The following is a 115343-nucleotide window of genomic DNA, read 5'->3' as shown; positions in this document are numbered from 1 at the left end:
GCAACCCTGGACGGCCGGCACTTCACGGCGGTCTTCACGGAACTGTGGCAGCTTTATACAGATCTGGTCAACGGCAATTCGCTTCGTTCCGAGCCCGGACACCTTCCCGTGTCGACCTACGCCCTGATGCAGGACCGCTTCGAAGACATGGTCGAGATCCCGGTCGCGCAGCCCGAGGAACTCGGGCAGCGGCCGGACTACGAGATCTTCCAACATGTCATCGAACTCAACCAACAGCAGAGCTCCGTCGTGCTGCAGGCCGCAAGGAGCAGGGGGCTGACGGTGCACGCACTCCTGTGCAGCGTGGTCATCGAAGCGCAGGTGTCGGCAATGGCCGGCGATTCCGAGGCCATTCCCATGTGCTGCTGGTCGCCGGTCGACCTGCGCAACCGCGTGACGCCCCCCATCAAGGCGATCGACACGACGAACTTCTTCGCCATCCACCAGGCGAGGATCAACTACTCATCTTCGATGCGCTGGCACGAGATCGGGGCGGCCATCCAGAACGACCTGAAGGTCCAGTTGGCTGCCAAGCGTCTTTCCCTGACGGACGGAACCCTCACACTCGGCCCTGGACGCAGCACCGACACCGAGGACCACGGCGGCATCGAGCCACGCCTGACCAGCGTCGGGGTCAGCAATTACGGAGTGCTGCCACCTATTCCCACGCCGGACTCCCTGAGGATCGTCAAGTTCCACTCGATCGCGGACCGGATCGGGACCCCCTTCCCGACCTGCTCCGCGTTCACGTTCGACAACTCGTTGAGCATCATCAACCGCTATCGGTCCGACTACTTCACCGCGTCGGAGGTACGAACACTGGTGAACGCGACAACGGCGCGCCTCCTCGATCGCGAGACGCTGCTCGCACCGTAGCCATCCTACGTAGCCGTGTCGGGCTTCGGCGCCACCCGAAGCCCGCACCGGCATTCCGAAGCGCACCTCTTGACTCCGCCCCCAAAACGATCAGCAAGCTGGCTTCAGCTTACGAAACTGAGGTTTCATTTTGCCCGAGTCGGGGGTCGCAGTGTCAGTCGAGTTCCGATCATTCCTCCAGGTCGAGCCGGGACAGGAGCTGCTCAAAGTCTTGATCGAATCGCTCCGCCAGTGCTTGGCTCGCAAGGAGATCCGCCTCGACCCTGGTCGACCGGGACAGTACGTTCTCGATCACGACGACATCGTGCGCATCCACCACGATCACGACGATGGAGGGTGACCGCGGACAGGGGGGATCTGGACCGAGATCGAAACCAGGGACAGCGACTCCGAACTGGGCGAGGCGCCGTTCAACCGCTGCATGTCGGTGCCCGGCGTGCTTCGTGCTCTGCTGGGCACACTGAACGTGACCGATGGCCGGAGCAAGATCGCAGGCACGCCCCGCTGGCTCACCGCCGAACGGTTGCCCGAGCTGATGGGCTACCTGGCGGACAACTCGCGTCGCGGACCGGTTTACGTGATCAGCCAGGGGTCGCTGCCCCCCCATCAGTTCGAGCGCTGGGCACGGGAGCTGACCTGGCATCTCACCGGCCTGGGCGGCGCCTTCCTGCTCGACTGCGCGACTGAGGCCGCTTTCAACGAGACAGTCGGCTCAGCCCTCAGTCTGCCTCGTGGCGGGATGCGCACTTACTTCCCCGGCGTCGTTCTCGACAACACGGCCCTGTCGCGTTCGGCCCGACCGAGCATGCGGGAAAGTCGACGGGGATCCGAGGCGAGGATACGGGTGCGGCTAGCGGAGAACGCGAGGCTCCAGGAAGCTCTGCTCGCCCGGCGGAATCTCCACGTCGCCGAGAGGCCCTGAAACCCGACATCTCCGGGAAGGAGCGCTGTCCTTCCGGGAGATGTCCGGCTCAGACCCGGGCCAGTTCCGGTTCCGGCGCCCGGCGCATGCGCACCACACCGGACACCGCGATCAGCAGTCCGAGCGCCGCGATTCCGGTGATGACCGCCAGCGCCGGGGTCAGGCCGGTCAGCAGGTTGCCTTCACCGCTGCCCGTCAGCACCGCCGTCACGATCGCCAGGCCGATCGCGCCACCGACCTGCAGCGACGTGTTCAGCAGGCCACCGGCGAGTCCCTGCTCGTTGTCGCTGATGCCGGTCGTCGCCTGGATGTTCAGGGACGAGAAGGCCAGGGTGAAGCCGATGCCGAGCAGGATCATGCTCGGCAGCACCGAACCGGCGTACCCCGAGTGCTCGTCGACGCGCAGGAACAGCACGTACGCGAGCACGTGCGCCAGCACGCCACCGAGGATGGTGCGCGATGTGCCGACCCGGTCGATCAGCGGCTCGATCCGCGGCGAACCGAACGCGACGATCAGCGCGGCGGGCAGGAACCCGAGCGCGGTCTCCAGCGCCGACCACCCCAGCACGTCCTGCAGGTACAGCATCACCACGAACTGGAACCCGATGTAGGCCCCGAAGAACAACGCCGCCCCCAGGTTCGCCCGCGCCAGCGGCCCGGAGCGCAGGATGCCCAGCCGCAGCAACGGGTGGCTGCTGCGCTTCTCGATCAGCACGAACGCGGTCAGCAGCGCCGCCGCGACGACGAAGGTGATCAACGTCTGCGGCGAGGCCCACCCGGTTTCCGGCGCCTCGACGACACCGAACACCAGCAGCAGCGACCCGGCCGCACCGGTGATCGCGCCGGGCAGGTCGTAGCCGCCCGCCGAGTGGTCCCGCTCGTAGGCCGGCACGACCTTGATCGCCGACACCAGCGCGATCAACGCGATCGGCACCGGCAGCAGGAACGTCCACCGCCAGCCGACCTCCGTCAGCAGCCCGGAGAACACCAGGCCCGCCGAGTACCCGCTGGCGCCGAACACCGCGAAGATGCTGATAGCGCGGTTGCGGGCCGGGCCCTCCTGGAACGTCGTGGTGATGATCGACAGCGCGGCCGGCGCGGTGAAGGCCGCGGCCAGGCCCTTGACGAACCGGCTCGCGATGAGCAGCGCGCCGTTGTCGACGAGACCGCCGAGCAGCGACGCGACCGCGAACACGGCCACCGCGACGAGGAACACCCGCCGCCGCCCGAGCAGGTCCGCCGTACGGCCGCTGAGCAGGAGCAGCCCGCCGTAACCGAGCACGTACCCGCTCACGACCCACTGCAACGCGCTGGTGGACAGGCCGAGGTCGGCCTGGATGGACGGCAGCGCGACGCCGACCATCGAAACGTCGAGGGCGTCCAAGCCCACGACCGTGGACACGGTGAGCAGCACGGCCCACAGCCGTGCGTCCCACCGCGTCGATGTGGTGGACAGGTGCGCAGGAGAAGTCATGGCAGCCAGATTACATGCGCACGCATCTAATGCAAGCGGATTTAATGCCTTTGCATCAAATTCCCGTGCATGCTATGGTGTCGCCATGGGTGACGTCGCCGAAGGCCGGCTGGTGCAGCAGTGGCACGAGTTGCTGGCTTTGCACGCGACCGTCTTCGGCGAGCTGGAATGCCGCCTGCAGGACGCGCACGGCATCGGGGTCAGCGAGTTCGAGGCCCTCGAACGGCTCGCGACCTGCGACTTCAAGTGCCGCTCCGCCGACCTCCTGGAGGCGGTGCACCTGAGCCAGAGCGCCACCTCGCGCCTGGTCGCCCGCCTGGAGAAGGAGGGCCTGGTCGAGCGCGCGATGTGCGAGCAGGACCGGCGCGGCGTCTTCGTCTCGCTCACCGACGCCGGACGGCGCCGTTACGAGGAGGCGAAGCCGACCCACCGCGCGGTGCTGCGCGCCACGCTCGGCGAGGCGCGTCTCACGAAGGCCGGTTGACCCGCCGCTCCACGGGGTAGCTCACCGCCATCGCGCAGACGCCGACGGTGGGAGTGCAACCGTGAGCGAGCCAAACAGGGAAAGCGTTGTCAGCAGGGCGAAGGCCGGCCTCGACCGCGTCGACGCGGTGCAGCAGGAGCACACCGCGTTGTCCGTGCCGGTCGCCGTGGTGAAGAAGTTCCTCGAGGACCAGTCCACGCAGCTGGCGAGCATGATCGCGTTCTGGGCGTTCTTCTCGATCTTCCCGCTGTTCCTCGTCCTGATCACCCTGCTCGGGTTCTTCGTGCCGGACGACCTGAAGAACGACGTGCTGGGCAACGTCGGTTCGATGTTCCCGCTCCTCGACCCGGCCACGATGCAGGGTTTCGGCGGCTCGGCATGGGCCCTGATCCTCGGGCTGGTGACCGCCCTGTGGAGCGGGATCGCCGTCGTGCGCGCGACGCAAACCGCGTTCAACTCCGTGTGGGAGCTGCCCTTCCACGCACGGCCCAGCCTGCCCGTGCAGATCGGCCGCAGCGTGCTGGTGCTGGCGACGATCGGGCTCGGCCTGGTCGTCAGCACGCTCATCAGCGGGTTCGTCTCCAGCGGCAGCGACCTGCTGGACCTGGGCTGGCTGGGCCGGATCCTGGGTTACGTGATCGCGATCGTCCTGGACGTCGGGTTGTTCGTCGCCGCGTTCCGGATCCTGACCGACCGCGAGATCACCACCCGCGACGTGCTGCCCGGCGCCGTGCTGTCCGGCGTGCTGTTCTGGGTGCTGCAAACGCTTTCGTCGCTGATCATCAGCCGCTACCTGCAGAACGCGCAGAGCACCTACGGCACGTTCGCCACGGTCATCACGCTGCTCTGGTGGTTCTACCTGCAGAGCATCATCACGTTGCTCGGCGCGCAGCTCAACGTCGTGCTCAAGGACCGGCTGCACCCGCGCGCGCTGGTCGGCGCCCCGGAGACGGACGCCGACCACCGCGCCTACGAGTCCTACGCGGAGGAACGCTCCTACCACGAGCAGGAACGGGTGGACACCGAGTTCCCGCCCGAGCAGCGCCGCTGACTACTCGGCGCCGGTGACGAACGCCTCCCGCTCGGCGGCCGGCCGCTCCCGCAGGGCGAGGACCGCGGCCAGCGTCACCAGACAGGCCACCAGCATGTACCCCGACACCGACAGCGACGTGCCGGTCTCGCCGACGAGCCAGGTCGACACCAGCGGCGCGAACCCGCCGCCGAGGATGGCGCCGAAGGCGTAGGCGAAGGACACCCCGCTGTACCGGATGCCGGCCGGGAACAGCTCGCTGTACGCGGCCGCCTGCGGGCCGTAGGTCAGGCCGAGCCCGAAGCCCAGCACGATCACCGCGCCCAGCATGAGCGGCACCGAGCGGGTGTCGAACAGCAGGAAGAACGGGAACGTCCAGGCGCCCATCGCCAGCGTGCCGACGAGGTAGGTCTTCCGCCTGCCCCAGCCGTCCGACCAGTGCCCGGCCAACAGCGTGAACACACCCCAGGACACCGCGCCGACCATGCCCACGAACAACATCGTCGTGCTGGACAGCTTCAGCGTGCGGGTGCCATAGGAGTTGATGAACGCGATCAGGATGTAGCCGACCATGTTGTTGGCGATGAACAGCCCGATCGCGACCAGCAGCTCACGCCGGTTGGTGCGCAGCAGCTCGGCCAGCGGCGCGGACCTGCGGGCGCGGCGGGCGCGCAGCTCGCTGAACACCGGGCTCTCCGACACCCTGGCCCGCACGAAGAAGCCGACCGCGATCAGCACCACGCTGAGCAGGAACGGGATCCGCCAGCCCCAGCGCGCGAACTGGTCGTCGGTGGTCGCCGCGGACACGCTGAAGAACACCAGGTTCGCCAGCAACAGCCCGATCGGCACGCCGATCTGCGGGAACGAGCCGAAGTAGCCGCGGCGGCCGGGCGGCGCGTGCTCCACCGACATCAGCGCCGCGCCGCCCCACTCGCCGCCCGCGGACAGGCCCTGCAGCAGGCGCAGCACGACGAGCAGGACCGGCGCGGCGACACCGATCGAGTCGTAGGAGGGCAGCAGCCCGACGCCGATCGTGGAAATCCCCATCAGCAGCAGGGTCGCGACGAGAACCGCCTTGCGGCCGACCCGGTCACCGAGGTGCCCGGCGACGATCCCGCCTATCGGCCGCGCCACGAAGCTCACCCCGAGCGTCGCGAACGAGGCCAGCAGCGCCGCGGTTCCGTCCAGCGAGGGGAAGAACTGCTTGCCGAACACCAGGCTCGCGGCCGAGGCGTAGATGAAGAAGTCGTACCACTCGATGGTCGTGCCGACGAGGCTCGCGCCGACGACGCGGCGCAGCTGCCGGCCGTCGTGCGCCGAGCTCGTCCGGGCCGAGGCCTCGGGCGTGTGCGTCATGGGCCATCCCTTCCCGCCATTGGAAAGAAGATCAAAGGTTTGATTAGTTCCCTGGCAACCTAGATCCCACAGTGCCGGAAGACCAGTGGCGGGTGCAGACCTTTACCGTCCTGAGACCTTCGACGGACCGGTCACAGGAAGTCACGCAGCCGGGTGGCGAAGGCGACCGGGTCGCCGGCGAAGCCCGTGTGGTCGCCGGGGAACCGGACCGGTTCGATCCCCAGCTCCTTCGCCAGCGCCTCCGACGTGCGTTCGCACAGCTGGCCGGCGGACTCCGCGCCGATGCCGACCACCACGGGACGGGTGCGCAGGACGTCGAAGTCCGGGGTCCAGCGGGTGGTCGGGCGGTACATGTGCGCGTACTGGAAGTCCGCGTCGGCCCGGTCCTGCGGGCTGGGCTCCTGCGCGAAGAACTGCTGGAAGACCGGCTCCGGGAGGTGGATGCCCGCCATCACCAGGAACTTCCGCATGGCGCCGACCGGGTCGCCGGCGAAGTGAGTCGCGATGACCTCCTCGCCCTGCGCGCGGATCCGGTCGGCGTCCGGGAGAAGGTCGCTCAGCGGCGGTTCGTGCGCGATTACGGTGGTGACCAGATCCGGGCGCGCCTGGGCGAGCGCGAGGACGCTGACCGCGCCGCCGCTGGACCCCAGCACCACGGCCGGGCCTGCGTCGGCGTGCTCGATGAGCCGGGCGAGGTCGTCGGCGCGCATCTCCGGTGTGGAGTCCTGGTCCGGGTCGTCGACCGGGCTGCGGTTGATGCCGCGCGGGTCGGTGGTGAGGACGGTGTGGTCGGTGGCGAGCAGCTCGGCGAGCGGGGTGAACGAGCGCGCGTCCATCGGGGCGCCGACGAGCACGACGAGCGGGCCGTGGCCGCGGATCTCGTGGTAGAGCTCGGCGCCGGGGACGCGGAGTGTGCCGGCGATCTGGGACATCGGGTCCTCCTCGGGATGTGGGTTTTGCAGGTGTGACCGCCGGCGTGGGGCAGAATCATCGCTCGTGACGGAACTGGCCGTTGACCTGGAGCGGGCGCGCGCCGGGGACGACTCGGCGTTCACGCGGCTGGTCGAGCCGCTGCGGCGGGAGCTGCACGCGCACTGCTACCGCATGCTGGGGTCGGCGCACGACGCCGACGACGCGTTGCAGGAGGCGCTGCTCCGGGCGTGGCGGGGGCTGGCGCGCTTCGAGGGGCGCGCGTCGCTGCGGTCGTGGCTGTACACGGTGACGACGCGGACCTGCCTCGACGCGGTGGAGCGGCGCGGCAGGCGCGCGCTGCCGATGGATCTCGGCCCGTCCAGCGAGCACGTGGTCGCCGGGGACGCGCCGCGGACGGACGTCGCGTGGCTCGGGCCGTACCCGACGGGGCCGGACGCGCGGGCCGAGCAGCGGGAGGCGGTCGAGCTGGCGTTCGTGGCCGCGTTGCAGCACCTGCCGGGGAACCAGCGGGCGGCGCTGGTGTTGTTCGAGGTCCTGGGGTTCTCGGCGGCCGAGATCGCGTCGATGATGGGCACCTCGGCGGCGTCGGTGAACTCGGCGCTGCAGCGCGCGCGGCGTGTGGTGCCGGCGCGGGAGCCCGCGCCGCCCGACGCGCGGGTGCGGACGCTGGCGTCGGACTACGCCCGGGCACTGGAGCGGGGCGACGCGGACGCGCTGGTGGCGTTGCTGACGGAGGACGTGACGTGGTCGATGCCGCCGATGCCGCACTGGTACCGCGGGATCGACGCGGCGATGTCCTTCGCGCGCCGGTACCCCCTCGCGTCCTGCGGCTCGTGGCGGCACCGGATCGTCTCCGCGAACGGGCTGCCCGCGGTGGCCTCGTACCTGCGCTCGTCGCCGGGCGGCGCGTTCGAGAGCTGGTCGATCAACGTGCTCCGGCCGCGGGACGGGCGGATCGCGGAGATCACGTCGTTCGTGGGGCGGGAGCACTTCGCGGTGTTCGGGCTGCCGGACGCGCTGGACTGAGCCTGCACAGTCCTCTGTGGACCGGTTTACCGTCGGTAACGCCTGGGTAAACCGAGGATCCTCCGGTTGACGAGTCAGCGGAGGAGGTGGTGCATCGTGGATGACATGGTGCATCGGCCGGATCGGTTCACCAGCGTCGTGGACGGGCCGTCCGAACTGGCGGCCCTCCGGCGGCGGGTGCGGGTCATGCTCGCGGGCGTCGGCGAAGAGCACGTGGTCGACGCGCTGCTGGTGACCGATGAAATCGCCGGCATCGCCTGGCTGTCCACGCGCCAGCCGTTCACGTTGCGGCTGGGCTGGGCGGGCGCGGACACCATCCGCGTCGACGTCACGATCGCCGCGGAGCCACCCGCCCGCGGGGAACTCGGCACGTCGGCGCGGGTCCTCGACGGGATCGCCGCCAGGTGGGGCATGACGCCGCGCCGTGGCGAAACGGTGCTGTGGGCGGACGTTCCGGTCGCCGCCCCGGCCACGCCGGACGGTCCGGCGCTGGACGCGGTGCACGTCACGGAACCGGCGTGACGGTGGTCGCCGGTGGTCCGGGATCCGGGCCACCGGCGACGGCGGTTAGAGTGTCCGGGCTGAACTACCGACCGTGGAGGGATCCGTGCCCCAGGCCTTCGCCACCCGCTGGACGCGCGAGGGCAGCGAAGTCGTCGTCACCATCGTCGGCGAGGTCGACCTCACCACGGCGCCCCGCGTCCGCGAGGCCGTGAAGGACGCCCGCGACAGCGTCGCCCCGGTCGCGCTCACCACCGTGATCCTCGACCTGTCCGAGGTGGAGCACCTGGACTCCCTCGGCCTGGCCGTCCTGGTCGAGACGGCCGCCGAATGCCACTCCGCCGAGCAGGCGCTCGCGCTGATCTGCCCGACGCCGGTCGTCACGCGGCCGCTGGAGATGACCGGGCTCGACGGCATCCTCACGATCACCGCCTCCCTGGACGAAGCCCGCGAGGCGGCCCGGGAGTACCTCTCCGGCAAGGCCTAGGCGCTGGTCGTGGAGCCGGGGCGGACGATCATCAGCACCGTGACGACGGCCCACAGCACGTTGAAGATTCCGGTGTACATCGCCAACCGCGCCGGCGCGCGTGGTTCCGGTTCCGCCTGCTCCGCGATCCCGTCCAGGATGCCCTGCTGGCGCGGCAGCACCACCAGCACGAGCACGGCCGCCGCGATCGCGGTGAGCACGATGGACACGATCACCCACGCGTCGCCCGTCACGCCGAGGCTGCCCGCGGTCGCGAACCCGAACACCGGGATCGCGATGCCGACCGCGGCGTAGACCCGGCAGATGCGGTGCAGCGTGCGCAGCACCGCGAGGTCGTGGTCGGTGCCGCCGGTCGCGCGGCGGGTCGCGGCGGGGAACATGCTGGCCGCGACGGTGACCGGGCCGATCGCGACCAGCGCCGCGAGCACGTGGAGGGAGAGCAGTACCTTCGTCACACACCGGGACGGTAACGGCCGCCGGTGATCATCGGAACTGGCCGGATGGCCAACTTCCACCGGATTCTCGCCAACCCGTTGACCAGGGCGCTCCTGGCGGAACGGCGTGGCGAGGACCTACGGTGTCGCCATGCACACGGTCGCCGTGCTGGCGCTGGACCAGGTGGTCCCGTTCGACCTGGCCACCCCGATCGAGATCTTCACCAGGACCCGCCTGCCCGGCGGGCGCCCGGCCTACCGGGTGCGTGTCTGCGCCCCGACCCCGGAGGTCGGCGCGGGCACGTTCACGGTCCGGGCCGACTGGGGCCTGGAGGCGCTCGCCGACGCCGACACGATCATCCTGCCCGGCTGCGCCGACCCGACGGTGCCGGTGCCGGAGGACGTGCTGGACGCCCTGCGCAAGGCGGCCGCCGACGGCACCCGGATCGCGTCGATCTGCGCGGGCGCGTTCGTCCTCGCCGCGACCGGGCTGCTGGACGGCCTGCGCGCGACGACACATTGGGTGGCGGCGGACCTGCTCGCGCGGCGGCACCCGGAGATCGAGGTCGACCCGGACGTGCTGTACGTGGACAACGGCCAGTTCCTCACCTCGGCGGGCGCCGCGGCCGGGCTGGACCTGTGCCTGCACCTCATCCGGCGCGACCACGGTTCGGCGGTGGCGGCCGATGCCGCGCGCCTGTCGGTGATGCCGCTGGAGCGGGAGGGCGGCCAGGCGCAGTTCATCGTGCACGACCAGCCGCCCGCGCCGCGGGGTTCGGTGCTGGAGCCGGTGCTGCGGTGGATGACCGACCACCTCGACCGGGACCTGACGCTGAGCGACATCGCGGCGCGGGCGGGCATGAGCACGCGGTCGCTGAACCGGCGCTTCCGCGAACAGACCGGGACGACGCCGCTGCAGTGGCTGCACCGCGAACGGATCCGGCAGGCGCAGTACCTGCTGGAAACGACGCGGCACCCGGTGGACCGCATCGCGGGGCAGGTGGGTTTCGGTTCGCCGACCGCGTTCCGCGAGCGGTTCCGGCGGGTGGTCGGCACAAGCCCGAACGCCTACCGGGCCGCCTTCCAGCGGCGGGAGCCGGCGCAGCCGGGCACGCTTTTGTAGGCGACCCCGTGCCGGGCTGCGGTGTCCGGCGGCGGGCCGGCAGGCTTCGTAACGGCCAAGCCCACGGCGACTCCAGCGCACCCCGCGGCCGGTTCCGGCGCATCGTCGGCACGAGCCCGAACGCCTACCGGGCCGCCTTCCAGCGGCGGGAGCCGGCGCAGCCGGGCACGCTCACGTAGCCGCCACCGGAGCCCGGGGGCCCAGCCCGCAACCGCACCCGGCGCCTGGTTCCCGCGCATCGCCGGCGCCAGCGCCACTGCGCCGCAGCGGCGGGAACCGGCGCAGCCAGGCACACCGACGTAGCGGCCACCGGAGCCCGGCCCCTGGCGCACCAGCTCAGCACGGGCACCCCCCTCGCAACAGCGGCCACCCCACCGACGCCAGCCTCCTCCGCACCCGGTCGCTGGTTCCGGCGCATCGCCGGCACCCGCCGCACCGCGTCGCAGCGGCGGGAACCGGCTCAGCCGGGGAAGGCAAGCTGCGGCCACCGGAGCCCCCGCTCGGGCGGACCCGCCCAGCACGCGCGAACCCTCGCAACAGCAGCCACGCCCGGGCGGCCCCAGCCCTCGATCGCACCCGGCGACCGACTCCCGCGCACCGTCGGCACCAGCGCCACTGCGCCGCAGCGGCGGGAACCGGCGCAGCCAGGCACACCGACGTAGCGGCCACCGGAGCCCGGCCCTTGGCACACCAGCTCAGCACGAGCACCCCCTCGCAACAGCGGCCACCCCACCGACGCCAGCCCCCACCGCCCCCACGGCCGGTTCCCGCATCGCGGGCGCCAGCGCCACGGCTTCGGTTCCACCGCACGCCCGCTGAGCCGTGTAGCCTTCAGGCTCCATCGAGACGAGTCGGTCCCGTCCACTCCTGGTACTGTCCGGGACATGACCCGGACCCGTCGCGCGCCGAGTGGCGCCGCCGTGCTGCGTGTCGAACTCACGGACGCCATCGTCGAGGTCGTGATCGACGAACTCGCCGAGAAGGGCTACGCCCGCACCTCGATGGACGGCGTGGCCAGGCGGGCGGAGGTCGGGAAGAGCTCGCTCTACCGCCGGTGGTCCTCGAAGCAGGACATGGTGGCCGACGCGGTCTCCCAGCTGAGCGTCCCGCTGGTCGACATCCCCGACAGCGGCTCCCTGCGCGGCGACATCGAGCGCGCCTTCGAGATGGTCGTGCAGTGGCTCAGCGACGAGCGTCTCGGCCGGATCCTGCCCGACCTGACCGCCGAGGCGAAGCGCAACCCGGCACTGGCCAAGGCCCTGACCGAGCACCTGGAGGAGCCGCGCCGCGCCAAGGCGGAACCGGTGCTGGACCGCGCGATCGCCCGGGGCGAGCTGCCGCCGGACGTCGACCGGGAACTGGCGCTCGACATCTTCGCCGCCCCGATCTACTGGCGCTACACCGTGCGCCGCACCGAGATCACGCCCGAGTTCCTGGCGACGCTGACCGATTCGACGCTGGCGTTCCTCGGCGCCCGCCCGGCGAAGAAGCGGCGCAGGTAGTTCACCGCAGCACCCGGAACGTGCTGCGGTGGAACACCACCGGCTCCGCCCCCGGGAAATCCCGCAACGCCGTGATGCCGAGCAGCGCGATGACGTGGTCACCGGCGTCGACCTCACCGGTGAGCCGGCATTCGAGCTGCAACGCGCTGTCCTCGACCAGCACGGCGCTGCCACGCGCCACCCACGGCACCCCGGCGAACCGGTCCCCGTCCGGCATGGCCAGGCTGCGGCAGATCCCGCCCTGCCCGGCCGACAGCACGCTGACCCCGAGCTCCGGCGCCGCTCGCAACGTCCGCCAGGTCCGCGACGCCTTCCGCACGCACACCGAAACCAGCGGCGGGTCCAGGGAAACGGCGGTGAACGTGCTCGCGGCCATGCCCACCGGTTCACCGCCGACCAGCGCGCACACCGCCGCCACCCCGCTCGGGAACTGGCCGAACGCCGCCCGCAACTTGGTCCCGTCGATCATGTCGTCACTCCTTCCAGCTCGAACGCGCCGCGGAGGAACGCGACCGCCGGGCCCACGACCTCCGGGCTGCTGAACACAGCGGTGGCGTGGTCCGCGCCCGACACGACCTCCAAAGTGGACTGTCCGCCCGCGGCGAGCACCGCCTCGTGCAGCCGCCTGCTCTGCCCGAGCCCGGACCGGCGGTCGGCGTCGCCGTGGCTGATCCGGAACGGCGGCACCCGCGACGCCGCCGCCACCGCGCGGGACACCGCCGCCCCGGCCACCACCCCGGGCCGCGCCGCCAGCGGGAACCCGAAGAACTGCGAGCCGACGTCGACCGCGTTGCGCAGACCGGCCGCCGTCGGCTCGAACGCGTCCTCGACGATCGTCGAGAAGTCCGTGACCGGGTAGTGCAGCACTACCGCGGACAGCCGCGCGGACACCGCGGGGTGATCGCCGACCGGCCGTCCGATGCGGTCGGTGAGCGCGGCCAGCGCCATCAGGTACCCGCCGGCGGAACTGCCCCACCCGGCGACGCGCGCCGGGTCCAGCCCGTACCGGTGGGCGTGGACGCGGACCCACCGGATCGCGGCGAGCACGTCCTCGACCGGCTCCGGGTACCGCGCCTCGCCGGCGAGCCGGTAGTCCACCGACGCCACCGCGATCCCGTGCCGCGGCAGGCTCGCCCACGGCCCCATTTCCTTGACCCCGCCGAGGAAACTCCCGCCGTGCGCGTACACCACCACCGGCACCGGGCCGGTCGCGCCGAGCGGGACGTGCAGGTCCAGCGTCAGCGGCCGCCAGCCGACCGGGATCGCGTACTTGACGTTGAGGTACGACTCGGCGTCGTCGAGGATCCGCACCGGGCGGACCGTCCACAAGCGAGGGTCCGCCATGTGGTGCGAGGCAGGCCGCACGAAGGCGACGTCGGACGGGTGCGGCAGCGTCATGCCTTGCGCACCCCCGGCAGGTAACGGCCGGCGTCGGGGATCTCGCCGTTCAGCTCGGCGGCGCCGACGAACGCGTTCTTGGCGTCGATGCTGTCGTGGCTGGCGAACGTGCGGGCGTTGCGCCAGAACCGGTCCAGCCGGTACTTGTTGGCGGTGCTGCGCGCGCCGGTGAGGTCGTGCACGCGCGCGGTGACGTCCAGGGCCGCCGTGGTGCACACGACCTTGACCTTGAAGAACTCGGTCATCAGCGCGCGCAGGTCGGTCGTGTCGTCGGAGTTCGCCAGCTTCCGGCAGGTGTCCAGCAGGTAGGCGCGGCCCGCGGCGAGTTCCGCGGCCATCTCGCCGATCTGCCGGTGCATCAGCGGATCCTCCATGGCGGAGGCGAACATCGGCATGCTCGCGCGGTTCAGCCCGCGCAGGTACTCCAGCATCGCCGCGTACGCGCCTTCGCCGATCCCCTGCAGCAGCAACGCGTGGCCGGGCAGCACGAGGTCGACGAACACGACCTCCGACTCGGGCGCCGCGTAGTGCCAGCCGTCGGGCACGAACACCTCGGCGTAGGTGATGGTCTGGCTGATCGTGCCGCGCTGGCCCATGTTGTCCCAGTCGCCGTGCACCTCGACGCCGGGCGCGTCGAGCCGGATCAGCGCGTGGTGCCGGGATGTCGCACCGTCCGGCCCGGTGAGGCGGAAGCTGACGTTCGCCAGGTCGCGGCCACCGCCGCCGCTGTTGGTGTTGAAGGTCTTCACGCCGTTGACGACCACCCCGCCGTCGACCCGGCGGCCGGTGACCGGTCCGGTGCCGCCGGTTTCGGCGTTGGAGGCGACGATGCGCCGCCCCTGGGAGATCAGCTCGTCGGCGAGCGCCTGCTTGGTCGACACGGGCAGCGGCGCGGACATCACCTCGCGGGCCTGCAGCGCGGTGGTCGACCAGCACTGGCCGGTCGACCCGTCGCCCGCGGTCACCTCCAGCGCCGCCTCGACCACCCGGTCCCAGCCGGCGAAGGTGCCGCCCGTCCACAGTCCGCCGAACTCGACGGGGACGTTCGCGCGCTGCAGACCGGCCTCGCCGAGCAGGCGCATCGCCTCGGTGGGATCGACCCCGCGGGCGTCGACCTCGACGCCCAGCTCGGCGATGCGTGGCCGGAGCGCCCTGGCGCGGTCGACGACCTCGTCGTAGCTCGCGGGCGCCGCGGGCCAGGCGGGGATTTCACGGAATTGCGTGGAAACGGACATGAACGCCGTCCTTCCGGAAGGAATCAAGAAATGGACGAGACGGTATCGTCTCGACCACGGTAACCCGTCCGGAGCGGACCAACAAGAGTCTGGACACGCCGGGAGCGCCCGGCGTACTCTGCTCGGACGCGACGATACCGTATCGACCATTCGCGAGCGCTGTTCCGTGGCGTGGTGGGGGGACCGCCATTCACCCCGGAAGTCCAGGAGTGCTCATGACCCCAGACGGAAACCACCACCGGTTGCGCGCCAACGCGGTGGGCATCTTCGACATGATCCTCATGGTGATCGCGGTGACCGCACCGCTGACCGCGGTCGCCTCGAACCTCTCGCTGAGCCTCGCGTTCGGCGCAGGCACCGGCACGGTCGGCGTGCTCGTCCTCGTGCTGGCGATCCTGCTGGTGTTCTCCGCGGGCTACGTGGCGCTGAGCCGCCAGGTGGTCAACGCGGGCGCCTACTTCGCCTACATCGGGTTCGGCCTCGGCCGTCGCATGGGCGGCGCGTCGGCGCTCGTGGCGACGCTGGCCTACAACGTCGCGGCGGCCGGGATGTGCGTGGCCGTCGGGTACTTCGGGCACGCCGGGCTGTCCGCCTACCTCGGCGTGGACGTCCCGTGGTGGGTGATCGCGCTGGTGGCGGTGGCCGCCACCTGGGTGGTCGGCTACTTCGGCGTGACGATCGCGGGCAAGGTGAACGTCTTCGTCGCCGTCACCGAGTTCGCGGTGCTGCTGGCGTTCGCGATCGCGGTGCTGGTGCGGCGTCCGGGCGGGTTCTCGTTCGACGTGCTCGCGCCGGGCAGCGTGTTCGGCGGGAACTTCGGGCTCGCCGTGGTGTTCTGCATCCTGTCCTTCGCCGGGTACGAGGCCGCGGCCATCTACGGCGAGGAGGCGCGGTCGGCGCGGCGGAACGTCGGCCGGGCAACGTATTCCGCGCTGATCGTGCTGGCCGTGACGTTCGTGTTCGTCATGTGGGCGATCGCGGCGGCGTTCCCGGACGCGGTCGCGACGGCACAGGCCGATCCCGGCGCGCTGCTGGTCTCGGCGATCACCGCCTACCTCGGCGGGTGGGCCGGCCCGGTGCTGAGCCTGATGATCACGTTCAGCTTCTTCGCCGCGGCGCTGTCCTTCCACGCGATCGCGTCGCGGTACATGTTCTCCCTGGCGCGCGACGGGTTCCTGCCCCGGTCGCTGAGCCGGGTGCACCACCGGCGGCAGACACCGGTGTCCGCGGGGACCGTGCAGCTGGTGGTGTGCGTGCTGGTGGTGGTGCCGTTCGCGGTGGCCGGCGCCGATCCGATCGCGACGTTCTTCCCCGCGGTCTCCGGGATCACCGCGCTGGCGATCATCTACCTGATGGCGGCGTGCTCGGCGAGCATCGTCACCGCGGCCGCGCGCGGGCGGATCAGCGGGTCCACCTGGGCGGTGCGGGTCGCGCCGTCGATCGCGTGCGTGGCGCTGGTGAGCTGCGGGGTGGTCATCGTCGCCCACTACACGGAGATCACCGGCAGCGATTCGCCCGTCATCAGCGCGCTGCCGCTGTCCCTCGTCGTCGCCGCGGCCTACGGCTGGCTCGCGGCGCGGACCCGGACCGTCACCGAGGAACCGGCTCTGGCCTGAAAGGAAGAAGTCCGATGAGTTTCACGCCCAATCCCGGCGACACGCTGGTGTTCGAGAACGACCGCGTGCGCGTGTGGTCGATGACCCTGCCGCCGCGTGGGATGTACGACTGGCACCAGCACCACCACGACCACCTGATCATCTGGCCGGACCCGGGCCGGGCGGAGGCGCAGCGCCTCGGCGACGAGGACTGGACGCTGCGGCAGACCGCCGAGGCCGGGTACGTGGCGTTCAAGACCGTCGGCAGCGGCGGGCCCCTGACGCCGCACCGGATCCGCAACCTGGAGGACCACGCCGTGACGCACTACATTGTGGAGCTGATCAGCGAACCTTCGCCGAGCCAGGTGGAGCTGCCGTCGGAGACGAACGACCGCGGCTCGGCGGTGGACGTCCGGACGGGCGAGCCGTTCTAGGGAGGTCATGTGCGAGTCACCCTGCGCCCCGCGACGGAGGGCGACCGCGAGTTCTGCTTCCGGCTGCACGAAGCCGCGATGGGCGCGTACGTCGCGGCCGTGTGGGGCTGGGACGAGCAGGAGCAGCGCGCTTACCACGACCGCGGCTTCGCGCCCGGCCGCTGGCAGATCGTGACCGTGGACGGGACCGACGCGGGCATGCTCAGTGTCGAGCAGCGGGACGGCTCGCTCTACCTGGGACGGATCGAACTGCTGCCGGAGTTCCAGGGACGCGGCGTCGGGAGCAGGCTGATCACGGACCTGATCGCCGACGCGGACCGGCGCGGGGTGGCTGTGGAACTGGACGTGCTGGCGGTCAACACGCGGGCGTACGAGCTGTACCGGCGGCTGGGTTTCCGCGAGGTGCGCCGTGGTCGCAAGATCGCGATGAGGTACCGCGGAACGCCTTGATCGGTTACGGCATCATAACCGGCGTGAAGCGTGGTTCTCTCTTCCGGACAGCAGCGGTGGCGGCGGCGGCGCTGACCGCCTCGGCGTGCGGATCGTCCTCTTCGGACGCTCCGAGCGCGGCGGCGACGAGCAGCAGCGCCCCGCCGCCCATCGTGGAACCCACGACGCCGCCGGGCACTTCGCTGACCGTCGGGCAGCGCGCGGTCGTCAACTACTCCGACGGGATCGACGAGGGTCTGCTGGCGATCACCGTCACCGCGATCGAGCAGGCGGACCAGAACGAGTTCCGGACCGCGTTCGGCGACAAGGCGCAGGGGCTGACGCCGTACTGCATCCGCTACACCGTGGAGAACCTGACCGGGACCGATTTCGGCACCAAGGTCGGCCCGACGCTGGAGGCCCTGGTCGGCGACGGGGAGACCACGGGAACGTTCATCACGGGCGACATCCCGAGCTGCGCGCCGCGCCTCTCCCCCGGCGACTTCGACCACCCGGGCGCGCGGTACGAGAACGCGGACCTGGACGCGACATCGCCGGACGACCCGGTGGTGGCGGCCCGCTACGACGGCAACGACTACGACGGCAACCCGCTGGTGTGGCGGATGCCCTGACGCTGGGCGCGGGAGGCGTGCGGGCCCCGGCGGGGCCGCCGGGGCAAGCCACGCCGTGACCAAGCGGGTCTGTCGGCGAGCCAGACCGTCACCGCGCGCCGGGCAGACCGCGCAGCGACGGAGCGCGGCTGCCCGACAAGCCGCACCGCGACCGCGGCGCCACCGGCAAGCCGCGCCGTGACCAAGCGGGTCTGTCGGCGAGCCAGACCGTCACCGCGCGCCGGGCAGGCCGCGCAGCGACGGAGCGCGGCTGCCCGACAAGCCGCACCGCGACCGCGGCGCCACCCGCAAGCCGCGCCGTGACCAAGCGGCTCTGCCGGGCAACCCGTGCGGTGACCGGGTGGGACTGTCAACCAACGGTCCCACCCGGTCGCAGACCTAACCCGCTACCGGCTCCAGCACCTTCGCGCCCGTCTTCTCCCGCAGCTCCTCCTCCGTGACTCCCGGCGCGAGGCGCACCAGGCGGAGGCCCTCCGGCGTCACGTCCAGCACCGCGAGGTCCGTGATGATCCGGTCCACCACGCCCGCGCCGGTCAGGGGCAGCGTGCACGTCTCGACGATCTTGGGGCTGCCGTCCTTCGCCACGTGGTCGGTGATCACGATGATCCGCTTGGTGCCCGCGACCAGGTCCATCGCGCCGCCCATGCCCTTCACCAGCGCGCCGGGCACGGTCCAGTTCGCCAGGTCGCCGTTGGCGGCCACCTGCAGCGCGCCGAGGATCGCCAGGTCGATGTGCCCGCCGCGGATCATGGCGAACGACGTCGCCGAGTCGAAGAAGCTCGCGCCGGGCTGGACGGTCACCGTCTGCTTGCCCGCGTTGATCAGGTCGGCGTCCTCCTCGCCCTCGAACGGGAACGGGCCGAGGCCGAGGATGCCGTTCTCGCTCTGCAGGGTCACCCGGACGCCATCCGGGATGTGGTTGGCCACCAGCGTGGGAATGCCGATGCCGAGGTTCACGTAGTCCCCGTCGCGCAGTTCCGCCGCCGCCAGCGCGGCCATCTCGTCGCGGCTCCAGCCCATGGTCACGCCTCCGTCCCGGCGAGCGCCCGCGGGCGCACCGTGCGCTTTTCGATCTCCTTCTCCCGCGGCGTGGCGACCACCAGGCGGTCGACGAACACGCCGGGGGTGATGACCAGGTCCGGGTCGACGTAGCCGTCGAGCAGGACCTCGGTCTCCACCACGGTCACCCGGCCGCAGGTGGCGACCACCGGGTTGAAGTTGCGGGCCGCCATCCGGTACACGAGGTTGCCCTCCCGGTCGGCGGTGTGGGCGTGGACCAGCGCCAGGTCGGCGACGATGCCGCGCTCCTGCACGTAGGTCTCGCCGTCGAACTCGGCGTGCGGCTTGCCCTCGGCCACCGGCGTGCCCACGCCCGTCTTCGTGTAGAACGCCGGGATGCCGGCGCCGCCCGCGCGCATCCGCTCGGCCAGCGTGCCCTGCGGCGCGAACTCGACCTCGACCGAACCGTCCAGGTACTGCTGCGCGAACAGCTTGTTCTCCCCGACGTAGGACGCGATCACCTTGCGGACCTGCTTGTTCTCCAGCAGCAGCCCGAGACCCTTGCCGTCCACACCCATGTTGTTCGACACGATCGTCAGATCGCGGACCCGGGCTTCGCGGACGACCTCGATCAGGTCGTAGGGGATGCCGGACAGACCGAAGCCGCCGACCGCGATCGTCATGCCGTCTCGCAGCGCGCCTGCCATCGCGTCGGCGGCCGCGCCGAACACCTTGGACACGTGAACTCTCCTTCGAGCGTCCGTGGGATGAGCACCTGCCCGCAGTCAAGACGACCTGGGGAAACCCGGTCAAGCAGCCGTTCTGGATCTCTCGTCAGGTGAACGGCTCGAGGTTTGGCGTTCACTGAGTGGACGTACCATGGGGACATGCCGCCCGCCCACCTGATCGGCCGCGCCGCGCTGGTGCTTCGTGCGCTGTCCGCGGCCGGTGAGCCCGGTGCGTCGACCTCCGACGTGTCGCGGCTGACCGGGCTGGCCCGGCCGACGGTCCACCGGTTGCTGGCGGCGCTGGCCGACGAGGGGTTCGTCGACCGCGACCAGCGCAGCGGCCGCTGGTACCTGGGCCCGGAGCTGTACCTGCTGGGCGAGTCGGCGGCCGCGCGCTACGACGTGACGCAGCACGCGCGGGCCAGCGTGCACCGGCTCGCCGCGGCGACCGGGGAGAGCGCGTTCTTCTCCGCCAGGCGCGGCGACGAGACGGTGTGCCTGCTGCGCGAGGACGGCGACTTCCCGATCCGGTCGTTCGTGCTGTACGAGGGCGCGCGGTTCCCGCTGGGCGTGGTCTCGGCCGGGCTGGTCGTGCTGTCGCTGCTGTCCGACCGGGAGATCGACGACTACCTGGCGCGGGTCGACCTGACGGAGCGGTGGGGCGCGGCGCACGCGCCGGGGCCGCTGCGGGAGCGGATCGCCGAGACGCGGGAGCGGGGGTACGCCGTCAACCCGGGCCTGGTGGTCGAGGGCAGCTGGGGCATGGCGGCGGCGGTGTTCGGCTCGTCCGGGGAGCCGGCGTGGGCGCTGACGCTGACCGGGGTGGAGTCTCGCTTCCGCGAACCGCGGCGGGCGCAGCTGGGCGCGCTGCTGCTCAAGGAGGCCCACGCGCTGACGACGGCGCTCCGCGCGGACCGGCAGCACGGCGGGCTCTGACGCTGGGGGCGGGGGTTCGGGCACCGCGGGCTGATGCGGCCGTGGATCGAACGCCCGCACCGGACATGCTGCGGCGGGGTGCCCTCGCCGGGCGGACAGGCGCGCCTCACTGCTGGCCGGCCGGCAAGGGCAGCCCGCACTCCGCCGGCCCCATTCCGGCAGCGGCCGCTCCCCGCGCGGCGTGCGTCGCGCGGGGAGCGGGGTGCCCCGCCCGGGGCCAGACCTCAGCCGGGCCCCCGCGTCACCGGTCGAGCGTCCGCAGCGCCCGCTGGTAGAGCCGCCGCGCCTCGGTCAGGTTTCCGTGCGCCTGGTGGTCCATCCCGAGCGTCGTCAGGTCCGCCGCGGACACCTCGGGGGCGCGGCGGGCCAGGTGGCGGACCACGTATTCGGCGTCGCGGCCCGCTCCGCCCACCAGCATCGAGCTGAACGAGTGCAGGAACGGCAGCCCGACGAAGTACAGGCCGGGCACCGACGTCACGCCGCGCTCCTGCTCGGGGTAGCCGTCCTCGCCGGTGACGGGCAGGTCGATCCACCCGTAGTCGGGGCGGAAACCGGTGCACCACACCACGTTCGCGACATCCACCACGCGCCCGTCCGCGAGCACGGGCATGCCGTCCCGGACGCCGGTGGTCTTGTCGACGACCCGCTCCACACCGGCCTTGCGCAGGTCCTCCTTCTTGACCCGGATCAGGGGCCCGCCGTGCCCGCGCACCTCCGCACGCAGCTTGCGGCCCACCGCCCGGTTCACGGTGAGGACCCGGGTCGCCGCGAACCACAGCACCCGCAACGCCATCGACGCGACACGGCCTTCGAAGTAGAACGGGATCTCGCCGGTGTCCGTGCCGGACAGGATCGTCGGGTGCTCGCTGGCAACCTCGTACGCGATGTCCGCGCCGGAGTGGCTCGCCCCGACGACCAGCACCGGCCCTGGCCGCAGCTGCGCCGGGTTCCGGTACTCGCTCGAGTGCATCTGGCGGATCTCCGGGCTCAGCTCGCCCGCGAAGGCCGGGATGGACGGCGCGCCCCACACGCCCGAGGCGACCACCACGTTGGCGGCCTCGAACCGCTGGCCCCCCGCGGTCACCACGAACTCGCCGTCCTCTTGCGACAGCCGCTCCACCCGCGTGCCGCAGCGCACCGGCAGTTCGAACCGCTGCGCGTAGGCCTCCAGGTAGTCGGCCATCTCGTCCCGCGTGGGGAAACTGCCGGGTGGCGCGGGGAACCGCATCCCGGGCAGGCCGTCGTAGCGCGCCGGGCTGAACAGCCGCAGCGAATCCCAGTGCCGCCGCCACGAGTCGCCGATCCGCTCATGCGCGTCGAGAATCACGAACCGCCTGCCGTCGCGGGCCAGGTGGTACCCGGCCGAAAGCCCGGCCTGCCCGCCGCCGATGACCACCGTGTCGAACCTCATCGTGCACCTCCAGCTTTTCCGAGGACACCGACGCTAGGCCCGCGGCCCGCCACGGAACCTCGGGTGAACGACCCAATTCCCCGGCCCCCGGCATGGGTAGTTCTGCCCAGTCAGCCGATCCGGTGCTGGAAGGCGTACGCCGCCGCCGCGGTGCGCGAGCCCACCCCGAGCTTGGCGAAGATGTTGCTGACGTGGCGCGCCACGGTCTTCTCGCTCAGCACCAGTTCCCGCGCGATCCCGCGGTTGGTGGCGCCGGCGGCCAGCAGCCGCAGCACCTCGGTCTCCCGCGGGCTCAGCAGCGAGGCGCCGCGGCGAGCGCCGCGCACCCGGGCCAGGTCCGGTTCGGCACCGAGCCGCGTGAACACCTCCGCGGCGGCGTCCAGCTCCACCTCCGCGGCGTCCTCGTCGCCGAGCGCGCGGCAGGCCAGCCCGACCAGGCACCGGGTCCGCGCCGCTTCGTAGGGCGCGTCCAGTTCGCACCACAGCCGCAGCGCGGTCCGCAACGGCGGCAGCGCCGCGGACTCGTCACCCGCGGCGAGGAGCGCCGCGCCGGTCGCGCCCGACGCCAGCGCGCGCAGGGCGGGCGTGTGGAACCGGCCGGCGATCGCGGTCAGCTCGGCCGCCGCCGCCCGGGCGCACCCCGGGTCGCCGTTGCCGATCGCGGCTTCCACCTGCGCGGGCAGCAGGCGGGACCGGCTGATGTCGTCCTCGGCCTCGGCCAGGGCACGGCGCAGGGACGCGTCCGCCGCGTCGGCGCGGCCCTGGGCCAGGCGGAGCAGCGCCAGGCCCGGCTGGATGTCCCACCCGCTTTCGCCGGCCCGCCGGTAGGAGCTCTCGGCGTCGGCGAACTCGCCACGCAACCGGTGGATCTCGGCGAGCTGGTAGTAGGCCATACCCGCGACCACGTGCCCGTACCGATGGTCCAGCCGCGCGCAGGCCGTCCGCGCCTCGCGGACCGCGTCCGGCCACTCGCCGACGAGCTGCAGCAGCTCCGAGCGGTGCACCCGGCAGATGCCGGAGTAGGCGCCGGTGAACTGCGGGCTCGCGTCGCACCAGGCGTTCACCGCGGCGGTCCACTCGCGGGCGCGGCCCAGCTCGTGCACGTCGCGGCAGGCGGCGATCATGCTGCAATACATCCAACCGGTCACCTGTGAGGAACACGCGCCCGCGGAGATGTCGAGCATCGCCTCGTCCAGCAGCGCGAGCCCCTCTTCGACGCGGCCCTGCGCGAGCCGGGCGCGGCCCTGGACCTGCACCCCGATGGCCACGAGATCCCGGTCACCGCACCGGTTCCCCAGCTCGACGGCCTCCGCGGCGGTCGCGAACGCGGCGTCCCCGGTCTGCCGCTCGGCCTCGCCGATCAGCAGGTAGCCGCGCTGCGCGCAGCCCGGGTCGTGCGCCAGCAGCCGCGCCGCCCGCGCCATCCAGCCCTGTGCGCGCGAGAACTCGCCCTGGAACGCGCACACCTCGCGCAACCAGAAGGCGCACCGCACGGCCCGGCCGATCGCGCCGGCGTGCACGTGCTGCTCGTAGCAGCGGCGGAACGCGTCGGCGGCCTCCTCCGGGCGGCCCAGCAACAGGGCCAGCTCGCCGAGCCGCTCCAGGTCCGGCAGCGCGAGAGGGGTTTCCCGGTCGGCGGCGGCCAGGGAGTCACAGGCGTCGGCCCAGGCCCGCCGGTCGTAAGCCGCGCCGGCCCGCTCGAGCAGGACGCGCGTGTCCACCGGGTCATTAAACGCCCGCGATGTCCTCGTCACCAGGTCCGTCGGTCAGGCGGCCGCGCAGCTTCGCGGGCGCGACGGCGAGCCACCCGTCGGTGAGCGCTTCACGCAGCGCTGTGCGGGACACCTTCCGCAACTGGACGAGCACCGCCGCGTAACCGTCGAAATGCGGGATCGTGAAGAAGGCGTCCGGGTTCGCCGCGAGGACCGCCTCCTTCTCGCCGAGGTCGTCCACCCGGATCGCGAGGATCGGCCCGTCCGGTGGGGCCTCGTCGCCGAACCGGCGGAGGTCGGCCTTGCTGAACGGCCGCACCCAGGCGAACGCCTTACCGGCGACGGACCACGTCCGGTGACCGTGCCGCTCCCCCTCGGTCACCTCGGGCAGCTCGGTGACCAGCCGTGTCACGTCGCCGACAGTCGCCATCGTCGAACGGTACCGCGGTCACGGCGCGCCCGGCAGCTTCCGCCGCTCGAAGCTCTCCCACAGGGCAGCGCGGCGGGCGCGGCCGCGCTCGTACAGGCGCCCGAACACGAACGCGTCGGTCACCGAATCACCCGTTCGCTGCCGGAGGAGTTCACCCGCGCTCACCAGGTCGTGATACTCGCCCAGCTCGCTCTGCACCTGCTTGACCGCCCGCCGCCACGAGCGCACCCGCTTGCCCAGCAACGGTTTCGCCACATCGGCCGCGTACCGCGCCGCCTTCGCCTTCTTGCGCACCTCGTGCAGGGCGGCGTCGGGGTCGCTCGCGTCGCGCACCGCCTCCGCCGCGGCCGTCAGCCGCCGGCTCGCGCGGCGGAGGGCCTTGCGCAACTCGCGGCGCCCGGACTCGGCGGCGATCGTCAACGGCGGATCGGCCACCCACTCGTCGAGCGCGCCCAGCAGCCGGGCGTAGCGCTCGCCGGTCAGTTCCGCGAGCAGAGCCCGCCGGTCCCGCTCGGCTGCTTCGTCCAAACGCGACACGAGCGTGCGGCGGGCGTGCTCGGTTTCCGGCTCGCGCGGGAGGTTCGCGAGCTCGGCGAGCAGCGTTTCGCGCCGGACCTCGCCGTCCCGGGCCGGGGACAGCACCCGTCCGGCCCACCTCAGCTCGTCCGCCAGCGCCTTCGCCCGGTCGCGCACGAAGAGGCGCCGGTAGCCGCGCAACGCGCTCCGCAGCCGCCGCATCGCGACGCGCAACTGGTGCACCGAGTCCTCGTCGCCGCGCCGGACGCCCTCGTCGTACCGGCGGATCGCCTCGACCTGCGCGCGCAGGTAGGTCATGACGGTGTCCCCGGCGTTGCCGGGCTCCTCGTCGGCGACCAGGTCGGCGGCGAGCAGGCGTCGCAGCTTCGACGGCCAGTGCGCGGGCCGCACCCCGTCCGCGACGAGGGCTTCGGCGAGGGTGTCGAGGAGTTCCGGTTCGGCGTCGTCGAGTTCGACCTCGAGTTCACGCCAGTGGTCCAGGTGCGCGTGGTCGCCGGCACGCTCGCCGTGGACGTGGTCGTCGGTCAGCACGGCCAGCCGCCGCCCGTCGGCGGCGGTGAGGTCGTGGGTGAAGCGGTCGACGCGGAGGTGCGCGATCTCGACGAGGTCCGAACCACCGGTCCACTCGCGCGCGGCGTCGGCGAGTTCAGGTGGCAGGTGGTCGCCCGGCGGCAGCTGGGTCTCCTCGCGGGCCCCGGCCGCCGCCGGGCGCTTGAGGTGCCAGCCCGCGTCGTCTCCGCCGGTGCGGCGGCGCAGGGTCACGCCGGCGCGCGCCAGCCGGAGGTCCCGGGTGTCGTAGTAGGTGTTGTCGAGCCTGGACTCCCTCGGCGGGGACTGCTCCGCCACGGGGCCCACCCCGGCCAGCCGCGGCACCGGCCGGCCGTCGTCGAAGTCGAACTTCCGCTCCCGCTCGGTGACCGTCTTCGCGCCCATGACCAGGAGTTCCCGGGCGACGACCGGCGGAAACCCGCCGACAGCACCAGCCGAGCGGCCATGGGCGGGAACCTCGCCTACCGCCGACGGACGCCGGTGCAGGCGATCAGCTCCGCCAGCGCTTCCCGGTCCAACCGCGCCTCCTCCAACGGCGCCGGACGCTACCCGCCTGCCCGTTCAGCAGACCGCGTACACGTTCAGCAGCACCGCGTCCGGGCGGCGCAGCGCCGAGCTCACCGCGATGACGTGGTTGAGCCACGCGTGCTCCGGCGAGTCCTCGGCGGTCTCGAAGGTGATCGCGGTGCGGAAGCGGGTCGCGGTGGCTCGTACGGGGTCGCCATGAGCCGGCAAACTATCAGGGAATCTGATCCAGGACAGCGGTCGCGCGGAGGACGACGTCCCGCAGGTAGCGGTGCTCGGGATCGTCGTCGTACATCGGGTGCCACCACATCGCCTCGCGTAGCGGGCCGATTTCCAGCGGGCACGGCAGCGCCCGGACACCCAGCTCGGCGGGCACCCCGGCGGCGAGCCTGCGCTGCAGCAGCGCGACCCGGCCGGTGCCGCGGACCAGGCTCGGCACGGTCAGGAAGGTTTCCGTCACCACCTGCACGTTCGGCTCGATGCCGAGCATCCGCATCTGCCGCGCGGCGGGCGTGGACGCCGTCGGGCCGTGGTAGGTGACCACCCACGGCATCGTCTTCAGCTGCTCGACGGTCAGCTCCTCGCCGACATCCGGGTTGTCCCGGGACACGAGGCACACCCAGTCGTCCAGGTACAGCTCGCGGTAGGGCAGGTCGGTGATGAACCCGTGCGGCATCAGCAGCAGGTCGTGGTTGACCAGGGCCTGCGCCGCCTGCTCGACCAGCGGCGGGGTGTTCGCGGTCAGCCGCAGCCGCGTGCCGGGGGCCTCCGCGGCGAGCAGCGCGGCGATCTCCGAGCCGAGCACCGCGACGCCGTAGTCGCTGATCAGCAGCGAGAACTCGCGGGCCGAGGACGCAGGGTCGAAGTCCGGTTCGGCGGCGAACACCCGCTCCACCCCGGAGATCGCCACCCGCACCCGTTCCTTGAGCTGCACCGCCAGCGGGGTCAGCCGGTAGGAGTTGCCGACCCGGATCAGCAGGTCGTCGCCGAAGTGCCGGCGCAGCTTGCCCAGGTGCGCGGACACCGCGGGCTGGCTCAGCCCCATCCGCTCGGCCGCGCGCGTGACGCTGCGCTCCTGCAGCAGCGCGTGCAGCGCGACCAGCAGGTTCAGGTCCAGGCTCGCCAGGTTCACCAGCGCAGGCTACATCAGCCAGGCTGATACCTCCCATAACCGATTTCGTCTTCCCTGATACCGCCGCGGTGCCCGACAGTGGACTCGTCGCTCAAGGAGGAACCGACGTGATCCACGACCGCACCGATCCCGAAGGCGCGATCGCCGCCGCGGCCAAGCGGTGCTCCAACTGGGGCCGCTGGGGAGCCAAGGACGTACTCGGCACGCTGAACTTCCTGGACGAGGCCAAGCGCCGCGAAGGCGCCGCACTCGTCCGGCAGGGCAAGAGCTTCTCGCTCGCGCAGCGGTTCGAGGCCGACGGCCCGCAGAAGGGCTGGCGCCGCCGCACCAACCCGGTCCACACGATGCTCGACACCGGCCTGGACGCCGAACGCGGTCAGGGTTTCCCGCACGGCCTCGGCGGCGCGGACGACGTCGTGTTCATGCCGCTGCAGGCCTCGACGCAGTGGGACGGGCTCGGCCACATCTTCGACCACGGCACCGCCTACAACGGCCGCCGCGCAGGCGATGTCGTCACCAGCGAGGGCGACCGGGTGACCGGCATCGAGACCACCGCCGGCCGGATCGCGGGCCGCGGCGTGCTGCTCGACGTCGGGCGCGCGATCGGCGACGACGGCGAGCTGCCGGACGGGTTCGCGATCACCGCCGAGCACCTGGAGGCGACGATCGCCGCGCAGGGCGAGACGGCCCACGTCGGCCGCGGCGACCTGCTGCTGGTGCGGACCGGGCGGCTCACCCGCGCCCGGCGGGACGGTTGGGGCGACTACGCCGGCGGCGACGCGCCCGGCCTGTCGTTCACCACCGCGGACTGGCTGCACGGTACCGAGATCGCCGGGATCGCCACCGACACCTGGGGTTTCGAGGTGCGGCCCAACGAGTTCGACGTCGCGTTCCAGCCGCTGCACCAGGTCTGCATCCCGCACATCGGCCTGTTCCTCGGCGAGATGTGGGACCTCGACGCGCTCGCCGCGGACTGCGCAGCCGACGGCGTGTACGAGTTCTTCCTCGCCGCCGACCCCATCCCGGTGACCGGCGCGGTCGGCGCCCCGGTCGCACCCGTCGCCGTGAAGTAGGAGTTCCCATGCCAGCCGTGAACAACGTCCTGGTGGTCGGCAGCGGCCTCGCCGGGACGGCCACCGCGATCGGCCTCGCCGCGCACGGCGTCGCCGTGGACCTGGTCGAGATCAAGCCCGACGTCGCCGCCATCGGGTCGGGGATCACCTTGCAGGGCAACGCTTTGCGGGAACTTCGGAACCTGGGCGTGTGGGAGCGGGTGCGCGCCGAGGGGTTCGGCTTCGACAGCCTCGGTCTGCGCGCACCCGACCCCGCGGGCACCCTGCTCGTGGAGATCCCGGACGCCCGCACCGGCGGCCCGGACCTGCCTGCCACGATGGGCATGCCGCGCCCGGCGCTGGCGCGGATCCTGCTGGACCGCGCGGCCGAAACCGGTGTGAAGACCCGCTTCGGCGTCACCGTCACCGAGCTGGAGACCGACGGCCGGGTGGTGTTCTCCGACGGCTCGTCCGCGCGGTACGACCTGGTGGTCGGCGCCGACGGCATCCGGTCGTCGGTGCGCCGCATGCTCGGCGTCGAACTGGAGACCCGCGCCACCGGCATGGGTATCTGGCGCGCGTTCGGCCCGCGCCCGGCGTCGGTCACGCGCACCGACCTGTACTACGGCGGCCCGTGCTACATCGCCGGCTACTGCCCCACCGGGGAGAACTCGCTCTACGCCTACGTCGTCGAGGACGCGCAGGACCGCTCCGCGCTCACCCCGGACGAGCGGCTGGCCACGATGCGCGAGCTGGCCGCGGCCTACCACGGCCCGTGGGACGAGATCCGGGAGACGCTGACCGACCCGTCCCGCGTCAACTACACCTGGTTCGAGACTCACGTGCTGCCGCCGCCGTGGCACCGGGGCCGCGTCGTGCTCATCGGCGACGCCGCGCACTCCTGCCCGCCCACCCTCGCGCAGGGCGGCGCGCAGGCCCTGGAGGACGCCGCCGTCCTCACCGAACTGCTGCTCGCCGCCGACGCGCTGGACGACACGCTGTGGCAGGCCTTCACCGACCGCCGCTACGAGCGGGCCAAGGCCGTCGTCGACGCGTCCAACCAGCTCGGCCAGTGGCTCCTCGACCACGAACAGGGCGACGTGCCGGGCCTGATGGGCCGCGTCGCCGCACTCGTCACCCAGCCCGCCTGATCCAGGAGGACCCATGACCGACCGACTCATCACCCACCTGCGCCACGTCGACCTCGCCGTGCCGGACCTGGCCCGGCAGCAGGGCTTCTTCACCGGCGCCTGGGGCCTGACCACCGAGCACACCGACACCGGCATCGCGTTCCTGGCCGCCGAAGGATCGCCCGAGCAGTACGTGATCCGGCTGCGCCAGGCCGACGACAAGCGCATCGACCTGATCTCGTTCGGCGCCGCCACGCCGTCCGATGTGGACACCCTCGCCGCACAGCTGGCGTCCTCCGGCGTGCGGCTGGTCAGCGAGCCCGGCGCCATCGACACCCCCGGCGGCGGTTACGGGTTCCGGTTCTTCGACAACGAGGGCCGCACGATCGAGATCAGCGCCGACGTCGCCGTCCGCGCGCACCGCAAGGTCGAGCAGGGCGAGTCGATTCCGGTGCGGCTGTCGCACGTCGTGATCAACTCCGCCGATCCGGAGGGCACCCGCGCGTTCTACGAGAAGCACCTCGGGTTCCGGCTTTCCGACATCCTGATGCACCCGCGGATGGGCGAGATGATGTGGTTCATGCGGGTGAACTCGTGGCACCACAGCATGGCCATCGCCCGCTGCCCGCACCCGTCGCTGCACCACGTGTCGTTCGAGATGCGCGGCCTGGACGAGTACATGCGCGGCACCGGACGGCTGCTGCGCGCCGGGGTGGAGAAGATCTGGGGCCCCGGCCGCCACCTGGCAGGCAACAACACGTTCAGCTACTTCCTCGACCCGCACGGCAACACGATGGAGTACACCACCGAGCTGGAGCTGATCGACGAGGACACCTGGCACCCGCACCTGTACGACTTCAGCGACCCCGAGGTGTCCGACCAGTGGGGCACGGCGAACGCGATGAACGAGTTCGTCGCGCAGAAGTCGTTCAACGACCCGGACAAGGGCCTGTTCGTCGCCCCGCCGGTGTGAGGAGGTCCTGATGCGTTTCGCCACCTACTCGCTGGACGGCGAGGTGCGGGCCGGTGTCGTCGTCGGCGACGGCGTACACCCGCTGCCGCCGGACGTGACGGTGCTCGGCCTGGTGCGAGCCGGGCTGCCGGCCGCACTGGAAGCCGGTTCCTCAGTCCTGAGTGGACCGTCGGTGCCGCTGGATCGCGTGCGGTTGCTGCCGCCGCTGGAACCGCCGACGGTCCGGGACTTCGTCGCGTTCGAGGAGCACGTGGAGGGTGTGGTCGCCAGCGTCTCAGGCGGGTCAGGGGTCGTGCCGGAGTGGTACGAGGCACCCACGTTCTACTTCACCAACCCGTACGCGCTGCTCGGCGCGTTCGACGACGTGCCGGTGCCGCCGGGCTCGCGGCTGTTCGACTTCGAGCTGGAGGTCGCGGCCGTGGTCGGGCGGGACGGGTCGTCGCTGGCGCCGGACGAGGTGGAGATCTTCGGGTACACCGTGCTGAACGACTGGTCCGCCCGTGACCTGCAGCGGCGCGAGATGAAGGTGCAGCTCGGCCCGGCCAAGGGCAAGGACTCCGCGACGACGCTCGGGCCGTGGCTGGTGACGGCCGACGAGCTGGAGTCCTATCGCGACGGTGACGGGTTCCTGGAGCTGGACCTGCGGGTGTCGGTGAACGGCACGGAGATCGGGCAGGACCTGCTGTCCAACATGGGCTGGCCGTTCGAGGAGCTGGTCTCCTACGCCTCGCGCGGCACGTGGGTGCGGGCCGGGGACGTGCTCGGCTCCGGGACCTGCGGCAACGGCGGCTGCCTCGCCGAGCTGTGGGGCCGCGGCCGGGAGCTGCCGCCGCTGGCGGCGGGTGACGTCGTGGAGATGACCGTCGAGGGCATCGGGACGATCCGCAACACCGTCGTCGCCGGTGTGGAGCTGCCCCCGGTGCGGGCCGCGCGGCCCCGGCCGCGGAAGCGCAAGCGATGAGGGTGGCCGGCAAGGTCGTCGTCGTGACCGGCGCCGGACAGGGGCAGGGCGCGGCGGAGGCGCGGCTGCTGGCCGAGGAGGGCGCCCGGGTGATCGGCGTGGACCTGGGCGCTTCGCCGGTGGAGCCGCTGCCCGGGGTCGAGTACGTGCAGCTCGACGTCACCGACTCGGCGGGCTGGGCCGAGCTGGCGTCCCGGCTGGAGCGGGTGGACGGGCTGGTCGCGAACGCCGGGGTCACCTGGCGGGCGCGGCTGGACGAGGTCGACCCGGCCGACCTGGCGCGGGTGCACGACGTGAACGTCGGCGGGGTGGTACGGGCGATCCAGGCCGTGCTGCCGCTGATGCCCGCGGGCGGGTCGATCGTGACGGTCGGCTCGGTGGCGGCGCTGACCGGGCACTACCCGGTGGCGTACACGGCGAGCAAGTGGTCGTTGCGCGGGCTGACGCGGGCGGCGTGCCTGGAGCTGGGCGCGCGCGGGATCCGGGTCAACGCGGTGCACCCCGGCTACATCGAGACGCCGATGACCGCCTCGGCAGCGGCGGACTTCCGGGACGCGAACATCGCCGAAACCCCGCTGGGCCGCACCGGAACCGTCGACGAGGTCGCGCCGCTGGTGGTGTTCCTGCTCTCGGACGAGGCGTCGTTCATCACGGGCGCGGAGATCCCGGTCGACGGCGGGCTGACCGCGCACGGGGGCGTGAAATCGATCAGTGAGGTTTTGAAAGGCCCCGCCCGCCGGCCCACCACCACCCTCAACGGACACGCTTCGCGTGACTGAAAGGAATTCAATGTTCGAGTACTTCCCGGGCAACTACGTCTGGAACCTGGGCGTCGTGGCGACGCTGAACAGCGGCGGGCTGATCGACGAGGTCGACCGCGCGTGCCGCCCGATCAAGGAGGCCGCGCAGCGCGGTGAGGACGCGGGGACGGCCGACTTCCTGACCGCGTGGACCGCGCTGACCGACCAGCTCGTGGGGCAGGCGGAAGAGGCGGAGGCGGCGGGGCACACCCGCACCGCGCGGCAGCTGTACGCGCGGGCGACGAACTACCTGTGCCAGGCCGAGCGGATGCAGAGCGCGTCGGCGCCGGGCCGGCTGGACACCTACCGGCGGGTGCTGTCGTTGCAGGAGAAGGGTTTCGCGCCCGGTGTGTCGCGGGTCGAGATCCCGTACGAGGGCACGACGCTGCCCGCGTACTTCAGCGCGGCGCCGGTCGAGGGCCCGGCACCGGTGATGATCATGTGGAACGGGCTGGACTCGACCAAGGAGCACATGTACTCCTCCGGACACTGGGAGGAACTGGCGGCCCGCGGGATCTCGTGCCTGATGGTGGACTGCCCCGGTTCCGGCGAGGCGTTGCGGCTGCAGGGACTCACGGCGCGCGTGGACACCGAGGCGTGGGCGTCGGCGTGCGTGGACTACCTGGTCGAGAGGTCCGATGTGGACTCCTCGCGGATCGGCCTGGTGGGCTGGTCGCTGGGCGGCTACTACGCGCCCCGCGCCGCCGCCTTCGAAAAGCGGCTCGCGCTGGTGGTGGCGTGGGGCGCGAACCACGACTGGGGAGCCGTCCAGCGGCGACGGCTGGAGCGCGAGGGCGAGCGGCCGGTGCCGCACTACTGGGAGCACGTGCTCTGGGTGTGGGGGCACTCCGACCTGGCGGAGTTCATCGACTTCGCGGACGCCGTCAACCTGGACGGCGTGGTGGAGAAGATCGACATCCCGTTCCTCATCTGCCACGGCGAGAACGACCGGCAGATCCCGCTGGCGTACGCGCACCGGTCGTACGAGCAGGCCACTGCCAGCCCACGGCGCGACCTGCGGATCTTCAGCCCCGCCGAGGGCGCGACGGAGCACATCGGGCTGGACCACCTGCCCTACGTGAGCAGCTACATAGCCGACTGGGTGGCCGACGTGTTCGACGGCCGCTGACCGACGAGTGGGCGAGTCCTATCGACCCAGCTCGACCCACTCGTGGTCCTGCCCCGAATAGTCGATCTTGCCGGTCTCGGGGCGGACCGCGGTCACGATGTCGTGCTCGATGATGACGTCTAACATCAGGTCGTCGTCAAACCCGCAGTGCGGACAGCGCGAGCCGTAGCCCCGGGCCGCCACGAGCGGGCGGCCCGGGACGCCCGCGTCCCACTCCCCCCACTCCAAGGAGTCCCCGACGCGGTACCGGCGGAGGTTGCACGCGCCGAACCGAAACTGCGCGTTGCGGCGCCCAGCCCGGACACAGCTGCGGCACACCGGCTCACCCGGCACGTCGACCACGTTGAACAAGCCCATCTCAACCTGCCAGCCGCGCCCGCGCGTCCATCAGCGCGAAGCCCAGCAGGTTCAGCCCCGGCCACCGCTCCGGCTCCCCGGCACACGGGTCATCCGCCGCGACGCCGATTCCCCAAATCGCATCCACCGGACTGGCCTCCACCAACACCTGCGAACCCGTGCCCACCAGAAACCGCCCCAGCTCGGGGTTCTGCCCGAACTTCGCGACCGATCCGGCGACCACGATGTCGTACCGGGACGCCTCCCAGCGGGCCGGCTCGAAGCCCGCCACCTGGCGGCCCAGTTCCTTCGCCCGCCCGGGGTGCGGGGCGCGCAGCACCTCCTCAGCCACCGCCGCGTCGTCGAACAGCAGCGCCTTGCGCCACATCATGTAGTGCTCCGCCGTGGCGAACTCGCGCCCGTCCGCGACGAACCGCGCCGGCCACCACTGGCTCAGGCACCCGCGCCCCGCGCTGCCGTCCGGCTCCGGCCGGTGGCCCCAGAAGAACAGGTACTCGACCCGCTCGCCCCGCCGCACCCGCTCGATCAACTCCGCTCGCACAACCGGCAGTATCGCCGATCAGAAGCCGGAGATCACCGTCTTTCCGACGGTCCGCCCGGTCTCCGTCAGCTCGTGCGCCTGCCGCACCGTCGAAGCGTTGATCGGCTTCAGCTCGGTCGTCAGCGTGGTCCGGACGACACCCGCGTCGACCAGTTCGGCGACGTGTGCGAGCAGGTTGTGCTGGGCGATCAGGTCCCAGCCGTGCAGCGGGCGGGTGAACATGAGCTCCCAGTGGAAGCTGATGCTCTTCCCCTTGAGCGGCAACAACTCCAGCCCCGGCGGTTCGTCGATCGCGGTGATCGCTCCGCCGGGGCGCAGCAGCTCGGCGAACTCCTCGATCCGGCCGGCGGTGTTCGGCGAGAACACGTAGTCCACGCCGTCCGGCGCCACCTCCCGCACGCTCGCGACCAGGTCCCGGTGGTCGGCCACGTGGTGGGCGCCCAGCGAGCGCACCCAGTCCCGCGACTCCGGACGGGACGCGGTCGCCACCACGGTCAGCCCCGTCAGCGCCCTGGCCAGCTGGATCAAGATCGAACCGACCCCGCCGGCGCCGGCGAGGACCAGCAGCGTGCCGGTGCTGTCCGGGCCGACCCGGAACCGGTCGTGCAGCGTCTCGTACGCGGTGATGGTGGTCAGCGGCAGCGCCGCGGCCTGGGCGAACGACAGGCTCCGCGGCTTCGGGCCCACGATGCGCTCGTCCACGACGTGGTACTCGGCGTTCGTGCCCGGCCGGTCGATCGTGCCCGCGTAGTAGACCTCGTCGCCGGGCCGGAAGAGGGTCACCTCGGCGCCGGTCGCGGTCACCACGCCGGCCGCGTCGAAGCCGAGCACCCGCGGCTCGCCGCCCGGGTCGGAACCGGCGCGCACCTTCGTGTCGACAGGGTTGACCGACACCGCCTCGACGCGCACCAGGAGGTCGTGCGGCCCTGGCTCCGGGACCGGCAGCTCGACGTCCTCGAGTGCGGCGGGATCGGTGACGGGGAGGGACTTGCGGTAAGCCACCGCGCGCATGGTCGTCATGGCGGCGACGGTAGTCGGAAGAGCGTAGTTACCTGCAAGGCTCACAAGTTCCCATCGGGTACCATCGCAGCGTGCAGACCTGTGGCCCGAAGGACGTCTACGCCGCCGCGTGCCCGTGCCGGGACATGCTCGACCTGCTGGCGAACAAGTGGAGCGCCCTGGTGCTGGGCGCGCTGGAGGGCGGCCCGCAGCGGTTCGGCGCGCTGCGGGCGCGGCTGCAGGGCGTCAGCCCGAAGGTGCTGACCCAGACGCTGCGCAAGCTCGAGTCGCACGCGCTGATCGAGCGCGAGGTGTTCCCGGAGGTGCCGCTGCGGGTGGAGTACCGGCTGACCCCGCTCGGCGCCGACGCGGCCGTCCCGCTGGCCGCGCTGCGCACCTGGGTGGAGGCCAACATCGACCGCTTTCCGCAACCCGCCTGAGAACCTCGGGCTTGACCTCGAGTTAACTCCAACTTCTAACGTCGTGACCATGACGGATGCGACAGCGACCCCGTTGCGGATGCCCCCCAGGACGCTCCTGTTCACGCTGCTGGGCGTCAGCACGATGACCATCATGGCCAGCGCCACCATCACTCCCGCGCTGCCGGGAATGGAACAGCACTTCGCGGCCACCCCGAACGCCGCGCTGCTGGTCCGCCTCGTCCTCACCCTCCCCGGGCTCGCGATCATGCTCGCCGCGCCCCTGCTCGCTCGGCTGAGCGGCCGTGCCGGGCGGGTCCGGGTGCTCACCGCTGGGCTGGTGCTCTACGTCGTCGGCGGCGGGTCGGGCCTGGTGCTCGACTGGCTGCCCGGGCTGCTGGCCGGCCGCGCGGTGCTCGGCGCGGGAATCGCGGCCATCATGGTGACCTCGACGGCGCTGCTGGCCGACCACTACCCGGCCAGCGAACACGGCCGGGTGCTGGGGCTGCAGGGCGCCGCGATGGGGTTCGGCGGCGTCGTCGCCCTCCTGCTCGGCGGGGTGCTGGCCGACCTCAGCTGGCGCGGGCCGTTCGCGGTGTACCTGCTCGCGGTGCCGATGGTCGTGCTCGTCCTCCGGTTCGTGCCCGAGGCGCCGAAGTCCCCGACGGCCCCCGGCCGTCCACAACGGACACCGCGGCTGTTCGGCCTGTACGCGCTGATGTTCCTCGGCGTGGTCGTCTTCTACACCGTGCCGACGCAGGCGCCGTTCTGGCTGGGTGCGGTCACCGGCACCGGCCCGGTCGTCGTCGGCGTGCTGATCGCCGCGCTGAACCTCGTCATGACGCTGGTGGGCCTGAACTTCCGGCGACTGCGCGCCCGGTGGGACTTCCGCGTCCTCGCCGCTGTGCTCTTCGCCGCCTACGCCGCCGGGCTGGTCGTGCTCGGCCTCGCGGGCGGGATCTGGACGGCGGCGCTCGGCATGCTCATCACGGGCGTCGGCATCGGCCTGCAGAACCCGGTGATGAACGGGTGGGTGGTCGCTTCGGTCGACCCCGCGGCCCGCACCCGCGCGCTCGGGATGCTGACGTCCGCGTTGTTCCTCGGCCAGTTCGCCTCGCCGCTGCTGGCGCAGCCGGTGGTGAACGCCGTCGGCCTCGGCAACACGTTCGTGCTGGCCGGTGCTCTCGGCCTGGTGATCTCCGTGGTCCTGGTTTTCCTGCGCGGCCGGGCAACCTCGGATTCGCCCACCGCGTAAGGAGGTGCGTAGGCCCACCGACAGGGGACGGGAACGTGGATCACCGCCGCTGCTTGTACCCGACGCCGGCGAGGCAGCCACGACGGGCCCGCTGGTCGTGGAACGCGGGTGGGATGTCCGATCGCCAATCCGCCGCCGGAACCAGACCCGGGGGTACGAGTTCGAGCCCGCGGAAGAACTCGGCGATCTGCACGGTCGTCCGCGGAATCAACCTCGCGGAATTGCGCGCGTAGCGCCGGACCAGTTCGGCTCGGTCGTCGGGAGGCGCGGACGCGTCGTCGACCGCTCCGTGCGCGACAACGAGATAGCTGCCCGGCGCCAACGCCTCCATCCATTCGCTCACGAGTGGCGCGGGGTGTTCGACGAAATGCAGTACCGAGTTCATGAGCAGAGCAACAGGTTGTGCCAAGTCCAGCAGGTCGTCCAGTCTCTTCAACAGATCGGACGGCCTGCGCACGTCGCCGAGAACAGCATGGGGCCCGATGTCACCACCGGCGAGTTCGGACAACGCGGTGACCACTTCCGGGTCGTTGTCGACGTAGACGACGCACGCACCGGGCACAATGTCGTGCACGTTCCATTCGGGAGTCGGGTATCCGGCACCGACATCGACGAACTGGCGGATCCCCCGCTGGTGGCAGAACGCGACCGCCCGTTTGAGGAATTCCCGGCTCAGCTGCGCCCATTCGACGATGAAGGGGATCAACGGGTACACCGTCTGCTCCGCGAAGCTCTTTTCGACGTCGCGGTAGTGCGTTCCGCCCAGGTAGAGGCTGTACAGCCGGGACGCGCTCGGTCTCTGTTCGGGGGAAGTCAAGGCGGGGCTCCTCCTTCGTTCGCGGTGCCGGCACCGACCAGATGGGCAGTGTCGTTGTGGGTGACTTGGACCCAGCGATGGTGCCGCTCCCGGATTCCGGGAACGAGTGGTTGGAGTTCCCAGCGCGTGATGCCCGTCGGCGCAACCTCGAAACCGGCTCGGACCCGGGCTTCCGGGGGCAGCCGGAGGAAGATGTGTGCTGCCGCGGTGACGGTTTCACCGTGCCCTATGACGAGGACTCGCTCGCCCCGATGCCGGTCGAGCAGCCGGGTGAGTCCGGTCGTGACGCGGTCGAGGTAGTCCTTCCAGCTCTCCGCTCCCGGTGCGATGGCGATCCCGAGCCCGTCCTCGGGCCCCGCTCGGACACCGGAAAGGACCTCCCGCCATGGACGGCCGTCGGCCTCGCCGTAGTCGGGATCACGCAGTTCGTCGGCGATCGCGAGCGGTAGATCGAGCCGCGCCGCGACGATCTCCGCGGTTTCCGCGACACGACGCACCGAGGTGCCATAAAGCGCGGCGAACGGCTTCGCGTCGTGCTCTTTCGCGAGCACGGCGGCCAGCCGAGCTGCTTGCCACCGTCCCAGCTCGGTCAGCCCGGTGCAGCCGAGGGGACCCCCCACGATCCCCTCCCGGCTGCACCGGGACTCTCCATGACGCGCGATCACCAAGGCTGCGCTCTCCATCCTGTCCTCCCGTCGAATTCCGGCGCCTTGACGAATCACCCCGCACGGTGTAGACGCAGGGCAATACCGCTTCGGCCACGCCCGGAATGGGAACGGGACGGGCACAATGTGCGGCAACACCGAGTCATCCGGCACTGCCGCAAAAACGGTAAATACCGTGCCGCCACCCCGTCTAGGCCTGGTCGGGTGGATCGGTTTCACCAGGCCTCACATTTCGTTAACCTCTGGACCGGAGTTCCGGACTGACGGCACCCGTCACGGGAAGGGCGGTGAAGAACGTGAATGCCGCGCGGCGCCCCGCGGGAACGGCGGAAGGCAACTGGATCCTGGTCGACACACGGCCCGACGACCCGCAGCGCGATAGGCAGCGCGGTCGCAAGGTAGGACTGCTTCTCGCGGTAGGTCAGGCTGGTTACCACGGCGTCGCGCCGCGGAACGCGCTTGATCATCGTCTCGCCCAGCACCTGCTCCGCTACCGGCTGGACCAGGCCGTGCGCGAGGGCAACCGGGTGGAGGCCGATCGGGTGATCTACGCGGGCCGCGAGTGGAAGGTCCGCGTGCTGCCGCTCTTGTCTCCCGTCACGGGGACCGTGGTCGCGGTCATGGGTTGCTACATCGACGCCGCCACAGATTGGGCCACCGTGCCGCCACCGCTCGTGGGCAGCTGGGAATGGCGCATCACCGAAGCGGGGGCCGATCACCAGAACTTGATTGCCTGGACCGACGAGCTTTTCGAACTGTACGGCTTGGCACCGCCGGACGACGAGGCACAGCCGAACCCGCGCGGCGAACCGGGCACCCGCCTGAGGTTTCCCCACGGCCGTTGGTGGGACGGCACCTATTTCCTTCAGAACCTCGTGATGGACTCGTGGCGACCTGCGGTGCAGGAGTTCCGCGACAGGCTTCTGCACGACGACAGCGGCGGTCTCCACCTCTGCAGCTTCAAGGCCCAGCACCGGGTGACCGGTCAACCGGTCGCGCTCCGCATGGCGGGACGTGCCGCCACGGGCAGGTCCGGGTGGTTCCACGGCATCGCCGCCATGGACGTCGGAGCACGGGAGAACGAGCCCGTTCCGACTCCTCGTCCGCTTGCCGGCGCCTTCCTCGAGGCCTCTCGCGATCCGCTGATCGTCATCGACCGGGTGCTGGAAGAGCTTGATTCCGCGAACAACCTCTTCCGCGAGTTGAACCTAGCCGTGCCGACCGACCATCACGTGCGCAAGCTGGTACATCCCTTCGACGTGCCTGCGCTGACCAAACTCCTCGGGGAAGCCGGAGCAACCCCGGCCCGCGTGGTGGGACCGCAACGGCTGCGGCTCGCCACGTTGTCCGCCGACGTGTGGCGTGATTTCGAGTTCGTGGCGGTCGGTGACGCGCCCGTCCAGGGTGACGAGGTTCGGTACGTGGTGTGCCGGATCAGCGAAGCGCTGTGAGGCTAGGAGTCCACCAGGGCGACACCGCCGCGCATGGTGCGCTTCGCCCAGTCGGCGTGACTGACATGGTTCCCGGGTTCGGGCAGGCAGTCGGGCAGGTACGTCACCGGAGTGGCGAGCGTCATCCCGTCGAAGAACCGCTCGACCTGCGAAACGTTGCGCAGCACGAACGGGGTTCCGACGTCGCGCTCGTACACGTGTGAGAGTGTGATGAATGGCGGAAGAGCCTCGGCCGGAAGATCGTCACCGCAGCCGAGGGAAAGGGCAAAACAGCTGCCAGGCGCCAACTTGTCGGTGTACTGGCGCACGACCTCGTACAGATCCTCCCCTTCGCGGAGCTGCACGAACGAAAGAACACACAGCATGCCGAGCCACACCGGCTCGCTGAAGTCCAACTGGGCTTGCACAGCACTGTCTTCGAGGATCGTCTCCGGCTCCCGGACGTCCGCGTGCACCACCGCCGTCTTCGCGTTCCCCGTGAGCAACTTCCGGTACTCGTCCACCGGAGCCTGTTCGTAGTCGACGTAGACGACACGTGCGTCAGGCTGGCCGGGCTGGGCGATCTCGTGCACGTTGCCCCACCGGGGAAACCCACAACCGAGTTCGAGGAACTGGCGGACACCGGAGTTCAGCGCGTACCGCACGGACCGGACGAGGAACTGACGGTTGAACCGTGCGACGGCCTCCGGAACCCCGCGATGCTCCGGCGGGAACTCCTCCAGCATCCGACGAGCCGCCTCGCGGTCGTGCGCGGTGTGCCCGCCGCCGCCCAACTGGACGTCGTAGACACCACCGCAGGTGGCGCGGTCCGTGGTGTGACGAGGGCCGTAGACGATTCCGGTCACCTCGCCGCCCAGATCGCTCGCCATTGCTCCCCCAGGTCCTGCCATTCGTCGTGGAACGTCAACGTCAGCTCGTGCAAACCTACGTCCTGTCGCGCGCCCGGACCCGTCGAAACCGTGCCGAGCTGGACCTGTGCCCGAGCAGGCGGGTGAGGATGGATTTTCCCCGCCGCCGTCCGGGGTGACCGCTCCTGCTGTTCGTCCCGGTCGGGCCGGATGTGGTGACCTCGACGATCCGCGCAGTCACCAGCGCTCACCTCCCAATCCGGCCAGCCGGGCGGTGAGGCCTGCGAGCAGCAGATCCAGCCCCGGTCCGCGGGACAAGCAGATCTCCGCCAGTACCGCACGCGCTGCCAGCCCGCTCTCCGCGCCGAAGCCGGCGTCGGCGAGACGCTCCGCGATGGCCTCCAGCATGGGAGCGGCAGGCCCGGTTCCGGTGGCCGCCACCGTGCCGACCCCCGGGTACCGGTCGAAAGCCGCCCGCATCCGGCCGGCGAGCGCACGGATCCAGTCCACCCACTCGCCGTGCACGGGAAGGCCGATCCCGGCGCACGCCTCCGCCACGACGGCCGCCTCGACATCGGCCCGGTTGCCGACGTGGTGGCGGATCACGTTCGTACGCGCACCGACCGCCGTGGCCAGGTCCCGCAGGGACCAGCCGGACAGGCCCCGCCACCGGGTCAGCTCCAAGGCTGCGGCCACGACCACCGAAGGTGTGATCGGCGCGCGCTCACGGGTGGGCGTCGACATCCCGGACCTCGATCCTCGTCTCGCCGTACCGGACCTCGATTGCGGTGCCGCCACGGGTGCGGAAATCGACGCGAGGCTGGGGCCGCGGCAGGTCGAATTCGAACTGGTGCCGCCCACCGTGCCCGGCGGGGAACGCACAGACCGGCGGGTGCGTGGCGTCCGGGTCGAGCATGGCCCGCAGCAATTCCGGGCCGCCTCGCCGCGGCGGCGGTATCAAGCACCGCGGCCGCACCACGAGATCCCGGCCGTGGTCGTCCCACAGGACCCAGTGGTGCTCCTCGCCGGCGATCTGCACCCGGGCGCAGTGCTGACGACGGTGGCCGGGTTCGAGGACGCATTCGGCATCCAGCCGTGGCACGAGCCGCCCGCCGGGCGCCGCGGCCAGCTCGCCCAACGCCTCCTCGGGCAGGGTCGTGACGGCACCGCAGACACCACTGCCCTCGTAGTGGCGGAGGATCTCCTGCGTCGGCCGGAGCAGGCGCTGGTCCCGCAGATCGGCCACGTGCAGGCCGGCACACGGGCTCAGACCGGCGCGCTCCCGCTGCCCGGGCCGCCAATGCACCTGGTCCAGCTGGTCGACACCGACGAGGGCGAACCGGGCGATCCGGCGCAAGTCCCACAGCACGCTGGTGAGAACGGCCGGACCGAGTTCGCCCCAGTTCCGCTCGATCCGCACGTCCCGCACCACCACCGCGCGCGGCGGGTCAACGGTGTCCCGCGCTCCTACGGCGTGCTCTACGACGAACGCACGCACTGTCTCGGCGAGCCCGTGGAACAGCACGACATCGATCTGGGGGAGGGTGCGCTCGACGAGGTCCACCATCGCGAACTCCACGCGCCCGATCTCGTCGCCGCCATCGAGCGCGAAGGGCAGGCCCAGGCACGCGGAGGAGGTCCACAGCTCGACGCAGTCGTCCACCAGGGACGGCGTCGTCCACCAGGAGTAGCGGCGGACGTGGCTGATTTCGAGTGCGACGAGGTCGCGGAGGGGGTGGACGAAGCCCGTCACAGCAGGATCCCGTTCGGCGAAGGGTCACGGCTGCCACACCCCATGATCGCGGGGACGGGCTCACCTCTTTGTATACCAGGAGCACCGCCCCCGCCAACCCCCGTGCGGGGCAGGTCCGCCCCGTACTATCGACCGGCACTCATCGTGGTCGATGGGAGGACTGGTGGTCGCCGAGGAAGAGCCTGCGGGCGTGCGCGCCCTGTGGCGTGCCCGGCGCGCCCCGGACGCCGCCGACGTGCTCGCCACCGCGCGGGGCGTCGCCGGGCACCTCGCCGACGGGCTGTCCGGGCCGGGCGCGCGGGCGGCGGCGAAGGGCGTCCGGTCCCTGCTCGGCGTGCCCGCGGCCGGTCTGGCCGACCTCTCCGGCTCGACCACCTGGGCCGGTCACCCCGCCGACGAGGACGCGGCCCGCGAACTCGTCTCCGCCGTCCTGCACAGCGAGACGCCGGCCGGGAAGGCGCCGCTGCGGGCGGTGCCCCTCGACGTCGACGGCGAGCTCGCCGGGGTGCTCGTCGTCGAGGGCGAGGCGCCGCGCAAGGCCGTGCAGGAGGTGGCCCGGCTGGTCGCCGGCGCGCTGGAACGGGGCAGGCTGGAGGCGTCCGCGGAGCTGGCGGCGCAGTCGGAACTGCGGGCGCTGCGCGCGGAGATCTCCCCGCACTTCGTCTACAACGCGCTCACCGTCATCGCGTCGCTGGTGCGCTCCGACCCCGACCGCTCCCGCGAACTGATGCTCGACTTCGCCGACTACATCCGGCACAGTCTCGCCAGGCACGGCGAGTACACCGCGCTCGCGGACGAGTTCCACGCCATCGAGACCTACCTCGCGCTGCAGCGGGCCGTCCTCGGCGACCGGTTGCGCGTACAGATCCGCGTCGCGCCGGACGTGCTCGCCGTGCCGGTGCCGTACCTGGTGCTGCAGCCGCTGGTCGAAAATGCCATCCGGCACGGGATCGAGCCGCTCGGCAGGCCCGGCACGGTCTCGGTGCGCGGCGAGGCGGAAGGGAACGACTGCGTGATCAGCGTGGAGGACGACGGCGTCGGCATGCCCCCCGCGGACGCGGAAGCGGTGCTCTCCGGCGACGGCGAGCGCGTCGGGCTGGCCAACGTCGACCGGCGGCTGCGCAGCGTCTACGGCCCCTGGTACGGCCTGGTCGTGGAAACCGCGCCGGGCGCGGGCACCCGCGTCGTGGTGCGGGTGCCGATGTTCCAGCCCGGGGTGGTCCTGCCGTGACCGGGCTGCGCGTGCTCGCGGTGGACGACGTGCCACCCGCGCTGGAGGACATCTGCCAGCTGCTGCGGGAGGCGCCCGAGGTGGCGGAGGTGACCGGCGCCGGTGACGCGCTGACCGCGCTGCGGATGATCCAGAGCGAGCGGTTCGACGCGGTGTTCCTGGACATCTCGATGCCCGGCCTGGACGGGCTCGAACTGGCCGGCCTGCTGGCGAAGCTGAGCGAACCGCCGGTGATCGTGTTCGTAACGGCGCACGACGGGCATGCGGTGACGGCGTACGGCATCGGCGCGGTGGACTACCTGCTGAAACCGGTGCGCGCGGAACGGTTGTCGGCCGCACTGGGGAAGGTGCTGCGGATGCTGCCCGCGGGCGCGCCGAGGTCGCCCGAACTTGCCGACGCGCTCGCGGCGCTGCCGGTCGAGTCGCGGGGGCGGACGCGGTACGTGCGGCGCAGCGAGGTGCTGTTCGTCGAGGCGCAGGGCGACTACGTCAAGCTGCACACGCGCGGGGGCGTGCACGTGGTGCGGATGCCGATCTCGCGGCTCGCGGAGTACTGGGAGGGCAGCGGGTTCGTGCGGGTGCACCGCGGCTACCTGGTGGCGCTGGACGCGGTGCGCGAACTGCGCAGCGATTCTGTCGGAGGGCTGCTGGCGCACACGGCGGCCGGGGACGTCCCGGTGAGCCGACGGCACGCCCGCGAGCTGCGGGAACGCCTGTTGCGCGCGGCGCAGCGCAGCGAGCTGGGGCGGTGATCATGGCACTCCCCACCGCGGCGCGCCGCGCCGATCATAGGCGGCCCGGCGGACGCTTCCGCGCGCCGCTGCGGCGGCTGCCGCGCAGCGGCGGCACGCTCCGGGATGCCCTCACCTGCGGATCCGGAGTGAGTACCCCTGTCCCCTACGCCGCGGGGAGGTGCTGAATGCCCAACCGCCGTGTCGCGGTGATGAGTCCGCAGACCCGGCTCGCCCATGCGCGTCGTAGGCAGCGGGGGCGCTGGCGCCCGCCGCGGCTCGAAGCGGCCGACGCCGAGCGCGCCTTGCAGAACTACCGCCGTCAACGCCGCCGGGCGGTCGCCGCTCTGCTGCTGCTCTTCGCGGTGCTCGCCGGGCTGCCGGTCCTGTTCGCGGTCTGGCCCGCGCTCGACCACACCCGCCTCGCCGGGGTGCCGGTTTCCTGGCTGGTGCTGGCGGTCGTGCCGTACCCGCTGCTCATCGGGCTCGGGCACTGGCACCTGCGCCGCGCCGAACGAGCCGAGAAACGTTGATGGCCAGCCACCCCGCACCCGCCGCCCGACACGCCCGGGCACTCGCCCCACGCCGAACACACCGAGCAGCCATGACGGCCCACCCCTCCACGGTCACCCCACCCGCGCACCCGCCCCGCGCCAAACGAACCGAGCAGCCCTGATGGTCGGTCTCTTCGCGGTCGCCCCGGTCGTCCTCGTCACGCTCTTCATCGGGCTGCGCGGGGTCGCCGCCATGCGCACCACCTCCGACTTCCTCGTCGCCTCCCGCCGGGTCACTCCGCTGCTCAACTCGGCCGCCGTGTCGGGCGAGTACCTCTCCGCGGCCTCGTTCCTCGGCGTCGCCGGGCTCGTCGTCAAGGACGGGGTCGGCGCGCTCTGGTACCCGGTCGGCTTCACCGCCGGGTACATCGCCATGCTCGTCCTCGTCGCCGCCCCCATGCGCCGCTCCGGGGCGCTCACCGTGCCCGACTTCGCCGAAGCCCGGCTCGCCTCCCCGGCGCTGCGCAGGCTCGCCGCCGTCGTCGTGCTCGTCATCGGCGCGCTCTATCTCGTCCCCCAGTTCCGCACGTCCGGCCTGGTGCTGAGCGTCGTCAGCGGCACGCCCTACTGGGTCGGCGTCGTCCTCGCCGGGGCCGCCGTCGCCACCACGCTCGCGCTCGGCGGGATGCGCGCGGCGACCTACGTGCAGGCCTTCCAGTTCGTGCTGAAGGTCGTCCTGTTCGCCGTCCCCGCGCTGTGGCTGGCGATCACGGCCGGCGCCGCCGCGCGCGACGAGGCCCTGCACCCCGCCGAATTCACCCAGCTCCGCCAGGACACCCGCGTGGTCTTCCGCGTCGACGTCACCCTGGAGGCCACCCAGCCCATCCAGGCCAGGGAGCCCGACGGCACACCGGTCACGCTCACCCCCGGCCCGCACACCTTCGCCGCGGGCGAGGAACTCGTCTTCCTCGCCGGGCAACCGGTCCCGCGGCTGCCCGGCACCGCCCCGCCGGGCTCCGCGGGCTGGGAACGGCCGCTGCTCAACCTGGACAACGAAGGCCACCCGCTGCTCGGCACCCTCGCCGTCCTGGTCGCCATCGTGCTCGGCACCATGGGCCTGCCGCACGTGATCATGCGCTTCCACACCAGCCCCGACGGCCGCGCCGCCCGCCGCACCGCCGCCCTCACCGTGGCGCTGCTGTCCGCGTTCTACGTCTTCCCCGGCGTCTACGGCGTGCTCGGCCGGGTCCTGGTGCCGCACCTGTACCTGTCCGGCGCCACCGACACCGCGGTCGTCGCGCTGCCGATGCAGGTCGACACCGGCTGGGCGGGCACGTTGTTCACCGGCCTGCTCACCGCGGGCGCGTTCGCCGCGTTCCTCGCCACTTCACTGGGCTTGCTGCTGGCGGTGTCCGGCGCGATCGCGCACGACCTCGCGCCGGGCGGGCTGGCCCGGCTGCGCGGCACCGTCGTCGCCGCCGCGGCCGCGGTGGTGCTGCTCGCCCTGTTCGCCGTGCACCTCGACGCGGGCGTGCTCGTCACGTGGGGGTTCACGGTCGCGGCGTCGACGTTCTGTCCGCTGCTCGTCCTCGGCATCTGGTGGTCGCGGCTGACCGCGCGCGGCGCGATCGCCGGGGTCCTCACCGGACTGCTCGCGTCGTCCGGCGCGATCCTCGCGACCCTGGCCGGCGCGGACGTGCACGGCGTGCTCGCGATCCTGCTCGCCCAGCCCGCGCCCTGGTCGGTTCCGCTGGCTTTCGGCACGATGGTGGTGGTGTCCCTGCGCGGGCGGCCGCCCGCCTGGGCGATCACCGCCATGTTGCGGCTGCACCTGGACGAGAACCCGCCGCGCCAGGCCGGTCCGCGCCGCCGTTCGACCGGTTTCCGCGACCGCTTGTCGACCGTTCGTCGCGCCCGCTGACGGTTGGTCGCCACGCCACGGCGCCGCACGTCGTGACCTCCTAACGTGTCCGCCACCACACGACAAGGAGGTCTCCAGTGGCGGCCACCGAGCACGATCTCGGCCACGAGGAGTGGACGCGGGTCCACTCCAGCCCCGAATTCGCGCAGCTGCGCCGAAGGCTGCGGGGCTTCGTCTTCCCGATGACCGCGTTGTTCCTGGGCTGGTACCTGCTCTACGTCCTGCTCGCCGACTACGCGCACGGGTTCATGTCGACCAAGCTGGTCGGCAACTTCAACGTCGGACTGCTGCTGGGACTGCTGCAGTTCGTGTCCACGTTCCTGATCACCGGCCTGTACGTCCGCTTCGCCAACCGGAAGCTGGACCCGATCGCCGACCGCATCCGTGAGGACGTCGAGGGAGGCGCGCGATGAACCTCGCCGCGGGAGTCGCGGGCAGCAGCCCCGCGCTCAACATCAGCATCTTCGGCCTGTTCGTGGCCGTCACACTGGTGATCGTGCTGCGGGCCAGCCGCAACACCAAGACCGCGTCGGACTACTACGCGGCCGGGCGCGCGTTCACCGGACCGCAGAACGGCGTCGCGATCGCCGGTGACTACCTGTCGGCCGCGTCGTTCCTCGGCATCGCCGGCGCCATCGCGGTGTACGGCTACGACGGGTTCCTGTACTCCATCGGCTTCCTGGTGGCGTGGCTGGTCGCGCTGCTGCTGGTCGCCGAACTGCTGCGCAACACCGGCAAGTTCACGATGGGCGACGTGCTGGCGTTCCGGATGCGGCAGCGGCCGGTGCGCGCGGCGGCGGCGACGTCCACGCTCGCGGTGAGCTTCTTCTACCTGCTGGCGCAGATGGCCGGCGCCGGTGTGCTGGTTTCGTTGCTGCTGGGCGTGTCCAGCGGGATCGGGCAGTCGGTGGTCATCGCCGTCGTGGGTGTCGTGATGATCATCTACGTGCTCGTCGGCGGCATGAAGGGCACCACCTGGGTGCAGATCATCAAGGCGGTCCTGCTGATCGCGGGCGCCGCGCTGATGACCGTGTGGGTGCTCGGCAAGTACGGGCTCAACCTGTCCGCGCTGCTGCAGGGCGCGGTGGACCGCTCCAGCGAGGCGGTGCTGAACCCGGGCGCCCGCTACGGCGCGACCGGGACGTCGAAGATCGACTTCCTGTCGCTGGGCCTGGCGCTCGTGCTGGGCACCGCGGGCCTGCCGCACGTGCTGATGCGGTTCTACACCGTGCCGACCGCGAAGGAAGCCCGTCGATCGGTGGTGTGGGCGATCGCGCTGATCGGGCTGTTCTACCTGTTCACGCTTGTGCTCGGCTACGGCGCGAACGCGCTCGTCGGCGCGGACGTGATCCGGAAGGCGCCGGGTTCGGAGAACGCGGCGGCGCCGCTGCTGGCGCTGGAACTGGGCGGGCCGGTGCTGCTCGGGTTCATCGCCGCGGTCGCCTTCGCGACGATCCTCGCCGTGGTGGCCGGGCTGACGATCACCGCGTCGGCGTCGTTCGCGCACGACATCTACGCGAACGTGATCAAGAAGGGCAAGGTGGACGACCCCAACGGCGAGGTGCGGGTCGCCCGGATCACCGCCGTGGTGATCGGTGCGGTCGCGATCGTCGGCGGCATCCTGGCGAAGAACCAGAACGTCGCGTTCCTGGTGGCGCTGGCGTTCGCGGTGGCGGCGTCGGCGAACCTGCCGACGATCCTGTACTCGCTGTTCTGGAAGCGGTTCAACACCTCGGGTGCGCTGTGGAGCATCTACGGCGGCCTGGCGATCACGATCACGCTGATCGTGTTCTCGCCCGCCGTGTCCGGGACGCCGAAGTCGATGCTGCCGAACGCGGACTTCGACTGGTTCCCGCTGCAGAACCCGGGCCTGGTGTCCATCCCGGCGTCGTTCCTGCTCGGCATCGTCGGCACGTTGCTGTCGAAGGAGCACGACGAGCGCAAGCACGCGGAGATGGAGGTGCGCTCGCTGACCGGCGCCGGCGCCGAGAAGGCGACGGCGCACTAGCCGCCCCGCCTTCTCCCCGAGCCCCGGCGCCGCTGCCCTGGCGCCGGGGCTCGCTCATGCGGGGGTGCCGCACCGGCCGGCAACCGCCATCCCGGATGCCTGGGCTCGCTCAGGCCGAAGCGCCGCCCGCGCGACAAAGTGCCACACGGCGGCCCGGCCACAGGCACCACGCCGAATCCCGCCGCGCGCCCCGCCAACCTGACACCAACGGGCGGAGGCGCCCACCATCCCGAGAGCCCTGCGCCGCTGCCCGGGCTCGCTGACGCCGAAGCGCCGCCCGCGCGACAAAGTGCCACACGGCGGCCACGCGCGATCCCATCGCGCCTCAACCCGTACCGACGCGCCGCCCCATCCAGCAGCGCCCCGCCATTCCCCACGCCTGAGCACCATCGCCGCGCGCCGGGCCACACCCAGGCTGAAGCGCCGCCGCACCCGGCAAGTGTCATTCGGCGGGGCCGCGCCGCGGTCGTGGCGCCGGGCTCGCTCATTCCGGGGGTGCCGCACCGGCCGGCAACCGCCGTGGGCCGCAGCACCGCCCAACAGCGCGATGCGCGGTACGACCAGGGCAGTCGCGGCCACGCACGATCCCACGCGTGCCTAGCGCCGCACCCGCGCGCCGCCCCAGCCGGCGGTATGTCCCACCATTCCGCCGCCGCTGCCCGGATGCCTGGGCTCGCTCAGGCCGAAGCGCCGTCCACCAACGCCATTCCCAGTGGGGTCAGTGAATGACGCACCGTGTTGCGGTTGCGGTGGCTCGCGATCAGGCCGGCCGCCCGCAGCACCGACATGTGCTTGCTCGCCGCGGACGGGGTCACTCCCAAGCGCGCCGCGAGGTCCGAGGTGCTGCACCCGGCCGCCGCCAGGACCATCGCCGCCGCGCGGGTCGGGCCCAGCAGCGCCGCCAGGGCGCGCGGGGTGGCGTGCGGGGCCCGGCGGACGCGTGGGTCTTCGGCCGCCGCGGGGTATCCGAGGCGCACCGGGCCCGCCGAGCCGGGCACGATCCACGGCTGCACCGTGAAGTAGGTGGGCACCAGCAGCACCCCGGCCGTCCGCCGCGGCGTGCCGGGGCTCGCCACGCCCGTCACCAGGTACGGCGGCTCCCACCGCAGCACCGGGCGCAGCGTGGCCAGCAGACCGTCCACCCCACCGTCGGCCAGCGCCTGGATCCGCGCCTGCCGGTCCACCTCGACCCGCGCCCGCACGGTGTCCCAGTGCGGCGCCAGCGCGACCATGAAGTACTCCCGCAACGCCTGCACCAGCCGCGACAGCGCGGCGTCCGAACCGGACCGCAACGCCGCGGCCCACGGTGGCAGGCCGCGCGGTTCCGGCAGCGCCGCCAGCGCGGCCCGCACCCGGTCCGGCGGCGTGCCCAGCACCGCCGCGAGCCCGGACGCCAGGTCACCGCCCGCGGGCAGCAGGAACTCCGGCACCTCCCCCGACCCGTACAGCCACCGCAGCACCGGGAAGGACTCCGGCAGCCGCCCCTGGACGCGGCGCCGCCACCAGCCGAACGCCACCTCCTCGTCCAGCAGCAGCCGCACGCTGCTCGCCAGCTCCCAGCACGGATCGGCGGCGTTGGACAGCCCCACGCGGGTGAGGTCGCGCGACTTCAGCTCCAGGCGCACCGGCGATCCTCTCCGCGAAACTGTGGCAGCACTGGAGAGATCGTTCGCGATACCGGTCCGTTACACCGTTGAACAGCGTTGTTGAGCGTCCGGGAAATGTGGTCGACTCCGGAGCGCCGCCACGGCGAAGATCCAGTTCCCGGGGTGCGGCCGGAGGATTCCGCGCCCCGTCACGGAATGGGGAACCCATGAGAAGACTGAAGCGGCCGTTCGCGGCCGCGGCACTGCTGGCCGGCCTGCTGTCGCTGTTCGTGGCGCCGAACGCGGGCGCGGCCCAGCAGGCCGGCGAGCCGGTCACGTCGCTGGACGGCCTGGTGCTGCGCCCGGCGCACCCGAACCAGGTCAAGGGCGGCGTCAACACGATGGCCGAGGAGCAGGCCTACCTGCTCGGCCCGGCCTCGGACCCGTCGCGCTGCCTGGACGCGGACCTCAACACGATCAACCGCAACGGCACCAAGGTGCAGCTGTGGGCGTGTGACCAGTACGCGGCTCAGCAGGCCTGGTACATCCGGCTGATCCCGGAGGGCTACTACCGGTTCCAGAACGCGTACAGCGGCCGCTACCTCGACGCCGACCTGAACACGATCAACCGCAACGGCACCGTCGTGCAGCTGTGGGACTACGTGGCGGGCGCGAAGAACCAGTGGTTCGCCGCCAGCGAGATCCCCGAGGGCTACCTGCGGCTGCAGAACGTGCAGAGCGGCCGGTACCTCGACGCGGACCTGAACACCAGCTACCGCAACGGCACCGTCGTGCAGCTGTGGCAGTACGTGGCGGGCGCGCAGAACCAGTGGTGGTACTGACCGGCTGACCCCCGCTAGTCGCGGTGCTCACGCAGGAACGTGAGCACCGCGGCGACGCGGCGGTGCACCGGCTCCTCGGCGAGCCCGAGCTTGCCGAAGATCGAGTTCACGTGTTTTTCCAAAGTGGACGCCGACAGGTGCAGGCTGCGTTCGATGCCCGCGTTCGTCTTGCCCTGCGCCATCTCCCGCAGCACGTCCAGCTCACGCGGCGTGAGCGCGGTCAGCGGCGAGGTGACCGTGCGCGTCCGCCGCGCGACCAGCGCGTCCACCACCTGCGGGTCGATGACCGACCCGCCGCGGGCCACCGCCCGCAACGCCCGGATCAGGTCCTCCAGGTCGCCGAGCCGGTCCTTCAGCAGGTAGGCCAGTCCCGCGGTCCCGTTGCGCAGCAACGCGAACGCGTAGCTCTCGTCGGTGTGCTGGGACAGCACCGCCACCCCGGTGCCCGGGTGCTCGGCCTGGATGGCGTGCGCCGCCTCGATCCCTTCCATGTGGTGCCCCGGCGGCATCCGGATGTCGGTGAGCACCGCGTCCGGCCGCAGCCGCCGCACCGCGTCACGCAGCTCGCCGGCGTTCCCGACCGCGGCCAGCACCTCGACCTCCCCGGAGTCCTCCAGCAGACGCCGGGTGCCTTCGCGGACGAGGTAGTTGTCCTCCGCGAGCACGATCCGCAGCCGCTCAGCCATGACCCGCCACCGGCAGTTCCGCGCACACCGTGGTCCCGGCGCCGGCCGCGCTGTCCACGCGCAGCCTGCCGCCGATCGCCTCGACCCGGTCACGCAGGTTCGTCATGCCGTGGCCGGACTCCCCGGCCGCGAGCCCGATCCCGTCGTCGTGCACCCGCACGACGAGCGTGCCGTTGTGCCGTGCCAGGTCGATGTCCGCGCTGCGCGCCGCCGCGTGCTTGACGACGTTCGTCAGGGCCTCGCAGATGACGAAGTAGGCCGCGCCCTCGACCTCGGCCCCGAGCCGCTCGCCGCGCAACGTGTCGCCGGCCCGGACGGCGACCTCCAGCGGCAGCCGGTCCACCCGCGCCTCGACCGCCGCGACCAGCCCCTGGTCGCTCAGCACCGGCGGGTGGATGCCGTGCGCCAGCTCGCGCAGGTCGGTGAGCAGGTCCCGCGCGTCGCGCTGCAGCTCGTCCAGCACCGCCGCGGGTTCCCGCTCGCCGCGGCCGACCTGGTTGCGGGCCAGCCGCAGTTTCATGATCAACGCGACCACCTGCTGTTGCGCGCCGTCGTGGATGTCGCGCTCGATCCGGCGCCGCTCGCCGTCCTCCGCGGCCACCAGGCGCGCCCGCGACCGGCCCAGCTCCGCGACCTGCTCGGCCAGCCGCGTGGTGAGCCCGACGTTGGCGATCGCCGGCGCGGCCTGCCGGGCCAGCGTGGCCAGCAGGTCCCGGTCCGCCTCGTCGTAGCCGCCGTCCCGCGGCCCGCACTCGATGTGCCCGATCACCTCGCCCGCCCGCTCCAGCGGCACCCGCAGCGCGGGCGGCCCGTGCGGCTCGCCCGCGGTGGCGGCCGATCCGGGCACCGACACCCGCACCCAGGACGCGGACAGACCGCGGCACACTGTCGCGGCCAGCCGCGGCAGCAGCTCGCCGAGGTCGAGGGTGTTCTCCAGCGCGACGCCGAAGTCGGTCACCAGCTGGTAGCGGTTGACCCGCTCGCCGAACACCAGCCTGCCCGCCAGCGCTTCGAGGCGGCGGCGCACGGGCTGGATCGCGGCGGCCACGGCGATGGTCAGCACGACCGCCAGCTCCACCGGCAGCCGGTCGCCCAGTGCGAGACCGGGGGCCGCGGCAAGTCCGAAGTAGACGGCGGCGATGCCGGCCGACAACGCGGCGAACACCATCGAGCGGCGCAGCGCCACCTCGATGTCGAACAACCGGTGCCGCACCACGCCGACGACGATGGTCACCGGGACCATCGCCAGCAGGACGACCCCCGCGACCGCGAGCAGCCGCACCCACCACGGCTCCGGAGCGCCGTAGCGGTCGGCGAGGACCATCTGCGCGGGGTAGATCACCAGCAGCGCCGCCGACACGACGACGAGCAGCCGCATCCGCGCCCGCTGCGCGCGGCCCGCCCGCGCGAACCGGACGAAGAGCAGGCACACCGCGACGAACCCGTAGTAGCCCAGCATGGCCGAGGTGAGCGGGCCGTCGAGCCAGGACAGCCATGGCACCGCGAACGGGTTCGCGATCAGCGGGTCGGGGTCGAGCAGGTAGCCGTCAACGACGAGGGTCGGCCGGGCCAGCAACAGCAGCGGCGGCAGCAGCAGGTGCGCCCACAGCAGCCGGAGCACGATCCGCTGCCACCGCTGCTCGACCACACCGTCCGGGAAGGACGCCAGCAGCAGGGCCGCGCCGATCATCGCGAGCAGGCCGGTGTACTGCCAGACGAGGTTGGCGAGCCAGAACCAGTCGCCGGCGCCCGAGCGAGAGTAGGCGGAGCGGATCGGGCCCTCGATGCCGACGTTGACCGCCAGCGCGCTGCCCACCAGGAGCAGCCGCCGCGCCTGCGGGTGATCGGGTTTGCGGCGCACCAGCCACACGGCGACGACGAACAACGGCGCGACGCCGAAGGCGGTCCAGCTCAGCGCGCCGAGCGTGCCGCCGGGCTGCGGGGTGAACAGCGCCCGCCCGGTGGCCGCGGCGAGCCCGGCGGCGCCGAGCGCGATGCCCGTCCACCTCAGGGCCGCGGACCCCTGGACCATCACCGCATTGTCGGCCGCCGGGCAGCGGGAGTCCATGGTGGAAGACCGCGCCCCGCCCCCGCGGTCCACCCCGTTCCGCCGCGTGCCCGCCGCTCCTAGCGTCCCGGGAACCGCACGAGGAACGAGGTGACCGAGATGACCGGAACGATGACCGGGACGCGGCGGGACACGAGCGGGTTCGCCCTGGCCGCTGGGGTTGCGGGCGCCGCAGCCAACGTGTTGCTGATCCTGTTCTTCGCCTCGGGAGAGGCGTGGCGGGACGTGCCGGGGCAGCTGGCCTGGACGGGCCCGGTGAACGACGTGCTGGTGGCGGTGCAGTTCGCGGCGCTCGTGCCGGTCGCGGTCGCACTGGGCGGCCGGGTCGCGGTCGCCGGGGTCGCGGCGATGACCGGCGTCGTCGTGCTGCAGGCGCTGCTGCTCGCCGACGTGCTGGAGTTCGAGACCCAGGTGTGGTGGGTGACCGGCTGCTTCGTGTTCGTGTTCGCCTGGGTGCTGCTGGTCAGCCGCGGGCTGCCGCGGACGCTCCGGCGCTGCGGCACGGTGGTCGGCGCCGGGTACCTCACTGGGGCGCTGCTGGTGTGGGGCGCGCTGGCGCTGCCGTCCGAGTCGGCGGGTCAGTACGCCGTCGGTGGTATCGGGGTGGTCCTCGGCGCGATCGGCTGGCTCGGGCTGCCGGTGTGGTCGCTGCTGCTGGCGCGCGGGAGCCGGCGATGACCGCCACCGCCGACGCCCCCGTCATCGGCCCGCGCCGGACGCTGGCGGTGTTGCGGGTGGTCACCGTTCTGCACGCGGTGTGCGTGGTCGCGCAGCCCGTGTTCGCCGGGGAGTTCCTGGCCGGTGAGATCGACGCGCTGGGCGTGCACGAGCTGAACTCGATGGTCGTCAGCGGGCTGGGCGTGATCCAGGTGGTCGTCGCGGTGGTCTACGTGTGGGGCGGGCACGGCCGGTTCTGGCCGCTGGCCGCCGCGGTCGGGATCGCGCTCACCGAGCAGCTCCAGACCGGCTTCGGGTACTCGGGCGACGTGGCGGTCCACGTCCCGCTCGGGGTCACGCTGGTCGCCGCGCAGGTCCTGCTGACCGTCTGGCTGTTCCGGGAGTCCGCGGCGCGGAGGCGGTCGCGATGAGGATGACCCGCCGCGGCTTCCTCGGCGCGGCCGGGCTCGCCGGGCTCGCCGCGGCCGGGTTCGGGCCGCTGCTCGCCAGGCCGAGCCAGACCGCGGAGCTCGTGCGCAGCGGCGCGCGGCTGCCCGAGCCGTTCACCGCGCCCCTGCCGGTACCGCCGGAGGTGACCGGCGACCACGTCCGGATCACCCAGCGGGAGACCGACCTGGAGATCCTGCCCGGCCTGCGCACCCGGGTGCTCGCCTACGACGGGCGCTTCCCCGGCCCGACGGTCGTCAGCCGCAGCGGACGGCCGATGGTCGTCACGCACGACAACCAGTTGCCGGTGCCCACCGTGGTGCACCTGCACGGCGGTCACACCCCGCCCGAGCACGACGGCTTCCCCACCGAGGCCGCGCACGGCCCCCGCGACCACGTCTACCCGGGCACGCAGCGGGCGGCCACGCTCTGGTACCACGACCACCGCATGGACTTCACCGGCCCGCAGGTCTACCGCGGTCTGCTCGGGATGCACCTGGTGCGTGACGACGAGGAGGACGCGCTGCCGCTCCCGCGCGGCGAGCGCGAGGTCCCGCTGGTGATCACCGACCGCGCGTTCGCCGAGGACGGCTCCTTCGCCTACCCCTCGCTCGACCCTGCCCTGAGCCGTCCGGGCGTGGTCGAGGACTTCATGGAGGGCGTGCTCGGCGATGTCGTCCTCGTCAACGGCGCGCCGTGGCCCGTGCTGGAGGTCGCGGCCGTGCGGTACCGGTTCCGGATCCTCAACGCCTCCAACGCCCGCCGCTACCTGCTCGCCCTGCGGCCGGGCGCGCCGCTGATGCAGATCGGGTCCGACGGCGGGCTGCTGGAAACCCCGGTCACGCACGCCGAACTGCCGGTCGCGCCGGGTGAGCGGTTCGACGTCGTGGTCGACTTCGCCGCCTTCGCCCCGGGCGCCGAGGTGACCTTGCGGAACCTCCTCGGCGACCGGACGACCTCGGACATGATGCGGTTCCGGGTGACGCGGCGGGCCGCCGACGACAGCGCGGTGCCGCCGGTGCTGAGCCGGATCGAGCGCCTCGACCCGGCCCGTGCCGCGCGGACCCGCGAGTGGCGATTCTCGCTGGAGCACCACGGCGACCACCGCATGTGGATGGTCAACGGCGACCGCTTCGACCCGGACGGCTCGGACGCGGACCCGGTGCTCGGGCAGACCGAGGTGTGGCGGCTCGTCAGCGACGCCCACCACCCGGTGCACGTCCACCTGAGCCCGTTCCAGGTGCTCACCCGCCGCGGCGACCCGCCGTCACCCGCGGACGCCGGGTGGAAGGACACCGTGGACCTGCGGCCACACGAGTACCTCGACCTGGCGGTCCGCTTCACCGGCTACGCGGGCCGGTATGTGGTGCACTGCCACAACCTGGAGCACGAGGACATGGCGATGATGGCGACCTTCGTCACCCGATGACCTTGTCCAGCGTGATCGGCAGGTCGCGCACCCGCCTGCCGGTCGCGTGGAACACCGCGTTCGCCACCGCCGCCGCCACCCCGGTGATGCCCACCTCGCCGGCGCCGACGATACCCAGCGGCGTCGTCGGGTCCGGGTCGTCCAGTGTGGACACTTCGATACGCGGCACGTCGGCGTGCACGGGCACGTGGTACTCGGCCAGGCTGGGGTTCATGATCCGCCCGGTGCGCGGGTCGACCAGGGTCTCCTCGGAGAGTGCCATGCCGATGCCCATCACGATCCCGCCGCGCAGCTGGCTCGCCGCGGTCTTCGTGTTGACCACCGTGCCGATGTCGAACACCCCCAGCCACCGCGAGATCCGCACCTCGCCGGTGTCCGGGTCGACGCGCAACTCGCAGAACTGCGCCCCGGTCGCGGCCCGCACCCGTCGCCGGTCGCGCACGAACCGGCCGATGAGCCGCGCCTGCCCGGCGAGGCGGCCGAACCGGGTGTCCGACCCGACCGACACCTCCACGTGCGGCATCCCCGCCCGCCGCACGGCCGCCACCGGATCCCCGGCCCCCTTCGGCAGCCGCCGCTTCAGCTTCTCGACCGCGTCGAGCACGCTGGCCGCCACGCTCGCGGTCTGCATCGAACCGCCCGCGGCGGGCGCCATCGGCAGCGCCGAATCGCCGTACTCGACGCGCACCGAGTCGACCGGCACGCCGAGCGCGTCCGCGGTGACCTGCGCCAGCGCCGTCGCGGCGCCCATGCCCATCTCCTGGAAGCCGCAGCGCAGGAGGACCGTGCCGTCGGCCGACAGCCGCAGCGTCAGGTTGGCCGTGAACACCCACGCCGGGTGGTAGGCCGTGGCCACCCCCATCCCGACCAGCCACCGGCCGTCCCGCGTCACGCCCGGCTCCGGCGCCCGGTCCCGCCAGCCGAACCGCCGCGCGCCGGCTTCGTAGACCTCCCGCAACCTGCGATGGGTGAACTCCTTGCCGTCCAAGGGGTTGCGCTCGGGTTCGTTGCGCATCCGCAGCTCGATCGGGTCCATGCCGAGCTCGGCGGCCAGTTCGTCGACCGCCGACTCGACCGCGAACGTGCCGATCGACTCGCCCGGCGCGCGCATCGACGTGTTCGGCACCAGGTCCAGTTCGACCGTGCTCGCCCGGATGAGGATGTGGTCCGCGTCGTAGAGGTGCCGCGACTGCGAGGTGACCTGCTCGGGCGCGCCACCGACGCGGCCGGTGCGGGTCACGCTCGTGTGGATCAACGCGGTCAGCGCGCCGTCGCGGTCCGCGCCGAGCGCGACGCGCTGGATCGACGGCGTCCGGCCGCCGACCGTGCGGTACACGTCCTCGCGGGTCAGCGCGAGCCGCACCGGCCGTCCGGTCGCGCGGGCGGCCAGCGCGGCGAGGATCGTGCCCGGCCAGACCATGGCTTTGCCGCCGAAACCGCCGCCGACGAACGGTGCGATCACCCGCACGTCGGCGGCAGGCACGCCGAAGCGGATGGCGAGGTGGTTGCGGCACCAGTCGATGGACTGGGTGGAGTCGTGCACGGTCAGCCGGTCGCCGTCCCACTCCGCGATGGTGGCGTGCGGTTCGATCGCGTTGTGCTGGTGCGGCGGCGTGGTGTACCGGTGGTCCACGGTCACCGGCGCCTCGCCGAACGCCTTCTCCGCGTCGCCCTTCTTCGCCGCGCCTGGGGAGACCGGGCTGTACGGCTGCTTCTTCGCGTGTGGCGCCATCGACTCGAAGTCCACAGTGGATGGCAGCAGGGCGTACTCCGCGCGCACGAGCGCCGCCGCTTCCTTCGCCGCGGCCGAGGTTTCCGCCACCACCACGGCGACCGGCTGCCCGTCGAAGTGGACCTCGTCGTCCTGCAGGTAGTTCACCGAGGTGCCGGACACCAGCGTGCTGAGGTTGAGCGGGTTCACCTTGGGCGCCGGCTTGAGCGGGGGCGCGTTGTGGTGGGTCAGGACGGTGATCACGCCGGGCACCGCGCTCGCCGCCGTGGTGTCGAGGCGGGTGACGCGGCCGCGGCTGACCGTGGCGTGCACCAGTGCGGCGTGCGTGAGGCCGGGACGGAGGTGCTCGGCCGCGAACCGCGCCGCGCCGGCCGTCTTGGCCGGGCCGTCGCGGCGGTCCAGCGGGGCGCCGATGACGCTCATGCCGCACCTCCCCCGGTGGCCAGCTGACGCAGGGTCGCCACGATCGTGCGGACGGCCAGGCCGACCTTGAACGCGTTGGCTTCCCGGGTGATCGCCGGCGCGAGTTCGGCTTCGGCGGCGCGGCGGAAGGTGTCGTCGGTGGCCGATTGGCCGACCAGGAGCCGCTCGGCCTCGGCCGCGCGCCACGGCTTCGTCGCGACCCCGCCCAGCGCCACACGCGCCTCAGCGATCACGCCGTCCTCGACGCGCAGCGCGGCGGCGACCGAGACCAGGGCGAACGCGTACGACGCGCGGTCGCGCACCTTGCGGTACCGGGAGTTCGCGGCCACCGGCGCCGGCGGCAGCTCGACCGCGGTGATCAGCTCGTCGGGCGCCAGCGCCGTTTCGACGTGCGGGGTGTCGCCGGGCGTGCGGTGGAAGTCGCCGATCGGGATGCGCCGGGTGCCGCGGGTGCTCTCCACCTCGACGACCGCGTCGAGCATCGCCAGCGCGACGGCCATGTCGGAGGGGTGGGTGGCGATGCAGTGGTCGCTCACGCCGAGAACGGCGGTGGACCGGGCGAACCCGTCGAGGGCGCCGCAGCCGCTGCCGGGCGTGCGCTTGTTGCACGGCGCGGCGTCGTCGTAGAAGTAGAGGCAGCGGGTGCGCTGCATCAGGTTGCCGCCGACGGTCGCCATGTTGCGCAGCTGGGCCGACGCGCCGTGCAGGACCGCGTGCGCCAGCACCGGGTACCGGGCGCGGATCACCGGGTGGGCGGCGAGGCGGCTGTTGCGCACGAGGGCGCCGATGCGGACGGCGCCGCCGGGCAGCTCCTCGACGGCGGTCAGCGGGAGGCGGCTGACGTCGACCACGGTGGCCGGCTGTTCGATGCCCTCGCGCATCAGGTCGACGAGGTTCGTGCCGCCGCCGAGGAACTTGGCGTCGCCGTCCGCGACGGCCGCCAGCGCGGCGGGCACGTCCGGGGCGCTGACGTAGGTGAACGATCTCATTCCGCGACCTCCCGGATCGCGTCGACGATGCCGTTGTAGGCGCCGCAGCGGCACAGGTTGCCGCTCATCCGCTCGCGGATCTCCTCGTCGCTCAGCTCCGGCGAGGCGGTCAGGTGCTCGGTGACGGCGCTCGGCGCGCCCTCCTTGTGCTCGGCGAGCATGCCCACCGCGGAGCACAGCTGGCCCGGCGTGCAGTAGCCGCACTGCAGGCCGTCGGCGCGGACGAACGCCTCCTGCAGCGGGTGGCCGAGCCCCTCGACCGTGGTGATCTCCCGCCCGTCGTACTGCACCGCCAGCGCGAGGCAGGAGTTGATGCGGTCGCCGTCGGCCAGGACGGTGCACGCGCCGCATGCCCCCTGGTCGCAGCCCTTCTTCGTGCCCGTCAGGCCCAGCTCCTCGCGCAGTGCGTCGAGCAGGCTCACCTGGGGCGGGACGTCCAGCAGTTGCGCGGATCCGTTGACCCGCAGTGACACCTCGACCATCTCTGCTCCTCCCGGTTTCTCCCGAAGCTAGCAGGACGGCGTACTCTTAACAAGAGAACAGCGTCCTCTAATCGAGGGTCGTAGAATGATCCGGCGATGTCGAAAGAGTTCCTCCGCGCGCGGCGCCCGGAGCACAAGCAGCAGCGGCGTGAGGCGATCCTCGCGGCCGCGCGGGAGCTCGCGCTCACCTCGGGCGTGCGCAACGTCAGCCTGGGCGGCGTCGCGGCCGCGGTCGGGCTCGCGAAGTCCAACCTGGCGCGGTACTTCGCCACCCGGGAGGAGATCTACCTCGAACTGGCCGCGCAGGAGTTCCACGACTGGGAGACGGCGGTGCTGGAGCGCATCGCCGCGGCGTCCTCGCCGGACGGCGTGTTCGACGCGCTCGTGGAGACGCTCGAGGAGCGCCCGCTGTTCTGCGACCTGCTCTCGCACAGCTCGACCACGCTGGAGCACAACGTCACCGTCGAGGCGGCGCGCGCCTTCAAGCTCCGGACGGCCGAGGCGCTGGCGAAGGTGTCCTCCGCCGTCGCGCGGGCGCGGCCGGACCTGACCGGGGAGGAGGCGGCCGAACTGGTCGCCGCCGCGGCCGGCTTCGCCGCGCTGCTGTACCCGGCGGCCAATCCGCCGCCGGTGATGGCGAAGCTGTACGCGGAGGACCCGGTGATCGCCGCGTTGTGCATCGAGTTCGCCCCGACGGCGAAGCGGATGCTGCGCGCACTGGCGGCGGGGCTGCCGACGCTACGCGAGGGCCGGGACTGAACGCCGCTTGTCCGGTGTGGACAGAATCCGCCGGACCCCTCGTCGGCGGCGGTTTCCGGCGCTAGGGTCACGATCGTGACGACGCTGTACGACCTGCCGCTGTCCGAGCTGTCCGAGTACCGGCCGCCGCTGGACGAACCCGCCGACCTGGACGCCTTCTGGGCCACCGCGCTGGCCGAGGCGGACCGGTCACCGCTGGACCCGGTGTTCCGTCCACAGGAGGCGTTGCTGCGGACTGTGGAGGTGTTCGACGCGTCGTTCACCGGCGCGGCCGGGCAGCGGATCTCGGCGTGGCTGCTGCTGCCGCGGGACCGGCCGGCCAAGCTGCCGTGCGTGGTGCAGTACCTGGGGTACAACCTGGGCCGCGGCCTGCCGCACGATTACCTGACGTGGTCGGCGTTCGGGTACGCGCACCTGGTGGTGGACACGCGCGGCCAGGGCGGGAAGTCGGTGCCCGGCGCGACGGGCGATTCGTGGTCGGCCGGGCCGCACGTGCCGGGGTTCATGACACTGGGGATCCTGGACCCGGCGCAGTACTTCTACCGGCGGGTGTACGTCGACGCGGTGCGGGCGGTGGCGGCAGCGCGGGCGCACCCGTCGGTGGACGCGGACCGGATCGTGGTGGCGGGCGGCAGCCAGGGCGGCGGAATCACGATCGCCGCGGCGGCACTCGCGCCCGGGGTCGCGGCCGCGATGCCGGACGTGCCGTTCCTGTGCCACTTCCGGCGTGGGGCGGAGATCGCTTCCGAGGGGCCATATTTGGAGCTGGTGACGTGGCTGGCCGCGCACCGGCACCGGGCTGGGGAGGCGTTTGCCACGCTGCGGTATTTCGACGGGGCCGTGCTGGCTTCGCGGGCTTCGGCGCCTGCGTTATTCAGCGTGGCGTTGCGGGATCCGGTTTGTCCTCCGTCGACGGTGTTCGCGGCGTTCAACCGGTGGGGTGGGGATTCGGAGATCCGGGTGTGGGAGTGGAATGAGCACGAAGGAGGGCAGGGGGCTCAGGTCGCCGAACAGGCCTCCTGGCTGGGGCGGGTTTTGTAGGCGCTACGCGCGTTTCTACTGCGTCGGCTTCGCTTCGCTACGCCCCCATTGAGCCACCGCCCCGATTTTTCATTGTTTCTACGGCCGAGCAGGGGTTGTCAAGGCGGGAAAGAGTACCTTGACAACCCCTGGTCGGCCGCAGAACTGGGCTGTGGATCGGGAGCGGGGGGAGGGCTGGACGGCCTGGTTGTTGCTTTTCGTTGCCGGCTTCCTGTCCGCAGGCCGGCGACGAAAAAGCGCCCCTAATCAACCGGCGCCGCCACCCCGAATCCCCCGTACTTGCCGGCCTTCGCGCGCTTCCGCACCTCGTCGAAGTGCCGGTGCACGGCCTCCTCGGCGGCATCGGCATCCCCGGCCACCAGCGCATCGACAATCGCCTGGTGACGTTTCGCCGTGGAGCTCGCCGAACCTGCTGGGCCGCCCAGCTCGGCCTCCGCCGCCCGGTACACGTCCCAGAACAGGCGCGTCAGCTCGCGGGCCAGGTCGAACCCGGCCTCGGCGCAGATCAGGTCGTGGAACTCACGATCGGCGGCCGCGCTGTCCGGGCCCTTGCGCATCCGCGCCACGCACGACTCCAGCGCGGAGATCAGCTCCGGTCGGTGCCGCCGCGCCACGCGGCGCGTCAGCTCGGTCTCCAGCATCTCCCGGACCTCGAGCAAGTCCCGCAACCGGCCGGTCGTCCCCGCCCCGGGCGTCCGGGTGCGGAACAGCAGCCACGTCCGCAACGCCTCCGAACCGGCCGAGCCGACGAACGTGCCGTACCCGTGCCGCACCTCGACGATCCCCAGCGCCCGCAGCGCCCGGATCGCCTCGCGGATCGAATTGCGGCTCACCCCGATGTCGGCCATCAGGTCGAGCTCCGTCGGCATCGGCGAGCCGGGCGGGAGGTCCCGCTCGATGATCAGGTCGATGATCCGTTTGCTGATCTCGTCGCCGAGCTGAGGGCGTGCCACATCCAACTCCCCGCCTGCTGACCGCCGGATTTCCGGACATCCTACGTCAGACCCCTTGACCACGGGACGCGCCGCTGTTTACAGTCACCCGGTCGCAGGACGTCCTACGTCCTACTTCCCTGCTCCGGCCTGATCAACGACGCACAAGTCAGGAGACGTCATGTCGCACAGCCTGTCCGGCCTCAGCCGCCGCGATTTCCTGCGGTACACCGGACTCGCCGGCACGGCCGCGGCCTTCTCGGTCACCCTGGGGGCCTGTGGCGGACCAGCGTCCACCAACACCACGGGCAGCTCCACCGGCACGCTCACCGCGGTCATCGGCTACGGCAACAACCAGACCTGGGACCCACTGCAGACCGCCTCCGCCTTCTCGATGGCCGCCAACCTGCACTGCTACGAATCGCTGGTCGAGGGCGACCCGATCACCCGCGACCCGTTCCCCGGCCTGGCCAAGGCGCTCCCGGCCGACCTCACCGGCACCAGCCTGAAGTTCGAGCTGCGCGACGGCGCCAAGTGGCACGACGGCACGCCGGTCACCGCGGACGACGTCGTCTTCACCTACGCCCGCGTGCTCGACCCCAACGAAAAGGTGCTGGTCCACAGCTTCTTCGCGGACTGGCTCGCCGAAGTCCGCAAGACCGGCGAGAGCTCCGTCGAGTTCGTGCTCAAGCACCCCTTCCCGTACGCGCTCAAGCGCATCCAGACCGCCAAGATCTGCCCCAAGCACGTCTTCGAGGGCAAGTGGAAGGACGCCGCGGGCGGCAAGGTCGTCGGCTCCGGCCCCTACAAGGTCGTCGAGCAGGCCCCGCTGTCCTACACCCGGTTCGAGAAGTTCGCCGAGTACAACGGCCCGCGCCCGGCGGCCTACCAGTCCATGCTGTGGAAGTCGATCGTGGACGCCGCGCCGCGCGTCGCGGCCATCTCCGGGGCCAACCCGGAGGCGCAGATCGTGGAGAACATCCCGGCGGCCAACGCCGAGCAGCTGCGCAAGTCCGGCCGCAGCGTCGAGTTCGCCGACGGCGGCAACAACCTGTTCCTGATGTTCAACACCGCGCACGCGCCGTTCGACAACAAGCTCGTGCGGCAGGCCCTGCACTACGCCATCGACAAGCAGAAGATGATCCAGATCGGCCTGCAGGGCGCGGGCACGGCGGCGACCTCGTTCATCAACCCGAAGCTGCCCGCGTCCCAGCCCGCCGCCAACGACTTCGCCTACAACCCGGACAAGGCGAGGCAACTGCTCCAGCAGGCCGGCGTCACCAACCTGGCGATCACCCTGTCCACCACCAACACCTCGCTCGTCTCGGACTGCGTGAAGGTCATCAAGGAGGGCTGGGACGCGATCGGCGTGACCACCACGCTGGACTCGCAGGACACCAAGGCGCTGTTCTCGAAACTGGACAGCGGCAAGGACTTCGAGGTCGTCGCCACCACCAACAACCCGCTGCAGTTCGGCAACGACCCGGACCTGCTGACCCGCTACTACTACGACAAGACGTCGGTGCTGATGACCACCTACGCCCGGTGGACCGGCCCGGAGTCGCAGGCCCTGCTGGACCTGCAGAACCAGGCCGCCGCGGAGACCGACGAGGCGCGCCGCGCGCAGCTCACCAAACAGCTGCTGGACCTGATCTCCGAGCACGCCGTCATCTACCCCGTGGTCTTCACCCAGCTCGGCACCGCGTGGAACGCGCAGAAGATCACCGGCGTGCGGGCGCAGGGCTACCCGGGCATCTACCTCAACCAGGCCAAGCCGGTCTGAGGAGCGCTGCCGTGGCCGTCGTCGTGCGGATGCTGCTCGCCCGCATCCTCGCCCTGATCCCGCTGGTGCTCGGGGTGGTCCTGTTCGTCTTCATCGTCATGCGGTTCTCCCCCGTGGACACGGCCGTGGCCGCGCTCGGCGACGCCAACCCCACACCGGAACAGCTCCAGCAGTTCCGCCAGGAGAACGGCCTGCTCGACCCGCTCCCGCTGCAGTACGTGCACTTCGTGTGGCACCTGCTGCAGGGCGACTTCGGCACCAGCGTGATCACGAAGGAGCCGGTCGGGCAGGTCATCGCCACCGCGCTGCCGCTGACCGTGCAGCTCACCCTGCTGGGCCTGCTGATCGCGATCGTCGCCGGGCTCGTGCTCGGCGTGACCTCGGCGCTGTTCCGCGACCGCTGGCCGGACCAGCTGATCCGGATCGTCACGCTGGCCGGTGTCGCCGCGCCCGCGTTCTGGATCGCGGTGCTGCTCGTCCAGTGGCTCGCGGTGGGCGAAGGGCTCTTCCCCACCAGCGGCTACGTCAGCCCGGCCGACTCGTTCGGCGGCTGGCTCAACTCGCTGGCGCTGCCCGCGATCTCGCTCGCGCTGCCGGTCGCCGCGCAGCTGACGCGCATCATCCGCACCTCGATGGTCGAGGAGCTGGACAAGGACTACGTCCGCACCGCGCGCGGCGGCGGGCTGCCGCCGGTGGTGGTCGTCGGCCGCAACGTGCTGCGCAACGCGCTGATCAACCCCCTCACCGTGCTCGGCCTGCGGGTCGGCTACCTGCTGGGCGGCGCCGTCGTGATCGAGACGATGTTCGCGCTGCCCGGGATGGGACAGAACATGATCCAGGCCGTCAAGGACGGCGACACCGCGAAGGTCCAGGGCTTCGTGATCACCATCGCGGTCGGGTTCGTCCTGGTCAACCTGATCGTCGACGTGCTGTACCTGATCGTGAACCCGCGTCTGCGGAGCCGGTCGTGATGCGGCAGCTGTACCGGCCCGGGCTCACCAAGCGCCTGTCCCGGCCCGGTATCCGGTTCCGCCGGTTCAACACGGCGTCGTGGATCGCGATCGGGGTGCTGGCCGTGCTCGCGCTGGTGGCGCTGATCGGCCCGCTGCTGGTCAAGGACCCCTACGCGCTGGGCACCGAGGTCACCGGGCCGAACGCCGCGCACTGGTTCGGCACCGACCAGTCCGGCCGCGACATCCTCTCCCGCGTGGTGCACGGCGCCCGCTGGTCGCTCGCGATCGGGCTCGGCGCCGCCGCGCTGGCGCTGGTCTGCGGTGCGCTGATCGGGGCGCTCGCGGCGACCTCCCGGCGCGGGGTGGACTCGGTGGTCATGCGCGTGCTCGACGTGCTGATGGCCTTCCCCGGCATCGCGCTCGCGGCCGTGCTCGTCGCGGTGTTCGGCCGCGGCATCGGGGTCCTGATCCTGGCGATCGCGTTCGTCAACGTGCCGCCGGTCGCGCGCGTGGTGCGGGCGAACGTGCTGGCGCAGTACAGCGAGGACTACGTCGCGGCCGAGCACATCATCGGCGCGCGCCGGTTCTTCATCCTGGTCAAGCACGTGGCGGTGAACTGCGCCGCGCCGATCCTGGTGTTCTGCACGGTGATGGTGGCCGACGCGATCGTGTTCGAGGCGTCGCTGTCGTTCATCGGCGCCGGCATCCAGCCGCCCGACCCGTCGTGGGGCTCGGTGCTCGCCGACGGCAAGGACATGGTGCTCAACGGCGGCTGGTGGGCCACGTTGTTCCCGGGTCTGATGATCCTGTTCACGGTGCTGGCGCTGAACGTGCTGTCCGAAGGGATTTCCGACGCGTGGGCGGCGCCGTCGTCCCGCACCGCGAAGGCGGCGGAGGTCGCCAAGGCGGTCGTCGCCGAGGAGGCGGCCGAGAACGTCGCGCCGGTGCTGCCGATCCGCGGCCTGCGCGAGGTGGGCGAACGGCTGTCCCGCCGCGCCCGTGCGCTGACCGGGCGGGACACCCTGCTCTCCGTCGAGGGGCTGACGATCGCGTTCCCGGAGCGGCACAACGGGGTCAACGTCGTCGACGACGTCTCGTTCACCGTGCGCTCGGGCGAGGTGCTCGGCCTGATCGGCGAATCGGGCTGCGGCAAGTCGCTGACCGCGCTGTCGATCGTCGGGCTGCAGCCGCGGACCGCGCGGCTGTCCGGCCGGATCCGGTTCGCGGGCGAGGACCTGCTCACGATGAAACCGTCCGCGCGGCGGCGGCACCTCGGCCACGACATCGCGATGATCTACCAGGACGCGCTCAGCTCGCTGAACCCGGCGATGACGATCCAGGCGCAGCTCAAGCAGTTCACCCGCCGCGGCGGCACCCGCACCCCGCGCGAGCTGGTGGAGCTGGTCAACCTCGACCCGGACCGCACGCTGCGGGCCTACCCGCACGAGCTGTCCGGCGGGCAGCGGCAGCGGGTGCTGATCGCGATGGCGTTGTCCCGCAGCCCCAGGCTGATCGTGGCCGACGAGCCGACCACCGCGCTGGACGTCACCGTGCAGGCACAGGTGATCTCGCTGCTGCTGCGCCTGCAGGAGGAACTGGGCTTCGCGCTGGTGCTGGTGTCGCACGACCTGGCGCTGGTGTCCGATGTGGCCGATCGCGTGGTCGTGATGTACGGCGGGCAGGTCGCCGAGGCCGGCACCACCGCGCAGGTCGTCGGCGCACCGCGGCACCACTACACGCGCGGCCTGCTCAGCGCGGTGCTGTCGCTGGAGGAGAACGACGCCCGGCTCACCCAGATCAAGGGCGTCGTCCCGGCCCCGGCGGACTTCGCGCCCGGCTGCCGGTTCGCCGACCGCTGCCCGGCGGCGCGGGCGCACTGCCGCACCGACCTGCCGGTGGTGGCGGGATCCGGGATGGACCACCTCGTCGCGTGCCACCACCCCGCCGAACCGATGGCGGAACCGGAGGTCCTGGTGAAGGGAGCGCCGGCATGACCCTGCTGGAACTGGACCGGGTGCACGTGGTGCACAAGATCCGCTCGTCCGGCCTGTTCGGGCACGACTCCGTGCACGCGCTGACGGACGCGACACTGACCGTGCGGCCCGGCGAGACGATCGGCGTGGTCGGCGAGTCCGGGTGCGGCAAGACGACGCTGGCGAAGGTGGTCGTCGGGCTGCAGAAGCCGACCAGGGGCGTCGTGCGCTACCGCGGCGAACCGGTGTCGGACCAGCGTGGGTTCGGCCGCGACATCGGCATGATCTTCCAGGACCCGTCGACCGCGCTGAACCGGCGGATGTCGATCGCCCGCATCGTGCGGGACCCGCTCGACGTGCACCGCGTCGGCACCCCGGCGCAACGGGCCGAGCGGGTGCGCGAGCTGATGGAGCTGGTCGGCCTGCCGCCCAGCGTCGCGGACGCGGTGCCCGGCCAGCTGTCCGGCGGCCAGCGGCAACGCGTGGCGATCGCGCGTGCGCTGGCGCTGGAGCCCTCGCTGCTGGTCGCCGACGAGCCGACCTCGGCGCTGGACGTGTCGGTGCGCGCGCAGATCCTCAACCTGCTGCTCGACCTGCGGGACCGGCTGGGGCTGGCGATGATCTTCGTGTCGCACGACATCCAGACCGTGCGCAAGATGAGCGACCGCATCGTCACGATGTACCTGGGCCGCATCGTCGAAGACGCCCCGGCCGCGGCGATCCCCGGCGACGCGCGGCACCCGTACACGCGGGCGTTGTTCTCCGCCACGCCGAGCCTGCTGAACCCGATCGAACCCATAGTCCTGACCGGGCCGGTGCCGTCCGCGGTCAGCCCGCCGAGCGGGTGCGCCTTCCGCACCCGCTGTCCGAAAGCGACGGACGAGTGCGCGGCCGCGGTGCCCCCGTCCGCCGACGCCGGCGACGGGCACACCTACCACTGCATCCACCCCGAACTCGAAGTGAGCGTGCGATGACTCGATTCACCGGCATCATCCCCCCGCTGTGCACCCCGTTCCGCGACGACTTCACCATCGACGTGGACTCGCTGCGCCGGCACCTGGACGTCCAGCTGGACGCCGGGGTGCACGGGGTGTTCGTGCTGGGCTCGTCCAGCGAGGTGGCGTTCCTGCCGGACCGGCAGCGCCGGGTGGTGATCGAGACGGCGGTGGCGCACGTCGGCGGCCGGGTCCCGGTGCTCGCCGGGTGCATCGACATGACGACGCTGCGGGTCGCCGAGCACATCCGGGTCGCCGAGGAGGCCGGCGCGGACGCCCTCGTCATCACCGCGCCCTACTACACCCGCACGCACACCGCGGAGATCGAGCAGCACTTCCGGCTGCTGCACGCGCAGGCCGCGCTGCCGATCTTCGCCTACGACATCCCGGTCGCGGTGCACTCGAAGCTGGACCGGGAGATGGTCCTGCGGCTGGCCGAGGACGGCGTGCTGGCCGGGCTGAAGGACTCCAGCGGCGACGAGGCCGGGTTCGGCGCGCTGCTGCTGGGCCGCCGGGAGCGCGGGCTGTCGGAGTTCGCCGTGTTCACCGGGTCCGAACTGGTGGTGGACCTCGCGCTGCAGATGGGCGCGGACGGCGCGGTGCCCGGACTGGCCAATGTGGACCCTGCCGGGTACGTGACGATCTGGGACCGGGTGCGGGCGGGCGACCTTGCCACGGCACGGCGGGAACAGAACCGGCTCATGCGGCTGTACGACATCACGCATGCCGCGCCGCCGGAGCGGATGGGCCGCGGCTCGGCCGGGCTCGGCGCGTTCAAGGCGGCGATGAAGATGCGCGGGTTCATCGACAACTCGGTGATGGCGCCGCCGCAACTGCCGCTCAACGACGAGGAACTGTTGCGCATCAAGGGTGCGCTCACGGAGGCGGGCCTGCTGTGATCCACTACGGCGCGGACTACAACCCGGAACACTGGGCCGAGGACGTCTGGGACGAGGACGTCAAGCTGATGACCGAGGCCGGGGTCACGCTGGTGACGCTCGGTGTCTTCTCCTGGGCGAAGGTCGAGCCGCGGCCGGGCGAGTACGACTTCGGCTGGGTCGACACCGTGATGGACAAGCTCGCGGCGGCCGGTATCCAGGTGGCGCTGGCGACGATGACCGCCTCGCCGCCGCCGTGGCTGACCCACCGCCACCCCGAGGTGCTGCCCGTGCGCGAGGACGGGACGCGGCTCTCGCCGGGTTCGCGGCAGCAGTTCTGCCCGTCCAGCCCCGTGTTCCGCGAGCACGCGGCGCGGCTGGTGGAGCAGCTCGCGAACCGGTACGGCGACCACCCGGCGCTGAAGATCTGGCACGTCGGCAACGAGTACGGCTGCCACATCCGGGCGTGCTACTGCGACACCTCCGCCGAGGACTTCCGATCCTGGCTGCGCGAGCGGTACGGCACGCTGGACGCGCTCAACGCGGCGTGGTCGACGACGTTCTGGTCGCAGGGCTACTCGGACTGGGCCGAGATCCAGCCGCCGCGGGTGGCGCCGTCCTTCCGCAACCCCGCCCAGCAGCTGGACTACCAGCGGTTCTCCTCCGACGCGTCGCTGGGGTGCTACCGGGTGGAGGCGGAGGTGCTGCGCCGGGTCACGCCGGACGTCCCGCTCACCACCAACTTCGTCGGGCTGGTGCAGAAGGCGCTGGACTGGCACGCGTGGGAGCCGCACGAGGACGTGGTGTCGCTGGACTCCTACCCGGAGCCCTACGACCCGCGCGGGCACGTCGAGGCGGCGTTCGGATACGACGTGGTGCGGTCGCTGAAGAACGGGCAGCCGTGGATGCTGCTGGAGCACGCGCCGAGCGCGGTGAACTGGCGCAGGCACAACGGCGCCAAGGCCCCCGGCGTGATGCGGCAGGGTGTGCTGCAGGCGGTGGCGCGGGGCGCGGACGCGGCGATGTTCTTCCAGTGGCGGCAGAGCCGCGGTGGCGCGGAGAAGTTCCACTCGGCGATGGTGCCGCACGCCGGCGCGGACACCCGGGTGTTCGCGGAGGCGCGGGCGCTCGGGCAGGACCTCGCGGCGCTGGCCGACGTGGCGGGCACGCGGGTGCGGTCGGACGTGGCGTTCCTGCACGACTGGAACAGCTGGTGGGCGCTGGAGCTGGACGCGCACCCGTCGGCCGACGTCACGCAGCTCGACGCGCACCTGGCGCACTACGCGCCGTTCTTCGACGCCGGCATCTCCTGCGACGTGGTGCGCCCCGACCGGCCGGCGGCGTACCGGCTGGTCGTGGTGCCGAACCTGTACCTCCTCGATGCGGACACCGCCGAGGGGCTGCGGCGGTACGTCGAGGGCGGCGGGCACCTGGTGGTGTCGTTCTTCTCCGGCATCGTCGACTCGTGCGACCGCGCCCACCTCGGTGGCTACCCGGTGGCCCCGCTGCGGGAAGCGCTCGGGGTGTCGGTGGAGGAGTTCTGGCCGCTGGCGCCGGGCACGTCGGTGCCGTTGAGTCCGGAGTGGACCGGCACTCTGTGGTCGGAAGCCATCGAGCTGAGGGGCGCGGAGGCTGTCGCGTCCTTCGACGGCGGCGACCTGGCCGGCTCTCCCGCGGTGACCCGCCACGCCTACGGCGCGGGTGTCACCTGGTACCTCGGCACGCGGCTGGACCCGGCCGGGATGCGCGAGCTGGTCGACCGGGTGGCCGCGGAAGCGGGTGTGCGGCCGGTCCTGCCCGGCCTGCCCGCCGGTGTCCAGGCGGTCCGCCGGGAAGCCGCGGACCGGCAGTTCCTGTTCCTGCTCAACCACAACACGGATGCGGTCGCGGTGGACCTGGGAGAACCGGCCCCCGACCTGCTCACCGGTTCCGCGCCGTCGGCCCGGCACACGTTGCCACCGCGCGGCGTCGCAGTCCTCCGGCTCCACTAAACCGAAGGGAAGGCACATGAGATCGTTCGCAGCGTGGCGCGCGGTCCCGCTCGCGGCGGTGCTGTTCGCCAGTCTGCTCGGCGGCGGGGTCACCGCCTCCGCCGACACCGCCAGACCGGGCTTCGACCAGCAGTCGCTGTTCAACCCCAAGCAGGAGCAGGGTTACTTCTGCTTCCGCATCCCCGCGATCGTCAAGAGCACCGCGGGCACCCTGCTCGCGTTCGCCGAGGGCCGGGTCAACGACTGCGGTGACGCCGGTGACATCGACCTCGTCCTCAAGCGCTCCACCGACGGCGGCCGGACCTGGTCACCGCTGGAGGTCATCAACTCCGGAGACGGCGACACGCACGGCAACCCGGTCCCGATCGTGGACCGGACGACCGGCCGGATCGTCCTGATCACCACCTACAACGCCGGCCGCACCGACGGCAAGGGCTGCGACGTACCGTGCGCCCGCCCGCCGCACGTGCAGTACAGCGACGACGACGGGCTCACCTGGTCCGCGCCGGTCGACATCAGCGCGCAGGCCAGCAGGCCCGAGTGGGACGCGTGGTACGCCTCGGGCCCGGTGCACGGGATCCAGCTCACCAAGGGCGAGCACCGCGGCCGCCTGGTGTTCGGGGTGAACGCGGAGACCGCGCAGGGCACCGACCCGGTGGCCAACCACGCCGCACTCGTCTACAGCGACGACCACGGCGCGACCTGGCACATCGGCGCGGTGGACAGCTACCCGTTCCAGGCGAAGGGCCCGTTCACGCAGAAGCCGCAGGAGATCACCGTCGTCGAGCTCGCCGACGGGTCGATCTACGCCGGCGGCCGCGAGCAGGGCGGCACCGACATCGGCAACCGCGACTACGCGATCAGCCGCGACGGTGGCGAGACCTTCAGCCAGCCGTTCCGGACGATCCCCGACCTGGTCACGCCGATGGTGCAGGGCTCGCTGCTGCGCCTGGACCGGCCGGGGCCGGACCGGATCCTGTTCGCGTCGCCGTCGGACACCGACCGGCGGCGGTGGATGATGATCCGCTCGTCCTACGACGGCGGCCGCAGCTGGGAGAACGCCGAGCAGGGCACGCGGGTGACCGACGAGTGGTCCGGCTACTCGGACATGGTGCAGATCAGCGACCGGTCCGCCCGCACGACCGAGATCGGCCTGATGTACGAGGGCGGCCCGGTCGACGCGCGCGACGAGATCCGGTTCGCCCGCTTCACCGAGGACGTGCTGGGCTGGCGCAATTCGGCCGGCCCGACGACGCGGGACGTGTCCGGTGAACGGTCGGACGCCTACCTGATCGGCGGCCCGGTTCCGGTGCCCGGCCGCTACGGTGACGCGCTGGAACTGGACGGCGTGGACGATTTCGTGCGCGTGCCCTACGACAGCGCGCAGGTGGTCGGCGACGGCGACTTCACGTGGACCGGCTGGGTCCGGTACGGCGCGTCGACGGCCAACCAGGTGTTCTTCTGGATGGGCGGCATGGGCTCGACCGCGCCGCAGATCTGGCTGCGCGGTGAACCGGCGGCGAACCGCCTGATCGCGTCGATGACCACCACGGCGGGCACGAAACAGGTCACGTCGGCGGGCGCCTTCAACGACCAGCAGTGGCACCACGTGGCGCTGCAGCGCACCGGCGGCCAGTTGCTGCTGTTCGTCGACGGCGTGCAGGTGGCGGCGGGCCCGGCAGCGGCCGGTTCGGTGACCGAGCGGGTGTCGTTCCAGTTCTGGCTGGGCCGCCGCCTCGACGGGGGCATGGGACTGGACGGCGCGCTGGACGACGTCCGGCTCTACCGCAAGGCGCTGTCACCGTCCGAATTGGACGCTGTCCGGGCGAACGACCCCGTGCGGGACGCCCTGGCGCTGCGGCTGCCGTTCTGAGTCGCGGAGTCCCGGCCCCGTGCGACGGGGCCGGGACTTCACCGCAGCCCGTGCCGGTCCAGCCAGGCCGACAACGTCGCGGCCATCGCCGCCGGCTGGTCCTCCGGGGTGTGGTGCCCGGCGGGGAGATCGTGGTGGACGATCTCGAGCGCCGCGAAGTTCTCCGCGCACCACGCGATCATCCGGTCGTCCATCATCGTGTCGAAGCCGGGGCGGAACGTCATGAGCAGCTTCGGCACGTCCGCGCTGGCCGCGAGCCACTTGTCGTAGTGCTCGACGCGGGCGACAACGTCGGCGGGTTCCCCGCCCAGCGGCATCGACCGCGCCCACCGCAACAGCGGCACCCGGCTCTCGCGCGTCGGATAGGGCCGCAGGTAGGCCGCGCGGTCCTCCTCGCCGAGAGCCATCGACTCCAGGAAGATGTTGTCGTCCAGCATCATCTTCTCGCCGACGCCCGGGGTCTTGAGCGCACGGAAGATCTCGGCGCCGGCGTCCGGGAACTCCTCCCAGGACATGGGTTTGACGATCGTCTCGGTGACCGCGATGCCCCGCACCCGGCCCGGGTGGCGGGCGGCCCAGTCGAAGGCAAGCGCGCCGCCCCAGTCGTGGCCGACCAGCACCACGTCGTCCAGCCCGACGTGCTCGAACCAGGCGTCGAGGTAGCGGGCGTGGTCGTCGAAGGTGTAGCCGATGTCCGGCTTCGCCGACTCGCCCATGCCGATCAGGTCGGGCGCCAGCTTCCGGCCCGGGCCCGCCGCGGGCATGATGTGCCGCCACAGGTGGGACGACGCGGGGTTGCCGTGCAGGAAGACGATCGGCTGCCCGTCGCCGGTCTCGCGGTGGTGCAGGATCACTTGAACACCGCCGCGTTCGCGCCTGCCCACTCGGCGAAGCTGCGCGCCGGGCGCCGTAGGACGCGCTCGACGTCCTCGCTGACCCGCTGCTCCGCCGGCGTCGGCGTGCCGAGGATGTCCAGTGTGGACTCCACGACCGGCTCGGGCATGACCTGCAGCATCCGCGTCCGCGCCTCCGCCCGGCTGAGCTCCGCGAAGCGCACCGGCTCCCCCAGCGCGTCGGCGATCGCCGACGCCTGCTGCCGCGGCGTGACCGGCTCCGGCCCGGTGAGCGTGTACGCCCGGCCGGCGTGCCCGTCCTCACGCATCGCCGCGGCGGCCACCTCGGCGATGTCCAGCGGGTCCACGGTGGGCAGCGCGACGTCCCCGAACGGCGCCTCGACCGTCCGCCGGGTGCGCACCATTTCGGCCCAGCCGAACGCGTTGGAGTGGAAGCCGCCCGGCCGCAGGAGGGTCCACTCCAGGCCGGAGGTGACGACCGCGTCCTCCAGTCCCGGCGCGTGCCGCCCGGTCGCCACCCCCTGCGACGACAACAACACGACCCGTCGCACGCCGCTCGCCTTCGCTGTGCGCAGGACGCCGGTGAGGTCCCCGCCGGCCGCCAGGAAGTCCGGCGCGGTGAGCAGGAACAGTGTCCGCGCCCCGTCGAGCGCGGGCTTGAGCGTCTCCGGCTCGACGAGGTCCGCCCGCACGTGCCGCGCACCGGGCAGGTCCGCTTCCTTGCGCGACACCGCCGTCACGGGCTCGCCGGTCCTGGCGAGCGCCTGCACCAGCGGCCGCCCGACGTTGCCGGTAGCTCCGGTCACCACAAACATTTCCGCTCCCGTTCTCTTCGTGTGGGAGCGACGCTACTGTCGTGGGGCTAGTAGGTACCTAGAGGAAAGTAGTGGATCCGGTGACCGAAACCACAGTCAGTCCCGAGCTGGCCTGCCCGATCGCGCCCGTGGTCGACCTCGTGTTCAGCCGGTGGACCACGCCGATCCTGTGGACGCTGAACGAGTACGGCAGGCAACGTTTCGTGGAGCTGTCCCGTCGCATCACGACGATCACGCCGAAGGTCCTGACGCAGCGGCTGCGCCAACTGGAGCGCGACGGGCTCGTGGTGCGCACGTACCACGCCGAGGTGCCGCCGCGGGTGGAGTACGAGATCAGCGACCTCGGCCGCAGCCTGGCGCCGCTGTTCGCGACCCTCGCGGAGTGGTCGCCGAACCTGGAGAAGGTCGAGCAGGCCCGCGCCGAGTACGACGCGCAGCAGAAGAAGCGCCCCTGAGCTCAGGCCGTCAGGAAGCCGGTCGAAGTCAACTGAGAACCTCAAAGCCTCCAGCCGGAAGGTGCACAAGCCGCGATTCAGAGTTCGATGAACAGTCGACTTCAAGGGTAGGTGTAGCCCACGGACACGATTCGCGATATTGTGATCCGGCACACACGGTGGCAATGAGCGGACCGACCGCAGCTGAGCTCTCCTGTCTCGTCCGCAATTCCTCGACGAACATCAACTAGATAGGTCGCCTGCATGCCTTCCTATCTCCAAGATCGGAGTGCGAATGCCCAAACCGTCACACCCGGAAGAACGAGAGCGCACGCTCAACATGAGCGTGGCCAACACCGGATTCATGGTCGATCGACTTGGCCAAGACTGTGCTCCACTCCAGTTCTTACGCGAGCTGACACAGAACTCTATCGAAGCGATCTTGGCGACACCGAGCCGCGCAGGCGACATAATTTGGGATGTCGACTGGACTCACTACGACCTGACAGGTGTCTACAAACTCTGTGTCGTCGACACCGGGGTCGGTATGAGCGGCGAAGATATGGTACGTTACATCAACGCCCTCTCGTCTTCAGTGCATGAGCAGTCACACGACGGCAATTTTGGTGTTGGAGCAAAGATTGCTGCCGCAACTCGCAACCACGAGGGCCTCATCTATCTATCATGGAAAAGTGGAGCGCGCGGCGCCATGATACACCTCTGGCGCGATCCCGCAACGCAGAACTATGGGCTCCGACAACTTCCGACCGGGCGCTCGTTTCAACACTGGGCAAGCATCGAAGATTCGGCAAGACCAACTGAAGTCGAAGCGCACGGCACCAAGGTGACCCTCCTGGGCAACAGCGCCGAGGCGAACACCATGGCCGCTCCCGCGGGCTCCCAGTCGCCGTCCCGTTGGATCGGCCGCTACCTCAACACTCGCTATTTCAGATTTCCTGCGGGAATCACCGTTCGCGCACGCGAGGGGTGGGAGAACCCCCGAACCGACCACGATCGCAATCTCCTTCGCCGAATCACTGGCCAGGAACAGTACTTGACGCAACATGCCGACAAGCACGGAACAGTCGATCTCGATGGAGCCACCGTGCGATGGTGGATTCTCAAAGAAGAACCTGCGCTGACCCAGAACTCGGGGTTCGTCGCGTCCAGCGGCCACGTCGCAGCCCTGTACAGGGACGAGCTGTATGAGATGACTCAGGGGCGGGCTGCAGTTGCTCGCCTGCAGAACTTTGGCATTATCTTCGGCTACCGGCAGGTAGTACTCTACATTGAGCCTCACACCTCCGATAGCCGCTGGATAACCTCCAACACGGCAAGAACGCAACTTCTTCTCAACAGCGAGCCACTACCGTGGGCCGAGTGGTCAGCAGAGTTCCGCAGCAAGCTTCCCTCTGACATCCGAGAGCACATGGAGAACATCACGGCCGGCGCAAACGTGACTGACCACCGAAAAGCGATCAAGGATCGTCTGCGCGAGATCCGTGATCTCTTCAAATTCTCCAGGTACAAATCTGCGGGTTCGGGCGAGAAGAACGCCGTTTTCGATGACCTGACCACCGGTGGCGATCGCGGTACACGCGGCGAAACGAAGCGCGGCGGGGGTGGCCGGCCAGGCGGATCTGGCGGGCGAGCCGGGAACATCTACTCGTTGTTCCTCTCGGATGCTGGCGATCCAGCAGACGAGATCGGCGGCAGCGACGATCCCACTGTCCAGTGGGTGACCGTTGCCGATGGCACGCGCGACGTAGGATTCCTGGAGGACCGCGCGGCGAAGTACCTGTCGGACCAAAATCTACTACAGATCAACGGAGACTTTCGCGGCTTCACCGACATGATTGATCGCTGGTGTGAGATGTACGAACATGTTCCTGGCGCACGCCCGGAGATCGTCGAGGTGTGTCGCGAGTGGTTCGAGCAGGCCTTGACCGAAACAATCCTGGGAATCAAGTCGCTGATCGGTAGCCGTGAGTGGACTACGGACGACATCGCGACGTGCTGGCGCGAGGAAGCCCTGACCGCTGCGGTGATGCAGCGTTACCACATCGATGTGGCAGTCAAGCGCGCTCTCGGATCGAAGCTCGGATCGCTTCGGGAGCGAACTCCATAGACCATCTGAGCGGTTGCACAGGCTCCGCAATTCGGTGTCGCATGCCGAAGTGTCCTGACGGCGCGTCGTAGAGAAGGCGATCCCGCAATGATGCCTTGTGTGTGGCCTGTTTCGCCACCTGGCCGAGGGTTCCCGACCGGAACCCGACACCGTCACCACACTGCCGGCCGACTCGACCAAGCTGTCGCAGAATCGTCTGGTGAGTTTGCCATAGCAGTCAGGGAGCGATGGTTCCGAGCGGGTTCGTCTCGGTCAATTCGACGACAGTGAGTCCGGGTGCGAGTTCCGCGACAAGCAGCAACTCCACCAACATCGAACGGTTTGAGGGCGACGGCCACAAGATTACGGTCAGGTCCGAGGGCCAATCCTCGGCTGACTCGCCGATGACACGGGTAGCGACCAGGCACTCGCCAACCCCAAGTCCACCCAAAGCAGAGCGCCGGTCGGCGGCGCTGACAGATGCGGTGATCACAGCTCGCGGAGGCGTACCTTGCGTTACGAGATGATCGGCAATATAGGTGGCGTCCCTGGGGGTTTCCGCAAGGACGACGCATCGGGCACCTTCCGCCAGGGCCGCCGACACGCTTTCACCAAGAACTTCTAACCGAGTGTCCGTGGATAACGAATTTTCCATCCGGTCGAGAAGTTCCCACGCCCGTTCAGCGAGGTCCTGTCCAGCTAAGGCCGAGGCCACGGCGAGTAGCCGTTCGTGCAGCGCGGGAAGACTGTCGCTGGACAACACGAAGGGTTTACTGCTGCGGCTGGCAAACTCCGCCAGTAGAGCGATCGCGTCCCGGCGCAGATCACGCTCGTCGGCTGTTGCCGTGAACGGCACACTGGTTGTGGGCTTGAGGTACCCGTCGGCGGCAAGCTGCTCGCCGCTAATGGTCCATAGCAGCGGCCACTCTGGTCCCCACTGGAGTTCATATGAAGGGTCGACGACCGCGATTGCGCGTACGGCGCGCGAGTTCAGGCGATCGACGTCGACGTTGCGCTTCCTGGGTGGCTGATCATGCACGATCAGTCCGAAGTCCAGTTCCGACAACGCCCGACTGCTGGGTCCGTGCTGGGTTCTGGCATATGTCGCCACCAAAACCCCGGTTCGTGGTGCGGCGGGTTCCTCGAGGAGGTGGAGCGCGACCTGAGCCGAAGTCAGATTCGTGACGGGCACCGCGTCATCAGCTCGCAGCCGGTCGACCCACTGTTGCACCAGAATTCGCGTCGGGGACAGCACCAAAACGAGCGACTCCGCAGCGACCTCGCGAACGTAGAGTTCCACGACGTGGCGAACCCCCGACCCCGGAGGCCCCGACACCACTCCATACCGGTCACTATCGGGCGTCCGCAGAGTACTCAACAGGCTCTGCTGGTAATAGCGCAAGTTAGTCATTGACTACCTCCTCGAATCATAATTTTGCGTCTTAACCACCGCGCAACGTCGCGGAGCTGACGCAGTTCTTCGGAGGATATTTCATCTCGGAAATGGAAGACCTTGTTTCGGATCTCCCTCACGGGCATGAGCGTCGTGCGCACCAGATCCCTGTTGGTACCAAAGGCCAGCCGGAAGCATCGGCCAAAGTTCGGTCCGTGCAATAGGACCGAGAACAATTCGCCCAAGCTGAGGTCCTCCAGGCGTCCGCCCATCGCTGGAGCATCGGACGGAAGCCCGGCTGCGACGCAGTCCGCGAGTTCGTTCGGCGTACACGTGGACCGCATTAGGCCCCGGATCGCCAGCTCGATGTCTTGAAGCAGCACGAAAGGGCGTGTTCGCTCCCACAAGAATCGGCTTACGTCCGCAATCGTCACTACAGCAAGCAGACGGTCCTCATCGCCGACTAATACTGCGTGGTCCGCATAGAGGAAGTCCACGATCTCGCTCACGTCCTGCGACGCCCGCACAAACCGCAGTTCCTCGACGAGTTCATCAACTGGAGTGGCAAGAGAATTGCCCTGGGAACGCAGGTGGTGCAGCCCGTACGCGAGCGAACGGTAGGTGAACGCCCCGATGACCCTTTGATCAGCGGTCGTGACCGGAAGCTGATCAAAGTTGTGCTGCCGCATCAAATCAAGGGCCTGCCCGGCCTTCGTGCCCACCGAGATGGTCAGCACGTCCTGGTCAACGGGCACGAGCTGGCTGACCCGAAAAAACCCAGGCGTGCGCAGTGCCGTCGCGGATACACCAGCTAATTCGGCCACATCGACCTCATACGACCCTCCCAGTGAGGATCATAGCCGCGACAAGCGCCGTCAGCCCGACGGGCTCGGGTTGGTGAAGCGCAGCCTACAGACGCCACCGGGGCGGACGGAGTCGATGAGCTCGCCCACGTGACGACGCCTGGTACTGGCAGCACGACCGCCTGGTACCGGCAGAGACGGCGCCGCCAACGCGGAGTTCATCCTGGTCGGCCGAGTTCCGCCCCGGGATCCCGTTCGAACTTTGCTGCATGTCGGTCCTGCTAGTTCACACGCGGAACACCCGGCCCCACTAGCAGGTATCTCGGCCCGAATATCAACACATCGCCGTTCACCGATCGGGACGACCTCGCCCATCCACCATGCTCACATCCGCGGCGCCGTCGTCTTCACCAACCCCAGACTCACCGCCTGCATCCGCGACCCGTGTCCCTGCCGAGCCCGACGATCGGCGCAGCACGCCGGCCGGTCACGACCGTCATCGTCAACGCCGCGACGTGATGGCGACAGACGGCGGCGCGCCGTACGGACGCCTGTTGCGCAGCGCATCGGCGGTGATGCGGACATGGACGCCCACGAGGAGAAGTGCCCCCGGCAGTAGCGCCAAAGGATGGGAACCGGCCTGACCAGCGATCTCAGAGCGGATGCTTGGTCGTGCAGGCCAGTTTCCTCTTGCAGCAGTCAGGTGACACTCGCGTCCGGTGACGCGCTGTTGCCGGCACCACAGCAATACGTCGCGGATGACCGCCGCCTGTTGCAGGCCAAGGCGCTCAGCTTCGGAGCCGTCAACGAGATCGATCCCGCAGACGACCTCCACAGCTTCGCCAGGCTGCCGGCGGCGGGTCCGCTGCGTCGGGTCGGGTGCCGTGTTCAAGCCGCGACCTGAACCTCGGCGTGTCTCAGTGCTTCGCGGTCGACCTGCTCCATTCCACCCCACACGCCGTAGCTCTCGTCGGTGGTGAGTGCCGTGATGGCACAGGTGAGGCGGACCGGGCACAGGCGACAGATCTCCTTGCAGTCGGCCGCCGCCACGCTTCCTGCCTCGGCGTCGATCCAGTCGACTTCTCGGTCTGCGTTTCGACATGCTGCGTGCATGTGCCACTTCGGTGCACGCAGCGCCATGGGCGTGGTCATGCGGCCGGACGGAGAGGGCCGCCGAGGAGGTAGTCGGTGAGGCGTCGGGACGCGGTGGTGAGTTCGGAGGCGACCTGGTAGCGGCTCATGCCGTGTCGCTTGGCCGCGGTCGTCCGATTGTCGTGGTCGAGGAGGACTTCTGAGACGAGGTCGGCCTGCTGCGGCGTGACGACGCCGGAGAGCATGGCGCCGGCCAGCACGAGGTCCGGGTGGCCGCCTGCCGGACGGCGGTCGGCGACGTCGGTGAGTTCGGATCGCGTCATCGCCCGTCGCCGTTCGCTGTTGCAGACCTCGTGCGCACGTCGGAACGCGGCCCAGTAGAGCTGCCCGTACACCTTCCGGGATTGCGCGTCGGCGACGTCGAGCGCTTGGAGGAAACCTTCGAGGATAGCGGAATCCAGGTCGTTGCGGTCGCCGGGGAACCGGGAACCGGGAACCGGGAACCGAGCTTGCCGCCGATGTGCTTCAGGCCCGGCATCATCATGGCGGCGGCCACCGTCGTCCACGGCTCCGGCTCCGCGTGTGCCCGTCGCACCAATTCCTGCCACACGGCGTCCTTGGTCACCCAGCTCGTCTGCCGCTTCAGCAACCGCACGCGCACCTCGTCCAGTGGCAGCACCTCGGCGGGCAGTCCGCATCCCAGTGCCGCGCAGTCGAGGGTGAGCGGCTGCGGACCGGCGGTCATCGCCAGGAACCGCCGCTCGATCACGTCCAGGTGAGAAGGGGAGAACGATGCATCGGAGAGGAGCCTTTCCGGGGAACGGGGGACATCTCACTACCAACGCGCCCACAGGGCCGTTCGATGGGCGGGATTGATCAGAACGGGTGATGTGTCGCTGATGTCCCCAGGGCGGCGTCCTGTGTTCGTACCCTGGGCGCGTGATCGACCACGACGAGATGCCGGAGACGGAGGCGCCCGCGGATCCGTGGTCGGCCGTACTTCCGGGACAGGAACTCGTCCCGGCCTACCTGACCTCGCGGTTCGCGGCGCAGTACCGGGTGATCGTCGACGTCCTGCTGGCCCAGCAGGACACGAGCCTGACCGGGTTGTCCTACGACGAGGTGGCTGCCGGGGTTCGCGCTCGCCTCGCCGGGCAGGTGCCGGCCGACGTAGTCGACCGCTTGCTTGCTCCCGAGGTCCTGCACCTGGACGCGCGGTTGGAGCGGTTGGTGCAGTGGCGGGTTTTGACCCGCTGGCAGGAACCCGCACGCTCTGGGGAGGACTTCCTGCGTCGGCGTGACCGGTACCAGCTCACGCCGAGAGCAGCCGGTCTGCACATCTTCTGGTCGTCGGTCGACGACACCGAGGAGGCCGCGGGTGATCTCACGTTGGCACCGCGTGCCATCCACGAACGGCTGATCGCCTTCGCGGAGGCGATTCGCCAGCCGGTGTTCACCGTCGCGGCGACGGAGTTCCAGCAGGTCGGCGCCATGCACCAGGCGATGGCCACGGCGGCTCGCGGGTGGCAGCGCACGTTGGCCCACGCCCTGTCGGGTGGCCCGGACCAAGCCAAGCAGGACTTGTTGTGGCAGACGTTGCGTTCCTACATCGGCATGTGGGGGGAACAGGTCGATGTCCACACACCGCGGATCGCGGAGCTGGTGGTCGAGCTCGACGCGCTATTGACCCCCGACGTGTGGCGGGCGTGCGTTCGCGCCGCGTTGGACACCGATGCGGACGACGAGGTGGTGGCCTCCCAGGCACGCCGCTGGGAGCACACCTGGGAGGCCCTGGGTTCCTGGTTCGGCGGTGCCGACAGCCAGGCCCGGAGGCTGCGGCGCCAACTGCGTGACCTGGTCGCTCCGTGGGCGCGCAACATGAACCTCCTGTTGGACACCGGTGGCGCGGTCACCCGCCGCGCTGAACTCCTGGCCTTGGCCGTCGCGGTCGAACGCGCTCACGACGACGAGAGCGCGTGGCGGATCTGGGACACCGCAGTCGGGGCGTACTCCGCACGCCATCTGCTGCTGGCGTCGGACTCCGCTGACGACAGCGACTTGAGCTGGATCAACGCCCCACCCGCGCCGGTCACCGCCCGTTTCCGCGAACAAGGTGCTCGCGCTGCAGTCGGCAGGCGGACCAAGATCCCGGACTACTCGGCCGGCAAGGGCGCCGCCCGCCGGGCCAGGCTCGCCGCCCAAGCCGCCCGCAGCGGCGCGGAGGCAGCGCTGCGCCGGCGTTCCGGAACGCACCTGGCCGACTGGGGCGAGATCACCGACGCAGAACTGGACCTGCTGTTGGAGTTCGTCGGCGTCGTGCGGCGCACACGGTCGGAGAGCGCGGTGACCGGAGACGGCCGGTGGCGGATCACGCTGCGCCGACCACCGCAGGCGCACGACACCACGAGCCTGCGCGCCGACAGTGGCAGCATGACGAGCTTGAACTGGTACTTCGAAATGGAGCCCGCGTGAACCGCGAGGCTGCCGACCGGCAGCGGGCGTTCACCGCCCTGCTGCGCTCGCCGGTACTCGACCTGCGCACCCACCCCGAGATATGGCCGTTGGTGCGGGTACACCGGGCGACGTTGAGCGAGTGGTTCGCCCAACGTCTCGGCTACCGACTGGTGGTGACCGACTCCGCAGCCCGGTTGTTCCGGCTTCCCCTTGACGGTGCCGTCGTCGCGCCCCGACGGTTCAGGCCGCCGACCCGGCGCGTGCTCGTGCTGGCAATCCTGGCTGCCGCCGCGGCCGAGGATGCCGAGGACATCACCACCACCCAGGACCTGTCCTACCGGGTCCGGGTGCTCTCCACGCACGAGGACGTCGAGCTCGCCCACTACGACCCCGACCGGTTCGCCGAGCGCACGCTGTTCGTTAAAGCAGTACAACTGCTGGTGTCCGTGGGGGCGCTGCGGCCGACTGGTCGTGATGACGGGGACCAGCGCGAGGGGTGGGCGCACCGCCGTGACGCGATCGGCGGTGCCTACGAAGTCCGCCGCGAGTTGGTGCTGCGCCTGGTGGACCCTGCCGCGTTGCGCGCCGCCCTGACCGGAAGACACGATGCTGGAGCGCCCCACGAGGCAGCGGCGCGGATCGGCTTGATGCGCAAGCTGGTCGAACTGCCCGTGGTGCTGCACGAGGACCTCACCGACGCAGAGCGGTTCTACTTGACCGGTCAGCGGCACCGCGTCCTGACCTGGTGCGCTGAGATGACCGGCTGGGTGGTCGAACAACGCGCGGAAGGGATGGCGCTCATCGCCGCCGATGAGGCGGACACGGACCTGCCGTTCCCGAGGCTGCGTGCCGCCGACTTCGCCGCCTTGATGGTTCTTGACGAGCTGGTGCGGACGTGCGGTGCGGGTTCGGTAGTCACAGCCGACGAGCTGGGTGCAGCGGCCACTGCGGTCCTGGAGCGGCACTCCAAGGCGATGACCAATGACTTGCGCGTGGGCAACGCCATGGGATCCACGGCACGGGATCTGCTGGGTGCGCTGGACCTGTTGCGTCCGACCGGAGGACCGGACAGATGGCGGTTGACAGCCGCAGCGGCCCGCTACCGTGACCCGCGGGTGGTGGCCATCAACGCGAGGCTTGACGAGGAGGGCGAAGGTTGACCCGACCAGGACCTGACCGCGAGCGGTGGCTGGCGGCGGCCATGACGGGCGGCCTACCGGAGCCGAGTCTCCACCGCTGGCAGCCCTTGCGCGTGGGCATCGTCAACCTGTGGGAGTACGACCAGGCGGAGTTCTGGTTCGCCGACGGCCGTCTGGTGCTGCGCGGCGGCAACGGGGCCGGCAAGACCAAGGTGCTCGAACTGACGACGCTGATGCTGCTGCGCGGTGAGATCGGTGCGTCCGTGCTCGACCCGTTCGGTTCTCAGCACCGCACGATGCGCTTCAACTTGTTGCCCACGGGTGAGGATGACGACCCTCGTCCGCCTTCGGACGCCGGTCTGGGCTATGCCTGGGCCGAGTTCGGCAGGCTCGACGACGAGGGCACGGCGCGGTTCTTCGTCTGCGGGCTGGGTGTCAGCGCCCGTCGCGGCAGTGGCACCTCCGCGGTGACCACGTGGCATCTGATCACTCACCTGCGCCCGGGACGCGACCTGAAGTTGTCCACGGCCGATCGGCCGATCGACCAGAAAGAGCTCAAGAAGGTCCCCGGCGTCACGGTGCCCGACAGCGCCGCGCGATACCGCGCCAGGGTGGCCTCCGAACTGTTCGGACTGGGTTCCGACGCTTACGACAACCTGACCGAGCTGCTCAAGCAACTGCGCAAGCCCAAGCTGGGGGAACGGCTCAACCCCACCAGCCTGGCGGAAACTTTGCGGGCGGCCCTGCCCCCGCTCGCTACCGCAGAGATCACCCAGCTCGCGGACGGGTGGGACAACCTGGAGAAGCTGCGAACGGCCGTGGAGGAAACCCGCAGTGCGGCCGTGCGGCTGGCGGGGTTCGTGCGCAGCGGTTGGACCCCTTGGGCGCGCATCGTCGTGCGCCACCGCGCCGACGCGCTGACCGCGGCAACCACTGAGCTGGACGGCACCACCAAAGACCGTCGAGCTGCGGAAACCGCCTTGGCCGCCGCCCGCGGTGAAGCTGACGAGCTGAACAAGGACATTAGCCGGGCACGGACGCACCGCGTCGACCTCGGTACGGAACTGCGCGAGTTGCTGGACAGCCAGGCTTTCCAGGATGCCGTGAGCGCGGCGAGCCGCGTCGAAGGGCTTCGCGATCAGCTCGGTGCCCTGACCGAGCAACTCGTGGGGGTCGACGAGCGCCACGCAGGGGCGGCTGAGGACGTGGCGGAGGTCGCCGAGTCGGAGGTAGACGCCGCCTCCGCCGCTGAGCAAGCCGAATCGAATGTGGTTCGGGCGTCCGAACGCGTCGAGACCGCCGGACGCCCCGCCGGACTGCACCAGTCGGTTGCACGGCACCTGCCCGCTCGTGACGTGCCCGCGTTGCGCGCCGACCTCTCGGTCCGCCGAGAGCGCTTCACCCGGTTGCAGCAGTTGCGTGCGGAGTTCGACCGAGCCGAATCGAACGCGGCGCGTTCGGCCGACCTGCTGGCCGACCGGGAGTCGGACCTCAACGGGGCCGCCGAACAGCGGGAACTGGCGCGCGACGGCGTCGAGACTGCAGTGGACACCCTGCGCAGGCAACTCCGGGAGTGGAACACGAGCGTCGTCCTCGCCAAGGCCGACGAGCGAACCGTCGAATACTGGTGTGACCTGGTGTCCGAGCTGACCGCCGTTGACCCCACGGGTGCTCCAGCCGAACAACGCAGTGTCTCCCCCGCGGCAGCGGTCGCCCGGCACGTCGAGGGCGTTCGGGATACGATGGGATCGCAACGCGCGGCACTGGTCCACGAGCATGGTGCTCTCTTGGCGGAACACGAGCAGGTCACGGCGGAACTGGCCGGGGTGCTCGACCGGACGGAGCGCCCGCCGACCCCTCCGGACTCGTGGCGCCGTCGCGATCGGCCTGAGCCGGACAGCGAGCTGGGCGCGCCGTTCTGGCGGTGTGTGCAGCCGGTCGGTGAGTTGTCGACGGACGAGGTCGACCTGTTGGAGGCTACCCTGGCCGCCGCAGGTGTGCTCGACGCCTGGCTGAGCGCCAATGGCGAGCTGATCACCCTCGCAGGCGGGGAACAAGCGGACACGGTGGTGGGCACCGGTGAAACGCGAGTTGACGCGAACCTGACGCGGGTTCTGGAGCCCACCCCGGCTGGCGGTGTCGAGCAGACCGCCATCCACGCCGTGCTCACGTCAATCGGCTGGCACGACTCACGCCCCGGCGGCGATGCGGCTGGAACCTGGTTGGCGGCGGACGGCACGTGGCGGTGTGCCGCCCTGTCCGGACGCGCTGAGGTGGCCCGACCCGCCTCCTACCTGGGGGCCACCGCCCGCGAGTCCGCAAGGCAGCGGGAGATCGACCGGCTGCGAACCCGACTGGCAGCGCTGGAGGAATCGACCAGCGCGATCGAAGTCAGGATCGGAGAACTCGACGACGACCTGCGCCGCCTCGCCGAGGAGTCAACGAGGCTTCCGGGCGAGCGTGTGGTCACCGACGCCGTCACCACCTTGCGGGAGAGGGAACGGCAAGCAGCCGACAGCGAACGCAGGGCGGTCTCGGCCAGGAACACCCACCGTGCGAACGAAGCTGCCAGGGACACCGCCTGGGCGGACTTCTCTGCGTATGCGGGCGAGCACGCCTTTCCGCTGGACGACCTGGCACTCCACGACACTGCTTTGCGGGACTACCACCAGGCCGTGGACGAATTGGCCCGCCGAAAGGAACTGCTCGACCTGCGCACAGCGACCCTCACACGCATGCGAAACGACTTGGCCGCCGCTCAGCGCAGGCTCGCCGGCGTCGATGCCGAACTGCACGACCTGCGGGGGCGGAAGCGGAAAGCGGAGGTACGCCTGCGCACCGCGGAAGAGGCACTCACCAGCGATGTCCACGCGCAGTTGAACCGTCGCGTCGAGCTTGACCGTCTGGTCGAGCGGGTCGACCACGAACTCGACGAACTCGGGAAACGACTCGCGGAGGCGCTGGTCACGGTCACCCGAGCCGAAGAAACACTCGACCGGCACGAGGAACGGCGTCGAGGCGCGGAACTCAGGCGGGATGCCGCGCTCTCGGCGTGGTGGGAGGTCTACGACGCCGGCCTCGCGCAGCCCCTCGGACTGGAGGAACCGGAACGCCGAAGCGTGGAGTCCGCGCGCGAGTCGACCCGCGCCGCACGCCGGGAACTACCGGACCCGGGCGACGAGGACCGCGCCTGGCGGCTCTGCTACAGCAAGCTCGAAGTACTGCGACAGGACCTGCTGCCCGATCGCGACGCCCGCGTGCAGGAGCCGGAGCAGGACGGCGCGATCCAGCGCGTGGTCATCCTGGCCGACAGCTCCGCCGGCTGGCAGGCGCCCTCGGCCGCCGCCGACCTGCTCGCCGACCAGGTACGCGCGCAGGAGAACGCGTTCGACTTCGAACAGCAACGGGTGCTGACCACCCTGCTCGGCTCCACGTTCATCGAGCACCTCAAGGATCGGCTGGACTACACCGCCCGGACCTTCACCGAGATCAACAAGCAGTTGACCAACCACCCGACCCGGCACGGCAACGCCGTGCAACTGAAGTGGGAACCCGACCCCACCGACCCCGACGCGGGCACCGTCGTGGACGCGCTGACCCAGGGCTACCAACAACTCTCACCAGCACGCCAGGAGACCGTGCGCTCCTTCCTCGCCCGCAAGATCGACACCGCCAGGGCGGACGCTGCGGCCGGGGGCTCCGCCGACTGGCGCGAGCAACTGTCCACCGCGCTGGACTACCGCGGCTGGCTGAAAATCTCGCTGCAGTACCGTCCCGGGTCGACCAGCCGCTGGGTGCCGTTCGACGCCGCCAAGCACGGTGCCAAGTCCGGTGGCGAGAAGGTCGTGCTGCTGTCCCAGCCGCTGTTCGCCGCCGCGGTCGTCGCCTACAACGCGGCCGGTGGGCACGCCCCGCGTTGCGTGTGGCTGGACGAGGCGATGACCGGCGTGGACGAGGAGATCAAGGCGTCGTTTATGGGTCTGACGGTGAGCTTCGACCTGGACGTGATGCTGACCGCGCACGACGAGTGGTGCAAGTACCCGACCGTCCCGGCGGTGGCCGTGTACGACCTGGCCAGGTGCAAAGGGTTGCCCGGAGTCGACGCCGTTCCGTACCTTTGGTGCGGCGGCGAGTGGACCGCGGTCGCGCTGCCGATCTCCGACGTGCGCGCCGACGAGGCGCTGCTGGCGGCGGACGGCCTGTTCGCCGAGGCGGACGTCGAGTGACGAACACGATCCCGCCCGGTATCGAGGACTGGGCACGCCTCCCAGGTCCTGCGGCTGTACTCGACGCCGTCCACGTCCGGGCCAGGCGCGGGCACCGCACCGAAACGGGAACGCTCACCGGCGTCGAGTTGACCGCGGAGCAGCGTCGGGAAGTCGCGCTGCTGCTCGGCACCCGATGGGAACTATCAGGTAAACGCGTCCGCCTCCAAGACCTCGCGGTGAGGCTGGCCGAACACCACCTGACCGTGCGCGGGCTCGTCGAGGCACTGCACGGCGAACAGATCGAACCCGACAAGGCTCACCGCAGCCGAGCCCAAGCCGTGGCAGCCGCTGAACACGCCCGCGCCGCCATGCACCTAACCGAGTCGGGTGTGGCCGCACACGCTGTGGAGCGGTGGCTGGCCGACACCGGCTTACCGCGGCCGGGCTCCGGTGAGCTCCAGGCCCTGGCCGAACAGGTGGCGACCGTCCTCACCAGACTGCGCATTACGAGCAGCGGGACGAGGCTCGCCCAACTTGCAGCAGACACCCTGCATGACGCCCACGCGCTCGATGCCGATCGGCAACCGGGACGCGGAGTGGCCCGTCTCCTGGCAATCGAGCACGACCTGCCCCGACCACAACGCGCCGGCCGAGCCTGGCGTGCGGCGTGGGCCGCCGCGGGGGTGATGTGCGACGGCGTGTCCTCCCGCGTGCTGGTGTTGAACCTCCCACTGACCGGTGAATCCCCGGCCGCGAGGCTGTGCGCCGCCGCTCCCGGCGAGCCCGTCTGGCTGACGCTTCGTTCGCTCACGAGCGCCTGGACCGCCTCCGCGAGCGACGTCTTCGTCTGCGAGAACCCCACCATCGCGGAAGCCGCCGCCGACGCGCTCGGCCCAACCTGCCCATCACTGGTGTGCACCGACGGTATTGCCTCCGGCGCCGCCCTCGACCTCCTCGCCGGACTCGCCACCGCCGGCTGCACGATCCACGCGCGGGCGGACTTCGACCCGGCCGGGTTCACCATCGCCGACCAGGTGCTCTCCGTGGCGTCAGGCGCGCTGTCGTGGCGTTTCAACGCGCGAACTTATGCCGAGGAGTGCGGCCTGAGCGGTCACCACGACGCCCCCAGTGACCTCGCGGCTGCTGTCGCCGGGTTACGGGTCGCCTACGACCTCGCACGGTCGCCGGTGCACGAGGAGCGGGTGCTCGCCCTGCTGCTGTCGGACCTCGCGGCCGGAGCAGGCTCCGCGGGTCGGTAGGACGGAGAGAGGATTCTGCGTGGGCACAGCCGTCAACGCACGACCTCGTAGAGGGTGTCCTCGACATCATGCAGTTGCCGCTCCACGGCCTCGGTGAGGTTGCAGTCATCGAGCAGTACCCCGAACTCGACGTTGCCGTACTCCGCGCTCCACGAGAAGTTCGCGCTGGACACCAGCAAGAACCGGTGGTCGACAGCGACGAACTTGGCGTGGTTGCGCACCACCGCACCACTGAACTCGACCGTTCGCAGGACCACGGCGGGAGCGAGGTGGGCCGCCACCTCGGCGGCGGTCGGCGTGCCCCGGCCGGAGGCCGACGCGTCGAGGTACACCCGGACCGCGACGCCGGGACGCTGCGCCGCCCGGCGCAGCGCCGCCCACAGACCGGAGGTCCGCTGGAAATTGAACGTCGAGCACGTCACGGAATGACGAGCGGCGTCCACCAAGTGCGGAGACGACGCCGTGAGCGGCCCGCCGCGAGCCAGGTGGCCTGGCATCGTCCAGAGGGGCGTAGCCGCGGTCGGTGCCGACCGCGCGCCCTCGACAGCGCGCAGCACGGCGATTCGGGCAGGTATGGACCCCTCCCGCAGCAACTCCCGAACACGTCCGCGCTGGCTCTGGGCTACGGCGCGCACAGCACTGGTCAGCGTGTCGCCCCGGGAGAGGCGGTCGGCGACCAGACCGGCCTCTGTTCCCGTGAGCCGTTCTCCCAGCTCGCGGGCCGACGCCGGGTCAATCCACTCGACCGAAGAACCCAAGGCCGCTCCCGGGGAGGTCGACGAGGAATCGCCGGTCCAGGAACCGGTTCGCTCGTTCGCACGACGTCTCCGACGCCATCGCGCAGCAGTGACAGGCGGCGCCGTGCAGGAAGTCCTCCGCGTCCTGGGGTGTGCGCATGGCACAGATCGGGTCGGAGGAGCAGCGCTGAGCCCGATAGAGCGCTCCTGACACCACGCGTTCCAGCCGCTCAGGCTCACTGAGCTGGACCAGGCCGCCGAGGGTTCCGTCGCTGTCGGAGGCTGTCGTGCAGATCAGCAGACCAGCCGCCGCCGGACGGCTGTCGGTCTCCGGCCAGGCGTAGAGACGTTCGGACAGGCTCGCGGCCGAGTAGCCGCACTTCATCGCCATTTCCCTGATCAGCACGTGCGCGAAGGTGTGCACGAGCCAGTAGCGCGGCGGTCGCAGGCGGGTGTCGGGGTCCACCACCTTCGCGGTCTCGGAGAAGCGCCGCTCGAAGTTGCGCCGGTGCGCCTCGCGGTGGGCGAGCCAGACCGGGTCGCGCTCGACCTTCGCCTCCCACTCGGCCACCGCGGACTCGTCGAGCTGGAGGAACACACCCTCCCCCCGGTCTTCGGTGGCGACCGTCCACGCGGGCCGCTCCGCCCTGGCGAGTGGGACGAGCCGCCGCGAGAGGTCGCCGACGCGGTCCATGTCGTCGATCCGGGTGAAGCCGACGAGCGCGTTAACCTTGCGCAGGCGCTCGACCGCAAGCACCCGCGTGATCTGCGGACGCAGCGACGGGTCACGTTCGCGACGGGACAGCGTCAGGCCGCTCGCCTCGTCCTCGTGCCGCAACCCGAGAGGGTCCTTGAGCAGGTACTGCCATTCCGGGACGAGGAGGTCCACCGGGTCCCAGTCCTCGCGCCACCGGTCCAGCTCCTCGTCGGACTCGCCAGGCGCCAGCGCGGCGGCGACCGCTTGGGCGAGCTTGTCGTCGGGAATCGTCGCGAGGTCCGGCGGACTGCCCGGTTTGCCTTCGAGCACGTCGCGCAAGGTGTCCAGGTCGTCGGCGTACTTGGCGAGCCTGGTGCCGAGCACGGTGCGGATGCGGACGGCGAGGTCCCCCGTGGTCTCCTGCTGGGACTCCGGCATGACGATGATCGACTGCGTCGCCGGGAACCACAGGTTCGACGCGCCCACCAGCATCAGCCGCGTCTCGTTGCGGCAACCGTTCGGCTCGAACGCGTCCAGGTGCGGGTGACGACCTCGACAGCCGGGCAGCTTGGCGCGCCCCGCTTCGCCCTGGGCCTCGTTCATCGGTCGTCGCGTGCCGCACGACTCGCAGCCGATGACGGCGGACGCGCCCTTGCCAGCGGTGCGATCGACCATCTTCAGCGCGGGGAACTCCGCGTTCGGGCAGGGCGACCAGTGGTGGACCCACTCGTCGTAGGGGAACTCGTCGAGGTGGCCGTCTACGCAGGCGAGCAGGTACCGGGCCGGCACGGCCGTGCGCCGCACGGGCTTGCGGCTGCGGTTGCCCGCGCGTCCGGTGCACTTGGCGTGCTCGAAGCACGCGAGGTCGGCCCGGAATGGGTGGGTGTTGGTGTAGGCGAACTGCGACAGGCTGCCGAGCATGTCGCAACCCGTGCACCGCATCCACTGCGGGAAGACCCGCGCGGGTACGCCGAGGTCGTTGCCCTCGGTGGAGAAGCTGATCTTCTTGGCCTGGTTGGGGTGCGGGCGCAGCCGCACGTCCCTCGAGCGGAGCAGCTTCGCCACCACGTCGCGCAGGCGCGGTGCGCGGATCTCCGGGGGGTTGTCGCGCCGCCTCCAGATCCGGTCCCAGTCGTCCAAGCCGGTGGGCATGATCGTGAACTGCGGCAGGTCCATGATCGCGCCGGGGCCGTAGGTGTAGAGCAACGACGACGGCCGGCCGGAGCCGACCTTGGCGCGGTTGTACTTGGTCGCCTTCTCGGCCTCCTTCTCGGCGTCGCCCAACGGGTCGACGGCCGTCGCGGGGTCGTAGACGAACCTGGTGTCGGTGGTCATCAGGGCTCCGAGGGCGGTTGCCAGCGCGGCGCTCCGGGCGGCGCGATGTAGACGAGGTTCTCCTTCACTGGGCTCACCAGGAGGTTGATCTCCGGCTGCACCTCCCGCATCGAGTTCGCCACCACGAACGGCGGCGCGTCTCGCGAACCGGTCCGGGACTTGGCGTTCTCCGCGCTCATCATCAACGCGTCGTGCCTGGTGTCGTCGGTGACCCGCTCGTAGACAAGGGCCTTGCGGTGGTCGGCCAGGAACCGGCGGCGCTTCTCCCAGTTGTCCAGCCGGTTGCGCAGCAGGTGGGACGTCCTCAGCGCGGTCTCCTCGTCCGCGGCCCGCAGCACCCGGTCCACCAAAGCGTCGATGATCTCGGCGACGACGTCCCGGCGTCCGCCGACAGCACCGGCGTTGTGCTCGGGGGATAGCCCTTGCGCCTCAGCCGCCTGGAGGACGCGCACGGCGCTGACGAGGACACCGTCCAGACCTCGGTCCAGGGAGGTTGCGGAGAACGGCGTGACCGACAAAGCCTCGACCTGGGCGTAGAACGTCTCGTGGTAGTGCCGGAACTGCTCGAAGTGGGCGAGGTCGCGCGGCCTGGCCCAGTTTCCCAAAGACACCACAAGACCGGGGCGAGCGGCGTCGCGCCCGACGCGGGACGACGCCTGGATGTACTCGGCGGTGTTCTTCGGCTGCCCTACCACCAGCATCAGCCCGAGCCTGGTCACGTCCACACCCACCTGCAGCATGGACGTCGCGAGCACCGCGTCGAACGGGCTGACCTCGCGGGTCGGCACGGGCTTCTTCGCTTCGCGCAGCGCCACGATCTCCCGCTTGCCCGCGGTGGAGTCGAACACGGTGGAGAAACCCACGGCCATCTGGTCCAGGGTGGCGGTGATGTCCGCGCTCGCCACCCGCGAAGTCAGCTCGGCGACGTGCAGCGCCCCGAAGTTGGTCCCGGTCCGCCTCGGCAGCGCCGACCACGGACGGCCTTTCGACAGCGCCGTCTGGATGTCGTCTCCCATGTACCGCGCCATGCCGGCCAACTCGCGGGTCGCGCTGAAGTAGCCCACCAGCGACATGTACGGATCGGCGGCCTCGCCGGACCGGTCGAGCAGCAACTGGCCCGCCGCCATCAGGACCTCGGCGACCCGGATCTCGGCGGTGGTCAGACGCACACCCGCGGTGGACAGCCCGATGTACCGTCGCCCCGGGAACTCGGCGGAGATCTTCTCCTCCTTGGAGAAGAACGTCCGTCCCGCGTCGAGGACCTGCGGGGGGAAGATTGTCACATCCCGCCCGTAGAGCGCTTTGACCTGGTCGGCGGCGTTGCGCGCGGTGGCGGTCGAGGCGACGAGCAGCGGGCGGACCGGTTGCCCTCCGGCCGTACGCCACGTGCTCATGACGTCGATCGCGACCTCGAAGAGCCCGACCGTGGTGCCGAGCGCGCCGGTGATCAGGTGCAGCTCGTCCTGGATGATCAGGTCCGGCGGGCGGAGACGGTTCGCGGGGCGTACGGCCGCTGCCGGCAGACCATCCTTGGCGGGGTGTTTGTTGCCGTCCTTGATCTCGCAGTACTTGTAGTCGGGGTGCACCACCCCGTGCCGCTCGCACCGCCGCGAGACGTACCCGAACAGCGACGCCGCCTCGCCCTCCCGCGCCAGCCGTGCGAACTTGTCGACGGTCGCGATCACGAAGGACGGGGTCAGGCGGTAGATCTCCTCGTCCACCGTCAGCACCGGCAGACCCTCGGGCGAATCGCCGCCTTCGGCGAAGGGGCAGTCGGCAAGGTCGTCACCGCAATACACGTGCACCCGTCGCGTCTCGGCCCTGGCTACGACGTCCTTGGACGTGATCTTGGTTCCACACCACGGGCAGCGCTGGATCTGCAACACCGTCAGCCGGTACCCGGCACCGGCGTTGTTGGCGCGGGTGAGCTGCGCCTCGGCTTCGTCGAACCGCTTGGGGCTGACGTCCGTCCCAACCCACAACCCGATCCGGAACGGCTCGGCGCCCCACGTACCCACGTCGGCGAGGCGGGCAACCTCCGCCGCACAGACCAGGGCTGTGGCGCGCTGGAACTGCTGCGCGGTGAGCAGCCGCAGCGTGTAGCGCATCAGGACCGCCACGCCGGAGTTGCCGTCGAGCGGCCCGTCCGGTGTGGACACCACGCCCTGTCGACGGCGGATCGCGAACGTGTACGCGGCAAGACCCAGGTACGCCTCGGTCTTGCCACCGCCGGTCGGGAAGAACAGCAACTGCGCCTTCGGGTCACCGCCGGAGCGGCGCTCGGCGGCGGGGTCGGTGAGCATCGGCAACTGCATCAGCACGAACGCGAGCTGGAACGTCCGCCAGGAGTGCGCCTTCGGGCCCTGCGCGAGCACAGCGGTCCGCGCCTGTTCGATCGTCTCCCGCGGGTTCTTCGCCCGCCGTTGCGCCACCTGCGACTGGATTCGCTGATCGGCCATGACCTGGTTCATGAACCGGAAGCAGCGCAGCGCCTCCTGGTCGGAGAGCAGGTGCTCCAGCCCGGCGGCGAGCTGTGCCTGGACCTGCCGCGCCTCCTCGACGAGTTCGATCCCGTCCTCGCGCAGGTGCTCCGGCAGTGCTTGCGCACGGGCGAGTTCTCCGTCGAGCCAGGCCGCGTACCCACTGACGATGGGTTCCAGCCCGGCGCGCAACTCTTCCTCGGTCGCGGTGGTCAACGCGCGCATGTCCAGTAGCGCCGACCCGATCTCCTCGGCGGTGGTCTGCGGTGTCTCGGCGGTCGGCAGCCAGGTCGTCCACACGGCGCTCGCCCGCCTGCTTCCAGCGGACGACTCCCAGTCGACGGAACAGGTGCGGCCGATCGCGAACTCCAGCCGGTCGCGGTACTGGAGGTTGAGCCTGCGGAGTTCGTCGTCGCGTTCCTCGCGGGTGTCGGTGAGCCGGTCGGTCACCGGCAGGAACACCTCCTCACCGCCCGCGTCGACCCGCACCTTCGTCTGGTACAGCCAAGCGTTGACCGGGATCTTGCGCGGCGCCACGCGGTCGTTGCACAGGGCCACCTCGATCAACCGCTTGCCGTCCGTGACGTCGTCGTACCGGTCGATGCGCAGCACCACGGTGTCGCGGAGGTGGATCGTCGTCGTCCGCGTGGGGTCGAGGTCGGCGACGACGACCTTCTTGACGAACTCGATCGGCGTGCGCTTGTACCGCCGGACCTTGCTCTCCTTGTCCTTCACCGGCTCGTACTGGCCCCACGAGGCGGTGACGGTGAACTCTGCAAGGTCGTCGGGAATCTGGCAGCGCAGGCCCATCGACGCCGGGATCATCAAACCGCGCTGCTGCGGCTGGTCCTCGACCTCGTCCTCGTCGGCGCCCGCACCGCTCTCGTCCACGGCGGTCACCGGAACGCCCTGCACCTGCTCGGCGTCGAAGGCGTCGCCGACATCGGTGGCGGCCTCATCCTCTTCGGCGTCCGACGGGTCGTCACGCCCCGTCTTGAGCTTGAACGGCGCGATCCGCCCGACCAGGTACACCACGTCCGGCGGGCCGTCGAGCACCTCCTCGGGACCGTTGGCAGGCCCGAGGAGTTCCCGTTCGAGGATGTCGACCAGGTTCTCCCGAACTGTCAGCGACGTCCCGTCCGGCTCGTGCGCGAGGCGGTACTGCTGTTCACGCTCGTGCGGCGCGGTCACTCGTCACCCTCGTCTTCTTCCGCGGGAGGCGGGGCCTCTCCCTGGGCTGCGGCGCGGCGGTGGTTCTCTTCGAGCAGCCGGTCCAGGATCTCCACGCGGGCTGCCGGGCTGACGGTCCAGCGGGTCATCTGCCGGTAGGTGTGGAAACCGTGGTCGAGCGGCACGTCATCCCAGCCGTAGGCGGCCATCACGGAGCGGTCCAGTTCGACGTGGATCTCCCGCATCCGCGCCACGTCCGCGTCGTCAGAGTTGGCGGTGCCGGGGTCGTTGACCAGGTTGTACAGCTTGGTCAACCCAAGCTGCCGCCGAAGCATGATCTCCCGCCGCTCGCCGTCCAACACCCGCCCAACCTCCGCCAGCTGCTCGGTCGGCTCTGGGCGCGGGAAGGTCTCGAACACATCGGACGGGGTATAAACCGCGTCGGTCCGCATAGTCGATCCATACTTAATTGCCCACATCTGATGCACTGTCGACGACAGAATGCCAAGCTGGGAATGAGAACCTTCAGCGAAGACCACCAGTTTTTGGTCATAAACAAAGCGGTTAGCGACTAGCATCGGCCGCAGCGTCTTACTAGTTTGAGCGATTACGATAACCGCGTTCAGGCTAGCAATTGCTGCACGCATTGCAGGGCGTTTTTCGGCATACTGCCACCAATACTTGCCGTAAACTGCTCGATTATTCGATAGCCGCTGAGGTCGCACTTTTTCATAGACACGAAGAAATGGAAGAGAATACTTTCTGGCTTCAACTTCGGGCCGATCATTGAAATCAATTATCCATCGAGATGACGAAGTGTCAGGGCGCGAGTTAAGGTTCTCTCCGTTCAAGTAGGGAAACAGAACATCACTATTACTAACGTCAGATTCTATCCATGCGGCGGCTTCATCAGGCTCCAGCACGAACCCCAAACCTAGAACGTAGCAACCCTTGAAGGCAATGCCGGTGTTCTCGGCGAGGCGGGCCGGTGGTCCCTCTACCCGCCCCACGGGCTCCAACAGGGTTGAAATGCGCTCCGCCTCTACATCATCCGCTACTCGTGGAACCCCAGCCGCGACCGAGCCCTGCGTGCCCCACATTGCCGCGTATTCCAGGTTGGCGCTGGACGCTGGCCAAGACCTGCTCTGGATCGCCCGCGTAATCGTGAAGCCATCGGCGACCATCCGGTCCAGCCCCACCTCGCGGGTGTCGCCCTGAGCGACCGTGTTGGTGGCAATGAGCCCGAGGTTGCCACGAGAGTTGAGCAGTGTTCTCGCTCGCAGGAAGAAGTACCCGACGAGGTCGGCGCTGCCCTTCGTGCCGCCCGCGATTGCGTTCACGAACCAGTCCCGGACGTTGGTGCCCATCGTGCCTGTCAGCTTCTGCCCGCCCAGGAAGGGAGGGTTTCCGATGACTGCGTCGAAACCGCCGCGCGTCATCACGTCCGGCACCATCACAGGCCAGTGCAGCGGCTTCCAGCGTTCGTAATCGGTGCGCACGGTCGGGGTCAGTCCCGCGCTCAGAATCCCGTCCAACATGGCGCGGTCGCCGCCGGGCGCGTAGGCGTCGCTCAGCGCCATGCGCAGGTTCTCGTACTCGGTGTTGAGCTTCTTGCCCGGTTTGCCGCCGTGCCTCAGTCCGGCGGCGATCACGGCGTCACCGATCTCATTCAGGCGGGCGACCAGTTCCCGGTACTCGCCCCACTGACGGCGCTTGGTGGTCGCGGACCGCTGCGGGTCGGCGTTGTCGACCTCGGTGGCCAGCTTCTCGCGCAATCGCACCGCCCGGGCCAGGACGCCGTCCACATCGGGCTGGAACAGCGGCATCTGCCGCACGGAATCGGGATCGATGTGCTGGAACCTCAACTGCCGCACGTCGGTGATTCCCAGCAGCGAGTTGCCGTGCAGGATCTTGTCGTCCACGAAGGAGAACGGCAGCTTGGCATCCAGCGACACCAGCCACAGCGAGAGCTTGCACATTTCCACGGCCATGCCGTTGATGTCCGCCCCGTACAAGCAGTTGGCCACCACGGTCCGGAGGGCATGGGTCTGTTGGTCGTGCGGGGTGCCGATGGCGACGCCCTCACTCCGCCACGCCTCCACCAGCCGCGCCGCGAGGTATCGCGCCGCCGCCACGAGGAACGCGCCTGAGCCGCACGCGATGTCGGCAATCTTCAGGTCGAGGATGCGGTCCGACGACACCGGCACCCAGGCGTCCCGATCCGCCATCTGGTGCGGCCCCGGGTCGTAGACCAACGGCTCCAGCGCGTGCAGCACCACCTCCTCGGCCAACGACTTGGGCGTGTAGTGCGCTCCCGCGGAAGCACGCGACGGTGTCTCCACCACCAGCACACCACCCGGCAGGACTACCAGCGGTCGGTTGCGCAGGTCTCGGCGGATGATTCCGACGAACGGCCGCAGCCGGTCGCGCAATTCCTCGTCCGTCGTGACCGCGCGCAGTGCCCGCTCCGCGTCCTCGACCTGCGAGCTCTCCCGAATCGCCTTAACCAGCGCGGCCTTGGACGGCGGGGTGGCGGCGGGCTGGTTCTCCTTCGCCCAAGCGAGCAGGGCTTCGGCAAGTGCCGTGTCGGTGTGTTTCGTCTCGGCCAGGGATTCCAGCACGGCCAACGGGATCTCGGGTTCCTCCCCCTCCTTCCCGATGAGGCCGACCATCACCTCGTCGACCTCGGCGCAGGAGTAGCCCAGCAGGCCCTCGTAGATGTAGCCGATCTGCTCCACGTCGATATCGCGGAACGAGATGCGCCGGGCGGGTTGCCCCTTGATCTTGGCGACCTGCACGGCCCGCAGCACTTCCAACATCACCCGGTCGGATACGGTGATCGCAAGCCCACCGGACCGGCCCCGCGCGGTCAGGAACGGGAAGCGGCCCGGGTCGAACAGCGAGCCGCCGTACGACGGCAGACGGACATCCTCGAAGGACGCACCCTGGTACAGCGCCAGGGAGGTGGCGAGCAGGCGGTGCCAGGTCAGGTAGGTGTTGTCGAGGGCCTCGGCACTCTCCTCGCGGACGCGGGTGTCGAGCGCGTCCAACTCCTCGCTGATCCCGTAGCCGAGGGAGAACAGTTCGCCCTGGGGCAACAGGCCGCGTTCCTCGGCGAACAGCAGGAACACCACCCGCATCATCACAGTCACCGCCGCCTCGTACACCTGGCCCCGGTCCTCGGGCAGCGGGTCGTCCTCGGCGCTCAGCGCCGCCTCGGACAGGGCCTGCACGAGCAGCTCGACCGCGCGGCGCACCTGGGTGCCCAGGGCCTCGGTGATCTCCTCGGCGGCGGCGACCGACTCGCCGAACAGCTCGGTCAGCCGGTCCTCGGGCTTGCCGCCGACCAGCCTGCGGCGCTGGAGCAGCGCGATCACCGCGTCGCGCGTCTGTGCTTCCTCGATCCACGTCTGCGCATCCACGATGCCCGAGGCGGCCATCGTCTCCCTGCGGGCACTGACGATCGCCCACCAGCGACCGTCGGTGACCACACCGATGGGCACACCGGAAGAGCGCAGCAGCTCTTCCATGCGATCGACCGGAGACGCGGCCCACCCGTCGTCCAGCGGATCGCGCAGCGACTCGACCGGGTCGACCACGAGCACCAGCGCGCCGACAGCCTCCCCGTGGACCAGCTCGCCGCTGGCGCGCACGGTCACGCTGTGGTCGGGGGAGCGCACCTCAGCGGTCGAGTCCGCCCGGTAGGACTCGCCCCAGCCGAACACGTCACGAAGGACGGTCTCCACCCAGACGTCGCGCTCTTTCCGGTACAGCTCCAACGTGGCCTGGTCGTCCCGCCGGAGGTCCCAGTCCTCCCACGCCTTCTCGAACGCCGGCTTGGCGTCCTTCAGGGCCGCTACCGCACCCGCGTCCGGTCGTGGCATCCCCTGCGGCCAGACCCGTTTCAACGCGGGCAGCGCCAGGAAGGGCCCGTCGGTGTCGACCAGCTCCAACCACCGGCGGTGGAGGTCGGCTCCGTTGGGCGGGGACTTGCGAGCGGGGCGCGTCATGCCCGCACCAGCCCGGTCTCGGCGTCCGCCGGGGTCAGCGCGAACACGACCGCGGCTGCGGAGACGTGCGGCCGGATGTCCCGGTAGCGCTCGTCGATCGAGGCGACCTCGCGCCGTTCCTCCTCGTCCAGGCCCGCGAGCCGGTCCTCCATCGCGCGCAGGTCGCGGCGGCGCTGGGCCTGCTGGTCGTCGGTGAACAGCTTCTCCTCCTCGGCGCGGATCTCGCCCGCCAGTCGGTCGCGGGACTCCCGCAGGTTCTCCCGGAAGGCGGCGAAGATCTCGTGCACGCGGGCGATGTCGGAGCTCCGACGGCGTTCCAGGTCCTCGGTCACCCGGGTGTGCCGCGCCTCCGCCTTGCGCCTCATCGCGGCTTCCAACCGCGTGCGCAGCCGGGAACCCTCCGCGTTCCACATCTCGCTCAGCGCCGCGCGCACCTCTTCGCCGGCCAGCGAGAGGTCCTCGGCGTCCAGGGTGGCGTCGAGCACGTCCTCCACCTTCTGCTCGGCCATCGCGTTGCCGTGCATCCGGATGCCGGTCAGGAAGACCTCCTCGTGCAGCCGCAGCCCACCCCTGCCGACCAGGACCAGTCGGGACACCGCGGCCACGCACGACTCCGGCAGCTCCTCGGCGACGACCGCGGTCACGCGGTTCACCGGCGAGTCCACGCCGAACAGCGCGCTGCGCAGCACCCTCGTGGCCCGCTGCATGAGCCCATGACCGAGGTGGACGTGCACCAGATTGGGCCTTCCCCGCGCGGCCGTGTCGTCGAACGTGATCGGACGGGGCTTGCCCGGCTCCAACCGGGTGTCCAGACCGCGCAGGGCGACCTGCCACGCCGCACCCAGGTTCGGCACGGTGAACACCGGAGCGTCGGTGTCCTCGGCGAAGGAGAAGTCCTCCACCAGGGGAGGCTGGGCGGTGAGGGTGAGAGCGGTGTCCACCACGCGGCGGGCGTTGGCGGGAGTCAGGTGCATCTCCGTCTTCCGAGCGTCGTACGTCCTGGACAGCTCGGTGAGCCTGCGGTTGAGCTCCTGGCCGCCGGCAAGCGTGGAGTTGATGACAGCGTTGCCGTCGTCAGGGGCCGTGTGCCGCGCCTTGCGCCCGCCGGGCACGGGCGCGAAGTGGTCCTGTACGACCTGGTTGACCGACTCGAGGTCGGCGGCCACCGTCCCGATCTTGTTCGCGACCCGCTCGACCAGGAACCTGGCGTCCCGCGCGTACTTGCCGTCGGAGGTGTCGGGGACGAACTGGAAGATCTGTGGGGTTTCGCGCTGCCCGTACCGGTCGATCCGGCCGATCCGCTGTTCGAGCCGGGACGGGTTGAACGGGATGTCGAAGTTGACCAGCCGGTGGCAGTGGTTCTGGAGGTCGATGCCCTCGCCTGCGGAGTCGGTCGCCACCAGCACGCGCACGGGGTGCTTCGACGGGTGGGCGGTGAACCGGGCGCGGATGAGCTCCCGTTCTTCGGTGGGTGTGGAGCCCTGGATCGTCGCCAGCACGTCGCCGTAGCCGCGCTGGGTCAGCACGTCCGCGATCCACTCCAGGGTGACCGCGTACTCAGTGAACACCACCACCCGCTCGTTGGTCCACGTGCGACCGTCCGGGCGGCACACCGAGTCGAGGAAGCCGATCAGCGCCTCCAGCTTCGAGTCCGGCCTCTTCTCGTACCGGCTACCCCAGGCGATCAGGGTCTCGACCTCCCGGCCGGTGGCGGCGACCAGCGGGTCGGAGCGCTTGCTCTGCCGCAGGGCGGTGAACTCGGGGTGCTCGGCGTCACCCTCCTCCTCGTCGGACTGGCCGCTGCCCAGCACCTCGGTGTAGTACTGGTCCTCGTCGTCGAAGTCGAGTTGACGTCCCGTGTCGGCGGCCTGTTCGTACAGTTCCAGCGTGCGGGCGAAGGCCCAAGGGCTGGACAGGAAGCGCTTCTTCAGCAGCATCGCCACGAGCCCGCCTGAATGCCCTCGGCCGTTCGCACGAGCGCTGTCGGTGAGGATGCGGTCCAGCAGGTCGAAGTGGCGCTCCTCCTGCTCGTCGAGGGTGAAGGGGATCTGCTTCAGCTCCCGGGCGCGGAACCCCTTCTCCGGCAGCTCTGACTTCAACCGGCGCACCGCGACCTCCCGCAGCGCACGCTTGTCCAGCGTCGCGCCCCGGGTGAACCGGCGGCCGTCGATCATCTCCATGAGCGCGGTGAACGACTCCGAGTAGCCGTTGTGCGGGGTCGCGCTGAGGAACAGGCGGTGCTCGCACTTCTCGGCCAGCGCCTTTGCCGCGATGGTGCGCTGGCTATCCACGGCGTAGCCACGCCCTCCGGGGGCAGTGGTCGGGCTCGCGGGTGCGACGTGGTGCGCCTCGTCGACCACCAGCACGTCGAAGGCGAAGCGGCGCGCCGACCTGGTGTCCGACACATCGGCGAACACGTCGCGCAGAAGGCGCTGCGCCCGGAGGGTGGGCAACCACGACATGCTGACGATCACCCTGGGGAACAGCCGGAACGGGTTGGCGGCCAGCCCGTGGCTGCGCCGGACCCGCGCCATCAGGGCGCTATTGACGATCACGAACTCCAGGCCGAACTTCTCCCGCATCTCGTCTTGCCACTTCAGTGCGAGACTGGGCGGGCAGACGATGACCACGGACCTGGCACGGTGCCGAAGCAGCAGCTCCTGGACGACGAGTCCGGCCTCGATGGTCTTGCCCAGGCCGACGTCGTCGGCGAGCAGCAGATTCGTCCGCGACGACTGGAGAGCGCGTCGCAGCGGTTCGAGCTGGTACGCCTCCACGTTCGCGCCACTGCGGAACGGCGCCTGGTAGGAATCCGCGTCCGCCGAGGTCACGGCGCCCCAGCGGACGGCGTCCACGAAGGCTGCCAGCGTGGTCGGGTCGTCGAACCCGTCGGGGGTGATGGTCTCCGGCAGCCCCTGGTCCGGCGCGACGGTATGCCCGACTTCTAGCTCCCACACCACGGTGAGCTCCTGCCCCAGGCGGTCCTCCTCTAAGGACTGGAGGTTGACGGCGTGGGTGATGCCGGCGACCCCCTCGTCGGCAGGGCTGCGTGGCAGGCCCTGCCGACGGACCGACGCCACTGCCCACGTCGAACCTCGGACGTTGACGACCTGCCCAGGCTCGGGCACCGCCGGCAACGCCGCCGACCTGGGTGGATCGTCCGCCACGACCGTCACGTAGTTCCCCTCTCCGGAAGTCGCTCGCAGTCATCATCATGCTCTCTTGCGATTTTCGCAAGGTCAGCTAGGCTCGGCCCTGTGACGAGCGTCCCGAACCGCGTACGCGACCTGATCGAAGCGTCGGGCCTGACCCGCCGTGCCTTCGGCGCGCGGATCGGTCTCGACGAGTCCAAGCTGTCCAAGTCGTTAAGCGGGACACGACGCTTTTCCTCGGTCGACCTCGCCCGTATCGCCGAGACCTGCCACGTGACCGTGGACTGGCTGCTCACGGGAGACACGCCCGCGGTAAGCATGGCCGCCAGGACGACCGGCGGCAGCGCGCGTTCGGCCCTCGACGCCGCGGCCGGCTTCAGCGCTACCCGCACCGACCTGGCGACGCTCGGCTATCCCCAACAGTGGCGAACCCCGCCGTCCCGCCGTGTCACGGACCGGTACGCGGAAGAAGGCCGAGACCTGGCGCACTGGGCAACCGAGGCGTGCGAGGGGTTCGGCTCTCCCTCCACGTCCGAGGACCTCAGCAGCCTGGTCGAGGCGGTCTTCGGCGTCGATGTGGCCGTGGTGGACCTCGACGCCGACTTCGACGGCCTTGCCGTCTCCTCGGCGGACGTCAAGCTCATCCTGCTCGCCACCAGCCCGCTTCCGTCGAGACAGCGGTTCACGCTCGCCCACGAGCTCGGGCACCTGCTCGCAGGCGACGACCAAGGCGTCCACCTCGACCGGGACGTCTTCGACCGCGCGCAAGCCAGAGAACCAGGCGAGGCACGAGCCAACGCCTTCGCTTCCTCGTTCCTCATGCCCGAGGCCGCGCTCCGCAGTGCCGCGCAAGCAGGCATCACGGAAGCGGCTTTCGCCTCGCTCGCGTGGGACTTGGTCGTCAGCCCGTCCGCGCTCGCCTACCGCCTGCTTCACTTGAGACTGATCGACGCGGGGACCTGTGACCGTTACAAGGTGATCCCAGCCGCGAAGGCCGCGCACATGGCGGGTCGTGGTGAAGAGTTCGCCCGACAAGTCGCCGCATCGAGCACACCCCGGCCACCCGGCCTTTTGATGAGAGACGCTTATGCCGCCTACGAGACCGGAAAGACCACGCTCAGGCCGTACGCGAACCTCCTGGGCGTCGACGTCGACGTCCTCCGCGACTCGATCGAGGCCGACACAGCAGTGGACGGCGCCCTGTGACCACGTTCCTTTTCCCGGACAACACCGTGTTGTGCAACTTCGCCGCCGTCGATCGCCTCGACCTGCTCGAATCGGCGTTGAACCACCGTGGCAGGTGGACCGAAGCAGTCGCCTACGAGGCATCGAGGTCTGTTTCGTCGCTCCCCGTCTTGGCAAGTGTTGTCAGCGACGGCTGGCTCGGAGAGCCGATCAGGATCGATGCCGCGTCCGACATCCAGGAGGTCAACCGATTACGACGAGCGGTCTTCGGTGGCATGGATCATGAACCTCTCAAGCACCTCGGGGAGGCGGAGACATGCCATCTCATCCTGAACGACGACCGGTTCACCGGTTCGTGGTGGATATCAGACGACCGCGAGGCCCTGCGCTACGCCCGGTTCCAAGGCATAACGACCCGGGAAACGATCGACATCGTCGCCATCGCGGTGGCCCACGGCGACATCGCCGAAACCCAAGCGTTCGACCTCATGCGCAAGATGGTGCAGGCCGGCAGGTCTCCCCGCCTTCCACGCACAACAGCGCAGCTTCGCCATTGACACCACCGCAAGCCGACCGGTGAGGTGCCGCAGGACACCGATGTGCGGTTCGGGCATGGGATCGGGCGGTCACGCTCGGGACCGAATCCGGGTGGACTTGTCGGCGCAGCGGACGCCGACGCCCACAACGGACAGGATGTCGTGAATGGACGTGAGATTGGCTTCGGTCAGCGTGACAGCGGCTGCCCGGGTGTTCTCCTCGACGCGGCGGGCACTGCGACCGACGGGACGCACGCCATGAGTGAGCCCGGACCCGGGTGGCGGCCGCTGAGAAAGCGCTCCGACGGTCACCTCGACCGAGCCTGGCCGGGCACCGGTCGTGGCACCAGTCAATAAGAAGCGACCGAGTGAGTGCTGAAATCCAACGCGTGGGCAGAAGCTCAAGCGAAGTCGCACGAACGTCCAGCACAGGTCGTACCCCGTAGGAGACCAACGGGAACAGTGCTGACCTGGGCTTATGTGCTTTTACTCCGCGCTGAGCCCGCGCGGGAACGGCGCTGACCAGCGAAAACCTTGATCATGTGCGTGCCCCCGGCAGGACTCGAACCTGCGACCTAGAGATTAGAAGGCTCTTGCTCTATCCGGCTGAGCTACGAGGGCCTGGCGCCGACGACCACAGGCCGTCCTGACCTGCAGTTTAGTCACCGTCACTTCCCCTATCGCCGGACGGCGGGGGAACGTTTCAGCCTCTGCCGATGAACGGCATCTTCGTCGCTGTGACGGTCATGAACTGCACGTTCGCGGTGAGCGGGAGCCCTGCCATGTACCGCACGGCTTCCGCGACGTGTCTCACGTCGAAGGTGGGTTCGGGCAGCTCACGGCCGTCCGCCTGGCGTGCGCCCCTGGCGATTCCCGCCGTCATCTCCGTCGCCGCGTTGCCGATGTCGATTTGGCCACACGCGATGTCGTACGGACGGCCGTCCAGCGACAGCGACTTCGTCAGCCCGGTGATGGCGTGCTTCGTCGCGGTGTAGGCGGCGCTGCCGGGGCGCGGGGCGTGCGCCGAGATGGAGCCGTTGTTGATGATGCGGCCACCGCGCGGGTCCTGGCGCTTCATGATCCGGAACGCCTCCCGCGCGCACAGGAACGCGCCGGTCAGGTTCACCGCCACCGTCTGCTGCCACGCCTCGACCGGGATCTCGTCCGGGTCACCCGCGGGGCCGAAGGTGCCCGCGTTGTTGAACAACACGTCCACCCGGCCCCAGCGGTCCGCGACCGCCTCGAACAGGGCGCTGACCTGGGCGGGGTCGGCGACGTCGGCCGGGTGCACGAGGGCGTCCGGCGCACCCGCGGCCGTCTCCGAGAGCGCGTCGGCTCTGCGGCCGGCCAGCGCGACGCGGTAGCCGGCCCCCAGCAGCGCCTGCGCCACATGCCGTCCGATGCCCGAACCGGCGCCCGTCACGACGGCGACCCCACCCATGCGCACCTCCCGCTCGACCCCGGCCCCGCAACCGGCCCGCTAGACAGTCAACACGACCTTGCCACGTCCGTGCCCGGTCTCGATCTCCCGGTGCGCGTCGGCCGCCTCGTCCAGGCGGTACGTCCGCCGCACCAGGAAGCTCAGCTCGCCCCGGTCGTACAGGCGGGCGAGCTCGGCCAGCCGGTCCGCCGACCGCTGCCCGCGCACCAGCTGCACCCCGAGCGACTCCGCCCGATCGTGGTCCACCAAGGTCACCACGCGACGCCGCTCCTTCACCAGAGCGAGTGAAAGATCAAGCGCGGCACCACCCGCGCCGTCCAGGACCGCGTGCACCCCGCCGGGTGAAAGCGCTCGCAACCGGTCCTCCAGGCCGTCGCCGTAGACGACCGGCGTCGCGCCGAGCGAGCGCACGTAGTCCTGGTTCGCCTCGCTCGCGGTGCCGATCACGGACGCACCCCACAGCCGCGCGAGCTGGACCGCCGCCGTGCCGACCGAGCCCGCCGCGGCGTGCACCAGGACCGTGTCCCCCGGCCCGACGCCGAGCTGCCGCAACGCCAGGTACGCCGTCTGCGTCCCGGCGGTGAACCCGCCCGCGACGGTCCACGGCATGCCCGCCGGCTTGGCGGTGACCTGGTCCTGCCCCACCACCACGTACTCGGCGTAGCAGCCCAGCACGTTGAAGCCGAGCACCTCGTCGCCGACCGACCACGCGGCCCCGTCCCCGGCCTGGTCCACCACGCCGGCGAACTCGTTGCCGGGTATCCGCGGCCACGTCAGCCCCGTCGCGTACGGCGGCTCCCAGCCGGCCCGGACCGCCGCGTCGAACGGCTGCACACCCGCCGCCCGCACGCGGACCCGGACCTGTCCCGGACCCGCCTGCGGGTCCGGGACGTCCATGGCGCGCAGAACCTCCGGGCCACCTGGCTCGGTGAACGCCGCTGCCTTCATGAGGTGCCTCCTCGATCTCGACCTGCGAGATCAACGGTGACACCTCCAGTTAACTGGAGGTCAACCTCAGAAGTTGATCATGTGACCGGCGAGACCGTGGATGGCCTCCTTGACCGCCTCGCCGAGGGTCGGGTGCGCGTGCACGTTGCGGGCCACCTCGTGCACCGTCAGGTCCCACTGCTGCGCCAGCGTCAGCTCGGGCAGCAGCTCGGTGACGTCCGGGCCGATCAGGTGCGCGCCGAGCAGCTCGCCGTACTTGGCGTCGGACAGGATCTTCACGAAGCCGCCCGCGTCGGCGAGGCCGTGGGCCTTGCCGTTGGCGGTGAACGGGAACTTGGCGACCTGCACGTCGTAGCCCTGCTCGCGCGCCTGCGCCTCGGTCAGGCCGAAGCTCGCGACCTGCGGCTGGCAGTACGTCGCGCGCGGGATCATCGTGTAGTCGAGCTCCATGGTCTCCGCGCCGCCGATCGTCTCAGCCGCCACGATGCCCATCGACTCGGCCGCGTGGGCCAGCATCAGCTTGGCGGTGACGTCGCCGATCGCGAAGATGTGCGGCACGTTCGTGCGGCAGCGGCCGTCGACGGCGATGGCGCCGCGCTCGGTCAGCTCGACGCCGGTGTTCTCCAGCCCGTAGCCCTCGACGCGCGGCTGGAAGCCGATCGCCTGCAGGACCTTGTCGGCCTCCAGGGTCTGCTGGTTGCCGCCGCTGGACACGGTGACCTTGACCTTGGCGCCGCTGTCGTCGATGCTCTCGACCTTCGTGCCGGTCAGGACCTTGATGCCGAGCTTCTTGTAGCGCTTGGCCAGCTCCTTGGACACGTCGGCGTCCTCGAGCGGCACCATGCGGTCCAGGAACTCGACGATCGTCACGTCGACGCCGTAGTTGTGCATGACGTAGGCGAACTCGACGCCGATCGCGCCCGCGCCGGCGATGATGATGCTGCCCGGGAGGTCGCGGGAGAGGATCTGCTCCTCGTAGGTCACCACGCGCTCGGACAGCTGGGTGCCCGGCAGCAGCTTGGTGGTGGCGCCGGCGGCGATGATGCAGTGGTCGAAGGTGACGGTCTCGACGCCGTTCTCGCCGGTGACCTCGATGGTGTGCGCGTCGGTGAACTTGCCGCGGCCGGTGAACTCCTGGATGTTGTTCTTCTTCATCAGGAAGTGCACGCCCTTGACGCGGCCGTCGGCGACCGAGCGGCTGCGGTCGAACGCGGCGCCGTAGTCGAAGGTGATCGGCCCGTCCGAGCTGATCCCGAAGGTCTTGGCCTCCTTGGTGACCAGGTGGGCGAGCTCCGCGTTGCGCAGCAGCGCCTTCGACGGGATACACCCGACGTTCAGGCACACGCCGCCCCAGTACTTCTCCTCGACGATCGCCGTCTTCAGGCCGAGCTGCGAAGCCCGGATCGCCGCGACATACCCGCCGGGCCCGGCACCCAGCACCACAACGTCGAAATGCGCACTCATACCCGCCACCCTATGCCCTCGCGGGCGAGCCGGTCGTGGGTGCTCGGACCCACGACCGGCCCCTGATCAGGCGCGCTCGAGGACCACGACGGGGATCTCGCGGTCCGTCTTCTTCTGGTACTCGTCGTAGTCCGGCCACACCTTCGCCATCTTCGCCCAGAGCGTCTCGCGCTCCGCGCCGGTGGCTGTGCGGGCCTTCGCGGTGAACTTGTCGGCCTTGACCTGCACCTTGACCTCGGGGTTGGCCTGCAGGTTGAGGTACCAGCCGGGGTGCTGGGGAGCGCCGCCCTTGGAGGCGACGATCACGTAGGCGCCCTCGTGCTCCTGGTAGATCAGGGCGAACTTGCGCTCCTGGCCGGACTTGCGGCCGGTGGTCGTCAGGATCAGGATCGGGGCGCCTTTCTCCCAGTCGTGACCGACTTCACCATTGGTCTCCTCGTACCGGCGGACGTGTTCGTCACCGAAGAGCATGCGGGGTCCTTTCGTCGTGCAGATGTGTCTCGGCAACCGCAACGCGGCGGGGCGCGCACGTATTTCCGCGATCACCCTCGGTCATCCCCACTCGCTCGGGTGGTCCTGACCAGGCAAAAGCCGGAAACCGACCTAGAATTCGGCCCAACGCCGACCGCGGGAGGAACGATGAGCGACCGGCCGCACGTGACGCTCGAGGACGTGGCGAGGACCGCCGAGGTCTCGCTCGCGACAGCGTCCCGTGCGCTCAACGGCACGACCAGAGTGCGCGACGACCTGCGGGAGCGGGTGCTGTCAGCCGCCGCGGAGCTGGCGTACACGCCGAACGCGCACGCGCAGGCCCTCGCCGGCGGGTCGCGCCGCACGGTGGGGGTGATCTGCCACGACATCAGCGACCCGTACTTCGCGGCGATCACCCGTGGGGTGATGCGGGTGGCCGACAGCCACGGGCTGCTCGTGATGCTCGCCGGCACGTTCGCCGACCCGGACCGGGAGCTGGCGTGCGTGTCGACGCTGCGGGCGCAGCGGGCGTCGGCGATCCTGCTGACCGGTTCGGCGTTCGAGGACCGGGCGTGGGAGCGGCGGATGGCGGCCGAGCTGGAGCCGTACCGGCGCGGCGGCGGGCGGGTGGCCGTCGTGACGCGGCACCGGTCGCTCAAGGCGGACACCATCGCACCCGACAACCGGGGCGGCGCGCGGGCCCTGGTGGAGGCGATGCACCGGCTGGGCCACCGGCGGTTCGCGGTGGTGACCGGGCCGACGCGCCTGACCACAGTGGCCGATCGGGTGGCCGGGTTCCGGGAGGGGCTGGCCGGGCTGGGGATCGAACTGTCCGAACGGGACGTGTTCGCCGGTTCGTTCGACCGGGACGGCGGTTACGAGGCGACGGAGGCCCTGCTGGCGGCCAAGCACAAGGCGACGTGCGTGCTGACGGCGTCGGACGTGATGGCCGTGGGGGCGGTGAGCGCGCTGCGCGCCGCGGGGCTGTCGGTGCCGGAGGACGTGTCGGTCACGGGGTTCGACGACGTGCCGCTGGTGCGGGATTTCGGGCTGACCACGGTGGGGTTGCCGCTGGAGCGCATCGGGGCGGAGGCGCTGGAGCTGGCCCTCGACGACGGTGGTGGTGGCGGTGGCGGGGCGCGGGGGCGCGTTCGGCGGGTTTCGGGTGAGGTGCTGCTGCGCGGGAGCACGGCGAAGCCCCGCCGCCGGCGACGGGGTTGACCTCTGCATGGCTCGGGTCTCCTAACTGGGTTGGCCACTGCACGGCTCGGCCCTGCTGGTGGGATTGACCACTGCATGGCTCAGCCCTTCGGGTGGTCACAGTGGGCGGCGAGGGAGCAGGTGGTGGCCGCGCGAGGGTGGCAGATGGTGACGGCACGAAAGAACCGGTGGTAGCCGCACGAGAGGGACGGTCGCGAAGGCACGAGGGGACCAACCACTCACCGTCCCGCGAGGGGACCAACCGCGGCCACTCGGCAGGACCACTCGCAGCGCCTCGAAGTGACCACTCACCGCAGCTCGGGCTGGTCAGCCAGCACCGCGGGACAGGCCAGCAGCCGCCGCACGACAGGGCCAGTCGACGCCGCACGACAGGGCCAGCAGCCGCCGCACGACACGCCCAGGCACCACTCGCTCGGCAGGGCCAACCGTCGCCGCACAACAAGGCCCGTCGACCCCGCACAACAGGCGGCCAGTCGACGCCACACGACACGCCCAGGCACCACCCGCTCGGCAGGGCCAACCGTCGCCGCCCAACAACGCCGGTCGACGCCGCACGACCGGGCCAGTCGACGCCGCAGGAACGGGCTCGCCAGCGCTGCCTGACTGGGCCGGTCGTCACCGCACGACAAGGCCAGTGGCGATCGTGCGAAGGGACCAACCACGGTCCGACCAGGGCCCGATCGCAGCGTCCAACCGAGACACCCAGCATCCACCCGAGTCGAGCAACCGCATCCACCCGCGACGCCCAACCGCATTCCCCACGACGCCCACCCGCATCCAGCCGAGTCGCCGAACCCCGCCGCCGGCGACGGGGGTGACCTCCGCATGGCTCGGGTCTCCGGGTGGTCACGGTGGCGGCAAGAGCCGGCGGCAACCCGCGAAGGCTCCGCCGACGTCCAACCCGGACAGCCGACCGAGCCCCTCAATAGCAGCTCGACACCACCGGCAGGCACACGTACGTGTCACCCCAGTGCCCCTGCCCCGTGATGTTCGTGGCGTAGCGGACCAGCGGCGCGAGCCGGGCGACGCCCGCTGCCAGTGCCTCCTGGTTCCGCTGCAGCATCCAGGTCAGCTGGTCGAGCGAGGCCAGCACCGGGCGCAGCGCGGCATCGTTGTCCGCCACCAGGCCCTGCACCTGCCGGGACAACGACCGCGCCCCCGTCAGCAGCGCCGAGATGGCCGACGCCCTGGCCGCCACTTCGGCCAGCACCAGGTTCCCGTCCGCCATCAACCGCACCACCTGGGCGTCGCGGTCGGCCAAGGTTCGCGACAGCGCCGCCGTGTTCCCCAGCAGCCGCGACAACTCCGCATCCCGCGAAGCGATCGTGGTTGACAGCTGGGACAGGCCGTCCAGTGCGCCGCGCACGGAGGAGCCGCCTGGCAGCGCCGCCGACAGCGCGTCGAACGACCGGGCCAGCCGGTCCGTGTCCAGCCCGCCGACGGTCTTCGACAGGTCCCGGAACGCGTCCAGCACGTCGTACGGCGCGATCGTCCGCGAGCGCGGGATCACCTCGTCGAGTGGTTGCGAACCCTGTGGATCCAGCGCGAGGTACTTCTGCCCCAGCAAAGTCTTGATCTTGATCGCCGCCGTCGTGCGGTCGCCCAGCCAGGTGTCCGACACCCTGAACCGGACCCGCACCGACGCACCGTCCAGGCCGACGTCCACCACCTTGCCGACCTTCACGCCGGCCACCCGCACCTCGTCGTCCACGGCGAGGCCGCCCGCTTCGCTGAACTCCGCCTCGTACGACACGCCCGCGCCGATCAGCGGCAACGAATCCGCGTGCACCGCCGCGACGAACGCCAACGCCAGCACCACGAGACCGGCAATTCCGATACCGGCAGGATCCCGATCACGCATTTCCGGCCCCTTCCGCCGGGTTACGCTCTTAACACGTGCCTCCGATCGAATGACGTATTCGCCGACATGTCGGAAAAGAACAACTCCCCTGGGTGACCCGTGCCAGCATGTCGCCCATGACGGACTCCCAGCCCCGGTGGCGGAGACTCGAACCGGACGCGCGCAGGGAGCAGATCTTCACCTGCGCCGCCCGGCTGTTCGGCGAGCGCCCGTACGCCGAGGTGTCCACATCGGACATCGCAGCGGCAGCGGGCGTCGCCCGCGGGCTGATCAACCACTACTTCGGCACCAAGCGTGAGCTCTACCTGGCGGTGCTGCGCCGCGCGGTGACGATCCCGACCACGGCGATGGACATCGTCACCGACGGGCCGATCGAAGAAAAAGCACGCGTCGCGGTCGACTGGTTCCTCACCCTCGTCACCAAGCAGGGCAAGACCTGGCTCGTCGCCACCGCACCCGAGGGCCTCGGCAGCGATCCTGAGGTCGAGGCGATCCTCGTCGAGGCCGAACGCCGCTCGGCCGCGCGCGTGCTGGACGCGCTGGGCGTGAAGGTCGACGCCGCGAACGCCGAGGTCTGCAACGCGCTCGTCCGCGCCTACGGCGGCATGGTCAAGGCCGCCGGCCGCGAGTGGCTGCTGCGCGGCGAACTCGACCGCGACCAGGTCCACACGCTGCTGTCCCGCTCGCTGGTGACGCTGATCGAGGACGTGTTCCCCGCCGTCACCGATAGGTGAGCAGGCGGGCGGCCCGGCCCTCGAAGTGCGCGTGCTCGTTGAACGACACGAGCGTGACCCCGCCGCGCCCGGTCACCAGCTTCGTGATCCCGCAGTTCACGGTGACCCGGTTGAGCTGCAGCAACCCCATCGCGGGGTCGCCGAGCAGGTGCCCGGCGAGCGTGCCGATCACCCCGCCGCTGGTGAAGACCACCGCGCTCTCGCCCTTGCGCAGCACCGCGACCAGGTCGGCCAGCGCGTCGCGCACCCGCTCGGCGAACTGCGGCCAGGTCTCCGCGCACGGCCCGTCGTCACCGGCCCACACCCACGCGGCCAGCGAGGCGTCCAGCACTTCCTGGTACCCGCGCGGGTCGTTCGCGTCCTGCAGTGCGCCGCCGCCGTGCCGGGCGACGATGTCCACATGGTCGTACTCGTTCCAGCGCGGATCCTCCTTGGCCGTGGCGCCCGCCCCCAGCCAGTCCAGGACGATCTCCGCGGTGGCGCGCTGGCGGGCCATCGACCCGGTCCGGCCCTCGGTGAAGCGGATCTTGCGCCGCAGCAGCTCGGCGCCGACCACCGCGCCCTGCTCGATCCCGGTGCTGGACAGCTGGTCGTAGTCGGCCGCGCCGAAGGAGGCCTGACCGTGCCGGATCAGGTGGATGGCGCCCATCGGCCGTCCTTTCGCTCGCCGTCCCCCGCCCGCAGCCTAGCCAGCGGTGTTCAGGAGACGGTTGGGCGTGCCCGAGGTTGCACCGCTGATCTTGCCCGGGGTGGCTGAGGCGATCAGGGCGTCGGCGACCTGCGCGGGTGTGGCGTCCGGGTGTCCGGCCAGGTAGAGGGCGGCGGCGCCGGCCACGTGCGGGGTGGCCATCGAGGTGCCGCTGATCGTGTTGGTGGCGGTGTCGCCGGTGCCCCACGACGACGTGATGCTCACGCCCGGCGCGTAGAGGTCGACGACGCTGCCGTAGTTGGAGAAGCTCGCCTGCCGGTCGGTCCGGTCGCTGGCCGCGACGGTGATCGCCTCGGTGACGCGTGCCGGGGAGTCGTTGCCGGCGTCGGCGCCCTCGTTGCCCGCGGCGATCGCGAAGGTGACGCCCTTGGCGATCGCGCCGCGGACGGCGTCGTCGAGGACGGTGTCGGCGCTGCCGCCCAGGCTCATGTTGGCCACGGACGGGCCGCTCGCGTTCTGCGCCACCCAGTCGATCCCGGCGACGACCTGGTCGGTGGTGCCGCTGCCTTGCGCGTCGAGCACGCGCACCGGGACGATCCGCACGCCCTTGGCGACGCCGTACTCGGCGCCGCCGATGGTGCCCGCGACGTGGGTGCCGTGGCCGTGCTCGTCGGTGGCGTCGTCGTCGTTGTCGATGAAGTCCTTGCCGCCGGTGACGCGGCCGCCGAAGGTCTCGTGACTCGCCCGCACGCCGGTGTCGATCACGTAGGCGGTGACGTTGTCCGCCGCGGTGTCGTAGCGGTAGGACGAGTCGAGCGGGAGGTTCGCCTGGTCGATGCGGTCCAGGCCCCAGGACGGCGGGTTCTGCTGCACGTCGGCGATGCGCAGGACGTGGTTCTGCACGACGTAGGCGACGTCGGGGTTGGCGGCGAGGCGCTTGGCCTCGGTTTCGCCTGCGCTGACGGTGAAGCCCTTCAGCGCGGCGCTGAAGGTCCGGGTGGCCGAGCCGCCGTAGCGGCTGGTCAGGTCGTCGGCCCGGGAGGTGGCGCCCGGTTTGAGGACCACCAGGTAGCTGTCCGCGACCGAGCCGGGGGTGCCCGCTTCGAGGATCCGCCCTTCCCTGGCTTGGGCGGGCCCGGCCCAGACCGTCGTGGCGACGACCGCCGCCGCGAGTACGGACCACATCGCGCGCTTCCGCATGAGCCGCCGTCTCCTCTCCCCGACCGGGTGGTGCGATCTCATGCAATCCCGGGGGCCAGAGCGGGGGCAATGATTCACAGTTACCAGTACTCACCCGATAGGGTCATTCGTTAACCACCCAATGGGATGACGCCCTGATCATCATTCTCGGACGAGTAGAGGTCACACGCTGCTACCATCAGCGGTGGCGAAGTCGATTTCCAGGTGGTAGCAGGTGTCCACGTCCGAGCGCGCGGTGCCGAGCCCGTTCGCCAGCAGACTCCGGTCCGCGATCGCCCGCAGTGGGCTGAGTCTCGATCGCATCCAGGCCCGCTTGCAGGCCAGCGGCGTGCCGATCAGCGTCACGGCCCTGAGCTACTGGCAGTCCGGCAAGCGGCAGCCCGAGCGGCAGAGCTCGATCTCGGCGGTGCGGGTGCTCGAGGACGTCCTCGGCCTGCAGCGCGGCGAGCTGCTGTCCCTGCTCCCGCCGCCGCGCCCGCGCGGGCTGCCGTCCCGCAGGCAGGCGGACGGTGTCGTGAAGTTCCCGATGGAGGCGCTGCGGATCCTGCTGGAGCGGGTCGGCGCGCCGCACGCGCTGGAGCAGCAGCATCGGCTGAACCTGGTCAACCTG

General features: G+C 70.7%; 104 protein-coding genes and 1 tRNA gene (2 of these 105 only partly in view). 53 read left to right on the top strand and 52 right to left on the bottom strand.

All coding sequences use genetic code 11. The features are described 5' to 3' along the window. Window positions 1–876: the 3' portion of a phthiocerol/phthiodiolone dimycocerosyl transferase family protein gene (locus tag ACCP09_RS16410; RefSeq protein ID WP_433747572.1), read on the top strand. The gene continues 369 nt to the left of window position 1, outside the view; the window shows 876 of its 1245 coding nt (coding positions 370–1245); the start codon falls outside the window, past its left edge; the stop codon is at window positions 874–876. 169 nt (window positions 877–1045) lie between these two features. On the opposite strand, the gene ACCP09_RS16405 is transcribed toward ACCP09_RS16410, so the two are convergent. Further along, on the bottom strand, window positions 1046–1201 hold the full coding sequence (locus ACCP09_RS16405) for a hypothetical protein (protein WP_433747569.1): 156 nt from the start codon (window positions 1199–1201) through the stop codon (window positions 1046–1048). 96 nt (window positions 1202–1297) lie between these two features. Between ACCP09_RS16405 and ACCP09_RS16400 the strand changes: the two genes are divergently transcribed. After that, window positions 1298–1798 carry a hypothetical protein gene (locus ACCP09_RS16400; RefSeq protein ID WP_433747566.1) on the top strand — a complete coding sequence of 167 codons (501 nt, stop codon included), beginning with the start codon at window positions 1298–1300 and terminating at the stop codon, window positions 1796–1798. A 49-nt stretch (window positions 1799–1847) separates the two neighbouring features. Here the strand turns inward: ACCP09_RS16400 and ACCP09_RS16395 are convergent, their stop codons facing one another. Next, window positions 1848–3272 (bottom strand): MFS transporter, encoded by a 1425-nt coding sequence (locus ACCP09_RS16395; RefSeq protein ID WP_433747564.1) that lies wholly within the window; start codon window positions 3270–3272, stop codon window positions 1848–1850. Window positions 3273–3357: 85 nt separating this feature from the next. Between ACCP09_RS16395 and ACCP09_RS16390 the strand changes: the two genes are divergently transcribed. Further along, window positions 3358–3756, top strand: a complete 399-nt coding sequence (locus ACCP09_RS16390) for a MarR family winged helix-turn-helix transcriptional regulator (RefSeq protein ID WP_027934639.1) — start codon at window positions 3358–3360, stop codon at window positions 3754–3756. Window positions 3757–3817: 61 nt separating this feature from the next. Next, the gene (locus tag ACCP09_RS16385; RefSeq protein WP_027934638.1) at window positions 3818–4807 is read left to right on the top strand and encodes a YihY/virulence factor BrkB family protein; all 990 of its coding nucleotides are present in this window, start codon (window positions 3818–3820) and stop codon (window positions 4805–4807) included. Here the strand turns inward: ACCP09_RS16385 and ACCP09_RS16380 are convergent, their stop codons facing one another. Then, complete coding sequence (locus ACCP09_RS16380; RefSeq protein ID WP_027934637.1) at window positions 4808–6142, bottom strand: MFS transporter; 1335 nt, start codon at window positions 6140–6142, stop codon at window positions 4808–4810. It lies immediately after the preceding gene. 131 nt (window positions 6143–6273) lie between these two features. Further along, a complete protein-coding gene (locus ACCP09_RS16375; RefSeq protein ID WP_433747559.1) occupies window positions 6274–7074 on the bottom strand; it encodes an alpha/beta fold hydrolase in 801 nt (266 codons plus the stop codon). A gap of 64 nt (window positions 7075–7138) precedes the next feature. Here ACCP09_RS16375 and ACCP09_RS16370 point away from each other — a divergent pair, with 64 nt between their 5' ends. The 3 genes from ACCP09_RS16370 (at window position 7139) to ACCP09_RS16360 (ending at window position 9089) form a co-directional block, all read left to right on the top strand. Then, the gene (locus tag ACCP09_RS16370) at window positions 7139–8101 is read left to right on the top strand and encodes a sigma-70 family RNA polymerase sigma factor (RefSeq protein ID WP_123685250.1); all 963 of its coding nucleotides are present in this window, start codon (window positions 7139–7141) and stop codon (window positions 8099–8101) included. A gap of 105 nt (window positions 8102–8206) precedes the next feature. After that, a complete protein-coding gene (locus tag ACCP09_RS16365) occupies window positions 8207–8623 on the top strand; it encodes a hypothetical protein (RefSeq protein ID WP_123685249.1) in 417 nt (138 codons plus the stop codon). Between the two features lie 73 nt (window positions 8624–8696). After that, complete coding sequence (locus tag ACCP09_RS16360) at window positions 8697–9089, top strand: STAS domain-containing protein (protein WP_378362886.1); 393 nt, start codon at window positions 8697–8699, stop codon at window positions 9087–9089. Here ACCP09_RS16360 and ACCP09_RS16355 read toward each other — a convergent pair. Beyond that, a complete protein-coding gene (locus tag ACCP09_RS16355; protein WP_017984222.1) occupies window positions 9086–9544 on the bottom strand; it encodes a DUF2269 family protein in 459 nt (152 codons plus the stop codon). The genes ACCP09_RS16360 and ACCP09_RS16355 overlap by 4 nt on opposite strands. 130 nt (window positions 9545–9674) lie before the next feature. Here ACCP09_RS16355 and ACCP09_RS16350 point away from each other — a divergent pair, with 130 nt between their 5' ends. Together ACCP09_RS16350 and ACCP09_RS16345 are read left to right on the top strand one after the other, a co-directional pair. Then, on the top strand, window positions 9675–10646 hold the full coding sequence (locus ACCP09_RS16350) for a GlxA family transcriptional regulator (RefSeq protein WP_433747554.1): 972 nt from the start codon (window positions 9675–9677) through the stop codon (window positions 10644–10646). Window positions 10647–11530: 884 nt separating this feature from the next. Continuing rightward, the gene (locus tag ACCP09_RS16345) at window positions 11531–12148 is read left to right on the top strand and encodes a TetR/AcrR family transcriptional regulator (protein ID WP_027934630.1); all 618 of its coding nucleotides are present in this window, start codon (window positions 11531–11533) and stop codon (window positions 12146–12148) included. 1 nt (window position 12149) lies between these two features. Here the strand turns inward: ACCP09_RS16345 and ACCP09_RS16340 are convergent, their stop codons facing one another. The 3 genes from ACCP09_RS16340 to ACCP09_RS16330 are packed head-to-tail and all read right to left on the bottom strand — an operon-like array spanning window position 12150 to window position 14781. After that, entirely contained in the window at window positions 12150–12617 is a 468-nt protein-coding gene (locus ACCP09_RS16340; RefSeq protein ID WP_433747550.1) for a flavin reductase family protein, read from the bottom strand. Beyond that, window positions 12614–13546, bottom strand: coding sequence for an alpha/beta hydrolase (locus ACCP09_RS16335; RefSeq protein ID WP_433747547.1), 933 nt, complete (start codon window positions 13544–13546; stop codon window positions 12614–12616). The genes ACCP09_RS16340 and ACCP09_RS16335 overlap by 4 nt, the downstream gene beginning before the upstream one ends. Then, complete coding sequence (locus ACCP09_RS16330) at window positions 13543–14781, bottom strand: acyl-CoA dehydrogenase family protein (RefSeq protein WP_123685247.1); 1239 nt, start codon at window positions 14779–14781, stop codon at window positions 13543–13545. The genes ACCP09_RS16335 and ACCP09_RS16330 overlap by 4 nt, the downstream gene beginning before the upstream one ends. A gap of 215 nt (window positions 14782–14996) precedes the next feature. On the opposite strand from ACCP09_RS16330, the gene ACCP09_RS16325 reads away from it, so the two are divergent. From ACCP09_RS16325 to ACCP09_RS16310, 4 genes are read left to right on the top strand one after another with little or no spacing between them, the layout of a single operon-like run. After that, window positions 14997–16397 (top strand): APC family permease, encoded by a 1401-nt coding sequence (locus ACCP09_RS16325; protein WP_431910484.1) that lies wholly within the window; start codon window positions 14997–14999, stop codon window positions 16395–16397. A 14-nt stretch (window positions 16398–16411) separates the two neighbouring features. Next, window positions 16412–16810 carry a hypothetical protein gene (locus ACCP09_RS16320; RefSeq protein ID WP_027934625.1) on the top strand — a complete coding sequence of 133 codons (399 nt, stop codon included), beginning with the start codon at window positions 16412–16414 and terminating at the stop codon, window positions 16808–16810. Window positions 16811–16819: 9 nt separating this feature from the next. After that, window positions 16820–17260, top strand: coding sequence for a GNAT family N-acetyltransferase (locus ACCP09_RS16315; RefSeq protein WP_027934624.1), 441 nt, complete (start codon window positions 16820–16822; stop codon window positions 17258–17260). A 23-nt stretch (window positions 17261–17283) separates the two neighbouring features. Further along, window positions 17284–17871 (top strand): hypothetical protein, encoded by a 588-nt coding sequence (locus ACCP09_RS16310; protein ID WP_433747541.1) that lies wholly within the window; start codon window positions 17284–17286, stop codon window positions 17869–17871. Between the two features lie 378 nt (window positions 17872–18249). Here the strand turns inward: ACCP09_RS16310 and ACCP09_RS16305 are convergent, their stop codons facing one another. Then, window positions 18250–18891: a CoA transferase subunit B gene (locus ACCP09_RS16305; protein ID WP_037323002.1), complete on the bottom strand. Its 642-nt coding sequence runs from the start codon at window positions 18889–18891 to the stop codon at window positions 18250–18252. A gap of 2 nt (window positions 18892–18893) precedes the next feature. After that, on the bottom strand, window positions 18894–19610 hold the full coding sequence (locus ACCP09_RS16300) for a CoA transferase subunit A (protein ID WP_027934622.1): 717 nt from the start codon (window positions 19608–19610) through the stop codon (window positions 18894–18896). A 147-nt stretch (window positions 19611–19757) separates the two neighbouring features. Between ACCP09_RS16300 and ACCP09_RS16295 the strand changes: the two genes are divergently transcribed. Beyond that, the gene (locus tag ACCP09_RS16295; protein ID WP_017984235.1) at window positions 19758–20534 is read left to right on the top strand and encodes an IclR family transcriptional regulator; all 777 of its coding nucleotides are present in this window, start codon (window positions 19758–19760) and stop codon (window positions 20532–20534) included. A gap of 241 nt (window positions 20535–20775) precedes the next feature. Here the strand turns inward: ACCP09_RS16295 and ACCP09_RS16290 are convergent, their stop codons facing one another. From ACCP09_RS16290 to ACCP09_RS16265, 6 genes are all read right to left on the bottom strand, one after another. After that, window positions 20776–21945, bottom strand: a complete 1170-nt coding sequence (locus ACCP09_RS16290; RefSeq protein WP_433747537.1) for a flavin-containing monooxygenase — start codon at window positions 21943–21945, stop codon at window positions 20776–20778. A gap of 110 nt (window positions 21946–22055) precedes the next feature. Continuing rightward, entirely contained in the window at window positions 22056–23666 is a 1611-nt protein-coding gene (locus ACCP09_RS16285; protein ID WP_433747534.1) for a LuxR C-terminal-related transcriptional regulator, read from the bottom strand. Between the two features lie 7 nt (window positions 23667–23673). After that, window positions 23674–24087 (bottom strand): MmcQ/YjbR family DNA-binding protein, encoded by a 414-nt coding sequence (locus ACCP09_RS16280; RefSeq protein WP_123685241.1) that lies wholly within the window; start codon window positions 24085–24087, stop codon window positions 23674–23676. Window positions 24088–24105: 18 nt separating this feature from the next. After that, window positions 24106–25557, bottom strand: coding sequence for a CHAD domain-containing protein (locus tag ACCP09_RS16275; RefSeq protein WP_433747530.1), 1452 nt, complete (start codon window positions 25555–25557; stop codon window positions 24106–24108). 177 nt (window positions 25558–25734) lie between these two features. Further along, on the bottom strand, window positions 25735–25908 hold the full coding sequence (locus tag ACCP09_RS16270; protein WP_433747527.1) for a DUF3237 family protein: 174 nt from the start codon (window positions 25906–25908) through the stop codon (window positions 25735–25737). Between the two features lie 4 nt (window positions 25909–25912). After that, complete coding sequence (locus ACCP09_RS16265) at window positions 25913–26830, bottom strand: LysR family transcriptional regulator (RefSeq protein WP_433747524.1); 918 nt, start codon at window positions 26828–26830, stop codon at window positions 25913–25915. A 107-nt stretch (window positions 26831–26937) separates the two neighbouring features. Here ACCP09_RS16265 and ACCP09_RS16260 point away from each other — a divergent pair, with 107 nt between their 5' ends. The 6 genes from ACCP09_RS16260 to ACCP09_RS16235 are packed head-to-tail and all read left to right on the top strand — an operon-like array spanning window position 26938 to window position 32875. Continuing rightward, on the top strand, window positions 26938–27903 hold the full coding sequence (locus ACCP09_RS16260; RefSeq protein WP_433747521.1) for a cyclase family protein: 966 nt from the start codon (window positions 26938–26940) through the stop codon (window positions 27901–27903). 8 nt (window positions 27904–27911) lie between these two features. Next, the gene (locus tag ACCP09_RS16255; RefSeq protein ID WP_123685233.1) at window positions 27912–29033 is read left to right on the top strand and encodes an FAD-dependent oxidoreductase; all 1122 of its coding nucleotides are present in this window, start codon (window positions 27912–27914) and stop codon (window positions 29031–29033) included. 13 nt (window positions 29034–29046) lie between these two features. Further along, window positions 29047–29985, top strand: coding sequence for a VOC family protein (locus tag ACCP09_RS16250; RefSeq protein ID WP_433747517.1), 939 nt, complete (start codon window positions 29047–29049; stop codon window positions 29983–29985). A 10-nt stretch (window positions 29986–29995) separates the two neighbouring features. After that, complete coding sequence (locus ACCP09_RS16245; RefSeq protein WP_378362871.1) at window positions 29996–30946, top strand: fumarylacetoacetate hydrolase family protein; 951 nt, start codon at window positions 29996–29998, stop codon at window positions 30944–30946. Beyond that, window positions 30943–31725 carry an SDR family NAD(P)-dependent oxidoreductase gene (locus ACCP09_RS16240; RefSeq protein ID WP_433747513.1) on the top strand — a complete coding sequence of 261 codons (783 nt, stop codon included), beginning with the start codon at window positions 30943–30945 and terminating at the stop codon, window positions 31723–31725. Before ACCP09_RS16245 ends, ACCP09_RS16240 begins: the two co-directional genes overlap by 4 nt. 10 nt (window positions 31726–31735) lie before the next feature. Next, entirely contained in the window at window positions 31736–32875 is a 1140-nt protein-coding gene (locus tag ACCP09_RS16235) for an alpha/beta hydrolase family protein (protein ID WP_027934611.1), read from the top strand. An 18-nt stretch (window positions 32876–32893) separates the two neighbouring features. Here the strand turns inward: ACCP09_RS16235 and ACCP09_RS16230 are convergent, their stop codons facing one another. The 3 genes from ACCP09_RS16230 to ACCP09_RS16220 are packed head-to-tail and all read right to left on the bottom strand — an operon-like array spanning window position 32894 to window position 34793. Beyond that, a complete protein-coding gene (locus ACCP09_RS16230; RefSeq protein WP_433747509.1) occupies window positions 32894–33232 on the bottom strand; it encodes a hypothetical protein in 339 nt (112 codons plus the stop codon). Window position 33233: 1 nt separating this feature from the next. Further along, the gene (locus ACCP09_RS16225; RefSeq protein ID WP_084022759.1) at window positions 33234–33773 is read right to left on the bottom strand and encodes an NADAR family protein; all 540 of its coding nucleotides are present in this window, start codon (window positions 33771–33773) and stop codon (window positions 33234–33236) included. Window positions 33774–33791: 18 nt separating this feature from the next. Continuing rightward, complete coding sequence (locus ACCP09_RS16220; protein ID WP_378362866.1) at window positions 33792–34793, bottom strand: zinc-binding alcohol dehydrogenase family protein; 1002 nt, start codon at window positions 34791–34793, stop codon at window positions 33792–33794. A gap of 71 nt (window positions 34794–34864) precedes the next feature. Between ACCP09_RS16220 and ACCP09_RS16215 the strand changes: the two genes are divergently transcribed. Together ACCP09_RS16215 and ACCP09_RS16210 are read left to right on the top strand one after the other, a co-directional pair. Continuing rightward, window positions 34865–35212 carry a winged helix-turn-helix transcriptional regulator gene (locus ACCP09_RS16215; protein ID WP_231960756.1) on the top strand — a complete coding sequence of 116 codons (348 nt, stop codon included), beginning with the start codon at window positions 34865–34867 and terminating at the stop codon, window positions 35210–35212. A gap of 49 nt (window positions 35213–35261) precedes the next feature. Then, window positions 35262–36446: an MFS transporter gene (locus ACCP09_RS16210; RefSeq protein WP_123685225.1), complete on the top strand. Its 1185-nt coding sequence runs from the start codon at window positions 35262–35264 to the stop codon at window positions 36444–36446. A gap of 40 nt (window positions 36447–36486) precedes the next feature. On the opposite strand, the gene ACCP09_RS16205 is transcribed toward ACCP09_RS16210, so the two are convergent. Then, window positions 36487–37263 carry an SAM-dependent methyltransferase gene (locus ACCP09_RS16205; RefSeq protein WP_433747503.1) on the bottom strand — a complete coding sequence of 259 codons (777 nt, stop codon included), beginning with the start codon at window positions 37261–37263 and terminating at the stop codon, window positions 36487–36489. Further along, window positions 37260–37946: a histidine phosphatase family protein gene (locus tag ACCP09_RS16200; protein WP_431905060.1), complete on the bottom strand. Its 687-nt coding sequence runs from the start codon at window positions 37944–37946 to the stop codon at window positions 37260–37262. The genes ACCP09_RS16205 and ACCP09_RS16200 overlap by 4 nt, the downstream gene beginning before the upstream one ends. A gap of 269 nt (window positions 37947–38215) precedes the next feature. On the opposite strand from ACCP09_RS16200, the gene ACCP09_RS16195 reads away from it, so the two are divergent. Then, window positions 38216–39379, top strand: coding sequence for a hypothetical protein (locus tag ACCP09_RS16195; RefSeq protein WP_433747499.1), 1164 nt, complete (start codon window positions 38216–38218; stop codon window positions 39377–39379). A gap of 2 nt (window positions 39380–39381) precedes the next feature. Here the strand turns inward: ACCP09_RS16195 and ACCP09_RS16190 are convergent, their stop codons facing one another. The 3 genes from ACCP09_RS16190 to ACCP09_RS16180 all read right to left on the bottom strand — a co-directional run bounded on the left by ACCP09_RS16190 (window position 39382) and on the right by ACCP09_RS16180 (window position 41980). Next, window positions 39382–40248, bottom strand: coding sequence for an SAM-dependent methyltransferase (locus tag ACCP09_RS16190; protein WP_433747496.1), 867 nt, complete (start codon window positions 40246–40248; stop codon window positions 39382–39384). Between the two features lie 216 nt (window positions 40249–40464). Further along, on the bottom strand, window positions 40465–40923 hold the full coding sequence (locus tag ACCP09_RS16185) for a hypothetical protein (protein WP_433747493.1): 459 nt from the start codon (window positions 40921–40923) through the stop codon (window positions 40465–40467). Window positions 40924–40951: 28 nt separating this feature from the next. Further along, window positions 40952–41980: a hypothetical protein gene (locus ACCP09_RS16180; RefSeq protein WP_433747490.1), complete on the bottom strand. Its 1029-nt coding sequence runs from the start codon at window positions 41978–41980 to the stop codon at window positions 40952–40954. Between the two features lie 151 nt (window positions 41981–42131). On the opposite strand from ACCP09_RS16180, the gene ACCP09_RS16175 reads away from it, so the two are divergent. From ACCP09_RS16175 to ACCP09_RS16150, 6 genes are all read left to right on the top strand, one after another. After that, window positions 42132–43211, top strand: coding sequence for a sensor histidine kinase (locus tag ACCP09_RS16175; RefSeq protein WP_378336252.1), 1080 nt, complete (start codon window positions 42132–42134; stop codon window positions 43209–43211). Then, complete coding sequence (locus ACCP09_RS16170; RefSeq protein WP_433747486.1) at window positions 43208–43963, top strand: LytR/AlgR family response regulator transcription factor; 756 nt, start codon at window positions 43208–43210, stop codon at window positions 43961–43963. The genes ACCP09_RS16175 and ACCP09_RS16170 overlap by 4 nt, the downstream gene beginning before the upstream one ends. 167 nt (window positions 43964–44130) lie before the next feature. Next, window positions 44131–44475, top strand: coding sequence for a hypothetical protein (locus ACCP09_RS16165; protein WP_431905069.1), 345 nt, complete (start codon window positions 44131–44133; stop codon window positions 44473–44475). Window positions 44476–44617: 142 nt separating this feature from the next. Continuing rightward, window positions 44618–46357: a cation acetate symporter gene (locus tag ACCP09_RS16160; protein ID WP_027934602.1), complete on the top strand. Its 1740-nt coding sequence runs from the start codon at window positions 44618–44620 to the stop codon at window positions 46355–46357. Between the two features lie 77 nt (window positions 46358–46434). Then, window positions 46435–46770, top strand: coding sequence for a DUF485 domain-containing protein (locus tag ACCP09_RS16155; RefSeq protein ID WP_017984247.1), 336 nt, complete (start codon window positions 46435–46437; stop codon window positions 46768–46770). Continuing rightward, the gene (locus ACCP09_RS16150) at window positions 46767–48365 is read left to right on the top strand and encodes a solute symporter family protein (RefSeq protein WP_027934601.1); all 1599 of its coding nucleotides are present in this window, start codon (window positions 46767–46769) and stop codon (window positions 48363–48365) included. The genes ACCP09_RS16155 and ACCP09_RS16150 overlap by 4 nt, the downstream gene beginning before the upstream one ends. 677 nt (window positions 48366–49042) lie before the next feature. Here the strand turns inward: ACCP09_RS16150 and ACCP09_RS16145 are convergent. Beyond that, window positions 49043–49990, bottom strand: a complete 948-nt coding sequence (locus ACCP09_RS16145; RefSeq protein WP_400990058.1) for an ArsR/SmtB family transcription factor — start codon at window positions 49988–49990, stop codon at window positions 49043–49045. Between the two features lie 188 nt (window positions 49991–50178). On the opposite strand from ACCP09_RS16145, the gene ACCP09_RS16140 reads away from it, so the two are divergent. Beyond that, window positions 50179–50793 carry an RICIN domain-containing protein gene (locus tag ACCP09_RS16140; RefSeq protein ID WP_027934599.1) on the top strand — a complete coding sequence of 205 codons (615 nt, stop codon included), beginning with the start codon at window positions 50179–50181 and terminating at the stop codon, window positions 50791–50793. 14 nt (window positions 50794–50807) lie between these two features. Here the strand turns inward: ACCP09_RS16140 and ACCP09_RS16135 are convergent, their stop codons facing one another. Then, on the bottom strand, window positions 50808–51479 hold the full coding sequence (locus ACCP09_RS16135) for a response regulator transcription factor (RefSeq protein WP_027934598.1): 672 nt from the start codon (window positions 51477–51479) through the stop codon (window positions 50808–50810). Continuing rightward, entirely contained in the window at window positions 51472–53511 is a 2040-nt protein-coding gene (locus ACCP09_RS16130; RefSeq protein WP_433747478.1) for a histidine kinase, read from the bottom strand. The genes ACCP09_RS16135 and ACCP09_RS16130 overlap by 8 nt, the downstream gene beginning before the upstream one ends. Window positions 53512–53646: 135 nt before the next feature. Here ACCP09_RS16130 and ACCP09_RS16125 point away from each other — a divergent pair, with 135 nt between their 5' ends. The 3 genes from ACCP09_RS16125 to ACCP09_RS16115 are packed head-to-tail and all read left to right on the top strand — an operon-like array spanning window position 53647 to window position 56080. Next, on the top strand, window positions 53647–54225 hold the full coding sequence (locus ACCP09_RS16125) for a hypothetical protein (RefSeq protein WP_433747475.1): 579 nt from the start codon (window positions 53647–53649) through the stop codon (window positions 54223–54225). Beyond that, a complete protein-coding gene (locus tag ACCP09_RS16120) occupies window positions 54222–54635 on the top strand; it encodes a hypothetical protein (protein WP_123685217.1) in 414 nt (137 codons plus the stop codon). The genes ACCP09_RS16125 and ACCP09_RS16120 overlap by 4 nt, the downstream gene beginning before the upstream one ends. Further along, window positions 54632–56080: a multicopper oxidase family protein gene (locus ACCP09_RS16115; protein WP_433747471.1), complete on the top strand. Its 1449-nt coding sequence runs from the start codon at window positions 54632–54634 to the stop codon at window positions 56078–56080. Before ACCP09_RS16120 ends, ACCP09_RS16115 begins: the two co-directional genes overlap by 4 nt. Here ACCP09_RS16115 and ACCP09_RS16110 read toward each other — a convergent pair. The 3 genes from ACCP09_RS16110 to ACCP09_RS16100 are packed head-to-tail and all read right to left on the bottom strand — an operon-like array spanning window position 56070 to window position 59706. Then, window positions 56070–58235, bottom strand: coding sequence for a xanthine dehydrogenase family protein molybdopterin-binding subunit (locus tag ACCP09_RS16110; RefSeq protein WP_433747468.1), 2166 nt, complete (start codon window positions 58233–58235; stop codon window positions 56070–56072). The two genes, ACCP09_RS16115 and ACCP09_RS16110, sit on opposite strands and share 11 nt — an antisense overlap. Beyond that, window positions 58232–59224 carry an FAD binding domain-containing protein gene (locus ACCP09_RS16105; RefSeq protein WP_433747465.1) on the bottom strand — a complete coding sequence of 331 codons (993 nt, stop codon included), beginning with the start codon at window positions 59222–59224 and terminating at the stop codon, window positions 58232–58234. Before ACCP09_RS16105 ends, ACCP09_RS16110 begins: the two co-directional genes overlap by 4 nt. Then, entirely contained in the window at window positions 59221–59706 is a 486-nt protein-coding gene (locus ACCP09_RS16100; protein WP_433747462.1) for a 2Fe-2S iron-sulfur cluster-binding protein, read from the bottom strand. The genes ACCP09_RS16105 and ACCP09_RS16100 overlap by 4 nt, the downstream gene beginning before the upstream one ends. Before the next feature lie 96 nt (window positions 59707–59802). Here ACCP09_RS16100 and ACCP09_RS16095 point away from each other — a divergent pair, with 96 nt between their 5' ends. Further along, the gene (locus tag ACCP09_RS16095) at window positions 59803–60465 is read left to right on the top strand and encodes a TetR/AcrR family transcriptional regulator (RefSeq protein WP_123685213.1); all 663 of its coding nucleotides are present in this window, start codon (window positions 59803–59805) and stop codon (window positions 60463–60465) included. Between the two features lie 75 nt (window positions 60466–60540). Continuing rightward, a complete protein-coding gene (locus tag ACCP09_RS16090) occupies window positions 60541–61506 on the top strand; it encodes an acetylxylan esterase (RefSeq protein WP_433747459.1) in 966 nt (321 codons plus the stop codon). Window positions 61507–61748: 242 nt separating this feature from the next. On the opposite strand, the gene ACCP09_RS16085 is transcribed toward ACCP09_RS16090, so the two are convergent. Further along, window positions 61749–62459 (bottom strand): FadR/GntR family transcriptional regulator, encoded by a 711-nt coding sequence (locus ACCP09_RS16085; protein ID WP_123685212.1) that lies wholly within the window; start codon window positions 62457–62459, stop codon window positions 61749–61751. Between the two features lie 160 nt (window positions 62460–62619). On the opposite strand from ACCP09_RS16085, the gene ACCP09_RS16080 reads away from it, so the two are divergent. Genes ACCP09_RS16080 through ACCP09_RS16050 form a run of 7 tightly spaced genes read left to right on the top strand, consistent with a single transcriptional unit; the run spans window position 62620 to window position 72884 of the window. Continuing rightward, window positions 62620–64221 (top strand): ABC transporter substrate-binding protein, encoded by a 1602-nt coding sequence (locus ACCP09_RS16080; RefSeq protein ID WP_433747455.1) that lies wholly within the window; start codon window positions 62620–62622, stop codon window positions 64219–64221. Window positions 64222–64232: 11 nt separating this feature from the next. Next, window positions 64233–65192, top strand: a complete 960-nt coding sequence (locus tag ACCP09_RS16075; protein ID WP_123685210.1) for an ABC transporter permease — start codon at window positions 64233–64235, stop codon at window positions 65190–65192. Further along, on the top strand, window positions 65192–67168 hold the full coding sequence (locus tag ACCP09_RS16070) for a dipeptide/oligopeptide/nickel ABC transporter permease/ATP-binding protein (RefSeq protein ID WP_027934585.1): 1977 nt from the start codon (window positions 65192–65194) through the stop codon (window positions 67166–67168). Before ACCP09_RS16075 ends, ACCP09_RS16070 begins: the two co-directional genes overlap by 1 nt. Then, window positions 67165–68121, top strand: a complete 957-nt coding sequence (locus ACCP09_RS16065; protein ID WP_433747452.1) for an oligopeptide/dipeptide ABC transporter ATP-binding protein — start codon at window positions 67165–67167, stop codon at window positions 68119–68121. The genes ACCP09_RS16070 and ACCP09_RS16065 overlap by 4 nt, the downstream gene beginning before the upstream one ends. After that, the gene (locus tag ACCP09_RS16060; RefSeq protein ID WP_027934583.1) at window positions 68118–69041 is read left to right on the top strand and encodes a dihydrodipicolinate synthase family protein; all 924 of its coding nucleotides are present in this window, start codon (window positions 68118–68120) and stop codon (window positions 69039–69041) included. The genes ACCP09_RS16065 and ACCP09_RS16060 overlap by 4 nt, the downstream gene beginning before the upstream one ends. Next, window positions 69038–71011 (top strand): beta-galactosidase, encoded by a 1974-nt coding sequence (locus ACCP09_RS16055; RefSeq protein WP_433747449.1) that lies wholly within the window; start codon window positions 69038–69040, stop codon window positions 71009–71011. Before ACCP09_RS16060 ends, ACCP09_RS16055 begins: the two co-directional genes overlap by 4 nt. Window positions 71012–71027: 16 nt before the next feature. Further along, the gene (locus tag ACCP09_RS16050) at window positions 71028–72884 is read left to right on the top strand and encodes a sialidase family protein (protein ID WP_027934581.1); all 1857 of its coding nucleotides are present in this window, start codon (window positions 71028–71030) and stop codon (window positions 72882–72884) included. A gap of 38 nt (window positions 72885–72922) precedes the next feature. Here ACCP09_RS16050 and ACCP09_RS16045 read toward each other — a convergent pair whose 3' ends face one another. Continuing rightward, window positions 72923–73738: a haloalkane dehalogenase gene (locus ACCP09_RS16045; RefSeq protein WP_433747444.1), complete on the bottom strand. Its 816-nt coding sequence runs from the start codon at window positions 73736–73738 to the stop codon at window positions 72923–72925. After that, complete coding sequence (locus tag ACCP09_RS16040) at window positions 73735–74553, bottom strand: NAD(P)H-binding protein (protein ID WP_433747441.1); 819 nt, start codon at window positions 74551–74553, stop codon at window positions 73735–73737. The genes ACCP09_RS16045 and ACCP09_RS16040 overlap by 4 nt, the downstream gene beginning before the upstream one ends. An 80-nt stretch (window positions 74554–74633) precedes the next feature. Between ACCP09_RS16040 and ACCP09_RS16035 the strand changes: the two genes are divergently transcribed. Continuing rightward, entirely contained in the window at window positions 74634–75008 is a 375-nt protein-coding gene (locus ACCP09_RS16035; protein ID WP_028851091.1) for a winged helix-turn-helix transcriptional regulator, read from the top strand. 274 nt (window positions 75009–75282) lie between these two features. Continuing rightward, entirely contained in the window at window positions 75283–77115 is a 1833-nt protein-coding gene (locus ACCP09_RS16030; RefSeq protein ID WP_433747437.1) for an ATP-binding protein, read from the top strand. 217 nt (window positions 77116–77332) lie between these two features. Here ACCP09_RS16030 and ACCP09_RS16025 read toward each other — a convergent pair whose 3' ends face one another. The 6 genes from ACCP09_RS16025 to ACCP09_RS16000 all read right to left on the bottom strand — a co-directional run bounded on the left by ACCP09_RS16025 (window position 77333) and on the right by ACCP09_RS16000 (window position 81151). Continuing rightward, the gene (locus ACCP09_RS16025) at window positions 77333–78394 is read right to left on the bottom strand and encodes a hypothetical protein (RefSeq protein WP_433747434.1); all 1062 of its coding nucleotides are present in this window, start codon (window positions 78392–78394) and stop codon (window positions 77333–77335) included. Between the two features lie 107 nt (window positions 78395–78501). Continuing rightward, complete coding sequence (locus ACCP09_RS16020) at window positions 78502–79311, bottom strand: CBS domain-containing protein (protein ID WP_433747431.1); 810 nt, start codon at window positions 79309–79311, stop codon at window positions 78502–78504. Window positions 79312–79792: 481 nt separating this feature from the next. Continuing rightward, window positions 79793–80182: a hypothetical protein gene (locus ACCP09_RS16015; protein WP_433747428.1), complete on the bottom strand. Its 390-nt coding sequence runs from the start codon at window positions 80180–80182 to the stop codon at window positions 79793–79795. Further along, entirely contained in the window at window positions 80179–80442 is a 264-nt protein-coding gene (locus ACCP09_RS16010) for a WhiB family transcriptional regulator (RefSeq protein WP_433747425.1), read from the bottom strand. The genes ACCP09_RS16015 and ACCP09_RS16010 overlap by 4 nt, the downstream gene beginning before the upstream one ends. Continuing rightward, window positions 80439–80705 carry a hypothetical protein gene (locus tag ACCP09_RS16005; RefSeq protein ID WP_433747422.1) on the bottom strand — a complete coding sequence of 89 codons (267 nt, stop codon included), beginning with the start codon at window positions 80703–80705 and terminating at the stop codon, window positions 80439–80441. The genes ACCP09_RS16010 and ACCP09_RS16005 overlap by 4 nt, the downstream gene beginning before the upstream one ends. Next, window positions 80702–81151: a hypothetical protein gene (locus tag ACCP09_RS16000; protein WP_433747419.1), complete on the bottom strand. Its 450-nt coding sequence runs from the start codon at window positions 81149–81151 to the stop codon at window positions 80702–80704. Before ACCP09_RS16000 ends, ACCP09_RS16005 begins: the two co-directional genes overlap by 4 nt. Window positions 81152–81339: 188 nt before the next feature. Here ACCP09_RS16000 and ACCP09_RS15995 point away from each other — a divergent pair, with 188 nt between their 5' ends. Genes ACCP09_RS15995 through ACCP09_RS15980 form a run of 4 tightly spaced genes read left to right on the top strand, consistent with a single transcriptional unit; the run spans window position 81340 to window position 89442 of the window. Further along, window positions 81340–82854: a DUF2397 domain-containing protein gene (locus ACCP09_RS15995; RefSeq protein ID WP_433747614.1), complete on the top strand. Its 1515-nt coding sequence runs from the start codon at window positions 81340–81342 to the stop codon at window positions 82852–82854. After that, window positions 82851–83996 (top strand): DUF2398 family protein, encoded by a 1146-nt coding sequence (locus tag ACCP09_RS15990; protein ID WP_433747416.1) that lies wholly within the window; start codon window positions 82851–82853, stop codon window positions 83994–83996. The genes ACCP09_RS15995 and ACCP09_RS15990 overlap by 4 nt, the downstream gene beginning before the upstream one ends. A gap of 41 nt (window positions 83997–84037) precedes the next feature. Then, window positions 84038–88201: a TIGR02680 family protein gene (locus ACCP09_RS15985; protein WP_433747611.1), complete on the top strand. Its 4164-nt coding sequence runs from the start codon at window positions 84038–84040 to the stop codon at window positions 88199–88201. Beyond that, window positions 88198–89442, top strand: coding sequence for a DUF2399 domain-containing protein (locus tag ACCP09_RS15980; RefSeq protein WP_433747413.1), 1245 nt, complete (start codon window positions 88198–88200; stop codon window positions 89440–89442). The genes ACCP09_RS15985 and ACCP09_RS15980 overlap by 4 nt, the downstream gene beginning before the upstream one ends. A 32-nt stretch (window positions 89443–89474) precedes the next feature. On the opposite strand, the gene drmC is transcribed toward ACCP09_RS15980, so the two are convergent. From drmC to drmD, 5 genes are read right to left on the bottom strand one after another with little or no spacing between them, the layout of a single operon-like run. Then, the gene (gene drmC, locus ACCP09_RS15975) at window positions 89475–90200 is read right to left on the bottom strand and encodes a DISARM system phospholipase D-like protein DrmC (protein ID WP_433747410.1); all 726 of its coding nucleotides are present in this window, start codon (window positions 90198–90200) and stop codon (window positions 89475–89477) included. Next, entirely contained in the window at window positions 90175–92211 is a 2037-nt protein-coding gene (gene drmB / locus ACCP09_RS15970; protein WP_433747407.1) for a DrmB family protein, read from the bottom strand. The genes drmC and drmB overlap by 26 nt, the downstream gene beginning before the upstream one ends. Then, window positions 92211–95882 carry a DISARM system helicase DrmA gene (gene drmA / locus ACCP09_RS15965; protein WP_433747404.1) on the bottom strand — a complete coding sequence of 1224 codons (3672 nt, stop codon included), beginning with the start codon at window positions 95880–95882 and terminating at the stop codon, window positions 92211–92213. Before drmA ends, drmB begins: the two co-directional genes overlap by 1 nt. After that, a complete protein-coding gene (locus tag ACCP09_RS15960; RefSeq protein ID WP_433747402.1) occupies window positions 95879–99814 on the bottom strand; it encodes an Eco57I restriction-modification methylase domain-containing protein in 3936 nt (1311 codons plus the stop codon). The genes drmA and ACCP09_RS15960 overlap by 4 nt, the downstream gene beginning before the upstream one ends. A gap of 53 nt (window positions 99815–99867) precedes the next feature. Beyond that, window positions 99868–102999 carry a DISARM system SNF2-like helicase DrmD gene (gene drmD, locus ACCP09_RS15955; RefSeq protein WP_433747608.1) on the bottom strand — a complete coding sequence of 1044 codons (3132 nt, stop codon included), beginning with the start codon at window positions 102997–102999 and terminating at the stop codon, window positions 99868–99870. Window positions 103000–103128: 129 nt separating this feature from the next. Between drmD and ACCP09_RS15950 the strand changes: the two genes are divergently transcribed. Together ACCP09_RS15950 and ACCP09_RS15945 are read left to right on the top strand one after the other, a co-directional pair. Then, window positions 103129–104229, top strand: a complete 1101-nt coding sequence (locus tag ACCP09_RS15950; protein ID WP_433747399.1) for a helix-turn-helix domain-containing protein — start codon at window positions 103129–103131, stop codon at window positions 104227–104229. Further along, window positions 104226–104765 (top strand): hypothetical protein, encoded by a 540-nt coding sequence (locus tag ACCP09_RS15945; RefSeq protein ID WP_433747396.1) that lies wholly within the window; start codon window positions 104226–104228, stop codon window positions 104763–104765. Before ACCP09_RS15950 ends, ACCP09_RS15945 begins: the two co-directional genes overlap by 4 nt. A 526-nt stretch (window positions 104766–105291) precedes the next feature. Here ACCP09_RS15945 and ACCP09_RS15940 read toward each other — a convergent pair. The 5 genes from ACCP09_RS15940 to ACCP09_RS15920 form a co-directional block, all read right to left on the bottom strand. Continuing rightward, a tRNA-Arg gene (locus ACCP09_RS15940) sits at window positions 105292–105365 on the bottom strand. A gap of 82 nt (window positions 105366–105447) precedes the next feature. Further along, window positions 105448–106185 (bottom strand): SDR family oxidoreductase, encoded by a 738-nt coding sequence (locus tag ACCP09_RS15935; RefSeq protein ID WP_378362829.1) that lies wholly within the window; start codon window positions 106183–106185, stop codon window positions 105448–105450. Window positions 106186–106224: 39 nt separating this feature from the next. Continuing rightward, on the bottom strand, window positions 106225–107133 hold the full coding sequence (locus ACCP09_RS15930) for an NADP-dependent oxidoreductase (RefSeq protein ID WP_123685205.1): 909 nt from the start codon (window positions 107131–107133) through the stop codon (window positions 106225–106227). A 66-nt stretch (window positions 107134–107199) separates the two neighbouring features. Beyond that, window positions 107200–108597, bottom strand: coding sequence for a dihydrolipoyl dehydrogenase (gene lpdA / locus ACCP09_RS15925; RefSeq protein WP_017984268.1), 1398 nt, complete (start codon window positions 108595–108597; stop codon window positions 107200–107202). Window positions 108598–108663: 66 nt separating this feature from the next. Then, the gene (locus tag ACCP09_RS15920) at window positions 108664–109068 is read right to left on the bottom strand and encodes a nitroreductase family deazaflavin-dependent oxidoreductase (protein WP_027934541.1); all 405 of its coding nucleotides are present in this window, start codon (window positions 109066–109068) and stop codon (window positions 108664–108666) included. Window positions 109069–109236: 168 nt separating this feature from the next. Here ACCP09_RS15920 and ACCP09_RS15915 point away from each other — a divergent pair, with 168 nt between their 5' ends. Next, a complete protein-coding gene (locus ACCP09_RS15915) occupies window positions 109237–110289 on the top strand; it encodes a LacI family DNA-binding transcriptional regulator (RefSeq protein ID WP_433747390.1) in 1053 nt (350 codons plus the stop codon). 922 nt (window positions 110290–111211) lie between these two features. Here the strand turns inward: ACCP09_RS15915 and ACCP09_RS15910 are convergent. After that, window positions 111212–112150: an MCE family protein gene (locus ACCP09_RS15910; RefSeq protein WP_433747387.1), complete on the bottom strand. Its 939-nt coding sequence runs from the start codon at window positions 112148–112150 to the stop codon at window positions 111212–111214. 116 nt (window positions 112151–112266) lie between these two features. Between ACCP09_RS15910 and ACCP09_RS15905 the strand changes: the two genes are divergently transcribed. After that, complete coding sequence (locus ACCP09_RS15905) at window positions 112267–112884, top strand: TetR/AcrR family transcriptional regulator (RefSeq protein WP_123687230.1); 618 nt, start codon at window positions 112267–112269, stop codon at window positions 112882–112884. Here ACCP09_RS15905 and ACCP09_RS15900 read toward each other — a convergent pair. Further along, complete coding sequence (locus tag ACCP09_RS15900; protein WP_433747383.1) at window positions 112871–113533, bottom strand: histidine phosphatase family protein; 663 nt, start codon at window positions 113531–113533, stop codon at window positions 112871–112873. The two genes, ACCP09_RS15905 and ACCP09_RS15900, sit on opposite strands and share 14 nt — an antisense overlap. A gap of 36 nt (window positions 113534–113569) precedes the next feature. Next, window positions 113570–114733, bottom strand: coding sequence for a S8 family peptidase (locus ACCP09_RS15895; RefSeq protein ID WP_433747380.1), 1164 nt, complete (start codon window positions 114731–114733; stop codon window positions 113570–113572). A 214-nt stretch (window positions 114734–114947) separates the two neighbouring features. Here ACCP09_RS15895 and ACCP09_RS15890 point away from each other — a divergent pair, with 214 nt between their 5' ends. After that, a protein-coding gene (locus ACCP09_RS15890) for a hypothetical protein (RefSeq protein ID WP_378362824.1) crosses the window boundary here: on the top strand, window positions 114948–115343 show its 5' portion. 510 nt of this gene lie beyond the right edge of the window; 396 of the gene's 906 nt are visible here — the first part of the coding sequence; its start codon is at window positions 114948–114950; its stop codon lies off the right edge, out of view.

The organism is Amycolatopsis sp. 3B14 (assembly GCF_050958625.1).
GTDB lineage: Bacteria > Actinomycetota > Actinomycetes > Mycobacteriales > Pseudonocardiaceae > Amycolatopsis_E > Amycolatopsis_E thermoflava.
Note: the sequence above shows the minus strand (reverse complement) of the source record. Positions and strands in the feature narration are given on the sequence as shown.

Coding starts and splice junctions, on each gene's coding strand:
- ACCP09_RS16345 (WP_027934630.1), top strand. CDS start 11,531: ATGACCCGGACCCGTCGCGCGCCGAGTGGCGCCGCCGTGCTGCGTGTC.
- ACCP09_RS16010 (WP_433747425.1), bottom strand. CDS start 80,442: ATGACCACGCCCATGGCGCTGCGTGCACCGAAGTGGCACATGCACGCA.
- ACCP09_RS16080 (WP_433747455.1), top strand. CDS start 62,620: ATGTCGCACAGCCTGTCCGGCCTCAGCCGCCGCGATTTCCTGCGGTAC.
- ACCP09_RS16330 (WP_123685247.1), bottom strand. CDS start 14,781: ATGTCCGTTTCCACGCAATTCCGTGAAATCCCCGCCTGGCCCGCGGCG.
- ACCP09_RS16100 (WP_433747462.1), bottom strand. CDS start 59,706: ATGGTCGAGGTGTCACTGCGGGTCAACGGATCCGCGCAACTGCTGGAC.
- ACCP09_RS15930 (WP_123685205.1), bottom strand. CDS start 107,133: ATGAAGGCAGCGGCGTTCACCGAGCCAGGTGGCCCGGAGGTTCTGCGC.
- ACCP09_RS16305 (WP_037323002.1), bottom strand. CDS start 18,891: ATGGGCTGGAGCCGCGACGAGATGGCCGCGCTGGCGGCGGCGGAACTG.
- ACCP09_RS16280 (WP_123685241.1), bottom strand. CDS start 24,087: ATGGCGACTGTCGGCGACGTGACACGGCTGGTCACCGAGCTGCCCGAG.
- ACCP09_RS16230 (WP_433747509.1), bottom strand. CDS start 33,232: ATGGGCTTGTTCAACGTGGTCGACGTGCCGGGTGAGCCGGTGTGCCGC.
- ACCP09_RS16120 (WP_123685217.1), top strand. CDS start 54,222: ATGACCGCCACCGCCGACGCCCCCGTCATCGGCCCGCGCCGGACGCTG.
- ACCP09_RS16240 (WP_433747513.1), top strand. CDS start 30,943: ATGAGGGTGGCCGGCAAGGTCGTCGTCGTGACCGGCGCCGGACAGGGG.
- ACCP09_RS16060 (WP_027934583.1), top strand. CDS start 68,118: ATGACTCGATTCACCGGCATCATCCCCCCGCTGTGCACCCCGTTCCGC.
- ACCP09_RS16135 (WP_027934598.1), bottom strand. CDS start 51,479: ATGGCTGAGCGGCTGCGGATCGTGCTCGCGGAGGACAACTACCTCGTC.
- ACCP09_RS16320 (WP_027934625.1), top strand. CDS start 16,412: ATGAGTTTCACGCCCAATCCCGGCGACACGCTGGTGTTCGAGAACGAC.
- ACCP09_RS16325 (WP_431910484.1), top strand. CDS start 14,997: ATGACCCCAGACGGAAACCACCACCGGTTGCGCGCCAACGCGGTGGGC.
- ACCP09_RS16245 (WP_378362871.1), top strand. CDS start 29,996: ATGCGTTTCGCCACCTACTCGCTGGACGGCGAGGTGCGGGCCGGTGTC.
- ACCP09_RS16255 (WP_123685233.1), top strand. CDS start 27,912: ATGCCAGCCGTGAACAACGTCCTGGTGGTCGGCAGCGGCCTCGCCGGG.
- ACCP09_RS16395 (WP_433747564.1), bottom strand. CDS start 3,272: ATGACTTCTCCTGCGCACCTGTCCACCACATCGACGCGGTGGGACGCA.
- ACCP09_RS16400 (WP_433747566.1), top strand. CDS start 1,298: ATGTCGGTGCCCGGCGTGCTTCGTGCTCTGCTGGGCACACTGAACGTG.
- ACCP09_RS16115 (WP_433747471.1), top strand. CDS start 54,632: ATGAGGATGACCCGCCGCGGCTTCCTCGGCGCGGCCGGGCTCGCCGGG.
- ACCP09_RS16165 (WP_431905069.1), top strand. CDS start 44,131: ATGCCCAACCGCCGTGTCGCGGTGATGAGTCCGCAGACCCGGCTCGCC.
- ACCP09_RS16335 (WP_433747547.1), bottom strand. CDS start 13,546: ATGACGCTGCCGCACCCGTCCGACGTCGCCTTCGTGCGGCCTGCCTCG.
- ACCP09_RS16190 (WP_433747496.1), bottom strand. CDS start 40,248: ATGGCGAGCGATCTGGGCGGCGAGGTGACCGGAATCGTCTACGGCCCT.
- ACCP09_RS16380 (WP_027934637.1), bottom strand. CDS start 6,142: ATGACGCACACGCCCGAGGCCTCGGCCCGGACGAGCTCGGCGCACGAC.
- ACCP09_RS16340 (WP_433747550.1), bottom strand. CDS start 12,617: ATGATCGACGGGACCAAGTTGCGGGCGGCGTTCGGCCAGTTCCCGAGC.
- ACCP09_RS16365 (WP_123685249.1), top strand. CDS start 8,207: ATGGTGCATCGGCCGGATCGGTTCACCAGCGTCGTGGACGGGCCGTCC.
- ACCP09_RS16235 (WP_027934611.1), top strand. CDS start 31,736: ATGTTCGAGTACTTCCCGGGCAACTACGTCTGGAACCTGGGCGTCGTG.
- ACCP09_RS15900 (WP_433747383.1), bottom strand. CDS start 113,533: ATGGGCGCCATCCACCTGATCCGGCACGGTCAGGCCTCCTTCGGCGCG.
- ACCP09_RS15905 (WP_123687230.1), top strand. CDS start 112,267: ATGACGGACTCCCAGCCCCGGTGGCGGAGACTCGAACCGGACGCGCGC.
- ACCP09_RS16030 (WP_433747437.1), top strand. CDS start 75,283: ATGCCCAAACCGTCACACCCGGAAGAACGAGAGCGCACGCTCAACATG.
- ACCP09_RS16125 (WP_433747475.1), top strand. CDS start 53,647: ATGACCGGAACGATGACCGGGACGCGGCGGGACACGAGCGGGTTCGCC.
- ACCP09_RS16040 (WP_433747441.1), bottom strand. CDS start 74,553: ATGTTTGTGGTGACCGGAGCTACCGGCAACGTCGGGCGGCCGCTGGTG.
- ACCP09_RS16095 (WP_123685213.1), top strand. CDS start 59,803: ATGTCGAAAGAGTTCCTCCGCGCGCGGCGCCCGGAGCACAAGCAGCAG.
- ACCP09_RS16070 (WP_027934585.1), top strand. CDS start 65,192: ATGCGGCAGCTGTACCGGCCCGGGCTCACCAAGCGCCTGTCCCGGCCC.
- ACCP09_RS16160 (WP_027934602.1), top strand. CDS start 44,618: ATGGTCGGTCTCTTCGCGGTCGCCCCGGTCGTCCTCGTCACGCTCTTC.
- ACCP09_RS16200 (WP_431905060.1), bottom strand. CDS start 37,946: ATGGAGAGCGCAGCCTTGGTGATCGCGCGTCATGGAGAGTCCCGGTGC.
- ACCP09_RS16250 (WP_433747517.1), top strand. CDS start 29,047: ATGACCGACCGACTCATCACCCACCTGCGCCACGTCGACCTCGCCGTG.
- ACCP09_RS16275 (WP_433747530.1), bottom strand. CDS start 25,557: ATGGGCGCGAAGACGGTCACCGAGCGGGAGCGGAAGTTCGACTTCGAC.
- ACCP09_RS16390 (WP_027934639.1), top strand. CDS start 3,358: ATGGGTGACGTCGCCGAAGGCCGGCTGGTGCAGCAGTGGCACGAGTTG.
- ACCP09_RS16375 (WP_433747559.1), bottom strand. CDS start 7,074: ATGTCCCAGATCGCCGGCACACTCCGCGTCCCCGGCGCCGAGCTCTAC.
- ACCP09_RS16130 (WP_433747478.1), bottom strand. CDS start 53,511: ATGGTCCAGGGGTCCGCGGCCCTGAGGTGGACGGGCATCGCGCTCGGC.
- ACCP09_RS15910 (WP_433747387.1), bottom strand. CDS start 112,150: ATGCGTGATCGGGATCCTGCCGGTATCGGAATTGCCGGTCTCGTGGTG.
- ACCP09_RS15920 (WP_027934541.1), bottom strand. CDS start 109,068: ATGCTCTTCGGTGACGAACACGTCCGCCGGTACGAGGAGACCAATGGT.
- ACCP09_RS15895 (WP_433747380.1), bottom strand. CDS start 114,733: ATGCGGAAGCGCGCGATGTGGTCCGTACTCGCGGCGGCGGTCGTCGCC.
- ACCP09_RS15915 (WP_433747390.1), top strand. CDS start 109,237: ATGAGCGACCGGCCGCACGTGACGCTCGAGGACGTGGCGAGGACCGCC.
- ACCP09_RS16150 (WP_027934601.1), top strand. CDS start 46,767: ATGAACCTCGCCGCGGGAGTCGCGGGCAGCAGCCCCGCGCTCAACATC.
- ACCP09_RS16005 (WP_433747422.1), bottom strand. CDS start 80,705: ATGACGCGATCCGAACTCACCGACGTCGCCGACCGCCGTCCGGCAGGC.
- ACCP09_RS16050 (WP_027934581.1), top strand. CDS start 71,028: ATGAGATCGTTCGCAGCGTGGCGCGCGGTCCCGCTCGCGGCGGTGCTG.
- ACCP09_RS16295 (WP_017984235.1), top strand. CDS start 19,758: ATGCCGCCCGCCCACCTGATCGGCCGCGCCGCGCTGGTGCTTCGTGCG.
- ACCP09_RS16220 (WP_378362866.1), bottom strand. CDS start 34,793: ATGACGACCATGCGCGCGGTGGCTTACCGCAAGTCCCTCCCCGTCACC.
- ACCP09_RS15985 (WP_433747611.1), top strand. CDS start 84,038: ATGACGGGCGGCCTACCGGAGCCGAGTCTCCACCGCTGGCAGCCCTTG.
- drmB (WP_433747407.1), bottom strand. CDS start 92,211: ATGACCACCGACACCAGGTTCGTCTACGACCCCGCGACGGCCGTCGAC.
- ACCP09_RS16065 (WP_433747452.1), top strand. CDS start 67,165: ATGACCCTGCTGGAACTGGACCGGGTGCACGTGGTGCACAAGATCCGC.
- ACCP09_RS16290 (WP_433747537.1), bottom strand. CDS start 21,945: ATGAGGTTCGACACGGTGGTCATCGGCGGCGGGCAGGCCGGGCTTTCG.
- ACCP09_RS16350 (WP_433747554.1), top strand. CDS start 9,675: ATGCACACGGTCGCCGTGCTGGCGCTGGACCAGGTGGTCCCGTTCGAC.
- ACCP09_RS16140 (WP_027934599.1), top strand. CDS start 50,179: ATGAGAAGACTGAAGCGGCCGTTCGCGGCCGCGGCACTGCTGGCCGGC.
- ACCP09_RS15935 (WP_378362829.1), bottom strand. CDS start 106,185: ATGGGTGGGGTCGCCGTCGTGACGGGCGCCGGTTCGGGCATCGGACGG.
- ACCP09_RS15995 (WP_433747614.1), top strand. CDS start 81,340: ATGCCGGAGACGGAGGCGCCCGCGGATCCGTGGTCGGCCGTACTTCCG.
- ACCP09_RS16175 (WP_378336252.1), top strand. CDS start 42,132: ATGGGAGGACTGGTGGTCGCCGAGGAAGAGCCTGCGGGCGTGCGCGCC.
- ACCP09_RS16210 (WP_123685225.1), top strand. CDS start 35,262: ATGACGGATGCGACAGCGACCCCGTTGCGGATGCCCCCCAGGACGCTC.
- ACCP09_RS16105 (WP_433747465.1), bottom strand. CDS start 59,224: ATGAGATCGTTCACCTACGTCAGCGCCCCGGACGTGCCCGCCGCGCTG.
- ACCP09_RS16110 (WP_433747468.1), bottom strand. CDS start 58,235: ATGAGCGTCATCGGCGCCCCGCTGGACCGCCGCGACGGCCCGGCCAAG.
- lpdA (WP_017984268.1), bottom strand. CDS start 108,597: ATGAGTGCGCATTTCGACGTTGTGGTGCTGGGTGCCGGGCCCGGCGGG.